Source organism: Pseudoalteromonas sp. JC3, from assembly GCF_030291895.1.
In the GTDB taxonomy this organism is placed as follows: Bacteria; Pseudomonadota; Gammaproteobacteria; order Enterobacterales; family Alteromonadaceae; genus Pseudoalteromonas.
The window spans coordinates 3,640,001-3,755,343 of the sequence record NZ_CP127855.1; the positions used below are offsets into that span (position 1 = coordinate 3,640,001).

Genomic DNA, 115,343 nt, shown 5'->3' on the forward strand with positions numbered 1-115,343 from the left:
CATAAACATCAACTTCAGCGTTTGCTTGAAAAGTGAATGCACTTAGTAATGATAGCGCTAAAGCAGTCTTAGTTAGTTTCATGTGTATTTCCTCAATATCGCAACACGTATTTTCAAAACACGCGCAGTTTGACACTGGTAAATGACAAAAATATTACACATAAAATATTTCTGAAAATAAAATGACACCCAACCTTAAGAAATACGTCACAAAAGATTCATTATAAGAATTACTTCACCGCCCCCAGTAAATTTACGATGGTTTCTATTTGCTCTAATTGGTCGTTGTCTTTGTGGTATGCCACAAATATCTCTCTTGAGTTACTTTCTACTTCATCAACTTGAGTCAACCTTCCAGCCTCAATGGACTCTAACGCTAACGCTTCTGGCACAAATGCAGAGCCACCACACTGAAGAATAAGATCAAGCGCTATTCTGCCGGTGCTGGTTCTAAAATAAGGAGGGGTTGCGCCAGTGAACTGTTTTGCATGCCATAGAGAAAAAGCAGTTCCCCAATCAACATAAACATACTGGTTGTCAAAAAAGTCTTCCTTTGTTGCGTTATCAAAAGTGCTTACAGGAATAATAGCAAGATCGCTGATCGGCTTAACAACCAGTTCATCCACTTTTGGCGGATCGAACAGAACAGCGAGATCCAATGTTCTCTCTAATAATAGTCGCGTGCTTTCTTGCTGTGCTTTCACTTCAGCAACAAGCGATACTCCGGGCATAGCGGATACAATATGGTTAATCCCGAATTGTAAAAATGCGTCCCAAATATTAGCCGTGCCGCTCAATGACAATTGCTTGTGCATATTGTTTGCCAATGCAACATCGACTTTGGCGCGCTGCATCCCAGTTAAGATCATTTTAGCGTGTGGTAACAACCTTTCACCTGGCGCAGTTAACTGAATATTGTTACGCTGGCGAATAAAAAGATTCACCCCTAAACTTTGCTCAAGCTGGCGGATCCTAAAACTTACAGCTGACTGAGTGATGTATAAATTTTCTGCCGCTCGACCGAAGTGACGGGTTTTGACAACTTCGACAAAAGTTTTTAATAGATCTATGTCCATTTTTCTTCCTGACGATAAAAATTACTCGTTTAAAAAATTATAAAACTTGGTCCATACTCCAGCCAGATAATCTTAGAGGACTCAGTTATGGATCATAATTTAGCGACTTTGAAAAATGCATTTGCAAGCCCCAGAGCCTTTTATGATGACGCCAACTTCCCTAGAGGATTCGGACGCAGTGGTCACTTCACGCTACAAGAAGCCGAAATTCTTGAACGCTGTGGTGCCACATTAAGAAGCTTATACAGCAAAGCGGAAGAACCTCAAAACAGTTTCCAATCTCAGTTTGTTCAGGTGATGGAAGGGTTAATCCCCCCAACTAACGCTGTAGAAAAAGCTTGGACCAAATATTTGAAGCATACTACGTGTAAGACAAAGTTTCACACGCTATTTGGACGCTCTAAAGTTCAAAACGACGGTAGCGTGGTGATCCCGGTAGATATTGACGACGAGCTATAAGCAAAATCGTCTAAATCCTATCAAGCTTAGACGCCAACAGAGTGGCTTTATTTCTGTCGTTGGCGTCTAAGCACTTCTATTATCAATCCCATTTCAATCTCGATTACCTCATCAGCCTCTATCTGTCTCGTATTTTGTTCTTAGTCATTACTTGTTTATTAGCACAAGCATTGCAATTAAGCGCAGTTAGGTTAAGAATTAGTAAAACAGGAAATGGTTGGCGAAGGTTGTGTTACGGAAAATCTTAATCATTGAAGACACCCCCACAATTGCGAAGGTGCAAAAGCATATTGCGACCACTGTGGGATACCATGTAGATATTGCAGAGTCTTTGGCCGAAGCCAAAGCATTGTTATCACAGCACGATTATTTTTGTGCCGTGGTAGACTTTGTGTTACCAGATGCGCCGCTTGGAGAAGCTATTCCCTGCACGGTTAAAGCTGATATTCCTACCATAGTTATGACTGGTAACCTTGAAAGTCAGACTCGCTCAATCGTTGAGCAATACCCCATCATCGACTATATCACCAAGGAAAATAAACAAGCCTATCATTATTTACGTCGCCAATTAGAACGCCTGCCAAGAAATGAAAATGTCAGAGTACTGGTTGTGGACGACTCTATTTCGTCGAGACACTATGTCTCAGCACTCCTCACTCGCCATAAATATCAGGTACTAGAAGCCTGTGATGGCATAGAAGCGCTCGCGGTATTAAAAGACAACCCGGATATTTCAGTGATCATTACCGACAATGAAATGCCAAATATGCGAGGCGAAGAGCTATGTATCGAAATTAGGCGACTCTACACTGATGATGATAAAGCGATAATTGGTATATCTGGAGTTGAAACCGAAAATTTATCTACACGATTTTTGAAAAATGGTGCTAATGACTACCTCAGAAAGCCCTTTAACGCTGAAGAGTTTTACTGCCGTCTTAGCCAGAACGTCGATATGCTAGAACATATTCAAACGATACGCCGACAAGCAAATACAGACTATCTAACCAGCTTGCCAAATCGACGCTACTTTTTCGATACCGTAAAGAAAAGCCTAAAAGCAAGACATAAAAAGGAGCTCTACGGGCTGATCGCTATGATAGATATAGATCATTTTAAGCAAGTAAATGACAAATATGGTCATGAAGGCGGCGATGCAGTGCTTGAATCAATTGGCCAAGCGTTTGCTCAATACTTTCCCAATGATTTAGTCGCTCGATTAGGCGGCGAAGAGTTTGCGATATATTTTAAAGATACGGTGGCTGAACATTGCAAAGAAAGACTGGAGTGCTTCAGGGAATATTTAGAGCAAAGTAGTAACGAACTGACTGAACAGCAGATCTCGTTTACTGTTTCAATGGGACTTGCCGCTCAGGTGACTACGGACATAGAAAGCCTGATAAAACAAGCCGATGAGCGTTTATATCAGGCGAAAGCTTCGGGAAGAAACCGCTTAGTTCACTAAGCGCTTTCTTTTATCTCGATAAGAATCAAAGCTAAACATCACCAGCGCTCCCCAAATAAAGGCAAACGTTATTGCTCGTTCTGCATCAAAGGCTTCCCCATAAAAGAGTACCGCCAATATGAACATTAAGCTCGGCCCGATATATTGAAAAAAGCCAAGTGTCGTGTAGGGTATCCGTTTTGCTGCTGCGGTAAAGCATAACAAAGGCAAAGTTGTCACCACACCCGCACTTATCAAAAGCGTGTTGGTGTACCAATCATTATTCCAAAGGTTGCTTGTGGCACTGGGCTCAACCCACCACCAATAAGCCAGTGCAATTGGGGTGAGAATAAGGGCTTCCACCAGCAATCCAGGAAGTGACTCAACCGCTAAGGTCTTACGCAACAATCCATATATTGCAAACGATCCTGCCAGTGAAAACGCAATGACTGGGAATGAGCCAAAACTGATTAACTGTAATACCACACCCACTATCGCTAATAACACAGCAAACTTTTGCGCTGTTCTCAACCTTTCCGATAAGAATAACATTCCCAATAGCACGTTAAGTAATGGATTGATGTAATAACCCAAACTCGCATCTAGCATAAAGCCGTTATTAACAGACCAAATAAATAAACCCCAGTTAAAACCCAACAGCAACGCAGTGAGTGTCAACATCGCCAGCAATTTAGGATTAGCCAATATGGCCTTAATTTTGGGCCATTGCTGCTTTGCCAGCACAATTAGTGCAATAAAAAAGACAGACCACACAACGCGATGAATGAGTATCTCAATCGCGTCAACATGGACGAGTTGCTTAAAATAGATGGGTGCAAGTCCCCACATAAAAAAGGCGAGTACAGCGAGTAAGTGGCCTTTCTTTTGTTCTTCAATCACGGGCGTTTAACCTTTGGAGGGATCAACTAAGAGGTCAATCATTATACTCATTTTTACTAATCACGGCGATGAAAGTTCGATGAATTCACAATCACAAAGTTTAAAGCCTACAAGTGCTCAAAACTTATTCAAGTCTCTTAAGATTAGATAAAAAGCAAAGACAAGGTTCAAAAAAAGCTCTAAAATGACACCGATGGATACCCTCGTAAGCACCCCAATTAACGACCCTCATTCAGTACTGAAAGATGTGTTTGGCTACAGTACGTTTAGAGATGGTCAGCTTGATATTATTCAGTCTAGCTTAGCTGGTCAGGATACGCTTGTACTACTGCCTACCGGCGGCGGTAAATCACTCTGTTACCAAGTCCCAGCAGTATTATTTGCAGGCGTGACAATTGTTATATCGCCACTTATCTCATTAATGCAAGATCAGGTCGCGCAGTTAAAAGCACAAGGCATAGCCGCTGAATATATCAACAACAGCGTCGCTTGGGAGCAGCAAAGAGATACCTATGACGCGCTTTTCCAAGGCCGTTTAAAGCTGCTGTACGTTGCACCAGAAAAGGCCTTACAACGAGACTTTATTGAACGCATATCCAACTGTAACATCAGTTTGTTTGCCATTGATGAAGCCCATTGTGTATCTCATTGGGGACATGACTTTAGACCGCACTATTTTCGTTTAAAAGAATTACGCCAACATTTTCCGTCCGTTCCGATGATGGCATTAACCGCAACGGCCGATTTAGCGACACGAAAAGATATTGTCCAGCAATTAGGTATGCAAGCACCATTTATCTATACCGGTAGCTTTGACAGACCCAATATTCGTTACACCATCGAAGAAAAGTTCAAACCCCTGTCGCAGTTGATCCGCTATTTAAAAGAGCAAAAGGGGCAAAGTGGCATAATCTACTGTGGTAGCCGTAAACGTGTTGATGATATTGCCGAAAAGCTGATTGATGCTGGGTTCAATGCTGCAGGTTATCACGCAGGTCTAGATAATGATCAGCGCCAGTTTGTACAAAACCGCTTCGCCCGAGATGACATTCAAATCGTAGTTGCAACCGTTGCTTTTGGGATGGGGATCAATAAACCCAACGTGCGATTTGTGGTTCACTATGATATTCCTAAAAGTGTAGAAGCGTATTATCAAGAAACCGGCCGTGCAGGGCGAGATAGCTTAGCAGCTGAAGCCGTTATGTACTTTGATCCTGCGGATATTCCCCGCGTTAGGCGCTTTTTTGAAGATATTCCAGACGAGCAACGTCGTAAGGTCGAAGAGCAGCGCTTTCAGGCGATGTCGAGTTTTGCTGAAGCGCAAACCTGTCGTCGTCAAATTTTGCTCAATTACTTCAGCGAATATCAACGTGAAGCATGCGGAAACTGTGATATTTGCCTTAACCCACCGAAACAATTTGATGGTACATTAGTTGCCCAACAAGCGTTATCGTGCGTATACCGCGCAGAACAACGCTTTGGCATTAGTTACATTGTGGATATTTTGCGTGGGGCAAATACCGCAAGGATCAGAGAACAAAATCACCATACCCTCTCAACCTATGGGATCGGGAAAGAGCACAGCAATGAATTTTGGCTGAGTATCTTACGTCAATTGATCCATCATGGTTTATTGAGTCAAGATATTACTCAAGGCGCAACGCTTAGATTAACAGAAGCCGCCCGCGCCGTACTTCGCGGCGAATATGTGCTACAACTCGCAGAACCAAGACTTGTAGCAAAGCATGTCTATCAAGATAAACTGGCTCAGTTTAATTACGATAAGAAACTATTTGCTAAGCTTCGTGCACTCAGAAAGCAGCTCGCAGATGAAGATGATGTACCACCGTATGTTGTATTTAACGACCGAACGTTGGCTGAAATGGCACAAAGAACGCCAACAACTGATAGTGAGTTTTTGCAAATATCTGGTGTCGGTTTTACTAAGCTCAGCAAGTACGGTGCCCCTTTCATGCAGCTCATTCGCAATTATTTGGAAAGAGAATAATGACTACACTCACTTTGGATAATTCACACGAGGTGATTATCGTCAGCTGTGAAATTACACCTCAAGACGATGAATTTGAACTTTGGGGGCAAATATTCTTACATCAAGATGAGATTCAATTAATTGAATTCTCTGCTGGAGCGGATAGACATCAGTGGCGTTTTTCATATAAAAGCTGTAATTTTAATTTAAATTTTGAACATTACAGTGAGAGTGTGTGGATAGCTCCTGATGGCGTTGATGCCTTAGAACTCCTACCTTTCCTACGCCAACAACTTTCTCGTTAAGTCCACATAAAGCTCTTTAAGTCTATAAATATTATTACTTTTGTTGCAGAACTAAAGCAAGCTGCAACAATATAATCCATACTAAAGGAATATTAGACTTAAAGGCTCTGTGATGAATGTAAAGAGGATTTCGTGTAATAGTATTGTGCTAATGTGTAGCCTAAATGCAGCTGCGCAAGCTGAAAAAGTGCCTGCTGTTGATTTTGCTAATAGCTGTGGTAATAACCGAGTTGAAGCACAAAGCGACCAAAACCTTTCACGCCAGCTAGACAGCAAACAAGCCTATCCTGAGCCCGCAGAGGGTAAAAAGGTCGTCGCTATCACTCTAAAACAACTTAATGTTTTCGATACCGATAAACCTGAAGAAGACAATGCCCTATTCCGATTTGCCAACCGTTATCATATTCAAACCAAGCCCGAAGTATTAAAAAGCGTGCTCCTATTTCAGGAAGGGGATGCTTACAACCCAAGAAAACTCAGTGAATCCGAACGACTCCTTCGCAATCAGTCATACCTATATGATGCACGTATCTATGCCGTAGAAAACTGTGATGGTGATATTTTAGTTACGGTTGTAACGCGGGATCTTTGGACACTATTGCCCGATTTAAGTTTTAGTCGTAGTGGTGGGGAAAACACTTCTCGAATTGGGTTTAGAGAAAGTAATTTATTTGGCTGGGGAAAGCGCCTTTCTTTTACCCACATACAAGAGGTCGACCGCTCTGGTTATCAGTTTGTCTATGATGACCCTAATATTTTAAACTCAAGATATCGTGGTCGCGTAGAATATTCAGATAATGACGATGGTGAGCGCCACTATATCGATGTGAGCTATCCATTTTTTGCAACCGATACTCCATATAGTTATGGTTTTACGAGTTATTCCGACAAACGCGAAGAACCCATATATTCTGAAGGTGAAACAATCTCAGAGTTCAGTCAATCCACGGATGTCACGCAAGTCTACTTCGGACACTCAAAAGCGCTATCGGGCAGTTGGACTCGCCGTCTCATCGCAGGCGTTAGACATGAGCAACATACCTTCCGTGAGATAGCAGATACCACTTTACCCATTGCACAAGATAGAACGCTCACCTACCCTTATGTTCAAGCTCAGTGGTTTGAAGATTCCTATGTAAAAGTACGCAACTTCGACTCGATTTATCGTACAGAGGATCTTAATTTAGGTTGGAATATTAATGCTCTATTTGGCTATTCAGCCGAATCTTGGAGTGACGATACTGAACGTCTTGTCTATTCATTTTCTGCCAATACGGCACACTACACCTCAGATCACAGCTTGTGGCGTTTTTATTTTGATGTCAGTGGCAACTGGAACAAAGACACAGATAAAACCGAAAACCTAATAGCGAAAACGACCTTTCAATACTATTTAAATACCAGCTTGTATGAGTCTTGGTTTATCAACGCAAGCTATACCTATGGGAATAACCTGACCTTTGATAATCAAATTACGTTAGGGGGCGAAACCGGGCTTCGCGGATACCCAATAAAATATCAGCAAGGTAGTCGCAGTATGCTACTCAATATCGAAAAACGCTATTACTGGGAATATGACTTACTGCGCTTATTCAAAATTGGTGGTGCAGCTTTTTTTGATGTAGGGCGCGCGTACCACTCTCACCTGCCGATTGAAGCAGATGAATCAGTCCTAAAAAATGTCGGTATTGGCTTGCGTTTAGCACCTAGCCGAGCCAATTCAGATATCATGGTTCATATTGATTTAGCCGCACCAATTAATGGCCCGGATAACGTCGATAGCGTACAGTGGCTATTAACGGTAAAAAATCGCTTTTAACGGTGTCGCACAACAATAAACATGATATAAAGCAGAAAAAATTTCTTAGGATACGATTTTGCATTTGTTAGATTTCGCACTCAGTCAATACAAGCTAATTGTAACTTTGGTGGCGCTATTATCCTTCCCACTATTAATGAAGGCATGTTGCAAACTCTTAGAAAAAGTAACACGCGGAAAAATAGACTCTCATCGTAAACAACGTGCCGACTTACTCGTTCGTGTACTTGTTGCCTTTGTATTCGTCTGCTTTATGCTTGTATTCTGGGGCATAGAACTTCGTGGTTTACTGGTGCTTGGTTCATCGTTATTTGCGATGCTTGGTGTTGCCATGTTTGCCGGTTGGTCATTACTTTCCAATCTGACTTCATTTTTACTTATGTTTATTCAAAACGATTATCGCGTTGGGAATTGGGTAAGAATTGTTGACGGTGCAAACTTTGTGGAAGGCTGTATTGTAGAGATGGGGTTGATGAGTGTAGTGCTACGCCATGTTGACGGCCATAAGGTCGTATATCCTAATAACTTGTTTGTCACTCGCCCCGTTATGGTGCTTAGTCAAGAACCGACTAAACCTAAACAGGTTACAACACCAAGAAGAACATTAGGCCCTAAGAAATAGGGCCTATATCGTCAATAAAGGTTTCTAGCTGTTGCTCAACAATACTATTTGCATGTGCAAAGTAAGCTAAGTGAAAAACTGCATCTCCCTCATTCACCAAAGGTAGCATTTGTTGGCCAATCACTATCCCACTACGAGGTGCGATAACTGCTTCTTCGCTTTGACCTAATGGACTGTCTATATAAGCCAAGATTTGACCTTTTGATACGCGTTCCCCCAAGTTAACTTGAGCTCGAACAATACCGTCAACGTCCGCACGCACCCAACTTGTCGCTGCCGCGATAACCGCGTCATGACGTTGTTTCCTTCGACGCCCACGCAGCATTCTGAGTTTACGCATGACATTTTCAACCCCTTGCAATCCAGCTGCAATGGCCAATGAGTCAAACCGCAACGCTTCTCCCGCTTCATAAGTGATAACAGGAATGTCCAATCCCGCCGCTTCACTTCGCAACGAGCCGTTACGCAGTCGCGCATCTATCGCAACCGGCGTACCAAACGCCATGGCCATTTCTTTGGTCATTTCGCAGGACAAGTCACCACGGATCTGCGGTAAATTAGAGCGATGAATCGCGCCGGTATGTAAATCGATAATATGTGTGCATTTTTTTACCACCAAATCGAAAAACATAGATGCCATTCGAGCCCCTAACGAGCCTTGCTCAGAACCTGGAAAACAGCGATTTAGGTCTCGTCTATCAGGTAAATAGCGAGACTTATGAATAAAGCCAAAGATATTTACGATAGGCACCGCTATCAAGGTGCCACGTAGCGTTGCCGCATCGACTGTACTTAATAGCTGACGCACAACCTCTACGCCATTCAATTCATCACCATGAATTGCGGCACAGACCAAAAGTACCGGTCCGGCCTCTGCGCCATTAACGACTTCAATCGGAATGGTCATTGGTGTGTGAGTGTAGAGCTTAGCCACTTCCAACTGGACAGTCTGCCTTTCAGCAACACCCACTCGTGTATCTAATAACGTAAAGGGTTGGTTGATTTTAACCTTTGCCACGTGTAGCAGTCCTTTTCGCCGCCGCATTCTTCTCGATAAAGGAGATAATCAGGCTAGCTATGTCTTTACCTGTTGCCTTTTCGATACCCTCAAGGCCTGGAGAAGAGTTCACTTCCATCACCAAAGGCCCACGCTCTGAACGTAACAAGTCAACACCAGCAACATTTAGGCCCATGGCCTTTGCTGCAGCAATCGCAGTGCGACGCTCTTCTGGAGTGATTTTTACCAATGTCGCTGAACCACCACGATGTAGATTTGAGCGGAACTCACCTTCTTGCGCTTGACGTTTCATCGCGGCAATAACACGGTCGCCGATAACGAAACAGCGAATGTCCGCACCACCAGCTTCTTTAATATACTCTTGCACCATAATGTTGGCTTTTAAGCCCATAAATGCTTCGATAACGCTTTCTGCCGCTTTACGTGTCTCAGCTAACACCACGCCAATACCTTGTGTGCCTTCTAGTAGCTTGATCACAACTGGTGTGCCACCAACCATTTCCAGTAAGTCTTTAACGTCATCAGGCTTACTGGCAAAGCCTGTGATTGGCATACCTACGCCTTTTCTTGACAGTAGCTGTAATGAACGCAACTTATCTCTTGAGCGAGTAATTGCAACAGACTCATTCAATGGGTACACCCCCATCATTTCAAACTGTCTGAGTACCGCACAACCATAAAACGTCACAGAGGCACCAATTCGCGGGACAATCGCATCAAAGCCGCTCAACTGCTGACCCTTAAAGTGAATTTCAGGCTCACTACTATTGATATTCATATAACAACGTAGCGCGTCAATAACCTCTACTTCGTGCCCACGCTGCTCTGCCGCCTCAATTAAACGACGTGTTGAATATAAAGATTGATTCCTTGAAAGAATGCCAATTTTCATGATTTATCCGTTTTATTACTTAAGTATGACTGTTCTGGATCAACAAGGATGCGGCCTCGCATCGCCGTGCGGCCCAGTAACATTCTAAATTTCATTGTTTCTCTATCGCTTAGTGTGATTTCAATTGGCCAAGCCTGATTGCCGATAGTTAAACTTGTTTCTATTACATAACGTAGTTCTTTATGACCGCCCGAATCGGTTACAACGCGCTCATCCACTACTTTTGCTTCACTACAGACTTCATAGTCAGTATTGTCTTGTTTGGGATGAATCCAAAACCTTACCCAAAGTTCATCTTGTTCTGTTTTGAAAGGCTCAACCTTAAAGGCATGCAGACATGATGTTCTTGCTCCAGTATCTACTTTCGCTTTGATTTTTTCGATACCTAAATCGGGTAAGGAAAGCCACTCTCTCCAACCAACTGTGATCATATTATGCTCTCGTACAAAATGAGTTCGGACTTATACGCTGATTCAAGTCACTTGAAAAACAAAATAAATTTATCCTAAAGATAAAAACGCTCTGTTAAGCTAAGCACCTTAACTTACAGTAACACCAGTTACACATTTTTCAAGGTAAAGCCCTATACTGAGCTAAAGTAAAATAGAGTAATCAAACAATTTATTTCATCGCCAAGTTTTTAGAACCTAAATGAATTTGAAAATTAAATTATCTATGTCAGTCTTGGGACGAACTTTTTAATAGGAATTAGCTATGACTGGATTACTCCATGCGTTTGTGCTCGACGGTCAAGGTGGCGGTAGGCTACTTTGCGATCTGAGTGAAGTAAAACCCGTAATTCACAAGGAGCCACTTTGGCTCCATTTTGACTACAGCTTCGACGAAACGACCGAATGGCTGAAGCAACAAACGTTTTTGGATGACTGGGAAAGAGAAGCGCTAACCGCAGATGAAACTCGTCCGAGAACGGCTAATGGCGACGAAGGTTTGCTAGTTTTCTTGCGCGGCGTAAACCTTAACCCCAAGCAAAGCCCTGAAGACATGGTTTCTATTCGCTGTTTTGCAAATGATAAACTACTTATCACCTGCCGTAAGCGTCATATTATGTCGGCCCAAGATATGTTGGCATTACTCAAAAAAGGTCAGGGCGCAAAAAGTATCGGTGAGTTACTGTCTACATTGGTAATGCGACTTTCAGTGCGAATGCAGGACATCATCTGGCAAATAGAAGAGCAGCTTGACGAGTTTGAAGACGCGATGGAAAGCAGTGAGCAGCTGCCCAACTATCAGCAACTTTCAACATTAAGAAGGCAAACCATTGGTTTAAAACGCTATCTTAAGCCTCAAAAGCTTGCTATTAGCGAACTACTATTGGCGAAGATTGCTTGGCTAGATGAAGATCATCGACATATGATTGAAGAGGCGAGCAATGCCTTAAGTCGGTATATTGAAGAATTAGAAGCAGCTATTGAACGTGCACAAGTTATCCAAAATGCGATCACCAACCATCAAAATGAACAGTTAAACCAAAGAATGTACGTGATGTCCGTCGTTGCAGCGTTATTCTTACCACTTGGGTTTTTAACAGGTTTGTTGGGAGTGAATATTGGCGGTATTCCAGGCACAGAATGGGGTGGCGCATTTGCCTTGTTTGTTATTATGTTGGTGGTACTAACTGGCGGTATTGGCGTGTACTTTAAACGCAAAGGCTGGTTGTAAGTAGGAGTAATCATTGGCGCTCTCGCTAGGGATCGAACCTAGAACTCAGCCTCCGGAGGGCTACGTGATATCCATTTCACCACGAGAGCGTCGCCAACATAATAATGCTAAGTGCAGACAATTGCCAGACAATGTTTGCTATATGACTAATTAGTAACCTATTTTTTAAAAAAAGCTGTACTTTGGGCAAAAAACCAGTTATTCAACTATGCTTTGAAAATAATAAAATAGACTGATATTGCTGCCCGTTCAGAAATATCGCGATACATCATTGAGGATCCCAAATATGACACCGATGACAACAGAGCAAGTTGCAGAGTTTCTTGACGTAAAGGTTGAGCGCGTAAGACGCCTCGCACGAGAAAACTTGCTAGTCGCCAAAGACACAGATGCCAATGGCGAACCTATCTTTGACAAAGCAGATGTTGAAAAATACAAAGAGTTAGCACAGCGACTGGGTGGGATTTAAACTACCCAATAGTAATGGCCAGTAATGTGATCAAGGAATATCACACGCTACTGGCTCAGCTTGTAGCTAGAGTATCCACTGCTTCAGTAACTGTCTAAGCTTTTCAGCTTCTATCATTACGCCGCGCTGCTCGTACCATTGAATGCTAACAATCAAATAAATTTGGCAAAATACCGTCAGTTTAGCTTGAGCGTATGAAGGCATGGCTTGCCGCTTTAGAGAAAAGTAAGACTCAACCACCGTAAGTGCTGCTTCGACACCACAGCTAAAACTACACACCAGCGCTGCTAAATCAAAAAAGATGTCACTATGACAAGCATACTCAAAGTCGATTAACCGACCCCCCTCCGGAGTTTGAATGATATTGCTCATGACTAAGTCATTATGGCAAAACGCCTGATCCACGGGTAAAGAAGCTAAGCTTTCGATAAGCCATGCGATATCAACTAAGTGACGCAGTTTCTCATCAATAGCCTGAACATAACCGACTAAGTCCAGCACCTCATATACTTCAAGCTCTAAGCTATGCACCTGAATAACTTGTGCTAACAACGCAGTATTTAACTTTGGCCCAACACACACTTGTGGCATAAAGGTGAACAATGCCATACGAGTGCGTAGGTCGTACTGCAGTACTTTAGAAGTAATGCCTTGCTGTGCTAACTCATTCTGTGCCTTTAATGCCTCAGTAGGAATACCATGGCTATAGCATTTTAATAGGTAGCTTTCGCCCTTACTCACCATCAGGTAATTATTGTTACTCACACCCTTAGTTAGCTTTTCTAATCGCTCAGCTGAAACCTTGAATACGGTATCCACCTTTACTTTTAATTTTTCAAGCTCAGAGTGCTGCAAGCGTCTTTCCTTGCTTAACTTCATATTCTTCGTACCAACGCTTGTAGCCCCAACACGCCATCAAGGTGTAGAAAATAAATAGTACCAGCGTAGGATAGAAACCTTTAAGGTAATAAAGGTAGATGGAGGCTGCATCAATCACGACCCAATATAACCAGTTTTCAAGAATTTTCTTAGCCACTAAATAGGTCGTCACCACCGCAAAGCACGTGGTAAAGCTATCTAAATAGGCGAGATCTGCTGCCATATAATGCTTGGTGAAATACCCGAGCACAACGGAAACCACTGAAGTAATAACAATGATTGAAAGATGTTTTGATAACGACCAAGAAACAATATCACTGGGCTTGTTTTTGTCACCCTGACGCCACATCCACCAACCAACAACGGCCATGACCATATAGTAAAAGTGCAACAGTGATTCCATCACTAGTGCTCCGTTCCAGTACAGCACGGTATAGATGAAGGTGTTAATAAAGGCCACAGGCCAACACCAAATATTCTCTCGAATTGCCAGCAGTAAATAGGCGACTGCCAGCACCACAGCGATATACTCCCAACTCGACATCGCTGTGAACCCTGCAAAGGTTTCAGTAAACCAGTCCATTAATCGCAGGCACTATCAGCTGGAGATAAATCGCCTGAGATAAACTTACAAACAAAAATACATTTTCCGTAAGCTTCAAATGAGTGTTTCATTTCTTGATTCAATACTGAGGTCACTAAATCAAATTCACCAAAGACCTGAGTTGACATCGTGTTTGTGATCACCTTGATCCCTTCATGCTCATTCAGCCTATCAATAAAACCTTTAATAAAAGGGATATAGTCTTGGTGCAGTGGGTACTTGCTTATTTCAACAGAAACTTGCATGGGCGCTCCTTACAAATGGCAGCCGATTATTAATATTGCTGGTTTAGATTTTCCCCACCGGTAAAATCCGATTTTGGGGTATAGTTAATCCAGTCTTGCTGATAGATAATTTTACCTTTTTCGTCAAACTTTAGCACTATCAGAAATCGCCAAGGACCTAACTCGCGTGACGCATAATTAAAGCGATTAAAAACGCCTCTAGCAACCACGGTTCGAGTCGTGCTATCGACTACTTTATCCTCAACCACTAATACGGGTTGTTCATCCAGCACAGCAAAATTCCCAGCAGACCAATTAAAAAAAGCCGTAATCTGATCTTTACCTCGTGCCCTATGACCAAAAACCATATCTTCAAGCACGGCATCTTCGGCATAGAACTCGATAAACTGGGTAAAGTTCTGCCGCTGAGCATAGCTATTAAAGTAAGCATCGGCATGGCTGATGAATGTATTTTTCTTACTGATATTAACGGAGTTACTACAACCACTCAGTATTAATATAAAGAATAACAAGAACCGATAGCGCATCATAGCCACTCCAAAAACCGTATTAATCGAGTATAAAAAAAGCGCCTGTAGCGCTTAATTCGACGATGATAAAGTGTGTATTTTTATACTGTTACTATACCCAATGGTTTAGCGGTTTTCCACGCTCCACGGGTAAAGTCTGGAATACTCAATGATTCACTGCGATTAGCGACTGATTGAGCCGATAATGGAGAAATTACCGACCAAGCGGCACCGTCGTATACGTCTTGATCTAGCGCCTCACCATTGCGCAGGCAATAGATCATCCGCCAGAACATTAAAAAGTCCATACCACCATGACCGCCGTTGCGCTGTGCTTCTTCACCCATTTTAGTCCAAAGCGGATGGTCGTATTGTTTATACCATGAATCCATTTCGTAATCCCATTCATGGAAGCTCTTAGTACCACCTTGCTCTAACGCGATACGATTAGGGAAACCAGCAAAGACCCCATTAGTTCCTTGAATAAGGTTGTGACGAGAATAAGGCCTAGGCGTGGTCGTATCATGTTGTACCATGATACTGCGTCCTTTGATGGTCTTAATCATCGTGGTATTCATATCACCCGCAATATAATGTAGTTGATTGCGTTCATGATCTGCCGGAAATTCGCGTTTTGCATAGGCTGCACGACCTAGGGCGGGAGAACTCATAGAAGTTAAGTAATCAAAACGGTCACCGCGGTTAATATTCATGTACTGAGATACGGGACCTAAACCATGAGTTGGATATAGGTTACCATCTCGCTTAGTATGCCAGTGTGTACGCCATGAGCCGGTCTTGTGCTCAATTTCCTTCATTTGCCAACGTAGCTCATGAATATATGCAGCTTCACCATGTAATAACTCACCGAATACACCTTGGCGAACCATATTCAGTACCATCAACTCATCGCGACCGTAATTGACATTTTCCATCATCATACAGTTCTTTTGCGTGCGCTCTGCGGTGTCGACTATCTGCCACATTTCTTCAACGGTCAACGCTAAAGGCACTTCAACAAACGCGTGCTTACCGCTATTCATGGTATCAATTGCCATCGGCGCGTGCCATTTCCAGGGTGTTGAAATTATAACGATGTCAATATCATCCCGGTTAAGCATTTCTTGATAAGCTAAGTCACCACCACGATACAGCGCAGGTTTCGGCAAACCTCGCTCGCGCACAAGATAGTCAGCCGATTTTTCAAGCACTTCATCATGGGTATCACAAATCGCGACAATACGTGCACCATCGATGTGACTCATGCGCTTTACATGACCATAGCCACGTTGGCCAACCCCAATAAAACCTACCCGAACCACGTCCATTTTTGGTGCTACGAGCCCAATGACAGAGCGGCCTTGTTGCTTAGGTACAACGCTGTTATTTTGATTAGAACTTGCGCACCCAGCTACTACACTCGCAGCCGCTGCCGCTCCTGCGGCTTTTAAAAAGTCGCGGCGGTTTATATTTTTCATTCTTACTCCTAAACGATACTTCTTAACAGCACTAATACTGCTCGCTATCAAGCTAACCTATCCCAATCTTAGGTTCAAAACATTGCGATAAAGCCGCAAAAAAAGCGCTTGAAGCGCTTTTTCTTAAAATATATTAAATCGTTAAATTGCTCTGATAATATTATTCAGACAATCCTCTTTTTCTAGCACACTGGAATACAACGCAAACTGGTTCTTCGCACGGTCAAGATTATGACTGGCTCTGTGGGTTGCAAAATAATTATCTCCATCTAAGTGATCTGTTAAAAATCGCAGACCTATCATGAATGGCATCACTTTTGCGCCAAGAATAAAACTATCTTTCTCTGCTTCAGTCACACTGTCTTGTAACGGTTCAATGTACCCTTGCGCCAACGCGGCAAAGATATTTTCTCTTACCTGCACATTACTCAAGTTCGTTGAGTCTTCAGCTTCTGGCGAACAGAAGGTACGCACCATATCGCCAAAATCAAATAACCAGTTACCTGGCATACAAGTATCTAAGTCAATAACGGCTCGCGCTGCATCACTCTGTGTTGAAAACAGCATGTTGTTGATTTTGGTATCGTTGTGGCAAGCTCTAAGTGGCACTTGTTTTTGTGCCTGCTGCAGCTCTTCTGCAAGCGCAAATTGCTGCTGAAAAGCAGCGATAACATCACTGCACTTGTCCGCGCGACCATGCTCATCTTTCGCTAGCACTTGGTTAAATGCATCAATACGCATCGCCAAGTTATGAAAATTTGGAATGACATGATGTAACTGCGCCGCATCAAAATCATTTAGCGCATGTGCAAACTGCCCAAAAGCGTTTGCAGCGGTTAATGCTTGCTGTTCGTTTGCCACTACGTCTTCGCTATAACTGCGGCCAATAAATGCAAGCGCACGCCAAACTTCATCATTAATATCGACTAAATATTGGCCTGAACTCGTCGCTAGATGCTTTATGATAGCGAGACTATATTCACCATTTAAGGCTTTTGCTGTTAAGTGCTGTTCAATCGCTCGCGCATTTTCAACAAGATGCAAAGGGTTTGGAAATACCGTGGTATTTAGCTTTTGTACCACCATGGTTTTGTGGTTGTCCTGCAACAGCATAGTCGTGTTGATATGACCACTACCGATCGGCTTCATTTTAGCTTCTTCACTAATGAGACCGTATTCATCAGCAAGTTGTTGCGCAACGGCTTGATACTCCATATTCACCTCAAAAGGAGTTAAGTCGGATGTAGTTGTGTGGAGATGATTATCTTCCCTGACGTGCTTCATAAATCTTTCTCGCGACAATGTCTAGTTCGCTCTTATAAGTTATACCGTACCAATGTGATTTAGCTTGGTAGACCGACACGGTTTGTCGGCCCTTATTGATACTGTGTTGGATACAATCTGGCAAATAATACTCTTTTTTGACACCGTTGTCATAATTCCTTAAAAATGCATTAAACCCGGCTTCTAATGAATCAAAAAGTGACGGTGTCACACCCCAGCAGGTCATCGAAGCCAGCGCAGAGTGTGCTATCTTACACCGCTTACCTGCAATATCACCTGACAACTCGCCGTTTTCAAAGCGAATATCTAATGCCTCTTCAACCGAGTGTAGTTGTTGCGCTTGTACCTGACAAACGCCACGGTTTACTCCACCCTGATCTGATAAGGTATTTATAATTGGGTATGCGACCATCGCCATATTGCTATGATGCTGAAAATGTTCAACAAGCTGCTCAAATGCATCTGGCCCGTAATAATCATCCGCCGTAATAACTATCGCAGGCTTATCAACGTATGGTTTTGCACACAGCAGCGCATGTCCTGTGCCCCATGGTTTTTCTCGCCCTGCCAAACAGTCGATAAATTCATTCGGAATATCGCTAAGCCGCTGCTGCACTAAAGTAATGTTCAGCGCCTTCGGCAATCGTGGCAATATCACATTTTCGATTAGGCTTCGCACTTTGTCATTGATGATCAAAATAACATCTTGCACACCAGCATGATGCGCGTCAATTATGCTCAATTCCATAATGCTTTTAAAGATACTTGGCAGCTCAGCAACCTGCTTATTACCACCAAAGCGGCTTCCTAATCCACCTGCCAAAATGATCAGCTTAGGGGGTTGTTCGATTCCTATCATTGAAAAAATATCAAAACTCAAATAAGCGGGTAAGTGTACTGAGCTTTTGCGCAGAATAAAAGCAATTGCGAGGAAAGACGTCCTCGCTATTAGTGTGAACTAGCTAAACTTTTGACATAAGTACTTTATTTCTTGGTATTCAAGCAATCCTTCCTGTGCTCCTTCTCGACCAAGACCTGAAAACTTCACACCACCAAAAGGCGCTACTGGATTGGATATGATCCCTTCATTAATCCCAACCATGCCATACTCAAGCGCATGACTTACTCGCCTTATTTGATTGCCATCATTCGAATAAAAATAAGCAGCAAGCCCTTCTGGCACAGAGTTTGCCATTCTTACCACTTCATCTTCACTCTCAAAATCAATAATGCTGACAATCGGTGCAAAAATTTCTTCATGGAAGATCCGCATGGTGCTATTTACACCCGTGATAACTACCGGTGCCATAAATTGGCCGCTTTGTTTATCACCTTGATAAGCGATGCTCGCACCTTTAGCTAACGCATCTTCTAACAGCTGCTGTGCTTTTTGTTTGGCTTCAAGTGAAATGAGTGGACCAATATCAATACCCTGCTCTAGACCATTTCCCAAGGTGAGCGTGCTAACCTGCTGAGTGAGTGTATTGAGTAGTTCTGCCGAGATACCTTTCGCGACAAACACACGATTTGCGGCCACACAAGTTTGTCCTGCATTTCTGAACTTCGCTGCCATCAAACCACTTACCGCTTGCTCAACATCAGCGCTGTCGAAAACAATAAATGGTGCATTACCACCAAGCTCCATTGACGTTCTTTTCACTGTGTCGGCACATTGCTTTAACAACGCACTCCCCACTTGTGTTGATCCCGTAAACGTGAGTTTTCGCACTTGTGGTGACTCAGTAAGGTGTGCTACTAACCCTTTAGAGTCGTTAGTCACTAACACCTGAAAAGCGCCAACTTCCATTCCAGCCTGAATAGCCAGCTTTGCAAGGGCGATGGCCGCAAGAGGAGTTTTCTCAGAGGGCTTTAAAATAAAACTACAGCCTGCAGCATAAGCTGGTGCTACTTTTCTGGTGATCATCGCCAGTGGAAAATTCCACGGTGTGATCCCAAGTACAACACCAACCCCTTGCCTGATTGTAGTTAGCTCATGTGATTGAGAATGACTGGGAATAACCTGACCATAGGCGCGCTTGGCTTCTTCGCTATACCATTCAATAAATCCTGCAGCATAATCCGCCTCGGCAAGTGCCTCCTTAAGCGGTTTGCCTTGTTCCTTAGTGACGATTTCAGCCAAGGCCTGGCGATGCTCTATTACCAATTCGTACCATTTTCTAAGTACTTGACTACGGGCATGTGCTGTCGTGCTAGCGAGTTTTTCGAAGGTTTCAGCCGCTGCTTGCAGCGCTTTATCGGCAGCCTGATTATCCGCCTCAGAAACCTGAGCAAGGTGCTCTCCAGTTGCAGGATTAACCACATCGACATGCGTTTTACTATGATGTGCTTGGCCATTGATAAGTGAAAATTCGGGGTTACTGATGAGTGACATAGCGTTCCTCCTAGAAAAGCAAAAAGCCGTAGTATCAGACTACGGCTTTATTAAATTTGTCAGTAACAACCTAGGTTGTTAGCAGCACTTAATGGTCTTCATTAACGATATTGAGATTGTACTTTGGAATTTCAACCACTAAGTCTTCATCACTAATTATCGCTTGGCAACCTAAACGCGACTCAGCTTCAAGACCCCATGCTTTATCTAGCATGTCATCTTCTAACTCATCGCTTTCTTCCAGCGAGTCAAAACCTTCACGAACAACGATATGGCACGTAGTACATGCACATGATTTTTCACAGGCATGTGGAATACTAATTCCGTTTTTCAACGCCACATCGAGTACAGTTTCACCCGTTTTCGCTTCGATTGCAGCACCTTCCGGACATAACTCTTCATGGGGTAAAAAGATAATTTGTGGCATATTACACCTCGTCTACCGACTGCCCTTGCAGTGCCTTTTTAATTGATTCATCCATACGGCGTGAAGCAAAATCACTACTCGCCTGATCGACTTCTTCGATCGCCTTTTTAATCTGCTCTGGATTGTCTGCACTTTCGCGAATTTGTGCAAGTTCAGTCATTGCACCGCGCAGTGTATTGAGTTCATCTTCTGCCAACAGATGACCATCTGTTGCAAGCGATGCCTCTAACGCTTCTAATACACGCAGTGCTTCAACCTGCTGCTCTTTAAGCATACGAGCGCTCATGTCTTCTTTGGCATTGCTCATCGAATCTTTTAGCATTTGTGCTACTTGGTCATCGCTCAAACCAAACGACGGTTTTACCTGGATCTCAGCCTGCACGCCTGTCGACTTTTCTTCAGCCGAAACACTCAATAGACCATCAGCGTCAACTCTAAAAGTGACTCGAATATGCGCAGCGCCTGCCGCCATTGGTGGAATGCCTTTTAGACTAAATTTAGCTAAGCTACGACAATCATCAACGAGCTCACGCTCACCTTGCAATACATGCAATGACATAGCGGTTTGACCATCTTTAAAAGTGGTAAACTCTTGTGCACGTGCAACAGGAATAGTGGTATTACGTGGAATGATCTTTTCAACCAACCCACCCATAGTTTCTAAGCCTAAAGACAATGGCAATACATCAAGCAGTAACATGTCAGAGTCAGGCTTGTTACCCACTAAAATATCAGCTTGGATAGCAGCACCTAATGCCACCACACGGTCTGGATCGATTGATGTTAGTGGCTCTTTGACAAAGAAGTTACCGACTTCTTCACGCACCACCGGCATACGAGTCGACCCACCCACCATTACAACCTGTAAGACTTCTTCTGCTGTGACATCGGCGTCTTTTAACGCGCGGCGACAAGAGCGCAAAGTCTTTTTAACCAATGGCATTGCCATTTCAGCAAATGCTTGACGCGTGATCGAAACTACAAATTTTTGCTCGCGAACTGGTAGCTCTACGTTTACCGTTTCATAGCTTGAAAGCGCTTCTTTACAGGCTCTTGCCTTATTGATAAACAAGCGTAGCTCTTTTGGGTTTAAATCAAATAGCTGCGTTTGCTGTTTAAAGAAATCGACCAACAGTGAATCAAAGTCATCACCACCGAGGCTAGAATCACCACCGGTTGATAATACCTCAAACACTCCTTGGTTTAAGCGTAAGATAGAAATATCAAACGTACCACCACCAAGGTCATAAACCGCGATCACGCCTTCTTGACCGGAGTCTAGGCCGTAAGCTACCGCGGCTGCAGTCGGCTCATTGAGAAGTCTTAATACTTTTAGACCAGCAAGCTCGGCTGCGTCTTTTGTACTTTGCCTTTGTGCATCATCAAAATACGCAGGTACGGTGATCACCGCGCCCATTACATCCTCACCAGCAAAGCTATCAATAGCACGTTGGTGTAATGTTTTTAAAATTTCAGCGGAGGCTTGCACTGGGCTTACAGCGCCAGCTACGGTTTCAATAGCAAGCGAACCGTTATTATCGACAAAGTTATAAGGCAACTGACCATAGCTTTGTTCTATTTCAGATTGCGTTTTACCTAAAAAACGTTTTACAGAAATAAGCGTATTAGTCGGGTCTTCAGCAGAAGCAGCTTGGGCTTGTTCACCAACAATAACCTCTGAGTCGGTGTACCTTACTACCGACGGCAGCATAGGTTTACCCATTAAATCGCTAAGAGTCTTCGTTTCGCCACTTTGTACTGTTGCCACAAGAGAGTTCGTGGTACCTAAGTCAATACCAATCGCTAATTTATGCTCATGAGGTGCCGCGCTCTGCCCCGGCTCAGCAATTTGCAATAATGCCATAATGCTCTTTTCACTTTAACGTTTGTTGATGCTACACATCATCAATCGAATAATTCATCTTCGATACGTGCTAATTCGTCGCGTAACTTGTAGACAAACTTTAGCTTACGAATATTGTCTGCTGCGGCTTCTAATGTGCTCATGTCATCGCTTTGAAGCTGCTCGGCAAGGGAAGCGCTAAACTTTGTATCTAACGCTTTAATCTGTGTTTCGAACTCTGTAATCGCGCTGTCAGGATCCGCCGCATCAGGTAATTCTTCTAATGCTTCGCGCAGCTCCATCTGTTGCATTAAAAACATCGGATCTTGCAACGTTTGTTGCTCTGCACGTATGTCTACACCCTTTTCGCTTAGCATATACTCGGCGCGTTTAACTGGGTGTTTGAGCACCGCTAGCGCGTCATTGATCTCTGCGGTTTTCTGTACCGCGAGCAACTTCTCACGCTCACTTTTACCAGCAAATCTATCTGGGTGAACTGCACGCTGTAGCTCTAAATAACCTTGATTTAGTTTGTTTAAATCAACGTGATAATCAACAGGTAAATCAAATAATTCAAAATAACGCATACGCACCTAATACAGCAAAGCCCCACCAAGGCAGGGCTTTAAGCTATTCACTGTTGCAAACTATACGGTGAAGCTTTCGCCACAGCCACATTCGTCTTTCTGATTTGGGTTATTGAATTTAAACCCTTCATTCAGACCTTCTTTTGTGTAATCAAGCTCTGTGCCGTCGATATAAACTAAGCTTTTTGCATCAACGATGATTTTGACATCTTTGTCTTCAAATACTTCATCGCCTTCATCTAAATCGTCGACAAATTCGAGAACATAAGCAAGACCTGAACAGCCCGTGGTTTTAATACCAACGCGCAGCCCTATGCCTTTTCCACGGTTACTCAAAAAGGCTAATACGCGATTAGCGGCTGCATCTGTTAACGTCACTGCCATAATAGTCTCTTACTTCGCTTGTTTACTCTTATAATCTGCAATCGCAGCTTGAATCGCATCTTCTGCCAAAATTGAGCAGTGGATTTTCACTGGTGGCAACTCAAGCTCAGCACTGATATCAGTGTTTTTGATAGTAGAAGCTTCTTCTAACGATTTACCTTTCACCCACTCAGTCACAAGGGATGATGATGCAATCGCGCTGCCACAACCATATGTCTTGAATTTCGCATCTTCGATGATGCCTTCTTTTGACACTTTAATTTGTAGTTTCATTACGTCGCCACATGCAGGTGCCCCCACCATGCCCGTTGCTACGCTTGGATCGTTCTTGTCTAAAGAACCTACGTTACGTGGATTCTCAACGTGGTCGATAACTTTATCACTGTAAGCCATAACTATTTCCTCACTACCTGCTTGCGGCTGGATAGTATCCAGCCAGCGGCTAAAACTTGCTTAATGGTGTGCCCATTCAACGCTATCTAAGTCGATGCCATCTTGGTGCATTTCCCAAAGTGGTGACATCTCACGTAAGCGACCAATAGAATTCTTAAGAAGATTGACGGTGTAATCGATCTCTTCTTCTGTCGTAAAACGACCAATACTGAAGCGGATAGAGCTGTGTGCTAATTCGTCATTACGACCTAGAGCACGCAGTACATAAGATGGCTCTAAGCTCGCCGATGTACATGCAGAACCTGAAGAAACCGCAATGTCTTTAACTGCCATTAGTAGACTTTCACCTTCAACAAAGTTGAAGCTAATGTTTACAATGCCAGGTACTGATTGGTCGATAGCACCATTAAAATAAACTTCGTCCATATCCATTAGGCCGTCCAATAGACGCTGACGAAGCGCACTGATGTGTGCATGGTCTTTTTCAAAGTCTTGCTTAGCAATTCTAAATGCTGTGCCCATACCCACGATTTGGTGAGTAGCAAGAGTACCTGAACGCATACCGCGCTCATGACCACCACCGTGCATTTGTGCTTCTAAACGCGCACGTGGTTTACGGCGTACGTACAACGCACCGATACCCTTCGGGCCATAAACTTTGTGGCCAGAAAATGACATAAAGTCTACTTTCAATGTTTGTAGGTCGATTAGTACCTTGCCAGCGCTTTGTGCCGCATCAACATGGAACATGATCTTGCGCTCACGACACATCTCACCGATAGTCGCGATATCTTGAATAACACCTAGCTCGTTATTAACGTGCATTACGCTCACTAAAACAGTGTCTTCGCGCATGGTTGCTTCAAGCTTTTTCAAGTCAAGTAAGCCGTTGTCTTCAACATCCATATACGTCACTTCAAAGCCTTGACGCTCAAGCTCACGGCAGGTGTCTAGTACTGCTTTATGTTCAGTACGAACGGTGATGATGTGCTTACCTTTCTTTTTATAGAACTGTGCAGCACCTTTGATTGCAAGGTTGTTTGACTCAGTTGCACCAGATGTGAAAACGATTTCACGCGGATCAGCGTTGATTAAATCAGCGATATCATTACGCGCCTGATCAACCAGTTCTTCTGCTTGCCAACCGAAACGGTGTGAACGAGAAGCTGGATTACCAAAGTTACCATCCATTGTCAGGCACTGCATCATCTCGTCTGCAACACGCTGATCAACCGGAGCGGTTGCTGCATAATCTAGATATATCGGTAATTTCATTTATCTCTCCGCTTGACGTCAACCTAGAGTTGACAGCTCACTTGAATATTGTCTAATTGCTCGATAACACGTTTAACGTGCTTATCTTGCCGCGTTGCTACGGATTGAACATCCGCGTCGGCGACTAACTCGGCTAGGGAAATACTGTTTAAAAATTCTTCAATTCGCACACTTAAATCAGACCACAATGAATGAGTTAGACAGCGCATACCGCTTTGGCAACCGCCGCCTTCGCCGTGACAACGTGTTGCGTCAACGGACTCGTCAACAGCATTAATCACATCACCAACGGAAATTGTGTGTGCATCACGGCCCAATAAGTAGCCGCCGCCTGGACCACGTACAGAGCTAACTAAGCCATGTTTACGTAGACGGGCAAATAATTGTTCAAGGTAAGATAGCGAAATCTCTTGTCGTTCAGAGATATCGGCTAGTGGAACAGGGCCAATACTTGCGTGTAACGCAACATCTAACATTGCTGTCACGGCGTATCTGCCTTTTGATGTCAGTTTCATGCATAACCCCCGCTAATTTACCAAGCTGCAAATTTTAATTACTTGACTAAGATAGTCAAGTATTAACCAAGCATAATAACGGCTTTAAATCTGTAACCCTCGTATGCCTACCCGAAATACCTGAGTAATTTAATCAGGTATTATGGATATTGTAATTACCTGAGTATTTTAGTCAAGTATTAGTGATGAAGATTTATGCAAGATTTCACAAAAGGAATGGTTAATATTTAGACAATAGAAATATAACAGTATTGGCGCGCTGAGTTGGCCAATACTGCATCTTGTCTGGTTTACTTGTTAGTAGATTTATCTATCGAACTTAGGATCCCACGTAGAATATTAAGTTCTTGATCTTCCGGTCTAGCACGGTTGAACAAACGCTTTAGCTTGGTCATTACCATGCCCGGATGCTGTTTGATGATAAAGCCAGTGTCATTCAGGGTATTTTCAAGATGCTCGTAGAATAACTCCATCTGCTTTGATGATGGGTAAATCGTTTCATCCACTTCTTCTGGCTGCTTTTGTTGCGTGTCTAAGTATGTCATACGCGTTTCGTAGGCCAACGTTTGCACTGCCATCGCAAGATTAAGCGAGCTATACTCAGGATTAGCCGGAATACATACGTGATAGTTGCATAACTGCAGCTCTTCGTTCGACAAGCCACTGTTTTCTCGACCAAATACCAATGCAACTGGGCCATTCACCGATTCAGCAACCAATTTTTGTGCACACTCACGCGGGTCTACCATTGGCCACGACAAAGTGCGTGAGCGCGCACTCGTGCCAATAGTTAAAGCGCAATCAGCAATCGCCTCTTGAAGTGTATCGACTTTAGTCGCTGCACCCAACACGTCGGTTGCGCCAGCCGCCAATGCACTTGCATGGCTGTCCACTTCACATGCAGGGTCAACTAAGTAAAGCTTAGATAACCCCATCGTCTTCATCGCTCTCGCAACAGAGCCAATATTGCCAGAGTGTGAGGTGTTCACTAATACAATTCGAATATCTTCTAAAGCCATTTACACGAGTCTCAAACAAAAATAATGGCGCAGTGTAGCATATCTAATTTGCGTTTTTCCAAGCTCCACAACCAGAAATTAAAAATCTTTATGTAGCAACGAAGTACAAAAAACAACCAGAGAAATTCACAATTGGTTATTTACTTTAGAGAAAAAACCGCTAGAATACGCCGGCTCAAAATGATCCTGTTCTTTTACAACCTAAAGGTAATGCTATGCATCCAATGTTGAACATTGCGGTACGCGCTGCGCGTAACGCAGGTAAGATTATCCTACGTGCAAGTGAAGATTTATCGCGCGTTGAAGCTACTCAAAAAGGCACAAATGATTTAGTAACTAACATCGATAAAGATGCGGAATCAATCGTTCGTGACACAATTTTAAAATCTTACCCTGATCACGCTATTGTTGGTGAAGAATTTGGTCATCACGAAGGCAAAGATGCAGACTACCTTTGGGTTATCGATCCTCTAGACGGTACAACTAACTTCGTTAAAGGTATCCCTCATTATGCTGTTTCTATCGCGCTAAGAGTTAAAGGTCGCGTAGAGCAAGCTGTTGTATACGATCCAATTCGCGATGAATTATTTACTGCTTCTCGTGGCCAAGGCGCACAGCTAAACAACAAACGTATTCGTGTATCTAAGTCTATTGAATTACAAGGCACTGTGCTTGCAACAGGTTTCCCTTTCAAGCAAAAGCACCACATGGATGCTTACCTAGAAGCGTTCAAAGCATTATTCATTCATACAGCTGATATCCGCCGTGCGGGCTCTGCAGCTTTAGACATGGCATATGTTGCTGCAGGTCGTATGGATGGCTTCTTTGAAATTGGCCTTAAGCCTTGGGATACAGCAGCCGGTGAGCTGTTAGTAAAAGAAGCAGGCGGTATGGTCACTGATTTTGCAGGCGGTGCTAACTTTAACCGTAGCGGCAACATCATCTGTGGCGCGCCTAAGCTTTGCCAAGCGATTGTAAAAGAAATTCGCCCAGTATTAACTGAGTCATTGTTAAAATAATAACTCTGGCTTAGACAAAAGAGCCAAGTATTACCTTAGGCTAGTAAATTAAGAAAGAGCTACTATTTCATTATGGTGGCTCTTTTTGTTTCCACCTCCTTTCGTAAAACTTACGACGAGCCAGCCTGTCACTACCACAAAAATGGCTCTTTTCTTCTTATATCCAAATCGCTAAATGCTGTTGCCAGCAGTACATAAGCACCATATGCTAGAGTTTCCCCATTTAAGCAAGGAAAAGTGATGGTAAAACTCATTGTTTTTGTATTTACAGTATTCGCCCCAATCGCACTTTCGCAACCAACAATTAATAATGCGCTACCCTTTCCTGATAAAAAACAACGAACAGAGATTACCACACAGCTATTTTCTGGAATAGAAAGCATCGATGCCATAACAATAACACTGCGCAATAAAACGAGACGTATAGACTGGAAAACCTACAAAACCATAGCAAGTAAACGTATCATAAACTCAAATAATTGGGATACCTTATACCGTGCCCTAGACAACCTACATTATGGAATTTTAAATCGTCACTCCTATTTGATAGTTGATGAAAAGGCACGCCAACAAGTCACGAACTTCCCTAAGTGGCCGAAGCTCGAAATAGGCTATACATGGCCTCAAATTAGCTTTTTCTCTACAAGAAACCAAAAGTCAATCAGACTTATAAACGAGCGTAGCATAGAAGATTTGTTTGAAGAGTTTTTCAACTTTTATTGTAATGATGTACATAAATCAGGTTGCCTGCGGCTGTTCTCCAGCTACATGAAATCGGGCTACTTCTTCTCTGGTGGCCTAGACAAACTCGTCGTTAGTTACACAGATAACAGTTCAGATGTTTTTGTAAAACAGAGGCAACAAAAAAGCAAGCAGCAAGCTTCTTCTAAATGTTCAGAAATGTATTTACCGCTTGGCTTAAATTTACTCTACAAAGGCAGTCAGTCATGCCTATATGAAAGCGACGGTGCCTTTGTGCTTAAGATATTCTACTTTGGTAAATGGGGTTCTCACAGCGATGATATCTACTGTGACGAAGCTAAAGAACCAGGTATGTGCTTCGATATTAACGAAATAAAGCAAATTACACATCGCTCACAAGCTAAGCCCCTAATTGTAGATATCCAGAATAATAAAGGTGGTTCAGAAAATACGCCTTGGATCGCCGCTTTGACCCGAAATGGGTTCAGAGACAATTTGATCCAGTATCGAAATACACCACTTTTGGAGAATAAAGAAATCCGGGATAGTGCGTTTTACCAAAGTAAAAGAGCCGAACGTTGGTATCAAAATATTGTCGCTGACATCACCAGTCGCAATGACTTTCTGCCTCCTCGGCCTGACTTTTGCCGTGGCTCTTCCCAGTGCGACATTCGCATGATTGACTCGTCTTCCACGCCTATTAAATACGAGTCCTTAAAACTCGTAGTCAATGCTGGATGCGTTAGCTCTTGTGATGATTTTATTTGGCGAACACGCCAGTATGCAAATGCGAAAACCTTTGGACAATTGCCGGCTACAGATGGCGCCTATGCCAGATTAACTGGTTACTTATTTATCACTAAAACAGGGAAGATAATTACTATTATCACTGGGGAAGGTGAGCACCCTGCAGGTGATAATGGAACTTTGTTACTGACTTATCAACTCCCTATTTCTAAAACAGTGAGCTTTGACGGAGAAATGTTGGAAGGAAATGCTAGCGTACTTGACAACTTATTGCCTGTAAGCAAACTAAACTATGTTAATTTGGAATTAGATAACTTGGTAAATGCCTTGCGTGATTAAAGCATCCGATTAGCTAGAACACGAAATACAGTGAAGCTGCTATATCCAAGATAGCGGCTTCACTGCTTTAAGAGCGTCAGATACCTACTTAATTTCAACACGGGCTGAGCGCATCACGATTTCATCGTTTAGCTCAATACCAAGCCCCGGTTCTTCTGACACTGTAAAGATACCATTCTTAGGCTGTGGGTCTTGCAAGCATAGCTCTCTGTTCCACTTTTTGATTGCGTAAGTATGGTGCTCATGGATCAGGAAGTTTGGGATCGCGGTTTCCAAGTGTAATGAAGCTGCGGTTGCTACCGGGCCGCCACAGACATGCGCCTGAATACGGATATCAAAGATATCGGCGTAATCACATACCTTCTTAGTTTCCGTAAAGCCACCACATAGGCCTATATCTGGCTGCAGTACATCAATACTTTGATCTTCAAAATAAGGGCGAACACCCCAGCGATTATACAAACGCTCACCACCAGCGATTGGTACAGAGGTCTTGTTGGCTACCTTTGCATGTAAAGAGTGGTTAAGATAATTCACTGGCTCTTCATAATACATACAATCAAATTCTTCAGCGATGTCTGCAATTTGAATGGCTGATGTCGCGCCTGGTAAGCTGTGGCACTCAAAAATAATGTCCACTTCATCACCTACCGCTTCACGTATTGCTTTCATTCTTGCACGGTATAATTTCATTTCCGCGCGCGAGATAAGCTTAGTTCTATCGTAATAGGTGTTACCATCTTTATCGTACTGAATTGGGTCAACTTTAACCGCATCGTACCCTTCAGCAATGGCTTTGTGAGCCGCTTCAGCATATTCGTGTGGTTGAACTAGTGCTTTAAACTCGCTATCCCAGTCAAACTGTAATTGTGAGGCATAGGTGCGAAGCTCAGGGTTCACTTTACCACCAAGCAACTGATAAACAGGTAGGTTTAAGGCTTTACCTTTAATATCCCAAAGCGCGGTATCTATTGCTGACATTGCCGCATATACCACAGGTCCGCCACCTAAACCCCAAAAGCTTTCTCTGAGCATACGCGACCAAAGCAGCTCGGTTTGAAACGGGTCATGACCAATTAAAAAAGCTTCAGCCATTTCTTTGATCATACTGGCCGCAGCGCTGTGGCCGAGATCGTATGCAAGCCCAGCTTCACCAACCCCTGAAATGCCTTCATCGGTGTGAATACGAACAAAAACGGGTGTCCAAGCAGGTCTATCTGGACAATGAATATCGAAGACTTCGACGCGATTAACTTTCATGTTGACTCCTATTGAGCAAAGCTTGGGTCTAGGCGGTAAGCTTTACGAAGCATTGCGGGCCATGCTAATTGACCACCGGTGCTACCGCTATGCACGACATTCGCTTGGTTATATATGTTATCAATAATGGGTTGTGGTACAGGTACGGCTTGTTGTCCCGTTGCTTGAATCGCAACTTGAATCTCGCATGCACGCTGTAAGTCATAAAAACGCATAAAGGCATCGCCTACCGTTGGTCCAACAGTTAAACCACCGTGGTTCACCAGCAGCATATGATTGGTTGTACCTAAGTCATCCTGCAAGCGCTTTTTCTCATCCATATTCACCGCTAAGCCTTCATAGCCGTGATACGACAGTGATGGTAAGGAGAACATACTATGCTGACTCAAAGGCAATAAACCACATTCTACACTTGCGACTGCGATCGTCTCTTTGGTATGGAGGTGGATAACGCAATGCGCATCTTCTCGCACCTCATGGATTGCACTGTGAATGGTAAAGCCCGCTGGATTAATCTTAAATGGCGTATCATCAAGAATATTCCCTTCAAGATCGACCTTCACCAAATTAGAAGCGGTGACTTCATCAAAGGTCAGGCCAAAGGCGTTTACTAAATAATGATCCGTACCCGGCAAACGCGCCGACATATGCGTATAAATTAGATCTCCCCAACGAAAGTGCTCAACCAGTCGATAGCAAGCGGCAAGGTCAACACGCAGCTGCCACTCTTCTGCGCTTACTTTGTCTTTTAAATTTAACTGAGGTAATTCGAACATGGGGATCCCTTATTGACTCCACATTTGGATGTATAGAAGTCTAAATTAGCTTAATTATATCTTCAACTAAAAACCACCGCGAACGGTGGTTTTTTATCATCTTTGATATCTAACTTTGATGTTACTCAACTTTAGATAGATACTCTGCAATCGCATCGATTTCAGCGTCAGTGACATTAGCAACCATCGCTTTCATTGCTGCTGTCATACCGTTATTACGTTTACCTGATTTGATATCTTTCATTTGCGCCGCTAAATACTCTTTGCTTTGACCATTTACCTTCGGATACAGAGGCATGATCGGTGCTTTACCTTCTGCACCATGACAGGTTTGGCACATCTTTGCTGTATACAATGCTTTACCATCTGCAGCCATTGAACTTGCTGAACCTAGTGCGCAAATTGCCACCGTAGTCCCTACTAGTAGTTTTTTCATCTTGCTCATATCATTACTCTTTTTATTGACGGTTAACGTTGTAAGTCAGTGTAGACTAAAGTTTGACCTAAAGCCTAATCACTACCACATCAAATCATCTGGGACTTCAAAGTCAGCGTAAGGATCATCCTCATCACCTTGCTGGTTGTCCTCAACATGGAAAACGATATACTTCTCGTCTACCTCTGCAATCTTTCTAGCAGGTTCATCTTGTAGCACATAGAATTGCCCTTCTAAAACACAAATCGCTAAACGCCCCTTTGATAGCGCTTTTTGTGTTTCGGAATTAACTTCTAACTCCTTCACCTTATTTTGATATGTGAAGTTAAAAGTCACATTACCGCGGATCTCATCTTGGTTATGGTGTTCTAAGATCTGCTTCACGCGAGCAATTTGCTCTTTATCTTTTAGCGTTTCTTGCTTCGCTTTATTTAGCTCTTCGGCACGCTTTTGCTGCTCAAGCTTTGTCTGCTCAATATGTTTTTGAAGGTCTGTTTGGTCGCTCGTTGCGCCCTTTTTCTTTTTCTTCTGCTGTTTACGCTTTTGTGTTTTTGCAACTTTCGCCTTGTGCTCAGTTGTTAGGCCTGCTTTTAGCAACTGATCTTGCAGTGAACCCATCATGCAACTCCGTAAAATAGACTTTTCACTATTTTAACTCAGCAATTTCGATTGACCAGAGAGGAATCGGTCAATCTAATGTAAAACTACCAAAATTATTGTTGCACACCGTGATTTAGCGCAAAAAATTGTCATCTAGTTTGCTTTAATTTAAGCTAACTCATCGAAATAAAAAGCCTTATAGCTTAATGCCTGTCATTCATCTACTGCTTTGCTCCGTTACCATTTTTTTTGTGCTCTATGCACCGCAGCCGCTGCTGGCTGAGTTTGCGGAACAATTTAATGTGTCAGCGTCAGATGCGGGCATGCTGATGTCAGCAACTATGCTACCTCTGGCTATCGCGCCAATCTGCTACGGATTATTGCTGGCAAAGTCTAATCCGCTGCGCATTTTAAAATGGACCATGCTGCTCTTGGCACTCAGCAGTTTAGCATTTGCTTCAATGACTTCGTTTTCAGGGCTCTTGTTTACTCGGTTAATTCAAGGGTTATTATTACCTGCTGCACTCACTGCGATGACGGGTTATATCGGCCAACAGTTTAGTGGCTCACAGTTGAAAAGAAACATGAGCTTGTACATCGGAAGTACCATAGCCGGAGGTTATTTTGGCCGTACACTTGCGGCCAATTTTACTGTCTGGTTTGAGTGGCGAAGTTTCTATTACCTAAACGCATTGTTATTGATTGTGCTGGCATTTAGCATTCGAGCCAGCAAGAACAAACCACCAATAATTCACGCGACAAGGATCAGAGACTACCTGGCACCACTCAAGCAATCGCGCCTAGTGAGATTATACAGCTCTGTATTTTGTATGTTTTTCTGCTTCGCGGGACTACTCAACTTTTTACCGTTTATACTCAAGTACGACTTTAATTTAACCGATCCCAGTAAAGTGGGCTGGGTCTATACAGGCTATTTGGTTGGTGCTTTAGGGTCTATTGTTACACCTTGGCTACAAAGTAAATTTCATTCTACCTGGCGATTTTTAGCTGTGATGTTTTTAGTCTACGCTGCAACCATTGCGCTATTACCCGTGGCGTCTGTGTTCTTTTTTGTAGTCTTATTTACGCTGTTCTGCGGCTGTATGTTTGTGATCCATTCTACCGCTGCACCATTAGCCAACAGTATTAGTCAGGCACCTGCAACCGTCACCAATGGCGCTTATGTTTCATTTTATTATTCCGGAGGCGTGCTGGGATCTTACCTTCCGGGTTTGATTTATGAGCAAGCTGGTATCGCTTGGTTTTGTGCGTCACTTTTTATCGTTTGTACAGTCGGCTTAGCTCTGAGTTTGAGAAACACAGTCAACCCAGTGAGGTGAATGTCCTGTGACTTGCCAAAAGCGCTTTAAATCTTCGAGCGTTAACACCCAAGTTTTAGTATTCACTAGGGGATGGCACTGCCATAAGTGCGCAGATTGCAGTTCACTATCAAGCCATAATTCGACTCGTTGCTCGTTGTCGTTATGCAGTGTGAGTACTGACACACAGCCTTGTTCCACCCCTAAATACTTCGCTAATCTGTCCGTCGATGCAAAACCTAAACGCGACACCCCTTGAGATTTAGACAGCGCTTTTAGGTCGACTTGCTTATCTGCAGGAATAATAAAAAGAAAGTGTCGCTTTCCATAGTTATCTCGGAGGAAGAGATTTTTCAGTCGCGTCCCTTTTCTCTCTAACTTCAAGTTGTCAGCATCTAGACAAGTATGTAACGGTGGATGCTCATAATTGAGATAGTTGATATCTAACTGAGCGAGCCGCTCTGCAAGTGCACTTGGATTGTTTCTGATCACAAACACTTACCTCGTAACTGAACGCTACGCTGCCGCCAGTATACATCGGTAATTTTATGACCTGCGTTGCAGTAGTCCGCTTCAATCAAAGCCGGTTTTAATAAGGCGACGGCTTGCTCTTCTAACTTGAGTTTTAGAGAGGGGGAATCTTCAATACGTTCAAACTCGGCAAAACGTTTTAACTCTCTTCTTGATATTGGCTTACTTGCATCCAGCTCCATTCGAGGTGTTGCTTGTACCGTTACAATGAAAGCAAATTCTTTATCACCAGTTGGCGAAAGACGCTTATGAAGAGATTGTTTTTCGATAATAAGTTCAGGCTCATCAGACTGTGATGCACAACTCGCTAGCAGCCCAATAATGAGAATAGAAAAGATATGACGCAGAACCATAATTCGCTTAATTCGTTTTATTTTCAGTTCAGTGTAACAAAGACTATAAAAAAATAGCGAAATTTTTTGTCTGGGGTTGACGGGAATATAAAAAATGATTAAATTTCGCTTCGTCCACTGACGGAATGTGGGGCTATAGCTCAGCTGGGAGAGCGCCTGCCTTGCACGCAGGAGGTCAGCAGTTCGATCCTGCTTAGCTCCACCACTTTCCGCTCTTCTTACTTCTTACAAAACTCCCCCCCCTAAATCGAAAAGAAAAAAGCCCAAGTCTTTCGACCCGAGCTTTGCAGTTACTTATGTCATTCTGTGTATACCACTGAGTATGATTTTTCTATCTACTCAAGCAGCATCTGTTCATTACTCTCTGATTTGGCCTTCACCATTTACTAAAAACTTTTCGGTTGTTAGCGACTCCAAGCCCATAGGTCCGTAAGCGTGCAATTTGGTGGTAGCAATACCAATCTCGGCACCTAAACCTAACGCTGAACCATCACTAAAGCGTGAGGAAGCGTTAACCATCACGACAGAAGCATCAACACCGCGTTGGAACAAATCAGCAGCCGCTTTGTCTTCCGTACAGATAACTTCGGTATGATGACTACCAAAGCGATCAATATGTGCAAGCGCTGCATTAAAATCAGTAACCTGACGAACCGCTATTTCAAGACTCAAGTATTCTTCGCCAAATTCGTCATCGCTTAACTCAACTGCATTATCAAAATAAGCTACGGTTTGCTTACACGCATTAATTTTCACACCCCTTTCTGCTAGTGCTGCAGCAACTTTCGGTAAAAAAGTCGGAGCGATATCTTGATGAACGATTAACCCTTCAAGCGCATTACATACACCAGTACGCTGCGTTTTACCGTTTAACAGAAGCGCCATTGCTTTATCGAGATCGGCCGCTTTATCTATATACAAGTGACACACGCCCTTAAAATGCTGGATCACTGGCACCGTACTATTCTCAGTAACGAAATTGATTAGACCCTCACCGCCACGTGGGATGATAAGGTCGATATATTCTTTTTGCTGCATCAGCTCCATTAGCAACGCGCGGTCTGGATCCGGAATAACAGAAACCAATGCGGCAGGTAGATTATGTTTTTCGAGCGCCTGATGCATCGCTTTTGCGATCTCTAAAGAACTTGATAACGCTTCTTTACCACCACGCAAAATAACACCATTACCTGATTTAAAACATAGTGCACCGGCGTCAGCGGTGACATTGGGGCGCGCCTCATAAATCATGCAGACAACACCAAGTGGCACTCGCATTTTACTGATTTTAATGCCATTTGGTCTTACACCCATGTCTCTACGTGCACCCACTGGATCGTCCAGTTGAATGATAGTCTCGATACCTTCAGCCATACTTTCAATCCGCGCTTGGTTAAGCGTTAATCTATCTATCATGGCGTCGCTAAGCTGGTTATCACGAGCAGCAGCCAAGTCAGCTTCATTGGCTTTAATAATGGCATCGCTATTATCACGGATCCCTTTTGCCATATCTGCTAACACCGCATTTTTTTGCTCTGTAGATAATAATGCTAACTGTTTCGCTGCTTTTGCAGCCTGTGATGAAATATCTGTGATTAAACTCATGTCTTATGACTTCTCCAATAATGCAATATCTTGTTCTGAAATAACGGGTCCGATACTATCTTGAATTCTTTCGCTGATCGGATTCTCTTCATGTTCAGTTAAAAAGTTTAATAGGCAGCTACTGTAATTGGTGGTTGCTTTGGCTAAGCGCTTACCATCTTTGCTCCTCACGAGCACGGTATCTCCAACAGAAAACTCACCTTTTACTTCAGTGATTTCATCGCCACTTAACTGACCCACCACTTGATTTTCGCCTGAGCCATAATCGCTATCAACGACCAGCTCACCTTGCTCTGATGCCGTGTGAGTCATCCAATGCACCGCTTCTTGCATCGGTTTATCATAGGCTGTAAATACCGTGCCTGGATTTTTTCCCGCCAACAATAATTCAAAGGTTGTTTCTTCGAAGCCGTTAACAATATAGGTATCTATACCGTGAGACGTCGCCTTTTCAGCAGCTTCAATTTTGGTCTTCATACCACCGGTACCAACCTTACTCGTTGGACAACCTGCCATATCGTAGATTTCTTCAGTGATCTCTGTCACCTCAGAGATCAGCTCTGCATCAGCATGTAAATTAGGATTTTTGTTATATAAACCACTGACATCGGAGCAAATAATTAGCCCATCTGCATCTGCAGCCCCCGCTACCATTGCAGACAAATTATCGTTATCACCCACCTTCAGATCGTCTGTGGTCACGGTGTCATTTTCATTGATAATAGGCAGTATTCCATGATCGAGTAAAGTGAATATTGTTTCACGAATACTGGTATATCTTTCCCTGTCACGCAGGTCGCCGTGAGTCAGCAATATCTGCGCCGACGGGAAGTCAAAGAAACGGTCCCACGTAGCCATCATCTCAGTTTGGCCAGCTGCCGCCATCGCTTTTTTCACCGCAATGCTCGGCTGCTCTGAATTAGGAAATAAGTGCGACCCTGCTGCGACTGAACCTGAAGAGACGAGGATCACCTCGATACCTCGGGCTCGACAACGCACGATGAATTGCGCGATGCTGAGTAAATAGCGGGATCGACACCCATCTTGCTCTGGCGCGATCAACGCACTCCCGATCTTGATTACTATACGTTTTGACTGTTTCATCGACATAAATTCCTGCATTAAATTAACCACCCACTCACGAGTTGGTACTCCAAATATCTCCTATTAGAAGACAACAGAAAGCGCAATGCATCGACCAAAAAGTCGGCAAATAGATAAAACAAACAGACGTGCGGCGGCGAAGACCTTAGTCCCATCATGTCGCCACACATGCTAAACCCAGACGCAGTAACAATCGTTAACTGGCTGACATTTCACTAATAGAAGATTGATTGTGACATCAAGTACTTAACCTTTGATGTCGAGCCGTTTCCAACAGGGCCACCATGGTTTGGTGCGGCCGGAAAGGCTGTACCGCAATGAATAATTGCGTAATGAGTAGATTGTGAATGACGGCGCGATTTACTCCACGCCTTGAACGTTTATTACCTTAACGTAAGCAAGGGTAAGATTGCAACCCTATCCCATGTTAATTATTTATGACCACCATAAATCAATTTTATAATACCTTATTTTCAGTAATTTATTCACTTTACCCTCATTCGCGCTGTGTTATAACTGGATGCTAGCTATACTGATAAAAATGTTGGGATAATCCAACCGGGGAGAATCTATGTCAGCAATCTACATTGCAGGTATTGCAGTATGTTCTGTAATAGCACAATGGCTTGCTTGGGCCTTTAAGGTTCCAGCAATTTTGTTTTTACTTCTTATAGGTCTTGCTTTGGGGCCATTTAGTGGCACGCTGGACCCAGATGCCTTACTCGGGGATTTACTCTTTCCCGTCGTCTCACTTTCCGTTGCTGTAATCCTCTTTGAAGGTTCACTAACCCTGCATTTTAAAGAACTCAAAGGAATCGGTAAGGTTGTACGGAATCTTTGTTCTATCGGGATGTTGGCAACCTTTGCGGTGATAGCAACGACCGCAATTTTTGTGCTGGAGCTTAACTGGCAAGTTGCCGCCGTTTTGGGCGCAGTACTTGTCGTGACTGGTCCAACAGTTATTGCCCCGATGCTGAACGCCATGCGCCCAGACAAAGACATAGACCGTATTTTACGTTGGGAAGGTATAGTCATAGACCCAATTGGTGCACTCTTTGCGGTACTCGTATTTGAAGCCGTCTCTTTAGTTGGTGGCGAAGGTATCTTCAGTCATACCCTGTGGGCGCTCGTATCAACACTTGGTGTGGGGATAAGTATTGGCGTCGCATCAGGTTACCTTACCACTTACCTAATAAGAAAAGAGTGGCTTCCTTTCGAGCTTCACAAGTTCGCCATTTTAGCGCTAGTGTTGTTTAGCTTTACGCTATCGAATCATCTGAGCCATGAGTCGGGTTTACTAGCCGTGACTATCTTTGGTATTTGGCTCGCTAACCAAGATGACTTGGAAATAGACTCAGTGTTAGAATTTAAAGAAGATCTCTCAATGATCCTGATTTCGAGCTTATTTATCTTACTCGCGGCACGACTCAAGTTAGAAGATTTAATGCTGTTAGACACTGACGTCTTTATCTTTCTAGCTGTAGTATTATTTATTGCTCGACCACTGTCGATATTCTTATCGACGTTCAATACAGACTTACCGATAAAGTCTCGTATTCTGTTAAGTTGGATAGCTCCTCGAGGTATTGTTGCTGCAGCGGTAGGCTCAGTTTTTGCGTTGAGTATGACCAAATCACAGATAGCAGATGCGGATAAAATGGTGCCGCTTATCTTCACCGTCATCATTGTCACCGTGGTACTACAAAGCCTAACGGCAACGCCTTTCGCACGTCTTTTAGGAGTGCGTCAACCAAAGCCCAATACCTTACTTATCATTGGTGCAAACCATGTAGCTAGAGCGGTGGCTAAAGGCTTAAAAGACCAAAATATTGATGTTTACCTCTCCGATCCCGCTTGGGAAAACTGCAAGATGGCGAGAATGGACGGACTGCCTTGTTACTATGGTAACCCACAGTCGGAACATGCAGAGCGTTACCTCCCATTGACCAGCTTAAAGTCAGTGCTAGCGCTTTCACCTAACCGTCATCACAACGCTTTAGGTGTACAGTACTTTTCTCATTTACTTGGCGATCAATGTGTTTATTCGCTCAAATCATCCACTAACCACGCCAAGGCGAACAAAGATAGCGCCACTTTCCTTTCTCGCCAAATTTTGTTTGGTGACGAAGGTAATTACGCCAAGCTAAGTAGCATGATGGCTAAGGGCGGCAAAGTGAGCGTAACGCGGATCTCAGAAGAGTTTAAATGGGAACAGTATAAAGAGGTTAACAGTGAAGCAATCCCGCTGTTTGTACTCACAGAGCAGAACAAAGATGAGGAACCCATCTTGATCCGCCCGTTTACCTCTGACATGAAAAAGCTTCCAGAGGAAGGCGACCGCGTATTGGCGTTACAACCGCCTAAGTTAACGGTTCTTAAAGATCCAAATGTGAATAAAGAAAGCCAAATTGGTGCAAAGCTTAGCAGCCAGCAAATTACTTAACCTGAGATTTGGATAAGAAATAAGCTAACTTTACGAGCTTTATTTAGAAACAAGCAAAGCGGCGTCACTTACGCCGCTTTTACTTTGCACTCAAAACCTGCTGAAGTAATATCTATTGATCCAACGGAGTTAACCTGAGCCTCAGGTTATACAACCTGAACTCGGGATAAGAAGTAAGTTAATCCACTAAAATTACTAAGTTCAAAAGCGTAGTGTCACTCTAGCCAGAAGTTATTTCTTAATACAAGGCAAATTTGTGCGCCAATAGCTGGCCTATTGCAAGCAAATTTAACGCAGTAGTAAGGGATAGCAGCTGCTAGAGAACAAGTTGTTATCCCGAGTTCAGGTTATATAGGCAATCTCGCACGCTTGACCACACTATCAGGCATTTTGTTTGCCAGTTGACCTAGTGCTACCTGAATCCGCTTATGTAGCTTTTTATCTGCAACTGCGGAATGGAACAACCATCGATAGGCGTCTTCATAATCTCTAGGGCTACCGTGGCCTTGATTAAACACATCTACGAGTCTTAATTGAGCATTTAAGTTGCCAAGTGCTGCTGCTTCTCTCAGATAGGTTACCGCCATCGCTTTATCTTCTTGCACCAACTGGCCAACATCATAGTAACGACCTAATTGTTCAAGCGCCGCGGCAAGGCCCTGCTCTGCTGCCCTTTTCATATAATAAAGGCCGAGCTCAACATCTCTGTCTACACACACGGCATAAGCTAACATGTCACCATAAAGAAATTGATACGAAGGCAGCGCCATGATCTCAGCACGCGCTTCAATATCTTTAACCAGCTGGCACTCATCCGCTTTAACCCGAGCAAGATGTTGATTTTTTTCAATCAGCGCTAGTAGCTCTTGCTGCGTATACAAAGGCACAGCTTCGATAGCCTCTTCGGCAGATACTTTGCTCTGTATACTGAGACTTAAGGAAACACTCAATGCTGAAGCTGCAAAATAACGAAGTAAGTAATTCATCGAAGACCCATCAAAGTAAAGCTGATTGTTTAACTATAGCAGGCTGCAAAGGCAAATTACTTGCTCTGCAGCAACATCGACACTCAAATTTGATTAAGCATTATTTACGCCAAAGCGAAGTCTAATTTTATCATATGAGCAAACATTCGCTTACTTATCGGCAGGAAGACAAAAACTTGTAGGGTAATAGACACAAAAAAAGCTGCCGTAGCAGCTTTTTTCTTTATCAATCGACAGCAGGATTATTCAGCAAAAGGGTTGCGAACAATCATTGTCTCAACGCGGTCTGGGCCTGTTGAGATGATATCAATTGGCACGCCAGTGATTTCTTCTAGGCGCTTGATATAGTTGATAGCGGCTTCTGGAAGCTGCTCAACAGAAGTTGCACCAAAGGTGTTTTCGCTCCAACCAGGCATTTCTTCATATACTGGAGTCACTTTCTCATAGCCTTCAGCAGCAAGAGGAGTCACATTAGTCACAGTGCCGTCTTCTAATTGGTAACCAGTACAGATTTTCACTTTTTCTAGACCATCAAGTACGTCTAGTTTAGTTAAGCAGAAACCACTGATACTGTTGATTTGAACTGCGCGGCGCATTGCAACTGCATCAAACCAACCGGTACGACGTAAACGACCAGTTGTTGCGCCAAACTCGTTACCTTTCTCGCCTAAGTGTCTGCCAACTGGGTCTTGCTTGTCTTGACCATCGTAAAGCTCTGTAGGGAAAGGACCTGAACCAACACGAGTTGTGTAAGCTTTAACAATACCTAAAACGTAATCTAAGTGTAGCGGACCAAAACCTGCACCAGTCGCAACACCACCAGCCGTCGTGTTTGATGAGGTTACGTACGGGTAAGTACCGTGGTCAATATCAAGTAATGTACCTTGCGCACCTTCAAATAGAATATGGTCGCCAGCATTACGCGCTTGATCAAGTAGTTCAGTAACGTCAACAATCATTGACTTAAGTACTTTTGCTACTTCCATTGCATCATCGTATGTCTTCTGGAAGTCTACTGGATCTACTTTGTAGTAGTTAACCAAGGCGAAGTTGTGGAACTCTAGTACTTCTTTAAGCTTCGCAGCAAATTGCTCTGGGTTGAAAAGATCGCCAACACGTAAACCACGACGTGCAACCTTATCTTCGTACGCAGGACCAATACCACGGCCAGTTGTACCAATGGCTTTTTCACCACGCGCTAGTTCACGCGCTTGGTCTAGTGCAACGTGGTAAGGCAAGATCAAAGGACATGCTTCGCTGATCAATAGACGCTCACGTACAGGAACGCCACGCGCTTCAAGCATGTGGATTTCTTTCATTAGCGCATCTGGTGCAAGTACTACACCATTACCAATTACACATTTAACGTCTTCGCGTAGTACACCTGATGGGATCAAGTGTAGTACCGTTTTCTCACCGTTAATTACTAGTGTATGGCCAGCATTGTGTCCGCCTTGGTAGCGAACAACTAAAGAAGCCTTATCTGTAAGTAGGTCAACTACTTTACCTTTACCTTCGTCACCCCATTGGGTGCCTAATACAACGACGTTTTTACCCATTGCAAATTCACTTAGAAAAAATTAGGCGCAGATTTTACCAGAAAACCATAGTCGAAATCACCCCAATTTGCCTAATTTTTCTGCTTTCAATAAGATTGATGATGTAAAGCATCAAGGCAAGTTACATAACTTGTTGAAAAGGTGGGTTAATAGCTGAAAATCAAACAACGTATTTTATTTTTATATCAAAATAGCTGTATTGTTCGGATTAATCGATAACTATCTCTTTGTTATCAAAAGTAAACTTTTATAAAATGTAAAAAGCCCAAAGGTTAACCTTTGGGCTTTTTAAAATATAGCTCAAGCTTGCTGGCGAGCCGTTAAGCTTGAGTGGTTAGCCTATAGCTCTAAATCATCTTCAACTTCAGCAAGGCCTTTATCTTCACCCTCTTCAGGCATAATAACCGCTTGCGCTAGGAGCATTTCTCTTAACTTGCCTTCAATTTCATTGGCAATCTCAACATTTTCTTTTAAGAACTTAATTGAGTTTGCTTTACCTTGGCCAATTTTACTGCCGTTATAGCTAAACCAAGCACCCGCTTTATCAACCAGTTTGTGTTTCACACCTAAGTCTATCAACTCACCTTGTTTCGACGTACCTTCACCGTACATGATGATGAACTCAGCTTGTTTAAATGGTGGTGCTACTTTGTTTTTCACAACCTTAACACGAGTTTCGTTACCAACAACCTCATCACCTTCTTTCACTGAACCGATACGACGAATATCAAGACGTACAGATGCATAGAATTTAAGTGCGTTACCACCAGTTGTGGTTTCAGGGTTGCCAAACATCACACCAATCTTCATACGAATTTGGTTGATGAAAATACATAATGTGTTCGAGCGTTTGATATTAGCTGTAAGCTTACGCAATGCTTGTGACATGAGTCGAGCTTGCAAACCAACGTGTGAGTCACCCATATCGCCTTCAATTTCAGCTTTAGGGGTAAGTGCTGCTACCGAGTCAATAACAACCAAATCAACCGCACCAGAACGAACTAGCATGTCACAAATTTCAAGCGCTTGTTCACCGGTGTCAGGCTGTGATACTAATAACTCATCAACATTAACGCCTAACTTTTCGGCATAGATTGGATCGAGTGCGTGTTCAGCATCAACGAACGCACATGTTTTTCCCATTTTTTGCGCTTCTGCAATCGCTTGTAATGTTAGCGTTGTTTTACCTGATGATTCTGGACCATAGATTTCAACAATACGACCAGTTGGTAAGCCGCCGATACCAAGTGCAATATCCAGACCTAATGAACCCGTTGAGATGGCTTCAATATCTAGCGCCTTGTTCTCACCCAGTTTCATGATTGAGCCTTTACCAAACTGACGCTCAATTTGTGATAGTGCTGCGTCTAATGCCTTTTGCTTGTTATCGTTCATTTGCTTCTCCAATTCAGCGTAATGACACCTAGTATACTGTATGAAATTACAGTATCAAGTAGAATTTTATGATTTTACCATCGCTACAGTATTTTTTAATGCAAATTCAATGGCTTGAAGTCTTATTTCGGCCCTATTCCCAGTAAATACTTGGTGAAATGCCTGAACTCTATCACTATTCGCAATAGCAAACCATACAGTACCTACGGGCTTATCAACGCTGCCTCCAGTTGGTCCAGCGATACCAGACACAGCAATGGCAACTTCAGCATGAGCTGCCTGCTGAGCACCTTTGACCATCTCCAAAACCGTTTGCTCACTCACGGCACCAAATTGCGTTAGGGTTTGTTGTGATACTCCCAATAATTCGTGCTTAGCTTGATTACTGTATGTCACAAAACAACGTTCGATATAAGCAGAGCTCCCCGGCGTATCTGTTAACGCATAACTCACCCCACCACCTGTACATGACTCTGCGGTAGTGATTGTTACGCCGTTATTCGTTAGAATAGCGCCCAATTGTGCCGCATATTCGGCTATCTCTTTGTAGTGCTCCATAGGAAAACCTTTTAGGTATCAACAATGTCGTCAGATCTATATTCAGAACACACTATAAACCAACAAACCCCAATGATGCAGCAATACCTGCGAATTAAAGCTCAGCATCAAGAAATCTTGCTGTTCTATCGCATGGGCGACTTTTATGAACTCTTCTTTGACGATGCTATCAGAGCGGCGCAGCTTCTCGATATATCTCAAACCTATCGCGGTAAAGCCGGTGGCAATCCAATTCCAATGGCAGGTGTTCCCTATCATGCAGTTGAAAACTACTTAGCTCGCTTGGTACAACTGGGTGAATCTGTTGCTATTTGTGAGCAAGTTGGCGACCCAGCGACCAGTAAAGGTCCTGTAGAACGTAAAGTTGTGCGTATTGTTACTCCAGGTACCGTCACCGACGAAGCACTATTGCAAGAACGCCAAGATAATTTACTTGCGGCGGTCTACCAACATCCAAAAAACTTAGGTTATGGCGTTGCCTATCTTGATATTAACTCGGGCCGATTTAATATCGTAGAGCTACAGACTGACGAAGCACTTAATTCCACGCTACAGCGCTTGCAGCCCGCAGAATTGTTATATCCAGAATCATTTCAGAACCTTTTAGTGCTAGAAAGCATTAAAGGCAGTCGTCGCCGTCCAGATTGGGAGTTTGATTTAGACACAGCAAAGCATTTACTTTGTCAGCAGTTTGCAACCCGCGACTTAGTCGGTTTTGGTGTCGACAATGCCAATATGGGTTTAATCGCCGCGGGTTGTGTCATGCAATACGTGAAAGACACGCAACGCACTGCATTACCTCATATTCGTGCGATCACGCTCGAAAAGAATGAGCACGCGGTGATCTTAGATGCCGCGACGCGCAAAAACTTAGAGCTAACTCTAAACCTCTCTGGCGGTGTTGAAAACACCTTAGCGCAGATTTTAGATAAGTCTTCAACAGCCATGGGTTCGCGCTTACTAAAACGCCGCATTCATACGCCCGTGCGCGAACGCAAAGAGCTCAATGCTCGACTCAATGCGATTGCGAGCCTTATCGAACAACAACTATGTATGGAAGTTTACGATGCACTAAAACACATTGGCGATATTGAACGAGTCGTAGCCCGGTTAGCGTTATTTACCGCTCGTCCGCGTGATCTAACGCGCTTAAGAAGTGCATTACAAGCGTTACCGCCACTGCATGATATTTTACAAGATGCGACGGATACGAGACTTCAGTCTATTATTAGCCATTCACCTGCATTACCTAAGTTACAAGATTTGTTAGAACGAGCGGTTATCGACAATCCCCCTGTTCTCATTCGTGATGGTGGAGTAATAGCACAGGGCTACAATGCAGAGCTTGACGAGCTACGCGCATTAAGCGCAGGTGCCACGGATGTTTTAGAAAAACTTGAAGAAAGAGAGCGCGAACGCACAGGGATCTCGACATTAAAAATTGGGTATAACCGCGTTCACGGATTTTATATTGAGATCAGCCGGGCCAATTCGCACTTAGTGCCTGCGGAATACATTCGCAGACAAACACTGAAAAATAACGAACGCTACATTATTCCTGAGCTAAAAGAACATGAAGACAAAGTGCTTGGTAGCCAATCGAAAGCACTAGCACTTGAAAAGCGCCTATATGAAGAGCTCTTTGAACTCATCGCTCCTTATATTGAACAATTGCAAGTCATGGCTGCAGCGCTTGCCGATCTGGACGTATTAAACACCTTAGCCGAACGTGCTCAGACACTAGACTATTGCAAGCCCACGCTTACCGAGGGCACTGAAATTGATTTAGTGGATGGTCGCCACCCAGTCGTAGAACAAGTAAGTAAAGAACCATTCATTGCCAACCCAGTAAAACTCAACGATGAACGTAAAATGCTCATTATTACTGGACCAAATATGGGTGGTAAATCGACCTATATGCGTCAAACCGCGTTAATTGTGTTGATGGCGCATATTGGCAGCTATGTACCGGCAAGCGCAGCCACCATCGGAATTGTCGATCGTATTTTTACTCGCATTGGTGCCAGTGATGACCTTGCCTCTGGGCGCTCAACCTTTATGGTTGAAATGACCGAAACTGCAACCATTTTAAACAATGCAACCGCCCAATCATTGGTGCTAATGGACGAAATTGGTCGTGGGACAAGCACCTATGACGGTTTATCACTCGCTTATGCGACAGCGGATTATCTCGCCAGCAAAATTGCAGCAAAAACACTGTTTGCTACTCATTATTTTGAGTTAACCGAATTGGCTGAGCAGCAAGCAGGCCTTGTTAATGTGCATTTGGATGCCGTTGAACATAACGATACTATTGCCTTCAAACACACAGTGATGGAAGGGGCTGCAAGTAAGAGTTTTGGTTTACAGGTAGCAAGTCTTGCCGGCGTGCCAAAAGCAGTGATTAAGTTAGCGAAACAGAAACTCGCTTTGTTAGAGCAACATCAGAGTGTCGTTGGCGATAAGCCTGTTCATGTAGCCGCACCTGTACAGCAGAGCTTAATGCTTGCCAATGAGCCTTCTGAGGTTGAAGCGCTACTTGCAGATATGGATCCCGATGATATGACACCAAAGCAAGCTCATGCTTTGCTATATCAACTTAAATCTATGCTATAGAAAGTAAAAAGCGGCTAAAAGCCGCTTTTTTAATGTTCTCTCATAATTAGAACTTGTGGTTATACTGAAGACCAAAGATCATCGCATGGCCTTTAGAGCGATAGCCCCACTCACTGAATCTGTCAGCTTCAGTGAAAGTTTGTGTTTTACCTCTTAAAACACTGATCCCGAAATCTACAGTTGCTTGGTTAGCAAGTGTATACTCCGCACCAAATGAGTACCAAGTACGGTCTGTATCAGGAATTGAGATAGATAGATGGTTTTCATCCGCTGGTGACTCATCATATGCCATACCTGCACGTAGTTTCACCGCATTACTAAGCTGATAGTCAGCGCCAACTGCAAAACGTAATGAATTAGAGAAATTCTCTTCTTTAGTGAATACTGAACCTGCGTTACCAACTACAGCTTCAAGTTCATCAAAACTATTCCAACCTGTCCAAAGTACGCTGTAGTGTAGTGAGGTTTCTTGGTTTAATTTATGAGAACCTGAGATCTCAGCAATCGCAGGTAACGTTACATCCACTGAACCTGGTAGTGACGCGCCATTCAAGCCGCCCATCGCTGCTGGTAAGTCGTTACTAAAGTGACCATCAAATGTGATATCTGTTTCACTGCGGTAATGGAAGCCGATTAGGTTGTTTTCATCGATTTGATAAGCAACGCCTAGGTTCCAACCAAAGCCATAATCGTCACCTTCTAAGTGTACCGCCTGAGTACTGGCTGGCAAACCTGTCGTTGTCGCACCAAGGTTACGAACGATTTTAGCATCGGCATAAACTTCATTAATACCAAACGCTACGCTCCATTGCTCATCAATTTGGTAAGCAGCAGAAATACCTAAGTTAACGGTCTTAATTTCAGTTTCACCCGCGATTTGACCTGCAACATAATCCTTATCGAATTCTGTAGATAGACCAAACTGTGAATAGATACCAGCACCAATCGACCATTGGTCGTTATATTTGTGCGTTGCATAAATAGCAGGAATAATAGCACTTGGTGCGATGCTGTTGTCATTTAACGCTGATGCAGGGATACCATTGCTAGTACCTGTTCCCGTCAGGCTTACGTCCGGTTGAACATACATAGCTGCTACTGATAATTGCGTGCCTGATAGCTTACCCATCAATGCTGGATTACGTGCAACCACTGACGCATCGTCGGCTGCAGATGCTTCACCCGCATAAGCACGACCAAGGCCAGAGACGTTTTGTTCCGCAAGTTGGAAGGCGGCAGCTAGTGCTTGTGATGACGATAAAATCGCACCTGATGCGATAAGACCTAATAATACTTTGTTCATACTCTAATCCCCTGTGAACTAACCATTTCCTGAGTAATGGTTAAAAAAACCAATTCGAGTAACACTGCGCAGCCTCACTTTGACCTTGCTCACCTAGCCAATATCCAGCTATGCCACACACCCACCAAATTGGCAGAATAATAAATTCATGACACCCTACCTAAAAGTGGAGTAGAAATCTCCTTTTTTGCGACTTTTCGTTGATTAAGTGAACATATAACGAACAAATTACGCACTTTGTAAACTCATCGGATGAGATAAATTATCAAATGATAATAATTACCAATATCATTGACGTACCTTCATCCCTTATATACACTCTTCAATCTGAGTATGAGTCATTCAGTGTGTTAATCGTGCTAAGGAGAACAACATGTCGATAGCATTAATCGTTTGCGCATTGGTATTTTGCGGTCTCAGCGTATATTGCCTGTGTAAAGCAAACTACTGTGCCTGTCGCCACGCGGGAGAGTGCGATAACCCGGTCAGTCAATACTGGTTAGGTGCTATTGTTGCAGCGCTGCTATCACTGCTGCTAAGCTGTGCGGCGTTACATTCGGAAAAGGGAACATTACTGTGGATATTAATGATGGCAAGCTGTATGACTGGCGCGATGCTCTCTGCTAGATGGCAAAATCTCAAAAGACGCTGTAAAAACGCTTTCTTCCCTGTCGCGCAGTCCAAACCTTAAATCAGTAATTGATCTCTTAGCAATCGTGAGAGGTTAATTTGATAATCAAGCGGCCTGACACTTGCGATCACTTTTATCTCTGACTCGCTTAAATCCAAATCTTTTGCCGTAACATGGTGGAGATGTTTGGTATTGTAAAACACTCGTACAAGAGGTGCGGTTGGTGCATGCTTATTGCCTTCTAGTACCAATCCTAATCGCTCGTTGGTCAGTTTAACAATAGTCCCTACGGGGTGAACCCCCATACACTTAATAAAACGCTGCACTAAAATAGGATCAAATTGCTTTTTACTCGACAGTAAAAAACGTAACGCATTAATTGGTTCATCAGCCTCTTTGTGGTGCTGATCTGAGGTTATGGCGTCGTATACATCCACAATCGCCATCATTCTTGCCGCGGTGCTGAGTGCGTCGTCTTTAATCCCTCTCGGATAACCTGTACCATCTAAGCGTTCATGATGGTTGATGATCATGTCCAGCATAATAGGCGTGATCCCAGACTCACCTTTGCTCAACCCTAAAGACTGTGCCACATGTTTTTTGACCGCACGATACTCAAGATCGGTAAAATTGCCCGGCTTATTGATCAGCCCCTGGGGTAACTTAGCGTGACCAATGTCATGCAACATCGCCCCCATGGCTAACTGTTCAATAATGTGATGTTGCAAACCGAGGTGCTTGGCAAATACGGTGATCAGAATGGCGCAGTTGGTCATATGACGCCAATTGTAGGCATCTTTGTCTTTGATCCGAGTTAAAATCGCCATCGCATTTGAATTACGCAGTACCGAATCGACGATGTCTTTACTTACCTCATTGATGAGGCTCATATCGACCTTCAAACCCGATGTTACATCTCCATAGAGGCTTTGGATCTGACGGTTATTCTTTTCAAACTTTTGCATCGCAACCGCAAATTCTTGCTGCAAAGTTTGTTCTTTACTCACCGTTTTGGCTTTGGATTTTGGCTTGCTGCGAGCGGTGGAAAGACTGCCATCCATGCCATTTTTGGCGGCAGGTTCTTCAGGGGTTTGTGGCGCTTCAGTGACCGGTTCTGCTGGCTGCTGGTATTTCTGTGGTACAGGAATATCGCTCTGCGTAAAGTCTATAGTGAGCTCCAGTACTCCTTTGTCAATCAGCTTTTGAATGATGGCTTCATCTCTGACCATTCCCCGAGATTTGATCTTAATACCCGCGTCAGACTTATGCTTGTGAACATTATCCACAAACATGCCAGGTCTAAGATCTTCAATTGGGAGGACAATCTGCATGAATCGCTTACACTACGTAGTTAGCCAATGAATATTAATACCATTGAATGAGGTGAAACACCATCTATTCAGATTAAATTCACACAAAGGTATGGTGAAATTACAACCACTCAGAAACGCTTGTTATACCAGTTTACTTAATTAAGTGATTTAATTTGAGGTATTTATGAAGTGTTGCAGAAGGGGAAACCCAACACCATATACATGCTGGGTTTTATACAGTTGCTATTCTTGGAAATAAGTTCCCCAGCCGTCGTATTCAACGCCAGCGTCTAGTGCAACCTTTTCTAACTTGTCTACGTCTTCCATGATAACGTCGGTATCCAGTTCGGCTTCTACTACAACATCAAAGCCCCAAATTTTACCGCCGTCTTCGAGCTCAAGCTCTGCTGGTTCTTCAACATCATAGCCCAATTTAAATGCCGCTAATGCTGCTGCTTCCAGCTTGTCAAAATCCTCACTTACAAAGTGATGTTCTACTTCATAAAGCGTTTCAGGGTTTGAACCGTCTTCTAGCAATGAAGAAACGATATCTTCACTTATCTCACGCCAGTTTTCCATTATTTTAATCTCGCTTTTGCATCTAGTTCAGCTATTCTTTGAGCCATTTTAGCATGGATCTGAGCAGCGTGATCCCTTGCAGGCACTTCTGGGTCTAAATATTCTGGTTCTAGCATGTCGATATAGACCTTACCATTATTCCAACGATTGAGCTTTATCTGCTCATGCGTTGAGCTCATACATACTGGGACAATAGGCACATTGGCGCTCATTGCAGTATGAAATGCCCCAGTTTTAAATGGCAACAAACCGCGACCATAGCTTCTGGTTCCTTCAGGGAACATCCAAACCGATAGTTTTGACTCGGTGATTTTTTTTGCTGATTTGGTTAGTGTACCTAAAGCTTTAGAGCGATTAGCTCTATCAATCAAAATGTTGCCAGATAGCCAATACATTTGCCCAAAGAACGGGATCCACTTTAAGCTTTTTTTCCCCATGCTGACGGTGTTTTTTGGCACCACGGCCGGCAGCGTAAAGAGATCATAATTATTTTGATGATTTGCAACATACATCGCTGGAACAACATGCTTGGCATTTTCATGCTGCGTGATCACCAACTCAACGCCTATCAACTTTGACATATAGCCATACCATTTGGCTATCGTGTGCACATTGTTGGCATGAAAAGGACGCACAATGCACAATAACAATCCGCAAATACCACTAACAATGATAAACACTGCTAATAAGAGAATTCGTATAATGGCAATCAATTTAACCACTCCAGAATTAAAATCTCGCGCATTATAGTAAAATAAGCGAACACTTGTAAGCTCAAAATGATGATAGTTTTGAGATTGCCAGAGGAGTCTCTAGGTATGAGAGTTAAGATGCTGATCTGTTTATAGAAAATAAAAATGCCGCTGAGTAGCGGCATTTGACACACGATTTATCATTTTTGCTAAATTTAGCTCATTGCGTTTTGCAGCTTTTTCATTGCTGACTTTTCTAGCTGGCGTACACGCTCTGCCGACACGCTATATTTCTCAGCTAAATCTTGTAGCGTTGCCTTTTCGTCAGCAAGCCAACGTGCACTTACGATATCTTGAGAACGCTCATCAAGCGTTTTCAGTGCTGCAAATAGGCGATTATGTGACTGCTCTTGCCACTGCTCTTGCTCAACTTCTTCAGCAAGGTCACTACTTGTGTCTGTTAAATACTGTACTGGAGAGAAGTTACCCGCTTGGCTTTCGTCATCATCAGCAGATAGGTCAAAGCCCATATCTTGGCCTGCCATACGCGATTCCATCTCGCGAACTTCTTTCTCACTTACACCAAGCTCATTTGCAACCGTTGTCACTTCGTCTTGGTTAAACCAACCTAAACGCTTTTTATTTTTGCGCAGATTGAAGAATAATTTACGCTGCGCTTTTGTCGTCGCAACTTTAACAATACGCCAGTTCTTTAATACATATTCATGGATTTCTGCTTTAATCCAATGTACCGCAAAAGAAACAAGGCGCACACCCACGCTTGGGTCAAAACGCTTTACTGCCTTCATCAATCCAATATTACCTTCTTGGATCAAGTCAGCCTGAGGTAGGCCATAGCCTGAATAACTTTTTGCGATGTGAGCAACAAATCTCAAATGAGACATAATGAGCTGCTTAGCCGCGTTAAGATCCCCTTCTTCCTGAAGACGTGTCGCAAGTTTTTTCTCTTCCTCAGCGCCAAGCATAGGTATTGTGCTTACAGATTGAAGGTAACCTTCAACACTTGCGCTCTGCTGCCCAGTTAGTGCTAATGCGTATAAATCTTTAGTCATGTTTCACCTCAGTGATAAACCGTTTCGTGTATATTTAGCACTCTAACATCTAGAGTGCTAAATGCAATCTACTTTATCTGATTTTTAAAATCAACCTTTTTAGAAGAACTTCGAAAATAAAATATAACCTACTGAATAATATTAAAAATATTGAATTAACTAGGCTTCTTTTTACGATATTATTTTTTTATGACAGTGCTAAATTTAAATAGTTCTGATTGTTTGAGTGCTAAAATCTGATAGTAATTGGCAATCGACTGCTACACTTTAGCAGTCGATTGGTGTTTGTAGCGTTAAATCATACCTTTTCAGGTTCAATCTCTTTGATATAACGGTGTACAGAAAGAAAAGAGCCTACAAACCCTAAAGTAATCGCAGTGCCAAGTAGCACTAAAAGTTCATTCCCTGCCATTCCCTGAAGCACAAAGTTGCTTTGATATACCCCAACAACTGTAGATACAGCTGACTCCAGCCACCACAACATAAGAGCAACACAGATAAAGGCAACCAAACCACCGACTATGCCATACCATACACCAGTCCAAAGAAACGGAGCCTGAATAAAGGTATTGGTCGCTCCCACCAGTTTTAGCACTTGAATTTCTTCTTTCTTGTCCATGATGGATAAGCGTATGGTATTTCCAATAATCAAGATAACGGCGCTAAGCAATAGAAACCCCACGGTGATCACACTTTCTTTTAGTAATCCCAGTAGTGCATTTAGGCGCTCTAGCCATTCAATATCCAGCTTACCAAACTCGACCTCTCGTTCTTTTTCGAGTTTAGTGAGAAGCTCTGTTGCGGCTTGTGGTTTTCTAAAACGACTAACAGGCGTTACTAGCACAACATTAGGCAGCGGGTTTTCTTCTAAATAGTTAAGCGCCTGACCAAAGCCAGACATAGACTTAAATTCATCCAAAGCTTGGCTTTTACTTATCAGTACTACTTTTTCTATTTCTGGATAGAGTGCAAGCCGCTTTACCAAGGTTTGTGTCTGTGCCTCAGTCATTTCATCTTTAACGAACAATGATATTTCAGATGCCTCTTTAAACCCGCTACTTACCTGCTGTACATTTTTCACTACCACATAAAGCGTCGCGGGCAATGTCAGGCTGAGCCCCAAAACTAGAATAGTCATTAAAGAGGCCATTGGCGTACGCCACATTTCCCCAAGGCTCTGTACACCTTGACGAATAATCATCAAACAAAAAAAGTAAAAATGATGAAATATCGACTTTTTACTCTGTTCAGCCTGATTTCCTCGTCCTTTAAACAGCAAACTCATAGCGTGTCCTCCGCCAGCGGATCTTGTAGCATGCGTCCTTGATTCAGCGTGAAGCTACGGTATTTCATACGTGCTATTAACCCCAAATCATGAGTAGCGATAAGAACGGATGTACCACGGCGATTAAATTCTTCAAATAGGTTCAGAATTTCCATCGATAGTTCTGGGTCTAAGTTCCCCGTAGGTTCATCTGCAAGCAGCAAAGGCGGCGAGTTAACAATCGCTCTTGCTATGCCAACACGTTGCTGTTCACCTCCAGATAACACACTCGGATGGCACTTTGCTTTATCAAGCAAACCCACCTTGTCCAAAGCGGCATGTACTCTTTTGGTGATCTGTTTATGGTGAGTACCTTCAATAACTAAAGGTAGTGCGACGTTATCAAATACGCTGTAACGTTCGAGTAGGCGGTGGTTTTGAAAAATAATCCCAATATCTCGGCGAACAAAAGGAACTTGCCGGTTAGATACCGTATTGAGATCGACACCATTAATGTAGACACGGCCTGCTGATGGCCTTTCCATCACGCTAACCAACTTTAATAATGTACTTTTACCAGCGCCACTGTGGCCGGTTAAAAATGCGAGTTCTCCATTTGCAAGTTCAAAGCTCACTTTTTCTAGCGCTTTGTGCCCACCAGGATAAGTTTTGCTCACTTGCTCAAATTTAATCATGTTGGCCTCTTATACTTATTTTAACCATGACACTCAGTCCGTGGCATTGTAGCAATTCGGCAATCGAATAAAGCGGGCAAATTTGCCCGCTTTATTGCAACTGATGTCTCTATTTATTCTTGACTGAACAATGCCTCGATAAAGTCATCACTCTTAAAGGTGCGTAAGTCATCAATGCCTTCACCTACACCGATATATCGAATTGGTACCTTAAACTGATCCGCCACAGCAAAGATAACCCCACCTTTGGCTGTACCATCAAGCTTAGTTAACGTGATACCAGTTAAGCCAACCGCTTGATTAAACAGTTTTACCTGACTAATCGCATTCTGACCAGTTCCGGCATCAATCGTCAACATCACTTCATGTGGCGCATCAGGGTCTAACTTTTTCATTACTCGAGCTATCTTCTCAAGCTCTTGCATTAGGTTATCTTTATTTTGTAATCGACCCGCTGTATCCGCTATTAATACATCGATATTTCTCGCTTTAGCGGCTTGGAAGGCATCAAATACCACCGACGCAGAATCGGCTCCGGTGTGCTGGGCAACAACGGGGATGCTGTTTCTTTCACCCCATACCTGCAGCTGCTCTACCGCAGCCGCGCGGAAAGTATCGCCAGCCGCCAACATGACGGATTTACCTTCGCTTTGAAACTGTTTGGCAAGCTTACCGATTGTTGTCGTTTTACCAACGCCATTTACGCCGACCATTAAAATAACAAAAGGTTTCTTATCGGCAGGGATCTCAAGCGGTTGCTCAGCCGTCTTTAAGATCTCTGACATTTCTTTTTTCATTAGATCATATAAAGCTTCACCGTCTTTTAACTGCTTTCTATCAGCGGCATCAGTCAGGTTATCTATTAGCTTCATCGTGGTTTCAACACCAATATCAGCCGTTAGCAATTGCGTTTCTAGATCTTCGAACAGCTCATCATCGATTTTCTTGCCTTTGAATACCGAAGCAAAGCCTGAGCCGATATTGGCCTTGGTTTTCAACAAGCCTTTTTTAAGGCGGGAGAAGAAACCTTCTTTTTTCGGCTTTTCTTGTTCTTGAGCTAATTGTGCTTGACGCTCTTCCTCTTCACGCTCGGCTTGTTCTTTAACTAGCTGTGCCTGATGTTCTGCCTCTTCACGTTCAGCTTGTTCTTTCGCTAATTTCGCCTGGCGCTCTGCCTCTTCACGCTCGGCTTGTTCTTTCGCTAGTTGCGCCTGGCGTTCTGCCTCTTCACGCTCAGCTTGTTCTTTAGCTAACTGTTCTTGGCGTGCTGCTTCCTCACGCTCAGCTTGTTCTTTTGCTAATTGCGCCTGACGTTCGGCCTCTTCACGATCAGCTTGTTCCTTTGCTAACTGTTCTTGGCGTTCTACTTCTTCACGCTCGGCTTGTTCTTTCGCTAACTGTTCTTGGCGTGCTGCTTCCTCACGCTCAGCTTGTTCTTTCGCAAGTTGTGCCTGAAGTTCTGCTTCCTCACGCTCAGCTTGTTCTTTCGCTAATTGCGCCTGACGTTCTGCTTCCTCACGCTCAGCTTGTTCTTTTGCTTGTTGCGCCTGACGCACTGATTCTTCACGCTCAGCTTGTTCTTTCGCCAATTGTGCCTGGCGTTCCGCTTCTTCACGCTCGGCTTGTTCTTTTGCTTGTTGCGCCTGACGTTCTGCTTCTTCACGATCAGCTTGTTCCTTTGCTAACTGTTCTTGGCGTTCTACTTCTTCACGCTCGGCTTGTTCTTTCGCTAACTGTTCTTGGCGTGCTGCTTCCTCACGCTCAGCTTGTTCTTTCGCAAGTTGTGCCTGATGCACTGATTCTTCACGCTCGGCTTGTTCTTTCGCCAATTGTGCCTGGCGCTCTGCTTCTTCACGTTCAGCTTGTTCTTTCGCTAGTTGTGCCTGACGTTCTGATTCTTCACGTTCAGCTTGTTCTTTCGCTAGTTGTGCCTGACGTTCTGATTCTTCACGCTCGGCTTGTTCCTTTGCTAATTGTGCCTGACGTTCCGCTTCTTCACGCTCAGCTTGTTCCTTTGCTAACTGTTCTTGGCGTTCTACTTCTTCACGCTCGGCTTGTTCTTTCGCTAACTGTTCTTGGCGTGCTGCTTCCTCACGCTCAGCTTGTTCTTTCGCAAGTTGTGCCTGAAGTTCTGCTTCCTCACGCTCAGCTTGTTCTTTTGCTAACTGTTCTTGGCGTTCAGCTTCTTGTTGCTCTTTATCGGATTTACCAAAGCCCAACCAAGATAAAAATTTGTTTTTCTTTCCCATATTCACTTATGACCGTGTTAGATAAATTGCATAAACCCAAAGCAAAATGTTGATGATCTTGCTACCATACTCGAAAACGCCAATCCGCATCAGCTTATTGCTTTTACTTGGATTGATATCACACTTAATTTTGGGCTCGAAAGGCAAGCCGAGGATGGCAACCTTAGTGCTTAGACAAAATTGCGTGCAAGTGTACCATGTTCCGTAAGGATGAAAAATCCTGACACCAAGAACCTTTAATAAAGAAGCAAATTACGTCGCTATGAGAAAATCTAAGCCTAAGTCAAATACCAAACAGTCTGGTTTCATCCGCCTGATCAGTGGTAAGCATAAAGGTCGCAAATTACCAGTTCATGATGTTGCGGGATTAAGACCAACAACAGATAGAATGAAAGAAACCGTTTTTAATTGGCTCATGCAGGACGTAAGAGACGCAAAAGTACTCGATTGCTTTGCTGGTGCTGGCAGTCTAGGATTTGAGGCTATTTCACGCTTCGCAGCAAGCGGAACTTTTATCGAACTGGATAAAACCGCGGCGACGCAGCTTAGCAATAATGCAACTTTACTCAAACTGGATAACGTTGAAATCATTAATACCGACGCGTTAACCATGCTGGCAAATAACCTTAAGCAACAGCAATATGACTTGGTTTTTATTGACCCACCCTTTCGCAAAGAGCTTGTGACTCCTTGTTGTGCCTTACTTGAGTCACAATCTTGGCTCAGCGAAGAAGCACTCATCTATGTTGAATTTGAACAAGAGGCACAGCCTGAAACACCAGAAAATTGGCAAGTGATTAAAGAAAAGCATGCAGGACAAGTGATCTGCCGCCTGTATCAGCGCTGAAATTCCCTCATAAAGAATGAAAAAACAGCCGCTAGCGTATGACATGACAGGGCTGGTGTTTTTAGCTATAATTTAGGCTTTACATGCGGTCTTGCTTCAGATTACAATACCGCACCATTTTTGAACCAATTGGCTAGTTTTTAGCCAGATAGAGCTAAGCTCATTAATTAGGTAGGTGAATTTTTAATGCCAGTAATTAAAGTAAGAGAAAACGAGCCGTTTGACGTTGCACTACGTCGTTTCAAACGTTCATGTGAAAAAGCAGGTATCCTTTCTGAAGTTCGTCGTCGCGAGCACTACGAGAAGCCAACTGCTGAGCGTAAGCGCAAAAAAGCTGCAGCGGTTAAGCGTCACATGAAGAAGCTTTCTCGCGAAAACGCACGTCGCGTTAAATTATACTAATCAGTATTGGTCTTGTATCAATGAGCTTATTAGTTACGCTAAAAGACGCGCAAAAAGAAGCGATGAAAGCCAAAGAGAAACTTCGTCTTGGCGCGATTCGTGCGGTACTTGCTGAAATTAAACAGCGAGAAATCGACAACCAAACTACACTAGACGACGCAGGCATTACTGCGGTTTTAGTTAAGTTGGTTAAGCAGCGTCGCGATTCTTATACCCAGTATAAAGATGCAGGGCGTGAAGACTTAGCTGATATCGAAGCTAACGAAATTAGCGTACTTGAGACATTCCTTCCTAAGCCACTTAGCGAAGATGAACTTGTCGAGCTAATTGATGCCGTGATTGCACAAACTGGTGCGTCAGGCATGCAAGACATGGGCAAAGTAATGGGTGCGATTAAAGCAGAAGCTGAAGGTCGTGCTGATATGGGTAAAGTCTCTGGTTTAATTAAGCAAAGACTTACCGCTTAAGCCCGCATACAATTGTATGATTGATAAGTGAACCGAGCCTAGTGCTCGGTTTCTTCGTTTTAGGCGTCATTCGTATCAATGCAGCGCTGATAAAATATCTCACTTGAATTAAGTTGATTTTTTCTCGTTGCTCCTTGATATAATGCGCTCACTCACTAGTACAACTTCGGAACTTAAATGAAAGGCAAAATCCCTAGACAGTTTATTGATGACTTGCTCGCAAGAGCGGACATTGTCGAGCTCATAGACGGTCGTGTGGGATTAAAAAAAGCAGGAAAAGACTATCAAGCCTGCTGTCCATTTCACAATGAAAAAACGCCTTCATTTACCGTGTCACGTGATAAACAGTTTTATCATTGCTTCGGCTGCGGTGCTAATGGCAACGCAATTTCCTTTTTAATGGAATACGACAAGCTTGAGTTTGTCGATGCTATTGAAGAATTAGCCGCCCTATTAAACTTAGAAGTACCACGCGAAAACGGCCCGCAAGGGCCGCAGCGTTCAATGGAAGAAAAAAAGTCTGACTATGACTTAATGCTCCAAGCCGCTAAGTTTTACCAGCATCAGTTAAAACACCATAGCAATGCTACTCAAGTAATTGACTACGTAAAAGGCCGCGGCCTGAGTGGCGAAACTGTACAAAAGTTTATGATTGGTTATGCACCACCTGAGTGGGAGTCATTGTGTAATCAAATAGCCCGCAAGCCTGAGCACAAACAACAGCTGCTTGATTTAAAGTTAGCATCAGAAAAGTCAGCTGGCCGCCAATTTGACTTCTTCCGCGATCGCTTGATGTTCCCTATTCGTGATAAACGTGGTCGTGTCATCGCATTTGGCGGAAGGATAATGGGTGCAGATCAAGGCCCTAAATATCTAAACTCGCCTGAAACACGCATTTTCCATAAAAGTTTCGAACTTTATGGTTTTTATGAAGCTAAGCAAGCGCATAAGCAATTAGATAAAGTGTTGATTGTGGAAGGCTATATGGACGTCGTTGCCCTTGCAGAAAAAGGCATTGATTACGCCGTTGCCGCGTTAGGCACTGCAACCACAGCTGAACATATGCAAACTTTGTTTCGAAATACCGACAGAGTGATATGCTGCTATGACGGTGACAGAGCTGGCCGCGATGCGGCTTGGCGTGCACTTGACCATGCTTTACCTAACTTAAAAGATGGTAAGTCTCTACAGTTTGTCTTTTTACCTGATGGTGAAGATCCAGACTCATTAGTACAGCAAGAAGGCAAAGACGCCTTTGAAGCGCGGCTGGACACGGCAACCGATTATACGCAAGTATTGTTTACCAAATTACGCGAACAATGCGACCTTACAAATGATGCAGGCAAATCTAAGCTGCTTACCGATGCTATACCACTCATTAGTAAAATACCCAGTGACTACTACCAAGAGAGTTTGTTAACTACCTTAGCTAGGTTAATTGGTCGTACTCGTGAGCAACTTAGCGCTAAATTAGCAAGTAACAAGCTGCAGAATAAAATTGAGCGCCAATTTAAAGTCACGCCGATGCGTCGAGCGATTGGCTTACTGCTCCAACATCCACAGCTTGCGCAAACGGTTGAGTATATGCCTGAACTCGGTGAAATGGCGATCCCAGGTATTCAGCTGCTACTGAGCTTACAAATGTTATGTCACGATAACCCGCAAATAAACACAGCGCAGTTACTTGAACATTATCGCGACCAAGCTGAATTCGATGCCTTGAAAAAGCTTGCGGTGTGGCAACATGGCGTTGCTGAAGATAGGCTAGAAGACGAATTTAAAAATACTTTTCAATTTATTGAAGATCAGTGTTTAAATTATCGCCTAGAGACCCTATTAATAAAGGAGAAAACCGAAGGCCTAACAAATGATGAGCGGCTAGAATGCGCACTCCTTACCCAAGCGCTTAAACAGTAGAAGTTCTAGTCAATAGCAATTTTCGGTGCTATAATGTTCTATTCACTGCGTCATCAAAATTTAGCTGTTAAATAGCTGGCGCCTGTTGTATCAACTTTTCAGAGTGGAAGCAAATTTCTCTATGGATCAATCTCCTCAGTCACAACTCAAACTTCTGATTCAGAAAGGTAAAGAGCAAGGTTATTTAACTTTTGCAGAAGTTAACGATCATCTTCCACAAGACATCATAGACTCAGATCAGGTAGAAGATATCATCAGCATGATCAACGATATGGGTATTCAGGTCTCTGAAAATGCGCCTGATGCTGACGAGTTGATGATGCAAGAAACAACAACAGATGAGGATGCTGCGGAAGCAGCAGCTGCGGCTTTAGCAACAGTAGAAAAAGAAATTGGCCGCACAACTGACCCTGTTCGTATGTACATGCGTGAAATGGGTACGGTTGAACTTCTAACTCGTGAAGGCGAAATCCAAATCGCTAAGCGTATCGAGGAAGGGATCAACCAAGTACAGATTTCTGTTGCAGAATACCCTGAAGCCATTACTTATCTTCTAGAACAATGGGACAAGTACGAAGCGGAAGAAATGCGCCTAAGCGACATTGTTTCTGGTTTCTTTGATCCTAATGCTGTCGAGGAAAACGAAGCGCCAATTTCAGCAACACACATCGGTTCTGAGCTAAGTGATGAAGACTTGGATGACGAAGATGATGATGAAGATGATGACGATGACGACTCAGAAGAAGGCGATTCTGGCCCAGATCCTGAAGAAGCTCGCGAGCATTTTGAACATCTTCGTACGCTGTACAATGCCGCGCGAGAAATTTTTGAAAGTAAAGGTCGCTCGCACCCAGATGCGAAAGCTGCAATTCAGGAAATCGGCGATCACTTCCGTACTTTCAAGTTAGTTCCTAAGCAATTTGACCGCATGGTAAATAACATGCGCGACATGATGGATAAAGTGCGTGTTCAAGAACGCATCATCATGAAACAAGCAGTTCAAATTGCCAAGGTACCAAAAAAGGTTTTCGTTAAGCACTTTGCTAATAACGAAACCGATACCGCATGGATCGATGCTGAAATTGCATCAGGTGAAAAACACTCAGCAAAACTTGCTGAAGTAAAACCTGAAATCGAGCGTTGTGTTAACAAGCTTAAAGCGTTTGAAGATAGCACTGGTCTTAGCATTGAGCGTATTAAAGACATCAACCGTCGCATGAGTATTGGTGAAGCAAAAGCTCGCCGTGCGAAGAAAGAAATGGTTGAAGCGAACTTACGTCTTGTAATTTCAATCGCTAAAAAGTATACCAACCGTGGTCTGCAGTTCTTGGATCTAATCCAAGAAGGTAACATCGGTCTGATGAAAGCGGTTGATAAATTTGAATACCGTCGTGGTTACAAGTTTTCAACATACGCAACGTGGTGGATCCGTCAGGCGATTACTCGCTCAATTGCGGACCAGGCAAGAACTATCCGTATTCCAGTGCATATGATTGAAACAATCAACAAACTGAATCGTATCTCTCGTCAAATGCTACAGGAAATGGGCCGAGAGCCAAGTCCTGAAGAATTGGCAGAACGTATGATGATGCCTGAAGACAAGATCCGCAAAGTGTTAAAGATCGCCAAAGAGCCAATCTCAATGGAGACGCCAATTGGTGATGATGAAGATTCACATCTTGGTGACTTTATCGAAGACACAACTATCGAGTCGCCGATTGATTCAGCAACGATGGAAAGTCTTCGTGGCGCGACCAACGAAGTACTCGCAGGTCTTACAGCTCGTGAAGCTAAAGTACTACGTATGCGTTTTGGTATCGATATGAATACAGACCACACGTTAGAAGAAGTGGGTAAACAGTTTGATGTTACACGTGAGCGTATTCGTCAGATTGAAGCTAAAGCACTACGTAAGCTGCGCCACCCTTCTCGCTCAGATCTATTAAAGAGCTTTTTAGACGTTAAGGGCTAAAAAGTAGCAAATAAGATTAAGGCCGCTATTCAGCGGCCTTTTTTATAGTAATTGGATTAAATAGGTATACACACATGGCTTGGATCCAAATCCGAATTTATTCAGATAAAGCCGATGCCGATGCGTTAAGCGATATGCTTATGGATGTCGGTTGTCCGTCTGTCACATTCATGGATAGTAAAAACAATCCCGTTTACGAACCAAAACCTGGCGAAGTCATCTTATGGCCTGAGACAACGGTGATCGGTTTATTTGAAGCGAATCATGATATGCAAGCAGTCGTTGACTTTGTCCAGTCACAATATGACAAGCCGTTAAACTACAAGCTTGAACAGCTAGAAGACAAAGACTGGGAACGCGAGTGGATGGATAATTTCCACCCAATTAAGTTTGGCGAGAGATTATGGATTTGCCCAAGCTGGCGTGATGTGCCAGATCCCAATGCCGTCAATGTGCTACTGGATCCTGGTCTTGCATTTGGCACTGGTACCCATGCCACAACCGCACTTTGCCTGCAATGGCTAGAACAACAAGACCTCAGCGGCAAAACGGTCGTTGATTTTGGCTGTGGCTCTGGGATTTTAGGCATCGCAGCAATCAAATTAGGCGCTGAGCGTGTGATTGGTATTGATATCGATCCACAAGCGCTTATCGCAAGCCGCGATAATGCCGAGCGCAATGGCGTTGCAGATAAACTAGAAGTGTATTTACCTGAAAATCAGCCGCAATTCAGTGCTGATATCGTCGTTGCTAATATTCTTGCACAGCCGCTGAGAGAGCTACACGAAATCATTCTCGGCTTCTTGGGCGACAAAGGTGCCATCGCCATGTCTGGTATTTTAGAAGAGCAAGCGCAATCTGTTGCGGATGTTTATGCGCCATTTTTAAAGCTAGACAACATTGCTCAACAGGGTGAATGGACGCGCGTCAGCGGTGTGAAAAAATAAGGCTGCTAACGTAACGCTGACAAAAGTATCAGCGAGTCAATGAAAGTTAGTAAGTTTTAACTGGTAAAGCCTGTAATTAACAGGCTTTACGCATTTTTCACAGCTTAAATTTTCGGCTCAAATTGTACCTTTAAAATTGTTTTTGCATAAATTTCGTGCAAATTATCTGGGCTCTCAGGTTGTTATCAAATGTCAACCCATAAAGTTCAAAAAAAAAGCAATTATGTTCAATTTATAACCTTTGATTTTTGCGAAAAAAACCGTAAACTTAGCGCCCCTTGAGGTAAGGCGGATTAAACTGTAGTGCGTATTGGTCCATACCAACTTGAAAACAATCTTATCGTAGCACCAATGGCTGGGATCACCGACAGACCGTTTCGACAACTGTGTCGACGTCTAGGTGCTGGGCTTGCGGTATCAGAAATGTTGTCTTCAAATCCAAAAGTGTGGAAAACCGATAAGTCGCAAAATCGCATGGATCACAGCGGTGAATCGGGCATTCGCTCGGTACAAATCGCAGGAGCAGATCCTGAGTTGATGGCGCAAGCAGCACAATTTAATGTCGCAAACGGTGCGCAGATCATAGATATCAATATGGGCTGCCCCGCTAAGAAAGTGAACAAGAAGCTTGCAGGCTCAGCATTGTTGCAATATCCAGAGTTGGTTGACGAAATCGTCACCGCTGTGGTTGCTGCCGTTGACGTACCTGTGTCGTTAAAAATCCGTACAGGATGGGACACAGACAATCGTAACGGTGTTGAGATTGCTCGCATAGCTGAACGTCGAGGCATTGCTTCGCTAGCCGTGCATGGCCGTACAAGAGCATGTATGTATAAGGGCGAAGCTGAATACGCCACGATCAGAGAAATTAAACGTTCAGTATCTATTCCTGTAGTAGCAAATGGTGACATTACGTCTCCTGAAAAAGCGAAGCAGGTGCTGGAATACACGGGCGCAGATGCCATTATGATTGGTCGAGCCGCCCAAGGTCGTCCTTGGATTTTCCGAGAAATAGACCACTATTTGCAAACCGGTGAACATTTGCCAGAACCTGAAATAGCAGAGGTTCGAGCAATATTGATGGAGCACTTAGTAAATCTTCATCAATTCTATGGTGAGCCAATGGGAGCGCGCATCGCACGCAAGCATGTATCTTGGTATTTGCAGGCCCATGACCAAGAAGGTCAATTTAGGCGAGTATTCAATGCCTTGGAGACGCCAGAAGCGCAAATCGAGGCATTAGAAGACTATTTTGAAACATTAGGGTGAATGAATTTATTCATCCTTCAGGCTAACTAAGAAAGAGACATAACGATGTTCGAACAAAATGTGACTTCTCCATTTATTACTAACGCTCATGTTCAGTCACAAGAGAAACCGCAACCTTTGCGCGATGCAGTTAAAAAAGCTGTACATCACTACCTAAAGCAGCTTAATGGTCAAGACGTACAAGACGTTTATGAGTTAGTTCTTTCTGAGCTTGAAGCGCCTCTACTTGAAGAGGTTATGACTTATACTCGTGGTAACCAGACTCGTGCAGCGATCCTTTTAGGTATCAACCGTGGCACACTTCGCAAGAAGCTAAAAAAATACGGCATGAACTAAGCACTGCTGGTAAAATTTAGTTGATAAAAAAGCACCTTCGGGTGCTTTTTTATTGTTTAAAATTCAGCAGCTAGCGGACATTTATCCTTTTCATATCGCACTTTTCTCATGTTTATCTCGCCTTTTAACATCGTCATCTTAACAATAATGCGCTAAAATACCGGCTCTCTAAGCTAGCCCTTAACTAATCATTGAGGAAACCTGAACCATCATGGATATACATCGTCCAATTCGTCGCGCCCTACTAAGCGTGTCAGATAAAACCGGTATCGTTGAATTCGCCACAGCACTTGCAGCTCAAGGCGTAGAAATTTTATCAACTGGCGGTACTTGCAAACTACTTGCAGACAACGGCATTAAAGTAACAGAAGTATCTGATTACACTGGCCACCCAGAAATCATGGATGGTCGCGTTAAAACGCTTCACCCAAAAGTGCACGGCGGTATCTTAGGACGTCGCGGTCAAGACGAAGACGTCATGACTGAAAACAATATTTCAGCAATCGATATGGTAGTAGTCAACTTATACCCCTTCGCACAAACTGTTGCGAAAGCTGACTGTAGCCTAGAAGATGCAATCGAAAATATCGATATTGGTGGTCCAACTATGGTTCGTGCTGCGGCTAAGAACCACAAAGACGTGACCATTGTTGTAAATGCGAGTGACTACAGCCGCGTCATTGAAGAAATGAAGGCGAACTCTGGCTCTACAACATACAAGACACGTTTCGACCTTGCTATTGCGGCCTACGAGCATACCGCACAGTATGACGGCATGATTGCCAACTACTTCGGTAAAATGGTTCCGGATTATACGGAAGAAGCAGCAGAGGAAACCAAATTCCCTCGCACTATCAATATGCAATTCACCAAGAAGCAAGATATGCGTTACGGTGAAAACTCGCATCAAGACGCTGCTTTCTATGTTGAAAACAACATTGAAGAAGCATCCGTCGCGACGGCTAAACAACTTCAAGGTAAAGCGCTGTCTTATAACAATATCGCTGATACCGATGCCGCACTTGAGTGTGTTAAAGAGTTTGATAAGCCGGCTTGTGTTATCGTAAAACACGCAAACCCTTGTGGTGTTGCGGTAGATGAAAACATTCTTGCCGCCTATGACCGCGCGTTTAAGACCGACCCAACTTCTGCCTTCGGTGGTATCATCGCCTTTAACCGAGAGCTAGACGGCGACACGGCGGAAGCCATCGTAGCGCGTCAGTTTGTTGAAGTTATCATCGCACCTAGCGTATCAGAAGAAGCCGCACAAATCGTTGCTGCGAAGCAAAATGTACGTTTACTAGAATGTGGTCAGTGGTCAAACAAAACCACAGGTACTGATATTAAGCGTGTTAATGGCGGTATCTTAGTACAAGATCGTGACCAAGGTATGGTTGGTTTGGACGACCTTAAGGTGGTTTCAAAACGTCAACCTACAGAGCAAGAACTAAAAGATCTACTGTTCTGCTGGAAAGTCGCTAAATTTGTTAAGTCCAACGCGATTGTTTACGCCCGTGATGGCATGACTATTGGTGTGGGCGCAGGCCAAATGAGCCGCGTATACTCTGCAAAAATCGCAGGGATCAAAGCCGCAGACGAAAACCTAGAAGTTCCGGGTTCTGTGATGGCTTCTGATGCGTTCTTCCCATTCCGTGATGGCATTGACGCCGCTGCGGCTGCGGGTATCACTGCGGTAATTCAGCCGGGTGGTTCAATGCGTGATGAAGAGGTGATTGCCGCCGCTGATGAAGCGGGAATGGCAATGGTGTTTACCGGCATGCGCCACTTCCGCCATTAATCAATAAAGCGCGAAACTTATGAGTTTCGCGCTTTTTGTTTCAGCTAATTTCCAGTATTCTGGCTACAGCATAATCATAACAGAATGAAGGAAGCTAACGATGAATCTAGGTATGAAATCTCTTATCGCTGCTGCAGTATTTACCACTTTAGTGGGCTGTAACGCGACAGAATCTAACTCCAGCCAAGCAGTACCAAGCGCGATTGCAAAAGCCGTTGCTAGCGACAATCGAGCTGAGAGCAATAGAGCCCGAGACCAATATCGCCACCCAAGTGAAACGCTTGCTTTTTTTGGCATTGAGCCATCAATGACCGTGGTAGAAATTGCACCTGGTGGTGGTTGGTATAGTGAGATTTTAGCGCCGCTGGTTAAAGGTCAAGGCACCTATTATGCAGCGCACTTCCCTGCTGATTCAGATGTTGGCTACTATCAACGCTCATTAAAAGGCTACAAAGAAAAAGTAGCAACCAACCCAGACTATAGTGAAGTAAAGATCACGGAATTTGCACCAGTGACGCACAGTAATATTGCGCCACAAGGCAGTGCAGACGTGGTACTTACCTTCCGTAACGTACATAACTGGTACATGGGTAAAGGGGATGAAGGTGTACTTAGCGCGTTCAACGCGTTTAATAAGGCACTGAAACCTGGTGGCATTTTAGGTGTGGTTGAACACCGCCTACCTGAGCACCGTCAACTTGATGATCAAAAGTCGTCAGGTTATATGAAGCAAAGTTATGTTGTTGATATCGCCAAGCAAGCTGGGTTTGAATTAGTTGCAAGCAGCGACATTAACGCCAACCCACTAGACAGCGCCAATCACCCAAAAGGCGTCTGGACTCTGCCACCTCGCTTAGCGCTAGGTGATGAAAAAGCAGCGCAATATAAAGCGATTGGGGAAAGCGACCGCATGACCTTAAAATTCAAAAAGCTTTAATAGGAAAATTTCGCCATGAATGTACTAGTCATTGGCAGCGGTGGACGTGAGCATGCGCTTGCGTTCAAAGCCGCACAAAACCCATCTGTAAAAACGGTTTTTGTAGCACCTGGTAACGCAGGTACTGCGCTTGAGCCTAAACTCGAAAACGTAGCTATCGGCGTTGAAGATATCGATGCCTTGGTCGTCTTTGCTAAAGAAAACAATGTGCAATTAACCATTGTTGGCCCTGAAGCGCCACTGGTTATCGGTGTAGTTGACCGTTTCCGTGAAGAAGGCTTAGCTATTTTTGGACCTACTCAAGCGGCAGCGCAGTTGGAAGGTTCGAAGTCGTTTACTAAAGACTTTTTAGCACGTCATGATATTCCAACAGCGGCTTATCAAACGTTTGAAGAGATTGAGCCTGCGCTTGCCTACTTGAAAGCACAAGGGGCACCTATCGTCGTTAAGGCTGATGGGCTTGCTGCTGGTAAAGGGGTCATTGTGGCAATGACCGAAGCGGAAGCGGAAGAAGCAATCCGCGATATGCTTGCGGGTAACGCTTTTGGCGAAGCGGGCAGTCGTGTGGTTATTGAAGAGTTTTTAGAAGGTGAAGAAGCCTCTTTCATCGTCATGGTTGACGGCAAAAATGTACTTCCTTTTGCCACCAGCCAAGATCACAAACGTGCATACGATGGTGATAAAGGCCCAAACACAGGTGGTATGGGTGCATACTCTCCAGCTCCTGTAGTCACGCCAGATATTCATGAACGCATCATGGCTGAAGTGATCAATCCAACGGTTGAAGGTATGGCGAAAGAAGGTCACCCTTATACAGGTTTTCTATACGCTGGTTTGATGATCACAGCAGACGGCACACCAAAAGTTATCGAGTATAACTGCCGCTTTGGCGATCCAGAAACACAACCTATCATGTTGCGCCTTCAGTCTGATTTAGTTGAGCTGATTGAAGCGGCAAACCGAGAAGAGCTTGATCAAACATCGATCGAATTCGATCCGCGAGCTGCCGTTGGTGTTGTGCTTGCAGCTAGTGGCTACCCAGGGAACTACCCTAAGGGTGACGCTATCTCAGGTCTTCAGGTGAACTATCCTGAAGGTGAAAAAGTGTTCCATGCTGGTACTAAACAAGATGGCGAGCATGTAGTCACTTCTGGTGGTCGAGTATTATGTGCAACGGCCCTTGGCCACACGGTAACCGAAGCGCAAAAACGCGCCTACTCTCTAGTGAAAGACATTCACTGGGATGGTGTAGAGTACCGCACAGATATCGCATATCGTGCAATCGCACGCGAAAGCTAATTCACATTAAGCTTTGCAAGGCCAGCCCGACGCTGGCCTTTTTCATTTTTACACACTGCGTTTCTAAGTTTGTAATGGTATCCTACCCTTTTATGAGCATTTTTAGGGGCAAAGATGCAAGTACAAGGTACACTCAGCAAGTTAAAGTCAGTGCTTGTTGAACCTATTCAATATCAATTACCCGTGGGTGATAACTTAGTATCGCTCAACGAATACTTTGGTAAACCAGTTACCCTTACCTTCACCGGCAATATATTTTGCAGTAGCTGTGGTAAAAAAACCAAAAAGAGCTATTCGCAGGGGCACTGCTTCGTGTGTATGAGAAAACTCGCTAGCTGCGACATGTGCATTATGAAGCCAGAGACCTGCCACTATGATCAAGGCACCTGTCGTGAACCCCTATGGGGCGAAGAGAACTGTATGATCCCGCACTATGTGTATTTGGCCAATACCTCAGGTCTTAAAGTTGGGATCACTCGTCATACGCAGATCCCAACACGTTGGATAGATCAAGGCGCAACGCAAGCACTGCCGATTTTTAAGGTGCAGACCCGTCACCAGTCAGGATTAGTGGAAGTGGCACTGGCTCAGTTTATTGCCGATAAGACTAACTGGCGCAATATGCTCAAAGGCATCAATCCTGAAATAGACCTCAAAGCAGAAGCCGCTAAGCTTATTCCCGAGATCCAAGCAAAGCTCGATGAACTTGCTGAACTCTTTGGTGCAACCGCCATTGAAGTGCTGGACGAAGAAGTGGTTGATCTCACTTTCCCTGTAGAGCAGCACCCGAGTAAAATCAGCTCGTTTAACTTTGATAAAGACCCTGTAGTATCAGGCGTGCTTGAAGGGATCAAAGGCCAATATCTTATTTTTGATAATGGCGTGATCAATATTCGTAAGTTTACTTCTTACGAAATTACCTTCTCTGACGAATAAAATGCATGCCAATCGTCTTCTGTAAGTGGCTTACAGAAGACGTAACCTTGGATTGTATGACAACCAAGCTTGCGCAGGTAACGTTTCTGTACAGGCTTTTCTACGCCCTCAGCTACAACTTGTAGGTTGAGCGCCTTAGCCATCGCCACAATTGCCGAAACAATTTCGCTGTTGCCATATTCATCGGGCACCTTAGCAATAAAACTAGCATCTATTTTTAGGATGTCGATGGGCAGTTTAGCCAAGTAACTGAGCGCAGAATACCCAGTACCAAAGTCATCAATCGCCAGTTTCACACCCAGCTCCTTGAGCTTTTTCAAGGTGTACTTAGCCTCAAGCAGATTACCGATAAAGCTATTTTCGGTAAGCTCAAGCTCAAGATACTTACCGTCGACGTTATGCTTTTTTAATGCCTGCGCGACACACTGATAAAGGTCGCCTTGAGTGACATGAGACGCCGAGATGTTAATCGCCATGCGCCTAATCTCAACACCTGCGCGTTGCCATTTAGCCAAGTGCTGACAGGCTTTATCTATTACCCACTGATCTAAGCGAATAATAAGTCCAAGTTCCTCTGCAAGTGGAATAAATTGAGCCGGTGAGATCATCCCAAGATTTGGGTCGCGCCATCGCAGCAAACACTCAACACTGGAAATGCGACTGCTGGTTAAGCACTGCAAGGGTTGAAAATGCAGTTCAAACTCATCATTTTCTAAGGCATTCTGAAAACGGCTTAGCATGGATAAACGTTCAAATGAACGTGCATTCATCGAAGCTTCGAATAACTGAAAGGAGTTGCGCCCTACTTCTTTGGAGCGATACATAGCAACATCGGCGTGTTTAAGCAATGTTTCCGTGTCATGACCATCTTCGGGATAAATAGCAGCCCCCATCGAGGCCGTCGCAGCCACCTGCATATCACCAAGTTGAAATGGACTCGACAATGCCATCAACATTTGGTCGGCAAACTCAATAACCTCCGACATGCCATTCACTTCGCTCAGTAGCACAACAAATTCGTCGCCCCCAAGTCGCGCTAACGTGTCACCTTCGTTTAGAATAGACTTTATCCGCTCGCTAACCTGAACCAATAATTCATCTCCGGCGCTGTGGCCAAGAGAGTCATTCACTTCCTTAAAGCGGTCTAAATCTATAAACATCACACTGAGTTTTTGCTTGTAGCGGTGCGCTGATGCCAATGCCATAGAGAGTCTGTCGTAAAATAAGCGGCGATTAGGCAGCCCAGTCAATTCATCAAAATAGGCTAAGCGAGCAATTTTTTCTTCAGCATTTTTACGCTCCGTAATGTCACTAAAAATGGCTGCGTAGAGCATGTCGTCACTGTACGGCTCTCTGATCTCAATAATCGTAAGCCATTCAACATAAATCTCACCGCTCTTTTTACGATTGCAGATCTCGCCCTGCCACACACCTGTTTCTCTGAGCGTTTGCCACATGCTCTGATAATAGCATTCATCATGTAGCCCTGAGCTCAATATGCTTGGGTTTTTCCCTAGTACTTCGTAATCTTTGTAGCCGGTAAGCGCACTAAACGCTGGGTTGATCTGGATTATTTCACCTGAACTTTTGGTGATCATAATGCCATCGAGAGAAGCATCAATGATGCGGTTAGCTAGATAAAGATTCTTCTCCGATTTTTGCAGTGCAATATCACGTTGTACTAGGACTTTTTCCAGCTCGCTACAATACGCAGTTTCAATTTCAGTCAGGACATTTTTGAGCGCTAATAGCCCTATCACTTGTTGCGAGTCTGGGGAAGCCACCACCAAATGGCGAATGGAGTTTACCGTCATCAGCCGGTAAGCATCGAATAGGCTGTCTTTTGGCGTCATGGAGAGCATCGGATAGCTAGCTAATTGCCAGCAAGGCTGACGCCAATCAGGGTTGAGAATAATATACGCAATATCGCGCTGAGTAATAATGCCATACTCATTTAATTCACGGTTATACACCAGCACAGCGGTCAGCTTAAGCTCACGCATATTATTGATAACATCAGAGACGCAGTCTTCACTGTCTAAAATCACAATGCTCGAGTCAAAGTGCTGCTCAATTGGTCTAAAATGTAAATAATGGTCGAGCCCTTGGCTGCGCACAATATCGGATAAAGAGACCACACCACAAGGCAGATTATCCGAGTCCACCACGAGTAAGTGACGGATCCCTAGTTGGTGGAACTTGACCGTCGCCTCGCTCAAGGTTTTATCAATTTGAATTTTTTGCACCGGTGTAGTCATCACTTCCCGGATCGGCACCTGAGCAAAATCAGGGTCGTTAAAGTTGAGCTTAACGCAATCCGACTCAGTCCAGATACCAATAATGTCATCGGCACGGGTAATAAAGATCGAGCTCACTCTGCTCGTTCGCATTTGCGCAACCGCATCATATAGACTGGTTTGCTCATCGCAACATAACAAGCTATTGGTAAATACTTCTTTGATCTGTAACTGACGTGAATCACCAACCATAAGCACACTCTCGCAATATTGTTCCAATTTGAAGTATACTGGGCGACACTTTTGATAACTTGACCAAGAACAAATTATGGCGATAAAAACCTATCCTTTATTGCTGGTATTAGACCAAAGTATAGAGTTTATCGAAGATGAAAAAGCACTAGGGGATGCAACGCATCTGCTCGATGATGCGTCACTCAAACGGTTAATTCTAGTATACCCAAACGATTGCTGCAGCAACGTACACGGTGCGCCCGTGCAGTGTATTGATTTGAAATATTTAACCGAATTAGTGCAACAATATCTCGTTGACGAAGGCCAATGTTGCGTCAGCAAAATCCAACTGAGCAATACTCAGCAGGCTTTTGATTTATTAAGTCTAAGCTAACCCGACCAGCGCTTTGATATGTGTCACGGCGCTGCGGCCTAAAGAAGAAAGATCATAGCCCCCTTCTAAGTAGGAAATAATCCCCAAACAGTCCGATGAGTTTGCAAACTCAACCACTTGCTCAGTAAACCACTGGTAATCTTGTTCAACAAACTTGAGTCCGCCCATATCATCTTCTAAATGACCGTCAAACCCCGCACTGATAAAAATGAGCTGAGGTTTAAATGATTGCAGCTTAGGCAACCATTGTTGCTCCACCAAGGCTTTTAAGTCTGTGCCATCCGCTCCTGCACTCAACGGGGAATTGATTAGCGTTTGATGATTCTCAATCGCGGTATTTGGATAAAAAGGGTGTTGAAACAAAGAGCAAAGTAACACGCTATGATCGTCTTTGAAAATATCTTGTGTGCCATTACCATGATGTACATCGATGTCCAATATAGCTACCCGCTCTACACCCTTCGTCTTGGCATAAGCGGCAGCAATGGCAACATTATTAAAGACACAAAATCCCGATGAAGTGCTTTGATTGGCGTGGTGCCCAGGAGGTCTAACAGAACAAAATGCAGCATCAAGTTTACCAGTAACTACTTCGTCCACCGCCAGTATTCCTGCGCCAACAGCGCGTTCAATCGCTTTCATAGAATCAGGACAAAGCCAAGTATCGCCGTCTAACTCGGTTAACCCTTCATTAGGGATTTTATCCATTACTTCTTTGATCATGGCTTGATCATGAACCAATGCATAGTGTGACGTATCGGCTTTCAGCGCCGTTTTGTGTTCAATGGCGATATCAAGTCCAGACGCTAGCAACCTGTCAGATATCGCATCTAACCTCGCAGGACACTCAGGATGTTCCTCGGTCATTTTATGCTTGCGGCAATATGGATGAGTAATAATTGCAGTATGCATAACGAATATACATCCTATGTTAGTTTGCGACGAGGTTGATTTAAGTAGCTATCCTTTCACTATATCAAAGCCACATAATTGTGGCTTTGATACTTTGGTATATCTTAATGCTGGATTTCTTTCGCCTTTAAATCCAAGTTATGGAAATCGAAACTAAAGTCGGTTATTTCCGGATTAACAAATTCCATCGCAGCAGACTCAACCCGTTGTGATTTACCCATCACAAAATTGATGTAAGCATCTGCTTCAAGTAATGGCTCATCCCAACGTACCACAAAGGTGTTACCGGTTAGGTGCTCAAGTTTCCCCTTTAGGCGCTTCGTGTGCGTAAAATCAATGCGCAGTTCCTTATCGAGCTTTTCCACTACCACATCGCCATACCAAGCGCTATTTAGTGTTCCCGTGTAGTTGTTTAATGGTAAAGCAGGCTGTGGTTTTGCAACTTCGATTATCCCAGCTTTAGCGTATTTATCTTGCTGCGCCTTAAAGTAATCATCGGCGATGATCTGCACCCAGTCTTTATCTTCTAGGCCAAGCGCATCTTCAAACACTTCATTGATAATCGCGGAAAGTGCGGGGTATTTTTGTTGGTTTGATAAGACCACCACACCCAGTTTTTTCTCTGGGATCATCGCAACTTGCGACACCATACCTAAAATCCCACCGCCGTGACCTACCTTTTTATAACCAAAGTAGTCTTCTACCGCCCAGCCAAGGCCGTACCCTCTAAACTGTTGGTGGTATACTTCTGCGGCTTTTGCTGCGGGAATACGCGTAATGTGTGGATGCCACATTTGCACTTGTTGCTCTTGGCTAAATAGCTGCTCGCCAGAAGGTAAGCGACCACCTTCAAGCTGAGTTTGTAACCACTTGGTCATGTCATCCACGTTAGACGCAATGGCACCAGCACCACGGAAATCTTCTAGGTAATTAACAAAGAACGGCGTAAGTTTGCCATCCATCGGAATATGGCCAGTCGCCCAATTACGATTGTTAGCCTGGATCCGAGAGAATCCAGCCTTTGAGTCATCCATATCCAGCTTAGTAAACATTTCCTGCTCAACAAAATCGCGCCAATCTTTGCCACTGACTCGGCTTACGACTTCTCCTGCAACAACAAACATCAAATTGTTATAAGCGTAATGGCTACGGAAACTTGAATCAGGTTTGAGATGTGAAATACCAGCTAGCAATTCTGGCATGGTTTTATCAGTATCAGGCCAGATCATAAGATCGCCTGCCCCAAGGCCCAATCCACTTCGATGACTTAATAAATCTCGGATAGTCATCTCTTGAGTAACATAACTATCGTAAAGCTTAAATTCTGGAATATGTTTAATGACTTTGTCATCCCAACTCAGTTTGCCTTGATCAATTAACATCGCCAGCGCTGCTGCCGTGAAAGCTTTGGTGTTGGATGCAATACCAAACAAGGTATCCGCATTGACCTTAGTTGGCTTATTTAAATGCGTCACCCCGAAGCCCTTGGTCATCACAACCTTACCATCTTCTACAATACCAATTGCCAAACCTGGAATATTAAACTTTGTCATTGCGCTTTTTACCGCAGTTTCAACATCCTGTTGGTTTACTGCCGCGCTTGCCTGTGCACTAAGAAAACTCGCAGCAACTAGGCCTGAGGTTAATAGCCATTGTTTTATTTTCATTATTTTTCCTTGGTTTTTTGCCACAACCAATCATGATGTTACCAGTCAAGCTTTGCGATTTAACTTCGTAATATCACATTGATAGATGGCTAATTCTTGTTGTTGTCTGTCACTATTATTATCTGTAACGTGTGATTGTGCCGAAATAGCCTGTAAATAGCTGGTCGGAAACTGATGCTCCTTTGCCCCGGCCAACACATGATGTACGTACCAATCGAAAGGTAATTGATGTTCCACAAAGGTGTTAGCAATATAGCACCAGGCCTCCACCATACCGCCACCTTGCCTTTCAACAGGCAAACAATGACAGTTGTATCGCTCCCCTTCAATGTCGTCCAAACGCGCTTTTTCTCGCTCATCCAAGGCATACAAAACGCCATAAACATGGCTATTTGCTTCAGTACTCGGCGTAATACTACACTTGGCTGAACCATCGGTGCTCAACATATCAAAAGTCAGCCGATAGCCATGCAATTTCCCCACTCCAAGTAACTTCGCTTGTGGTAAGCGAGCAAGCAAACGTGCAGTCGACATATTTGAACCAAAGCTAAAGTTAATAATGTTTTTGTCACACATTAGATCACCAATCTTACTGCAAGCAGTAACATGATCACACCGATCCCGCGATCAAACCAATGTCCTGCACGACGAAAAAATTGTCTTACCGTTGTTTTTGATAAAACTAAAGATAAAAACGAAAACCAAGCCCACGTAGCCAATGCCATATAAACACCGTAAAACAACTGCACACTGCTTGGTGTGGTTGGCTCAATCACTAGGGTAAAAAGCGATAAGAAAAACAGCGTTGCTTTAGGATTTAAGGCATTGACCAAAAAACCCCGTTTTAACGCAGTCCAATTAGACTCAGTAACAGCATGTGCAGTGATATTTTCTTGCTCTGAATTGGGTTTTGCATATCGCAACGCTTGCACACCAAGGTAAGCAAGGTAAAGCGCGGCTATATATTTTACTGCTGTGAACAAGGTTTCAGATTGAGATAGCAGTAACGCAACTCCCAATAAGCAATAACTGACATGTACTAAAATACCAAGACCAACCCCAAAACTTGTCCAAAGGGCGTTTGCTCTGCCCTGCTGTACACTTTGTTTAAGCACTATCGCAAAATCGGGACCTGGACTTGCGACAGCAAAAAAATGTGCCAGCGCAATTAAAATAAACTCATCAAGATAAACGAGCATGTGCATGCTCCTGTAAGGCCAGTAAATCACCCCGCTCTGAGTTATCCATTAAGGTATTAATTTGCTTTTTCGCCTTTTTATACTGGCTCACAAGGTGTGACTTAAGATGCTTATGACCATCTCTCACCCCTTTAAAATGACATACGAGGGCATGCACAAAAACACTCTGCTGCTCCGTCAGTGCAGCTTTTCGGTTGGCATATTGGTTGTAGCAAGAACCACATCCTCCCCTAAAGTGATATACGGTATTAGACACCATGACCCCAAAGCCAAAAAAGCTCGCCAGCACATCACAAGCAGCGTCTAATTGCGCTTCCCCACCCGGAGGTAACACGCCACGCTGTAAAATTAAAACTTTTGCCATGACACCTGCATAACTGGCAATCAGATCTTGAGGCTGATTTATTTGGTTAGGATTATAAGAAATCAAAATAGGCGCAGCCGATTCAGCGATAACCGCTTGCTCACCGCGCCAACGCCCTGCAATGTTTAGCTTAGTCATGCTGGTCGACGCGAGCATGCGTTCAGGCGCAACCAAAGTGATTGGCCACTGTTGTAACCCCGCGTAGGACTTTACGCGGGAGAAAACCACCGCCGCCATCTCTTCAATACTGGATACCGGCTCTGGAAAACAACTAGGAGTCGGAGTAATAATCTGCGTTTCATTTAAAAAGTACTCGCCATCAAAATGCTCAAATGCCCAGACAAAGGTATCAATTAACCATTGGGTTTCTTCATCGCTAAGCAAAGGTGAGACTTTAAATAAGGACAGCATGCTAATAATTCACTCTTTTCTGGAATAACCCCTGATAAATAGCATAAACTCTGAGCCTAATGCAAAAACATGGAGTTTCACATGCCACACTTTATTCTTGAACACTCAGCTAATTTGCCAATTGAAACCGAGGCGTTAGTATCACAGGTGCAGCAATTTGCCTGTGCATGTGGCTTGTTTGATCCAACTTCCGTCAAAACCCGTGCTGTTGCTTTTGAGCATTTTCAGTTAGGCGATGGCAAACAAGGGTTTATTCACCTGCAGATCCATATGATGGCTGGTAGAACATTAGAGCAAAAACAAATGCTCACGGAAGGTGCTCTGAAGCTTTTGCTCGCAAAGGTCGGGGAGCATTTTGCGCTCAGTGTCCATTGCTATGATTTATTATCCGATATTTATCGCAAAAACTAATTTATTATTCGAGTTATTTAACTATGAAATTTCCATGTAGATTGGAGAAATTTTTGAGCCACGTTGCAGAGATGCCACGCAGCAAGGTCAAAATTAATATTAAAAAAGGTCTCGTTACCGTCAATGGCAATATCGTCAAAAAAGGCGACATCCAAGTCACCCCAGCAGACCACATTACTTTTGATGGCGAACGCCTAGAGTATTTGGGTTTACGCTACTATATGCTAAACAAACCACAAGGTTATGTATGTGCAAATAGTGATGAATTACACCCAACAGTATTCGATTTAATTGAAGAACCTAACTTAAAAGATTTTCATGTTGCAGGTCGACTGGACATCGATACCACGGGTTTAGTACTGCTCACTAACGATGGTGATTGGTCTCATCAAATCACCTCGCCGAAGAAACAAAAGTTTAAAACCTATGTACTAGAAAGTCGCGACGAACTCACTGAAGAAGCGCTAACACAGCTTGAACAAGGCGTTGAACTACATGGTGAGAAACAAGCAACCCTGCCAGCAAAAGCGGAGCTTATTGATAAATTTGCACTACGCTTATCTATTTGCGAAGGAAAGTATCATCAAGTAAAACGCATGCTTGCCGCAGTTGGCAACCAAGTAGTTGAACTTCATAGAGAAAATATTGCAGGGATCGAACTTGATCCAACCCTTGCTGAGGGCGAATACCGCCCATTAACTGATGAAGAAATAAGCATAATTAATGCAAGTTAGTCATCGTCTTTAGGTAGTATGAGTAAATATCATCTCAAAATCGCCTCCTTAGGGCATTAACCTACTTACAACTTCCCCCTAAACATGCTAAATCATGTAGTGAGAGTATTTTTAGGGGGCGATCCTGTGTTTTCTAGTTTCACATTAAAAGCAAAAATAATTACCTTTGCCGCCGCAATATTTGTTTCATTACTTGCCGTTGCCTTTGTAGGTCTTCAAGCTCTGCGCCATGCCAGTGAAAGCGATAATATTGCGCGTATCAACCAATTAATGAAAAGCACCGTTAATATTGTTAAACAGTTTGAGCGCTTTGCAGAGCAAGGGAAACTGACTGAGCAACAAGCAAAAGAGATGGCAATTCAGGTTTTAAGAGAAAATAAATACCATGACTCTGAGTATGTGTATGTTGTTAATGACAAAATGGACTTCGTAGCAACACCGCATGACCCCCAGCTGCATAACACCAGCTTTAATGACTTTGAAGATGCTGACGGCAAAAGCATAGGCAGCATGGTGAAGCGCTTAGTCGGTAACCAATTTGATCGGATCATTACCTACAATTGGACTTCACTGCGAGATGGAGAAGTTGTCGACCTGACTTCAGTGGTACAAAAAACACCAGGGTTTGGCTGGTATGTCGGCACAGGTATTAGCTACAAAGAAGTAAACGATCGTTATTGGGACACCGCAATCTGGTTAGTCGCACTTTCTTTAGCGGTTGCCGTTGCATTGACCACCGCACTTGCGCGGTTTGGACTGTCTTTGAATAACAAACTTGGTGCTGAAATCAATGATGTGCTCGAAATCGTAAAACATGTTTCAAGAGGAAACCTAACTACACCTATCAATACTGCTGACTGCCAAGATTATAGTATTCTCGCAGCCATGGACTATATGCAAGGCGGATTAAAAGGAGTAGTTGAAGGGCTTAAAGAAGCAACTAAGGCGCTACAAAACCAAACATCAGACAGTGAGGTACGCTCAGTAGAACTTGAGAATCTAACTCGTAGTTTAAATGCAGAAACTCAAATGGTGGCTTCAGCAATTACCGAACTCACAGCATCAGCACAAACCGTTGTCGAACATGCGGAGCAAGCTGCGGATTCAGTTCAAGAGGCTGAAAAGCAAGGTAATGCTGCCGACAAACTGACAGCTCAAGCAGCAACTGAAATTGCATTATTAGAGCAACAAATTGACAGCGCTGGTAATAATATTCAAGTACTAGATGAAGAAGTATCTAATATCGCTAATGTACTTACCGTTATCCAATCTATCGCCGAGCAAACCAATTTATTAGCCCTCAATGCTGCAATAGAAGCTGCTCGAGCTGGAGAGCAAGGACGAGGCTTTGCTGTCGTAGCGGACGAGGTCAGACAGCTTGCTCAGCGCACTCAAACCAGTACAGAAGAGATCCGTACCATGATCACTAAACTGCAAAGTGCAACTCAAGATGCGAAGGCTTCTGTAAGCTTGAGCATTGCAACAAGCGAAAAAACGGTGAGTATGTCATCTAAGGCATCTCAAGCGCTTGTACAAGTCGCCGATTCTTTAAAATCTATATCGCAGATGAGTCATCAAATAGCTCAAGCAGCCAAAGAACAGTTGGATGCAGGAGAAGATACAGCCAAACGTGTCGTTGTTATCTCTGACACGGCCTCACAGACGGCAAGTGTGTCTGAAAAAGCACATAAAGCGACTGATACAATTAAATCTTTATCTGGAAATCTAGAGATTGAGATGGCCAAATTCAAAGTGTAATAAGTCAACTTTATTCTTATTTTTCATACAATTAGCCAAGTGTAAATTTATATAAACTGTTAATTGAAAAATTTCTTTAATTTTTCATTCACCTTGTGTTTATTTGGTGTTAAGTTTGTACCCACAGAGAGTTTCAGTTTTAGTAGTCTCAAGAGACTTCTTTGTTTGTTATAATTGCAATAATATATGCAACCTAAAGTTTGAATGCTTGATTGCGTAGAGATCAAGCAAACTTAATAAGGACTATGATAATGCAAAAACTAAATTTGAAAGAATGTAAAAAAGTTTCTGGTGGTGGTATTTGGATGCCAGATGAACCAGCAGCTAACAGTGCTGAAGCTAATGCAAATACCAAATCTAGCAAAGCCAATTAAAGATTATTGTTAGTTATGGAAAGAAAATTCGCACTCGGAGACTTACTACTACCATATGTCTTAGTTGTAGTAGGAGTCTTCATTATACACGATGTTAATTTTCACTTTTTTCTGACGTACACGGCACTTATATCTCTCTGTTTTGGTGTGGGATTACGACTGAAGGATGTGAACATATGTATTCTGTCCATCTTATGCCTGACTCCCTTTGTTCTTGAAACACTCGTGTTTTCAACCGGATTAATTAGCCTATCATCTTCCCCTGAGAATAGATTATTTCAGAATAGTTTGATTTTCGGCATTCACCTAATTATCGAGTTAATAGTGCTCGCCCCACTCACTTACCGGACAGAATTAACCAAAAAACTTTTCCCAAGATATAAAATTAAATACACCTTTGCGGATAATATATTTCCATGGTTGGCTATCTTAGGAGCTTTGTTCACATTCGCTACTATTGTCGAAAATTACCTAAGAAATGGTAAAGGCTATGATGTGACTTTCTTTTTCTACTCTTCCGATATTGCAGGATATATTCTGTACTCAGCAAAATGTGGAATTATGATAGCTTTAACAGCCCTAACATACAAAGAAGAGTACGATTACGCACTCCCAAGCTTGCGCAAGAAACGCTAGTAGTTTTTTGCAAAGTAAGGGTTATTCAATTTGATGCCTTCACCTTCAGGCGGTAACACTAAACGATATTTTTGTTTTAATCGTTTTAATTCACCAGACTCTTTAAGCTTAGCAAGCCCCTCCTCGAGTGCATAAGCAAGTTTTGGCTTGTCTTTATTCACAAAGAAGTAAAAAGCGGTTGAATACTCAAGGTGAAAATCAGGTACGATCATGAGGTTTTCGTTATTTTGTGCGATCAATTCTGAATTTGCCTCAATCACCGAGCGTGGAAAATAATCCGCTTTTTTATCCGCGATTAAATTAAACATGGTTTGATAATCGGAAATAGGCCTGACCTTCAGACCGTTATAACTAAGAATTTTAGTATCGGGCCAATCGTGTCCTTGTACAGCGGTAAAGCGCTTTAATTCATCAAGCGAACGAACCGTTTTTATGGCTGGATAAACATCTTTATGAACAATCAGCACGCGTTTACCAATAAGTCCATCATACAGTGGGACTTTAATGGGAATAGCGATTTGCTCGCGTGCGGGGCTGGTCATAGACCAGTGTAAATCAACCTTACCTCGGCTTAGTGCCATTAACGTACGCTGTTGATGAGGATGGATCTTGATGTGTTCGATTTGAGCTGAGTACTTAGCAGCAGCCAGTGCCTTTTCTAGTAATTCATAAAGATAAAGATCGCGATCGTACAAGGTTCGCGCTTCTTTCGCGACATAGATTAACTCGGGGGATTGCGCTGCAATACAAGCACTTTGAAACACCAGAGCAGAGATAATTACACTCAACTTTAACTTCATCGCACAACCCTCTTTTAGGGGAAACAATACTACAATCAAGAGTATTCTTACGGATTGCTATTACTATTGCGTAATTAAAAATATAGTCAACCTGCATTTTCCAATCGTACAGTCGATACTGTCGGCTTGCGACGGTTACATACAAATAAATAGCTATTACGATAGCGCTTTGCTTCTTTCTTAGCATCCGTTGCTAAAGCTGCAACTTGGTGCGAATTGATACAGTGTTGTAAATCTGGTCTCACTAAACCAATCGATAAAGTGAGTAAAGGTACAAATTGCTTTTGCCCTTCACGATTTGTTGCCCAGTAACCGCCAGCACTAACATGCTCGGGAGTAAAAAAGGCTTTTGATTTAAGCTCAAACTGAGTGATGATCTCATGACACAACACTTCTGCATCATTATTATCGAACACCACCATAAAGTCGTCACCCCCGATATGCCCAACAAAACTTGAGCTCTGTACACATACATCAACTGTCACCTCGGCAAGTAGCTTAATCACGCTATCGCCACTGGCATATCCATATAAATCATTAAACTGTTTAAAATGATTAAGGTCGATATATGCAAGAGAAAAGTCATGATGTGAACGTAACCTTTGCTCTATTGCCTCATTTATCGCGACATTGCCCGGCAACATGGTTAATGGATTGGCATGTTGAGCATGACGAATTTTTTCTTCTGTGATGTGCTTGAGTATGTCTCTCAAGGGCGCTAAGCCAAGATAACGACCATCTCTAGTAATAATGATATGACGTCGAATATCAAATTCATGGTCGGTTATTTGCTTACTCACCGTATCAAGCTCTTGCTGCTCATCCACCACTAACGGCTGTTTATCCATCAACTTAATCACTGATTTCTTATCGAAGAGTGCATGGCCATATGGTGCCGCAAAGACCTCAGTCAGTTGATCTCGGTGTAGCAGCCCAACAGGCTCTCTAGCATCATTAACCACTGCAAGGCTGGTTAGCTTGCGATCTTGTTCAAACAGCCTATGAGCATCGATACATTGCGTACATTCATGGATAGCATTGGCCTCTTTGGCAAGCCAACCGATTGCCATCGACTGCTCAAATTGATTGACACTGGAACGAACTTCCGAATGAAGGGATTTTAACAACGCCAGCTCTGTCGGTGGCTTTCGAGTTGGCTTCGCGAGCAGAAAGCCTTGAGCGTTTACAATACCGAGCTGCTCTATCAGCTTTAGCTCCTCCATCCGCTCAATTCCCTCGGCAATTACTTGAGTGCTAGTGGCTTTAGCAAGCTCGATAATAGACTTTAAAAACTCGCGTTTCACCACACTTTGGTCACAATGGTCGATAAAATATCTGTCGACTTTGACGTAGTCAGGGCATAACTCCGACCACTTTCTGAGACCAGAATAACCAGCTCCCAAATCATCAATCGCAATTTGAAACCCAAGTTCACGATAATGGGTAATTGTAGTTAGTAGCAGATTCGCGTCATCTACTTTGTCTTGCTCAGTCACTTCAATGACGACACGCTTGGGATCGAGCCCATACACTTCTGTAAGATGTCTGGTTTCGCCCTTTGGGTGGCTCGGATCAAGTAACGCTTTTGGACTAACGTTTAAAAATAACTTACCAGGAAGGTTGAGTGAAACGAACTGCTTAATAGCAGCTTCACGACAGATAATCTCCAGCTCTGACAAACGCTCCTGCTTACTCGCGACCGCAAAAAGCTTGTCTGGAGATTCCAACAATGAGCCGGACATGCCACGACTTAATGCTTCAAACCCTAAGATTTGCCGTTTCGCAAGATCGTAGATTGGCTGAAACAGAGTAAATACAGCTTTTTCTTTTATTATTGTATTAAGTACTAACGTGCGCGAAGGATCCACAGCATTAAACTCACTGTAAAAGTATAATCGCGCACGGTAGCAACAGAGTATGACAGATATATGTCAATCGGGTGAAATGTACCCAATTTGCAATTGAATGATTTTCAACCGCTTACTTTAGCGCCCGCTCTACCTGATCAAAGTGTGCAATCACTTCCACAATTTCCATCTCTGCGCTCTTATAGTCTTCAGCGCCACTAAACCCTTTCATCGCAATCGCTTGAACCGTTGCTGGATGCACTAATAAATCTTTTGCATGGTAGCAAACAGGGTCATCAAACTTGGGTAATTTACCATCTGCGTGATAGCCCGTTTCGATCTCTTCAAGTGGTAAAGTAGGAATGATATCCGCAGCCTTATCCAAGGCATCTAGATAAGTCTGGCACTGAGGGTACTTAGCCACAAACTCATTTAGCAAAGTTCTAGAGAGAGCCACAAGATCGGCGGATTGTGTTTCAAGTGCTGCAGCATCTTTCTCGATACGAATATCTGCAAGTAAGGCCTCTGCTTGAACTTTGTATTGTGCTAAAGATGAGGTTGCTTCTGTAGTTACAGATCCGGTTTGTTGCTCAAGCTCAGGTTGCTTAGAACATGCGGTCATTAATGTCAGTGCACCAACCGCCATCGCAAATTTGTACATAAGTATCTCCTTTATTGATAACGATTATCATTATATAGTAATGTAATATTTTAGAAACAATAAAATGACGTTTTACAGGCAACAAAAAAGCGGCCAAAAAGCCGCTTTCGATTATTACATCAAATTCCATGATTAAGGCATAGCGTCTAGGTCTGCACCTTCTTTTTCAACTTCTACCGGGATCAAATCTTCTTTGCTAACGCCCATTGCTACTGCAACTGAGCTCGCTACATAAACAGAAGAATATGTACCGATAAACACACCAAACAGCAAGGCCGTAGCAAAACCATGAATGGTTTGACCACCCCATACGAATAGCGCAATCAAAACGAGAATAGTCGTGATTGAGGTCACTAATGTACGATTAAGCGTTTGTGTCAGTGAAATGTTGATGATCTCTAAGGTGTCATCAATACGTACTTTACGAAAGTTTTCACGAATACGGTCAGACACAACAATAGTATCGTTGAGTGAGTAACCTATTACCGCCAATATTGCCGCCAAAATCGTTAAATCAAATTCCAGACCTAAGATTGAGAACAGACCCATTGTCAGTACAACATCGTGGAAAAGTGCAAATACAGCACCTACTGCAAAGCGCCATTCAAAACGAAAAGCAACGTAAATCAAGATACAGATAAGCGCGGTTAGCATCGCCAAGCCACCCTGCTCTTTGAGATCTTCACCAACACTTGGACCTACGAATTCAATGCGGCGCATCACCACACTTTCATCCGCTTGTTTCAGCGCGGAGATGAGTTGGTTACCTAATACTTCAGCTTTCACGTCGTCCCCACGAGGGGCGAGTCGTACTAATACCTCTTGGCTTGAACCAAAAAGTTGCACAGAGGCATCGGCAAAACCGCTCTCGGCTAATACACTACGTACCTTTGCTAAGTCTGCTGGCTGTGAAAATCCAACTTCAACTGCCGTACCACCGGTAAAATCCAAACCAAAGTTTAGTCCTTTCACCATAAATGAGCCGATTGAAGCCAAGATCAACAATGCAGAGAAAGCCATTGAAAGCTTTCTTGCCGACATAAAACGGATAGTGCCTTTTAAGTTTAATAATTGCATGTCCGTCTCCTAGATTGATAGCTTTGTGATACGTCTGCCACCGATGATGGCATTAATAACTGCACGCGTACCAACAATCGCTGTAAACATCGAGGTAATGATACCGATAGCTAGGGTTACCGCGAAGCCTGCAATTGGGCCTGTACCGACAGAGAATAGGATCACAGCTGCAATTAAAGTGGTGATGTTGGCATCAAAAATCGTACTAAATGCACTATCGTAACCATGGTGAACGGCTTGCTGTGGACTGCGACCTTCCGCAATTTCTTCACGAATACGCTCAAAGATAAGTACGTTAGCGTCAACGGCCATACCGACGGTTAATACGATACCGGCAATACCTGGCAGCGTCAGCGTCGCACCTGGGATCATCGACATCACACCCACAATCATGATGAGGTTAGCCGCAAGCGCCAAGTTTGCTACCAGACCAAAGCCTTTGTAGTACAGCAACATAAAGGCAAGAACAAAAGCAAAACCAAGCACAACCGCAGTCATACCCGCTTCGATATTTTCCTGACCAAGGCTTGGACCTACAGTACGTTCTTCAACGATTTGAATTGGCGCAACCAGTGCACCTGCACGTAGTAGCAAGCTTAAGTTATGCGCTTCTGCTGGGCTATCAATACCGGTAATACGGAAAGAGCTGTTTAAACGCGCTTGAATCGTGGCAACGTTAATCACTTCTTCCACTTTGATTGGTGGTAACGCTTTGCCATTTTCATCTTTCTTGCCAGATGGTTTGTATTCGATGAAAACCGTCGCCATACGTTTGCCGATGGCGCGTTTAGTAAAGGCATTCATTTTTGCCCCACCTTTGCTATCAAGTTTGATATTCACCTGAGGGCGCTGATATTCATCCATACCAGATTGCGCACCTGTGATATGCGTACCTTCAAGAATAACGCGCTTTTTAAGCACGACAGGATAACCATCTTTATGCGGGATCACTTCCGTGCCAGGAGGAATACGACCTTGTGCTGCTGCACGCACGTCGGCATTTTCGTCTACTTCACGGAACTCAAGCGTCGCCGTGGCACCGAGAATTTCTTTCGCGCGAGCCGTGTCCTGAACACCTGGAAGTTGAACAATTATGCGCTCACCACCTTGACGTTGAACATTTGGTTCAGCAACACCTAGTTGGTTAATACGATTACGAATAATGGTTTCGTTTTGCTTGATAGCGTATTCACGCAGCTCTTTATATTTAAGGTCGCTAAGGCTTGAGAAGAAAGCAAGGCTGTCGCTGCTATCATTGATAAAGTCGTTACCCGGGTAACGCTTTCTCAAGAAGCTCATTGCCGCGTCTTTGTCCTCTTCCGAACGCATCGTTACTTGTACACGTTCACTATTAGAAACCCGACGCACCGAGCGATAACGCAATTTTTCTTCACGTAAATCACTCTTGAAATCTTGCTCCATTTGCTCAAGTGCATTGTCCATCGCCGTGACCATATCCACTTCCATAGTGAAGTGAACACCACCGCTTAAATCTAGACCAAGCTTCATTGGATTTGCACCTAAGTCTTTTAACCACTCAGGTTGTGCCGGAGACATATTGATTGCTGAAATGTAATCATCGCTTAAGCTATTACGCAAAATATCTTGTGCTTTAAGCTGATCTTCAACATTTTTGAAGCGAACAAGGATTTGACCGTCTTCTAACACAGAAGATTTTACGGCAAGGTTGTTCTTTTGTAGGGTTTCGTTAACTTGATCTAATACACTGAGCGTCGCATCAGCACCTTTTGTGCCAGAAACTTGTATGGCCGGATCACGACCATACAAGTTAGGTGTGGCATAAAGAATACCGATAGCCAACACAGCGAGAACAAGTAAGTACTTCCACATTGGAAACTTGTTTAACACTGGGCTATCCCTTTATTGTTATTCTTATAGAGATTTCATTGTACCTTTAGGTAACACAGCTGAAACCGCTGACTTTTGCACTGTTACTTCAGTTTGGTCGTTTAGTGCGATTACAACAAAGTCTTTATCATCAGCAACTTTAGTGATTTTACCCACAAGTCCACCTTGAGTTAGTACTTCGTCACCTTTGCCTAATGCACCCATTAGGTCTTTGTGTTCTTTAACACGCTTAGCTTGTGGACGGTAAATTAAAAAATAAAATACCAGACCAAAAATACCTAACATGATTAGCATTTCCATGCCACCACCAGCAGGTGCAGCTGCTGCGGTGCTAGCATGCGCGTTTGAGATAAAAAAGCTCATTTCACTTCCTCGTTTATAAATTAATTATTTTCTGTCAAACCAACGTCAGCCAACTCTGGCACCGCAATGCCACGGCGCGCATAAAAGTCTTCGACAAATTCATCAAATGTACCTTCAGATAAGGCGTTTCTCATTCCTTCCATCAGACGTTGATAATAACGTAAGTTATGGATGGTATTGAGTCGAGCGCCTAGAATTTCATTACACTTATCTAGGTGATGTAAGTACGCTCGAGAGTAATTCTTACAAGTGTGGCAATCACACTCCGCATCTAGTGGGCTAGTATCTGTTTTGTGTGCTGCATTGCGGATTTTTACCACGCCACCTGTCACAAATAAGTGACCATTACGAGCGTTACGCGTTGGCATTACACAGTCAAACATGTCGATACCGCGACGTACCGCTTCAACCAAATCTTCTGGTTTACCAACGCCCATTAAGTAACGTGGCTTGTTTTCTGGCATTTTATAGGCACATTGGTCAAGAATATTGATCATGTCTTCTTTTGGCTCACCAACTGATAAACCACCAAGTGCATAACCATCAAAACCGATTTCTTCTAAGCCCTTTTGCGACTCGGCACGAAGCTCTGGGTACATACCGCCCTGAATAATGCCGAATAGCGCTGAAGGATTATCAGCATGTGCATCTTTGGAGCGCTTAGCCCAACGTAAGCTTAGCTCCATCGAGTCTTTTGCTTCTTTTTCTGTCGCTGGATACGGCGTACATTCGTCAAAAATCATGACGATATCTGACCCTAAGTCGCGCTGTACTTCCATCGCTTTTTCTGGAGACAACATGATTTTCTCACCATTAACTGGTGACTTGAACAACACACCTTCTTCCGAAATTTTACGCATTGCACCAAGACTAAATACTTGGAAGCCGCCTGAATCGGTCAGAATCGGTTTATCCCAGTTCATAAAATCATGCAGATCGCCGTGCTGCTTGATGATCTCAGTGCCAGGTCTTAGCATCAAATGGAAGGTATTTCCTAAACAGATATGTGCGCCCGTTTCTTTGAGCTCATCAGGGGTCATGCCTTTTACTGTGCCGTAAGTACCAACAGGCATAAATGCAGGCGTTTCTACCACACCACGGTCAAAAATCAAGCGACCTCGGCGAGCCTTACCCTGTTTGCTATCTAATTCAAATTTCATTGTTACCTCGTTGTCGGAAAAACAGTCCAACCTTGACTAAAAAACGTGCTAAGCCAATGCTTAGGGCAGTGATCTTTCGATTCTACCAAGATTACTAGCGCAATTCTAATACCAATTATCTTAATTAAGTGTTCTATTTTGAGGCGAGAAAATCTTGTCGATAACAAGGCAAAAATTTTGATATTTAGTTGCTCTAAATAAGAAATTTTTAACGCAGTTAGCGTCAGATTTACTCCTTCAAATTGAGCAAGCGTTAAGACTAATTGGTATAATATTGGGATAAAAAACACAAAGTCCATATCGAGCTTGCAACTTTACAGCCATAAAACGCAAAATGCCCAGCAACACTGGGCATTTTAATAGTTGTATGGCGTGAGTTACTTATCTTGCTTTTGCAAGAACATCGCATCACCGTAACTAAAGAAGCGGTATTTCTGTTCAATGGCGGTTTGGTAAGCCTTCATTATATGCTGTTGCCCTGCAAACGCACTCACTAACATGATTAGCGTTGATTCTGGTAAGTGAAAGTTAGTCACCATTGCATCTACCACGTTAAAACGGTAGCCCGGATAAATAAAAATATCGGTATCGCCGTAAAGTGGAGCAATTTCACCGCCGTTTGCTTTAGCCGCAGACTCAAGTGAGCGCACCGACGTAGTACCTACCGCGATGACGCGTCCTCCTCTGGCTTTTGCCGCTTTGATTGCCTCCACGACTTCTGCTGAGACCTCGATATATTCTGAGTGCATAACATGCTCTTCCACCGAATCGACTCGCACCGGCTGGAACGTACCTGCGCCCACGTGTAAAGTAACAAAGGCCATCTCAACACCTTTGTCTTTTAGCTTAGCCATCAATTCATCATCAAAGTGCAGTCCGGCGGTAGGTGCAGCGACTGCGCCTGGTTTCTCACCATACACAGTCTGATAACGCTCTTTATCTTCTTCATCATCCGGTCTGTCGATATAAGGAGGTAAAGGCATATGGCCAATTTTATCTAAAATAGCCAATACATTTTCTTCGCCCTCGAATCTCAACTCAAATAATTCACCGTGGCGCTGAACCATTTCTGCGGTTGCTTGGCCTTCAAGCTCAATTTTAGTACCAGGTTTTGGCGACTTGCTCGCTCTTACATGAGCAAGCACAGTCCGCTCATCTACAACGCGCTCAACCAGTACTTCTAGTTTTCCACCACTGGCTTTTTGACCAAACATACGAGCAGGAATAACTTTAGTGTTATTAAAGATAATTAAGTCTTCTGGATTAATGAGTGCCAAAATATCTCTAAATACTTTGTGTTCTATTTCACCACTATTGCCATTTAAGGTAAGAAGACGACTGCTAGAGCGTTCCTTCATTGGGTGTCTGGCAATCAACTCATCAGGAAGATCAAAACTAAAGTCTGCTACGCGCATGGAAAGGCCTCATTTCTAAAAGTGCGCCAAGTCTAGTGCGGTGTTTTGGCGAAATCAAGTGCTTGTAACCTTGCGTAAATACCTTTAACCTAGCGAGTCTAAAACGGTAATCACCATGTAAAATTTTGTACGGTGTGCACCTTTGTTTAGTACGTTCTTTATTCTTTACGTTTAAACAATAACTTATCGCTATCGGCTATGATTACCGAGCAAAGTTCGTGTCACTGTTTGATTATTATCAAGCAGCGGTTAAGTACGATTTGCTAACTTTAAGACAAGCCCAATGATTGTGTCGCAGTATCTGGTGAGGTTTTTTTATTGTGTCTAGACAACTAACGTTGCTCATTGTTAACGCCAGTGCTCACGAGCGTCAAACCTTGACTAAAACTCTTAGTGCATTAGATGTCTTTACTATCATTGCCAAATCCGACTCTCAAGATGCCCTAAGCTTACTAAAGACGCAAGCTGTAGATCTAGTGATCACCGGCTTGGATGTTGGCAAAATTGACGGATGGCGATTCTCGCGCATGATCCGCTCAGGTCTGCTGGCAACGCCCAAAAATACACCCATCGTACTTATTCCACCGACTTATTGTGAACGAATAGCCGAAACCACCGCTCGTAGCTACAGTATTGATGCCGTGCTGCCATTTGAACGTCAAGACATGTTGCCGCAAATTTTGGCCAATGTGTTGTCAACGCATTTAGATAAAAGCAGCCGCCTCAACTTGCTGTTGTTAGAGCCCAACCAACAACGTGCGCAAAAAATATGTGAGCACCTATCGCACAATTTCGTTTGCACACATGTAAGCTCGGCGGCCAGCGCTTTATCACTATTTCTACAAGATCATTACGCCATTGTTTTAATGGACACTACGTCTGATTTATCAGGTTCCGCAGAAAGCTTAGTCGAAAGTATTCTCAAACATCGTCCAAGCCAAGCCATTGTAACCATTATTGACAAACGCGATGCCGACCATGCCGAACAACTATTATTGTTAGGTGTTACCGACTTTGTTCGAGCACCATACGATATGCCCTTTTTAAGCAAAGTATGCGACCATGCAGCGCGGCGAGAAGATTTTATGGTGAGCTATGCCGAGTTTGCTAATAAAGTCGAGCAACTCAGTCGCAGTGAAAGTCGCTATAAAGATTTGTTTTCTGCACACCAACGGATTTTACTCCACCTGAGAACAGTTGTCGTTGAATTGGAATTGGAAGGCGCGATCCGCTTTATAAACCCAGCATGGGAATACCTCTCAGGCTTTGGTATTAAGTCAAGCCTCAATACCCAGCTCCGCGATTATATTGCCAAAGATGAATTGCCGACCTTCAACAAAGTCATTCAAGAAATTCAAAATGGAGTCAGGCAACATGCGCAATTAGAGCTGCAACTCTGCCACAAAGCAGGACATCTAGTGTGGGTCGAGTGTCGCCTACAACTTATCAAGAATACCTCAAGTTCGGTCGCAATAACTGCAACACTCGATAATATTCACGAACGCAAGCAAGCTGAGCTGCAACTCAGACACTTAGCATTGCATGATACGCTTACCGGCTTACACAACCGCTACTACTTCGACCAACAACTGAATCAGCTGTGCAATGAAGTAAAGTCTGCACAAGAGATAGAACATGCACTAATTTACATCGACTTAGATCACTTTAAGATCATCAATGACAGTAAAGGCCATCAGCAAGGAGATATTGTACTCAAAGAAGTATCTGAGTTGTTTGGTGACAAAATAGGTGAAGAGCATCTCACTTTCCGTATTGGTGGAGACGAATTTGCTGTACTGCTTAAGCACACCAATTTACTTGATGCTCATATGTGCGCTGAAAGCATTTGCATGGCTATCGAAGAACATAAATTTCACTTTGAAAATAATGCATACTCTCTCAGTTGTTCTATCGGGTTAACGCAAATTACCAATGAAAATGCGGATCCCAGCGAGTGTTTGAAACAAGCTGACATAGCCCTTTATATCGCCAAGAATCTCGGCCGCAACTTGGTTCATTGTTATAATAAAGAAGATGAACAAAACCAAACACTGCAAACCGGTTTAGAATGGGGCCATAGTGTTAGGCAAGCGCTTCAGAACGACAGCATAGAACTCCACTATCAACCGATCTGGGATTTCAAAAAACAACAAATAGCCTATTACGAAGCACTGCTTAGATTAAAGATTAACGGTGAGACAGTTTACCCAAATCAGTTTATTCCTGCATTAGAGCTACTTAATGATACATTTTTGATGGATCAATGTGTGATCAGAACTGCCATTAAAGCACTGGCTGAACATGAGATTTTGAGCCAAGTGGCGATTAATTTATCTGCTCATTCATTTTTAGATGAACGACTGCAACCCCACATTCAGGCCTGTTTAAAAGAGCATCAAGTTTCAGCTAATCGCGTTATTTTTGAAATCACAGAATCTGCCAGTATCAATAACCTTAACGCAACCCAGACAATGATTAAAAATCTGAACGATCTTGGTTGTCATTTCGCTATTGATGATTTCGGGACAGGCTTCAGCACTTTTAGCTACCTAAAACAGCTACCCGCACAGCATGTTAAAATAGATGGCTCCTTTGTTCGAGACATGCTCAACGACCCAATTGACCTGGCGCTGGTCAAAGCTGTAAACGATATTAGTCACTCGTTAGATAAGTGTTCAGTTGCCGAATATGTCGAAAACAAAGAAATATTTCAACAACTTAAGGAAATAGGTGTGGACTATGGACAGGGTTACTTTATCTCTAGACCGCTCCCTATTGAACAACTAGCGAGCAGTGCAAAAACTATTTTATCTCTAAAAACAGCGTAGTAACATTTTTATACTAAAGGTTACTTTTACTTCTTGCAAAGTCCACTATAATTAAAGATACCAGTTTAAAATGTCACCAAATTTTAAGGTAACACCTTAATTTTATAGACATTCAAAGGATTGAGTTACATCTTGCTATGGACTTCAAGGGGTAAATTATGCTGTCATTATCACTGTTTTTACTACTTGCAAACTTGCTCATTGCTTATCAATGTTACCGCTATGCCAACACAAAAGGATATCCGGTAAAATTGTTCACAGGGCTCGGTTTGCTACCCTACTTTAATCTAGTGGTTTGGGTTTACTTACTCTTTTTACCAAATTTAACTACTGCAAAAAACATCGAGCAGGCTTAATAGCTCCTTTTTAAAACAAAACAGCATGCAGCCATGCTGTTTTTTGTGTTGTCATTTTCTTGCCCCCAAGTTCGAAGAAGGCGCTTTTTATCCCAAAATTAGGCTAACTAAAAGCGATAGCTAGTTACTATCTCGGCAAGCTGCTTAGCCGTTTTCTCACCTTTTACACATTGCTGCACCAAGGATTTTGGATAAACAAACACCTGTTTATTGTTTGGGTTGCTGAGTTCATTGTAAATAAAGCTTATATGCTCATCTCTAGGTAAACTTCTTAAACCTGCACCATAGTCACATAAACTTCGGGCTAAGCTGGTTACTAGCATTTTTTCAAGCGCCTGCTGCTTTTCTGCTTTCTCTTTCGCTCGTTTGACCCGAGAAGCTTCAAGACTTGCTTTCAGCTTATCCTTAAGCTCTTTTAATTCCGAATCCTTAAGTGAAAGCTTTTCTATGCGTTTCTCAACTTCTCTCAATGACTCCGTAAATTCTTTTACTTGATCCTCACTTTCGTGCCTTTTCGCAAACTCCAGCTCCGCTTTTTGGCGTTCAAGTTCCCTCAATTGAATTCTATTCTCTCTTTCTTGCTCTACGGCTTCGCGGACCTTCTCGGCTCCTGCTCTCACTTTCTCAGCTGCATCCGAATAAGCTTGAGAAAAAGCTTCAGCTATCGGCTGTGAAATCTCAATCTCCGCGATGTCCATATCAAATTCCGGCAGTTCAAACTCCCCTATTGCAGCCACATCATCGAGATTATCGATATGAGAGATCCACTCTAAACGGTGCCGGCGTTTTAATGCCAGTTCAAACACAACTCCCTGATCTTTTAAATAATAGCCAGAAACACTACGAACTTGATCTTGTGTATCATGCTGTAGTGCACTCATTAATACCCGCTCAAAAATAGCAACCTCACGCTTTAGCGCTTCATCAACAACTTGGGCCTGAGCAAAGCTTGTAGCAATGGCTGCGACAGCGCCAAAACAAAGTGGAATTAACTTCATGGTTTACCTCGATACTGTGCTAAATTTTGTGTCGGTGTTTGCTCTACTTGCTCTGCCAATTCATTCAATTGCAGCCTAAGTAGGGCTTGATCTTGCGCTCTTTGTGCTTGGATCAGATCAACGAGATTATTCATTGCCAAACTGCGCTCTTTACGATTTTGTTCAACCACTTGCGTTGCTAACTTGGCAAGCGTAGCTTGATCTATTGGCTTAGTCTCATCAAGTTTTGCAAGCATGGCCTGCATAGCGCTTTGCTGCTGTGCCAGTTGTGTTTGTTGAGCACTCAACTGTTGATGTAAGCCTAAGTTCTGTAGCCAAAGTCCTGACACACCAAGCCCAACGACCAGCCAAGCTGCGACGGCAGCCACTGGCCAAGCGCGAGTTTGATGCTGCAAAGTGAGCTGTGGGGGTGGCGCTTGCTCTTCGAAGCTAGCAGCTCGCTGTTGCCAAGTAATAGCAGCACTCATCATTTCTCGATATTCACTATCTGCCTGAAGTTCGGCCAACTCTGCCTCAGACAGCACTTTGCCATCTAACCACTGCTCAAATAAGTGTGCTAATTTAGCCATGATTTTGCACCTCTAGTTGCCCTTTCATCTTACCTAACGCACTGTATAGCCTAGCCTTCACCGTATTACTTGATAACTCAAGCTGCAGCGCAATTTCATCAAAGGTGTAATGCTGGAAAAACTTTAGCTCCACGACAATGCGCTGCTCAAATGGTAGTTGTTTCAGCGCGATATATATCTCTTCATTACTTTGTTGTTGCGCTATTTTGCTGTCAGGTCCGTGTTGCGGCGCCTCAGGTTCTTTACCTTCAATCGATTCAAACTTATGTTTTCGCATGTGATCCACTATCCTTGCATGGGTGATTTTAAATACCCAAGTCGAGAACTTAGCATCACCATTAAAGGTATGCAGATTTCGATACATACTTAAAAATACATCTTGAGCTATATCTAGCGCGTCTTGCGGGTTACCAACCAGCCTCAAGCATTGGTTATACACACGGCTATGATGCTGGGCGCAAAGCTTTGACCATGCTCTTTGATTACCTTGCAGTGCTCTTTTTATTAATTGTTTTTCGCTATTAAAAAACACGCAGTTCACTCATCCAATCTTCTCACTAACTATTAATCGTAGCGGCTGCAAAAAAAGTTGTTCAGACAGGAAAGTTTTTTGAAAAAAAAAGCACCGAGGGGGTGCTTCTTATCATTACTATTACTATGGCTGACATTGGCCGCTGATGTAGCCACCAACAAAGTCGCTAAACAGTCTAAAATCTCTGATCCGCCCCGTAGTACGACGCCAAATTAAGCCAATCTCACGATATGCATGATCTTGTGGTGGCATAGCCACTAAAGGTTTCCCTTCCAAAATCCCTGCATTGATCGCCATTTGAGGTAAAAACGTTACGCCATTTTTATATTCCACCATACTTAATAAAGTATGTAGGTTTGCCGCCTCAAATGGATTAATGCACGCGCTACGGTTTAAGTGGCAAGCGCTAAGAGCATGTCCCGTCATACAGTGCTCTTTTTCGAGTAAAAATACACTTTGCTCAGGTAACAGGTTAAAGTCCTCAATCGGCTCTGGTACGCTGTACTCGGTATGGCGAACCAAGCTAAAGTGATCTTTTGCAAGCACTTGAGTATGAAACTTATCGGTTCTATATGGCAGCGCTAACATGGCCATATCAATATGGCCATGCTCTAATTTGTCCAGTAAGTTATCACTGGTATCTTCAACCAGTACCAAATTAAGTGCTGCAAACTCCTTTTTACACGCCTGATAAAGTGGCGCAGCAATAAAACTCGCAATGGTGGGAATGATCCCTAACGTCAACTTGCCAGATAATGGATTTTTATAGCTTTTAGTCAGCTCTTTAACGCTCATGGTGTCGTCGATAATTTTCCGTGCTCGTTCAACCACTTCCTCACCAATATCGGTAAACATTAGGCTGCGATTTTCGCGTTCAATTAGCTGACATCCCAATGTCTCTTCAAGGTTTTGTATCGCGCTACTTAACGTCGATTGGCCGATAAAGCATGCTTCCGCTGCACGACCAAAATGTTGGTGCTGATGCACCGCAAGCAGGTATTGTAGTTGTTTGATACTAGGTAAATTCGTCACAAGCTTTACTCTTAATTTTCAACAGCACAAATAAAAAGACCCCAACACCAAAGGTGTTGAGATCTTTTCAAGCTAAAAGTCTGTCTTTTTGAAAAGTGCGGTTTATTTTTATACGCCGAACACTAATCTCAAAATATAGAATATAACAATAGCAAGGGCAGCACCAACTGGCAATGTAATTACCCAAGAAACTACGATGTTACGAATAACACCCATGTTTAATGCCGCAATACCACGTGCCATACCCACACCCAATACCGCACCAACTAAGGTTTGAGTTGTAGAGATTGGTAGGCCTGTGCCTGATGCGATTACGACTGTTGAAGCAGCTGCAAGCTCTGCTGCGAAGCCACGGCTAGGAGTAAGATGCGTGATGCCTTCACCGATGGTCTTGATAACTTTCTTACCAAGAATCGCAAGACCCGCAACAATACCTAAACCACCTAGTGGTAAGATCCACCAAGCTAGCGCCGCTTTCTTAGCAATTTCACCGTCGTTTTCAACAATGTTTACCACAGCAGCTAATGGACCAATTGCGTTAGCAACGTCATTCGAACCATGCGCGAATGCCATACAACATGCTGTTAGTACCATAAGGATAGCGAATACTTTTTCAACATTGTTGAACTGCATTTGCTTGTCTGCATTAGGATCCATTTTCAGCTTAGAAATCGCAATCTTACCGATAATAGCAATGATAATAGCGATACCGATAGCAAGCGCAAAACCTTCGAATGTGCCAAGCTTGATACCAATATGCTTAAGACCTTTTTTGATTGTAACCAAAGACATAACAAAGCCCGCTAGACCCATGTAAATAGGCACAAAGCGTTTGGCGTTTTCTAGTGGCTTATTGGTATCAAAAATGAGCTTTTGGGCACTCATAAAGATGAGGTAAGCAATAAAGCCAGAGATGGCAGGGGTGACAATCCAGCTCCCAACAATGCCAGCAACTTTGCCCCATTGGATTGCTTCGCTGCCCACAGCTACTAGCGCAAAACCAATGATTGCACCTATGATTGAGTGCGTCGTAGATACCGGCCAACCTAGCATTGAAGCCATTAATAACCATGCGCCTGCAGCAAAAAGCGCGGAGATCATTCCTAATATCATCAGTTCAGGAATATCAATGAAAGGGGTTGAATCTATAATCCCTTTTCGGATCGTTGATGTTACCTCACCACCTGCAAGATAAGCACCAGCGAATTCAAAGATCATAGCAATGATAATTGCTTGTTTGATGGTAAGTGCTTTTGAACCTACCGAAGTACCCATAGCATTCGCAACATCGTTTGCGCCAATACCATAAGCCATAAAGAAACCAACTGCTGCGGCAATTAAAACCAATACTGTGCCGTAGGATGCAATGATATCCATAAGAAACCTTACTTTATTTTAAAAGATCGATTTTTATTAACGAGCTAACATCAGCTCAAGACGTGAACCAACGCGCTCTGCGATATCTGCAAGCCCACCGACCCATTCGATGATCTTGTATAAAAACATCGCATCAATTGGGTTAAGCTCGCTTTCAACAGCGCGTAACTCTCGACGAATTTTAATTTGCATATCGTCGGTATCTTGCTCGATGGCATCGAGCTCAACTAGCATTTTTTCAACTAAAGTGACTTCACGGCCTCTAAAGCCTGTCTCAAGCAGTTCATCAAACTCATTAATCGCTTCTGATGCTTGTTTAGTTGCGTCCACACAACGAGTGACGTAAGCAAGAAAGTCTTTTTGAATGGATTCAGGGATGACCATTTCACGACCGATAACGCGACCTGCGATATCTTTCGCTTTATTGGCTATCTTATCTTGGTGGGTGATAAGTTCCAGTAAGTCAGTCCGTTCTACTGGCATGAATAAACCACGAGGCAAATGTAAACGTACTTCACGTTTTAGTTCATCTGCTTCACGCTCTAGGTTGCGGATTTCAATGCGAATTGCATCCGCTTCTGTCCACTCCCCTTTGAAGACATGGTTAAAAAATGGGATCAAAGCCGCACTGGCTTGATGGACTATTTTTATATGCTCTTCAATTGGCTTAATAGGAGATTTAGCAAATACTCCTAAAAACGCGTTACTAGGCATAACTGACCCTTAAATCATATTTGTATGCATGTGCAAAGTGTAATTTTACAGCATTGAGCGCTGTTGTGAACGGTTTTATTGCAAGTTTAGATGAACTTACTATGAAATTGCGCGCCGAAAGCGCGCAACTAATTGATAAGCATCACAAGGTTTTTGCGATATCTTCTTGAGATGTATGACGAATATCTTTGCCATTTACGAAATAAATCACATATTCCGCAATATTTTGACAACGATCGCCGATACGCTCTAATGAGCGCACAGACCAAATTAAATCCATAATTTTTGGAATCGAGCGTGGGTCTTCCATCATGTAGGTCATAATTTGGCGTGTTACTGCTTCGTATTCACGGTCCACTTTGGCATCAGCTTTATGCACTTCAAATGCCTTTTGCGCGTCCATCCGGGCAAACGCATCGAGCACATCATGCAGCATTTGTGACACTTGGCGACCCATATTGTCAATATTCACCAATAGATCTTGCTGATCTTTGGTAAACGAATCCAATGCAACTTTAGCAATACGCTCCGCTTCGTCTCCGATACGTTCAAGATCTGCAATCGTTTTTGCGATGGCAACAACCAAACGCAAGTCACTGGCTGCAGGCTGCCTTTTCGCGATGATACGTGTACATTCTTCGTCAATATTCACTTCCATCGCATTGACTTTGTAATCGTTCTGACTGACCTTTTTCGCTTTTTCAGCATCATTGTGGTTAACCGCATCAAGCGCAGTGTTTAGTTGCTGCTCTACCAATCCACCCATACTGAGTACGTGATTTCTCACGTTTTCTAGCTCTTCATTAAAGCGGCCAGAAATATGCTTATTAATATTGTGTTCCATTATATTCTCCTCGCAAGCTCGCCTTAACCGTAACGACCTGTAATATAGTCTTCTGTTTTCTTCTTAGACGGCGTGGTGAATAAGGTATTGGTATCTGCATACTCAATTAACTCACCCATGTACATAAACGCAGTTTGATCAGATACACGCGCAGCTTGTTGCATGTTATGTGTAACGATAACTACAGTATACTTGTTTTTCAGGTCGTTAATGAGTTCTTCGATAACCAATGTTGAAATCGGATCGAGTGCTGATGTTGGTTCATCAAGTAACAATACTTCTGGTTCAATCGCGATAGAGCGAGCAATCACCAAACGCTGCTGCTGACCACCAGATAAACCAAATGCGCTGTCGTGAAGTCGGTCTTTTACTTCATCCCAAAGTGCGGCGCCACGGAGTGACTTTTCAACCACTTCGTCTAACTTGCGCTTATCTTTGATACCTTGCAGACGCAGACCATAAACCACATTCTCATAAATAGACTTAGGAAAAGGGTTTGGTCTTTGGAATACCATACCTACGTTACGGCGCAGTGCCGCAACATCTACGCTCTTGTCATAAATGTTCTGTCCTTGAAGGTTGATTTCTCCTTCAATACGACAGCTATCAACAAGGTCGTTCATACGGTTAATACAACGCAGTAACGTTGACTTACCACAACCTGATGGACCGATAAACGCGGTTACCTGCCCTTTTGGGATCAACATATTAACGTTGCTAAGGGCTTGTTTATCACCATAGTAAAGATCTAGGTTTTTGATCTCTAGTGCGGTGAGTTCTGGACTTAAGTTTGCTAAATCAAGCTTGTTATTGCCGTTTGCTTGATTGACTTCTGGCGCTACTGTAATCATGTTTTTACCTATTAAAAATCTTTACTATTAATGCTCTAACGATCTGAATTTTTCGCGTAAGTGGTTACGAATACCAATCGCTGTGATATTCAGTGCAATAATCACCGTAACCAGTAGGAACGCGGTTGCATAAACCAAAGGTCTAGCAGCTTCAACATTCGGGCTTTGGAAGCCAACATCATAAATATGGAACCCTAAGTGCATAAACTTACGATCCAAGTGAATATAGGGGAAGTTTCCGTCTAGTGGTAGTGTAGGTGCCATCTTTACTACACCAACCAACATCAGAGGAGCTACCTCACCCGCTGCTCGCGCAACAGCAAGAATAAGACCAGTCATAATTGCCGGACTTGCCATTGGTACAATGATCCGCCATAGGGTTTCAGCTTGAGTCGCACCAAGCGCAAGTGAACCATGACGCACTGAGCTTGGGATCCGAGACAGACCTTCTTCCGTGGATACAATAACCACAGGCAAAGTAAGGATAGCAAGTGTAAGTGCAGACCAAATCACACCTGGTGTACCAAATACAGGACTTGGCGCAGCCTCAGGGTAGAAAAGTTCGTCAATTGACCCACCTAGCATATAAACGAAGAATCCTAAGCCAAACACCCCATATACAATGGATGGAACACCTGCAAGGTTGATCACCGCGATGCGGATCATCTTAGTCACAGCGTTCTTTGCTGCATATTCATGAAGATAAATTGCGGCAATAACACCGAATGGGGTCACGATCACCGCCATCAGCATAACCATAAATACCGTACCAAAGATTGCAGGGAATACCCCACCTTCGGTATTTGCTTCACGCGGGTCATCGCTCACAAACTTGCTGATTTGCACTAAGTAGTGACCCACTTTGGCAAAAAAGCCCATGTCATTTGGAAACCAAACGTCCAACACTTGGTACAGCGGCAAAGTCACTTCTTCACCACGCATATCACGCACTACAACTTGGTCACGCTTTGCTTGCTTCCTTAGCTCAAATAAACGTTTTTCGAAGACTTTGTAATCTTCACGTAGCTCAGCACGGCGTGCATTTAACTCTGCTAACTTTTCCTCTGTCAGGTCATTACCGAGTTGATACGACTTTTCTTTTAAACGTAGACGTTCAAGCTCATAGTTAATGTGCCCGATTTCGCTATTTTGTAGATCAAGCGCCTCGTCATTAAGGTCAACGGCACGCTCAACAAGCTCATGTAACCTTTCTATCGGCTGGTCAGTTACTACTTTACCGTCTTCTAAAACGCGAGCAACATAACCATAGAAATTACCATTTTTACTACGCTCAAATACCGCTAATTCCGCTGGCGTAGACTGGCTTTTGATGTCTGTTGATAACACCCAACGGAAATCAAGTTCTACGTATTCACGGTTACCCGTTTTAATGAGTAAACGCTCGATTTGCTCGCTGTTGTAGCCTGAAAGGTCGAATCCAGCCGCTTCAAGGCGAGACTTCGGCACCATCTCGCGATCATATATTTCACCAATAACAGTCTGCTTAGCAACTGAACCGTCGAGATGCATTTCTACAACTTCTGATGGCCAAAAGAAGCTCAGTCCTTTCCATGCGATCATCGCAAGTAGTCCAATTACTGAAATCAAACTAATACTGACCGCGCCACCTGTCATCCAGATCCACGGAGAACCTGACTTAAACCACTGTTTTACCATGTCATGTCACTCCAATTACATTGAGCTGTACTTTTCACGCAGCTGCTGGCGAACAAACTCAGCAACGGTGTTAAATACGAAAGTAAAAATAAACAATACAAAGGCAGCTAGGAACAGGATGCGATAGTGAGAGCTGCCAACTTCAGACTCCGGCATTTCCACCGCAATGTTTGCAGCAAGCGTACGCATACCTTGGAAGATACTCCAATCCATAATTGGCGTGTTACCTGTTGCCATTAATACAATCATGGTTTCCCCTACGGCGCGGCCAAGACCCATCATTACCGCAGAGAAGATACCTGGACTTGCTGTCAGTAATACAACACGAACCAAAGTCTGCCACTGCGTGGCACCGAGTGCTAATGAGCCATTAGAAAGGTGCTTAGGTACGCTAAATACCGCGTCTTCTGCAATAGAAAAGATTGTAGGAATAACCGCAAAACCCATCGCGATACCCACGACTAGCGAGTTACGCTGGTCAAATGTTAGACCTAACTCATTGGTTAGATACTGACGCACATTACCGCCAAACAACCAAGACTCAATACCAGCGCTCATGGCAAATGAAATCCAGCCTACGATAAGCACAACAGGGATCAGTAAGATTGAATGCCAACCTTCAGGCACAACGTGTCTCACTTTTGCAGGTAACTTAGTCCAGCCAAATGCCGTTGCTATCATCGCGATTGGCAATAGCACCAATAAAGCAACCACGGCAGGTAGATGCGTTTCAATTAAAGGAGCAAGCCAAAGGCCCGCCAAGAAGCCCAAGATAACCGTTGGTAGTGCTTCCATTATCTCGACCGTTGGTTTCACCACGCGGCGTAATTCACTCGACATGAAATAGGCAGTGTAGATTGCTGACGCTAATGCAATAGGAACAGCAAACAACATGGCATAAAGCGCCGCTTTAATGGTACCAAATGAAATAGGCACTAATGAGAATTTCGACTCAAAGTCATCACTCGCAGAGGTTGATTGCCAAGTGTAAGCAGGCTCAGGATACCCTTCGTACCACACTTCTTGCCACAAAGCAGACCAAGTTACTTCTGGGTGTTCATTGTGTAGTTCTACCACCGTTAACGTATCATCGGCGAGTAACAAAGCCGCATTAGCACGTGGTGCTACCGCAAACTTTTGTACAGCTTTATCTGTGATTTTACCTTGCCATAAGTGCGCTTCACTGGTGGTGTAATATAGACCTAATTGACCATTTTCATTAGTCGTGAAGAAAGTACGACGATAATATTCACTAAATAGTTTGACCTGTTTGCTCTTTGGCGTCTCAAAAGAGCGGATTTTAGCAAACTGGCGTCCATCATCGGTATTGACTTCAAACCACTGTGAAACCTCACCGTTGTCGTTAGCAAGCATTAATGAGTTGGCGCCCGCTAGTAGGTTCATATCGACCAAGTTGGCATTTTCTTCATTTGCAGCAAGCAACTGGAATAACTCAACTTCAGAAGCATAGCGAGAATCAAAGACGTAAACTTGATTTGCTGAGCGAACAAATGTGCGCGACGTGTCTGGAGAAATAAGTAACTCATCAACGCGACCATCAATATCTAGCTCGGTACGCTCAACCACCCATTCAACCTCTCCAGTAAACATATTTTCTTCTGCAACAAAGGAGGCAAAAATCACACGTTTATCCGCAGTCTGTGCAACAACAGCGGTTTTGTCTTCGAAGTGACTAAAGGCGAATTTACGAATTGCTTGCCCTTGTTCATCAACAATCAGTTGCTTCGCATTAAGTGGATAACTTAAGCGAGGAGTTAAGACACGTTGATTTCCCGGAAAGCTTACCGTGAACATCGGCTTCACCAGTTGTACCTGACCGTTATCCAGACCAAATGCATATTGCCCTAAGAAAGGCGCACTTTCTGCAAATGCTGTAATATTACCGTCAAGTTCAACATCCAATGTATCTAGTAATTTACCGGCGCTTTCACCTTTTATCTGGTAATAATCTACCGAACCTCTGCTGCCGAGTAAGTACGCAATTTCCGTCTGTTCTTCTACCCCTACACCTAAATATGTTTTGTCTTGTGTAAGCTGAATATCCATACGCTTCTCAACCTTTGCCGATTCAAAGATTGGTTGAACAACATATAGTAAGTAGAAGAAGATAAGTAAAAGTGCGACTAATACCATTACTCCACCAGAAGTAATGCCAAATTGTGCAAACCTGTCTTTAAAGAGACGGCTTCTATCCGTTTTAAAGGATGGCTTTTGCGGATTTGAAGTCATCAATATACCCTTTGGTTTAAAAATTGAGGGCATTATATTTCATCAAGATGACAGTTGTGTTACACCCGAGACACAATTGCACTTTCTTCAATCGGTCTTGGCCTTCAAATTCATTATAAAAATAATGGAACTAATCGGCTCAAAAAGTACTCTGATTGTTAGCCTAGAGTAAATACAAAAATTCCGTTGCATTTCTTTACATTAAGTGTTTTTAGACACTGGACAAAGTAAGTTTTTAGACTAGTCTAAATCATGCGCCGAATTCGTTTTTTCGCCCACGGGCGCCACAAAAAAAGAGACATGATATGAAGCAGTTAATATTAACACTTATAGGTAAGGACCGACCGGGTCTCGTTGAGGAAATCTCTTCCACTATTCTTTCTAACCATGGCAACTGGTTAACCAGTAACTTAAGCCATCTTGCCGGACAATTCGCGGGCATCGTACAGGTTGAAGTTGCAGAAGAACATTTGCAAGAAATACAAGATGCATTGCATAAGTTGCCTGGTTTAGACGTTAGCGTTGAATCAGGCGAAAGCTTGCAAGTGCAGGATGAGCCAGACACATTAAATTTAATCATTACAGGCAACGATAGACCGGGAATTGTGCAAGAGCTTGCTACGGTTATTCGTCACAAAGGCGCAAACATCACGCATCTAACCTCAAAACAACGTAGTGCTCCAAACTGGGGACTGCCTATTTTCAGCGCTTTCGCAACCGTGACTTTACCTGCAGGTACGGTCAAGGAAAACGTAATTGAAGCACTCGAGTCAATCACCAGTGATTTGATCGTGGACATAGAAGAAAGCTAAAACCTTCACTATACTCATGATAGTTACATGACAAACACGACAGGCGCGTTGTGTTTGTCATAATTATGTCACACACCCTGCTTAAGCTGTAAAAATAAGCTGTACCTATGGAAAGAACCATGCAGGCCGTATCTCCAGAGCATAAAACTATCACGTACTTTGCCAAAGAATTAAGCTGGCTCTCTTTTAACGAACGTGTTTTACAAGAAGCCAAGGACCCAACCAACCCGATCATTGAACGGATCCGGTTTCTTGGTATATTTTCCAACAACTTAGACGAGTTTTTCCAAGTACGAGTTGCAGATGTAAAACGCCGTATCTTATTAAATAACCTTCCTGAAACGAATTTCGACGAAGACGAAGCACTGCTCGCCGACATTCAGAAGAAAGTGTTGGAACTAGGTAAAAAGTTTAATGCTATTTATGACCAGATCCTCATCGACTTAAATGAGCATCACATTCATATTAAGCAACCGGATGCGCTATCGGATTTCCATAAGAATTGGCTAGCCAACTATTTTAAAGACCAAGTACTACCTCACCTATTGCCAATGATGATTAACGAAAGTAAGGACTATTCAGACAATATCAATGACACCATGACCCACCTTTTTGTGGAGCTAAATGGTGAAAAGCAGCATCACGCTTTTTTGGAAGTCCCTACTGATCGCCTGAATCGTTTTGTCCAACTGCCGCCAGAAAAAACTCGTCGGCATAAAACGATTGTGTTGCTCGATGACGTTATTCGATTTTTTATAGCCGATGTGTTTAAGAGCTTCTTCAAATTTGAACGCATTGACGCCTATTCGATGAAACTCACTCGTGACGCCGAATACAACTTAGATGATGAGCTTGAAGAAGGCGTGTTAGATACCATGTCTAAAGGTCTCAAACAGCGCTTATATGCCGAACCAGTGCGCTTGGTATATGAAGAATCTATGCCGGAAGAAATGATCAAGCTGATGAAAAAGCGCTTAGGAGTGACAGGTCAAGATGCCATGATCCCAGGCGGTAGATATCGCAATTTTCGGGATTTTATTTCTTTTCCAAATGTTGGTCGCGGCTATCTAGAAAACAAGCCCCTGCCGCCGCTTAAAAGCGCAGCCTTTTCAAAATATAGCAGTGTCTTTCGCGCAATTTCAGTTCAAGATATCTTACTGTACTACCCCTACCATACCTTCAATCACATGCTGGAATATATCCGCCAAGCGGCGTTTGACCCCAGAGTGACGCAAATCAAGGTCAACATTTATCGTGTGGCAAAGCAATCTCGATTGATCGCTTCATTGATCAATGCAGCAAAAAATGGCAAAAAAGTCACCGTGATGGTTGAATTGAAAGCCCGCTTCGATGAGCAAAATAATATTGAGTGGGCAAAACTCATGAGTGAATACGGTATTAAGGTCATGATTGGCATACCAGCGCTTAAGGTCCATAGTAAGCTTTGTGTGGTTCACCGCAGAGAAAAAGGCAAAATCGTCAAATATGCACACATAGGAACGGGTAACTTCCACGAAAAAACGGCTCGGATTTATACTGATTTCAGTCTGTTTACCAAACACCCCGATATTACGGAAGAATGCGATAGCGTGTTTCGCTTTATTGAGAGTAGTTATCTACCGTTTAAATTCGAACACCTGATGATTTCCCCCATCAATGCACGCAGTAGAATTGTAGAGTTGATCGATGAAGAGATAACTCATGCAGAGCAAGGGAGAACAGGAAAAGTAACAATTAAAATCAATAATTTAGTTGACAAGCAGCTCGTTGATAAACTTTACGAAGCATCACGTAAAGGCGTCAAGATCCGCCTCATTGTGCGAGGTATGTGTGCCCTTGTACCAGGCCTTACACAGTTTAGCGATAATATAAAGATCATTAGTATCGTCGATCGTTTCTTAGAACACCCGCGAGTGATGATTTTCGATAATAACGGCGACCCCAAGGTGTATATTTCGTCAGCAGACTGGATGACCCGTAACCTCGACCACCGAGTTGAAGTAGGCACGCCTATTTATGCCGAGCATTTGAAGAAACTAATTATCGATATTATTGAACTGCAGTTTAAAGATCGCACCAAAGCCAGAATTATTGACGCCGAACAGAAGAATCTGTACGTTCGCCGAGGTAACCGTAAAAAAATTCGCTCTCAGATCGCGATTTATGACCATTTAAAAAAATGGGAGTTACACCAATTAAATGAAGCGAAAGAATAACCGTTGAGGAAGAATATATGCGCGACTACCCTTCTATTGCCGCAGTGGACTTAGGTTCGAATAGTTTTCACCTTGTTGTAGCAAGAGAAGTAGATGGTCGCCTTCAACTCCTCCATAAAGAAAAGCAGCGTGTGTACTTGGCCGCGGGCCTTGATGATGATTTTAATTTAAGTGACGACGCGATCGCCCGAGCATTAGATACCCTCTCGCAATTTGCGACGACACTACATGATTTTCCGAGAGAGTCCGTGCAAGTAGTAGCAACCTATACGCTGCGAAACTGCAAAAACCTTAATTATTTTCTCGCGAAGGCAAAACAAGTTTTTCCATATCCAATCAATGTGATTTCAGGCCAAGAAGAAGCTCGTCTTATTTACCAAGGGGTCGCCAACCATGAACATGATAGTCATAACCGTTTGGTTATCGACATCGGTGGAGGCAGCACAGAGTTGGTCATTGGTCAGCACCTTACACACAAACTGTTAAGTAGTCGCAATGTGGGCTGCGTAACCATGCAAAAAGCCTACTTTGCTGACGGTAAATTATCTGCAAAACGATTCAAAAAGGCAGAAATAAAAGCAGAACAACAAATTGAAAGTATTACCGCGAGCTACTTAAGACTCGGCTGGAATACCGTTATCGGTACTTCTGGTACCATTAAAGCGATTGCGGCCATGGTTCACGAACTCATTCAAGCCGATGAAATTACCCTGCCTATTTTGGAGCAAATTAAGCAGTTATTTATTGATGCAGGACACATAGACAACGTCTCCTTAAAAGCACTACCAGAGGAGCGAAAAACCAGTATTGCTGGCGGCCTTGCTGTATTGATAGCACTGTTTAGACAGTTAGGACTCGAGCGCATGCGCCTTAGTGAATATGCATTGCGAGAAGGTTTATTGTTTGAAATGCATCAAACCGACGAGTTTGATATTCGAACTCGCACAATTAACACGTTCAGCGATCACTATAATATTGATAAACAACACGCCGAAAATATTTGTGAAACCATCAAACTTTTTACCACTCAACTAAAAGCGCAATGGCAACTATCCTCTTATGATGTCGAAATGTTATGTTGGGCAGCAAAACTCCACGAAGTTGGGCTTGCCATTAACTCTTCTGGCATGCATAAACACGGTGCTTATATTGTCAGGCACAGTCAACTTCCAGGCTTTACTCAAGCCCAGCAATTAAGGCTAAGTGCACTTGTACGCTTTTATCGAAAAAAGATAAAAATGCCAGAGTTAACAGAGTTAATCGAAGAAGAGCTAATCCACTTCAACCGTATTTTGGCTGTGTTTCGTCTCAGCGTTTTAGTGAACCAAAAACGCCAACAAGACCAACTTCCAGAGCTCAGCATCACGGCTGTTGATAACGCCTTGATACTTCACATAGCAACTGAATGGCTCGAATCACATTCACTGTTTCAAGCAGATTTAGAGCAAGAACAAAACTACTTAAAAACAATAGGTATTCAATTTAACCTGAGCTTTGGATAAGTAATACCGATAGTTGGCTATTGGAAGAGAATTCGACGTCGTTAGAACTGAAACAGGTTGCTAGAAAGGCGCTAATTATCCACAGCTCAAGTTACTTACCTTCTCACATTGACAGGTGAGAGCTACTGTTCATCACCTGCCACAATAGAGAGGATTTCATCTGCATAAGCTCGACTAGAAAGCGCCATATCATAGAGATAATTGGTCGGTGTAGCAGGTCGAATGGCTTGTAAAATAAGCTCAGCTTCTCGCCAGTCATTGCGCTCAATTTCGAATGCTAAACGTAGCGCTCCACCAAGCAACCCTTGATAACTCAGTAACGCGCTGGAAAGCGAATCATCGAGAGAAAATTCTGCTGCTATCACAGCAAGATCAACATCAAGTATCACGTCAAGGATGGACATAAGACCAAGCAAATAGCCGGTTTCAGCCATTTCTTCGCCCCCTGGCATCAAAAATGTTTCCACAAACTTGGCACGAGTTAACCCCATTCTTGTCAGCTCACTGGGTTTATCTGAACCCAATTCGCTCAACGCGAGTACTTTAACAAACTGCCTAATTGCGTCTTCACCTAAATACACTACGGCCTGAGAGATAGACTTAATTTCTAACCTGTCTTCACCGGCTTTCGCGTTCGCCAGTTTTAGCAGTCGTGCGGTTAAACTCAGATCTTTACTTACTCTAGTTTGTATTTCTTTGAAGCATAAAGACTTTCTTGCTGTTGCTTGTAGCAGCTGAAACACCACCATTTTCGACGGTTCCACGTTGCCATGGTTGAGCATTTCAGGCTTGGCGAAAAAGAAACCTTGGAAAAAGTCTGCTCCAGATGATTTGATGATCTCGAACTCTTCTTTTGATTCGATACGCTCAACAATCACCTTAATATCTGGATACTGACGCTTGAGCTTTTTTACCGTCATATTGGTTTTTATAATTGGCTGCTCAACCTCTATTTTGACGAATTCCATGAGTGGTAACAACGGATCCCACTTTGACGTGCCATCGTAGTCATCTAGCGCAAAGCGGTAGCCTTTCTCTGTTAACTTAGTCACCGTATTCACCAGTGAAGGAATATTTTTAGAGCGCTCAACGATTTCCACCACAATTTTCTGTGGCGCTAATAAGCTAGGTAATTCCTGCAGCAAGGATTCGTCGGATAGGTTTATAAAGGCAAGCTGTCCCGCGGCCAAACGGTCTACGCCGATAAACATTAAGGAGTTAAAAAACATTCGCCCAGTCGCTTGCCCATCGCTCACCCCTACAGGGAAAGCATTGTTATCTGAGTCTCTGTAAAGCAACTCATAGGCAAAGACTTCTTGATCTGGCCGCAAAATGGCCTGTCGTGCAATATACTGCACTGCTGATTTACGTACTTCAGTCACCGGACCACTCATTAACATTCGTATCCTTTATTAAGTAAAAGGAAACCACGTATCATGGAGCGTATAATATGGTAACGCCCCGAGCAATAAAAAAGTTTCGCTATTTTACAACACTTATAACCAAAAGTTACCAACTTATTAAACTAAGTCCTTATAAAGAGTAGGCTTTTAATTCACAGAACGCCAGCGGCTTGCCTGTCTAAGAAAAGTTAAGCTAAGATGAGTGCATGAAGCAAGTTTTGATCGTCTGGTTATTCGCCTTTGCCGGTTTGACTAAGGCAGAACAAGTCCCCTACTTAAAATACAGTTTAAGTGGCTCGGGAAGCTTTTACCCTTATTTTACTCACAGCGAAGATGCGCCCGGGATCCTACCCGAAATGGTGGAAGCCATTTTGATAAAGGCAAATATCAAAGGCGAAAACTTACTTCTCCCAGCTAAACGTACTAACTTTTATTTAGAAAAGCAGCAAATTGATTTTGATATTATCAGCCCAGATTGGTTGAACGAACAGCAAAAGCAAGATGATAGATTTATCTATTCAGACCCCATTCTACCTATTAAAGAGTACGTTGTTACCCGTCAGTCCCAACCTCCAATACTAACCCTAGCGGGTATCGAAGTTGGCACAGTGAGAGGCTACTACTACCATGATGACCAACTATTCGAGCGAGTTGATTTCGCATCCGAAAAGGAACTACTTCAGGCCTTAAACTTACGGCGGATTGAGTATATTATCATTGGTGATTTACCCGCATTATATTGGTCAGAACAACTTGGTATTACTTTTAGCTTCAACCAGCTACATTCAGAAGGGATGTTGCAGCTACGCCTGTTAGCTAAGCATCAAGGATTACTTAAGCGGATAAATCAAGCTATCGCACAACTCAAACTCTCAGGTGAAATCGAAAAAATAGAACAGCAGTATATTTCCCAACTACCTATACACGCAAAAGGTGGCAGATAACCTCTGCTCTGGACATAGATCAAGTTATACGCATAAATTCTTCCCATAAATTGAGCATCAATTGACGCATTTGGTATAATGGCGCTTTTACAGCTTGGGAAATCATTATGACTATCGCTGCCGCGCTTGCTGAGCGCAGTAACAATCAATGTGAGCTATGTACCTCAACGGATGGTCTCGAAGTATACGAAGTACCACCAGTCGCCGAGGCGCATTCTGACAAATGTGTTTATCTTTGTAGCCAGTGCAAACCACAGGTTGAAGGTCAACAGGATTTAGAAGCCAACCATTGGCACTGTTTAAACGATAGTATGTGGAGCCAAGTTCCTGCCGTTCAGGTTGTTGCCTACCGTATGCTTAAACGCCTCGCGCCAGATAATGGTTGGGCTCAAGATGCATTAGACATGCTGTATCTAGAAGATGAGACTCGAGCATGGGCAGATCAAGCACTTGCAGAGGATGACGACCTTGTTCACCTAGACAGTAACGGGGTGAAACTGAACGCTGGTGACACAGTGACTTTGATTAAAGACTTGGATGTTAAAGGTAGTAGCCTAGTTGCAAAACGCGGCACTGCGGTACGTAACATTCGCCTCTCGCCTTCAAACCCAGAGCATATTGAAGGTCGTGTAGAAGGTCAAAACATCGTTATTTTAACGAAGTTTGTTAAGAAATAACTAGGCCCTAAGATAAACTGCTAAGTCTCTTCAATACTTTATCGACTAGGGCCTGTTGATCTTTGCTGTTTGATTTTTGTTCTCCTGAGTGTGTTTTGGTCGCGACGCTCGACTTGCCGCCTAGTAATCTAGGCAAAAGTTGAGCAACAATGAACAAAGCGCACTCAGGTGAACCCAAAGGGCAGCGCTTGATTAGCATTTCTACTGTGTTATCGCCTGACTCACATAGAATAACTATGCTACGCAGGCTCTGCCTTGTACAAATACCAATCAAACTGCTGCAAAAACAAACTTGAAAGGTAAACAGGCCCTAGATAACCTGAGCTGCGGATAATTAATGCCTTTCTAGCAGCCAGTTTTAGCGCTAACTGCGTTGAATTCACTTCCAATAGCCAGCTATTGGTGCGTAAATTCGCCTTGCCTACAGGATGTAGGTACCTTAGCGAGAGCAGGACGCGGAAGCGGTGTTTTCCCTAAAACTCTCTGGCTAGAAAAGGAAATAACTAAGCTGTTCTTTAGAAACAATGAGTTGGAACATTCCTTATCCAAACCTCAGGTTAGATAGCTTAGCAGTTTATTTTTACTATTCTTCTACTAATTGAATGCTGCGGTAAAACGCACCATCATCCTCAGCCAATAACGAAACCAGCTCAGGCAACACTTTATCCATGATTTTCTTTAAGGTCCAAGGCGGATTGATCACCATCATACCAGAAGCCGTCATGCCTCGTTCTTGTGTATCTGCGCGGGTGGCAAGTTCAAACACTTGAATATTACGCACTCCAGATTCAATCAGGCTCGACTCCATTGCATCAATGCGTTCACGGTCAACAACGGGATACCAGATCATATAGACGCCGGAATCAAACTTTTTGTGCGCTTTTATGATGCTTTTGACCGCAACATCATAATCGGATTTGATCTCATAAGGAGGATCCATTAGCACGCAGGCTCTGCGTGAAGCTGGAGGCACCAATCCTAATAGCCCTTTAAAACCGTCACTCCCAGTGACGCGCAGTGACTTTTTATGTGCCGTATTTTGCTTTAACAGCTCAAGATCTTTTGGATGTAGCTCAAAAAACCAACCGTTATCCTGACGACGTAAGAAGTGCTCCGCTACCTTAGGAGAACCGGGATAATGGCTTAATTTATCGCCTTCGTTAAATGATTTGATTAATGCAACATAATCGCTAATTGCCGACACGGATCCAGAATAATCCCACAGCTTAGCGATGCCTTGCAGATACTCCTGAGTTTTTTGTGCATCACTACTCGCTAGCTCAAAAAAACCAGCGCCAGAGTGCGTATCCACGTAATCGTACGGCTTATCTTTTTTAGCCATGTATGACAAAGCTTCTGCCAATACTAAATGTTTGATCACATCGGCAGGGTTTCCTGCATGAAAAGAATGTCGGTAACTGAGCATAACCCCGCCTTGATAAAAATAATAACAACACAGGTGAAATAAACCTGAGCTAAATTTGAGCAATGATTCATCAATTTTTAACTTTAGACTGAATCACTTCTGAACAAAATATTCCAATATCGGCATTATCTCTTAAAAGTTGAGAAAAATCAGCAGAAAGTCGCGTAAACACTAGCATCCTTAGCCGCTTTGTTTTACATTTGCATGACAAATCACAGTCATATGAGCGCATTTATGAATAACCAAGATCTCCAAAAACTCGACCAGTTGATTGACCAACTTTTGAGCCAAAATAACCAGTTAAAATCGGAAGTTTCGGCACTGAAAGAACAAAATCAAAAACTCATCGATGAAAATGAAACCCTACAGCTTGAAATGCTAGAAAGCGAAGAAAAGCAAAAAGAATTTAGTTCATCTTTATCTGGCCTACTTGATAAGTTGCAAACTCAACAGGCTAGCTAATGTCTGAGCAGAATAACCAAGTAACAGTGACGTTACTTGGCAAGTCACATCAATTTGCATGTGCGCCAGATCAAGAAGAAGCGCTGCATAACGCCGTAGCGCTTTTAGACCGACGTGTAGAAGAAATGCGTAAACGCTCAACCGTTCGCAATGATCACAATGCGTTACTACTCGCAGCCTTACACCTTTGTCATGATTTACAAGCATTGGAAGCAAAGCAACAGCAAGACGCAGAGTTCGTTTCCACGCTCATCGACAAGTTAGTGCTGCCTGCAGGCGAATAATGCCGACATACTGGAGCAACCCTATCTTATGTAGCATCTCTCTAGTTTGGGGTCTCATTCTATTGGCGGCGAGTTTTCAAAGTACTGCCGCCAATGCTAATCAGTTCCATAAAGTCAATGACGCGGTTTATTTTATCAAAGGAAAAGATAGCGCTTTACAGCCCAATCAAGCTTTAGTTATCGGCAAACAGTGTGCACTGTTGGCATCCATACATGGCGATCTTGTCACCACAGAGGCCTTGATCCACGAATTAGAAAAGCGCCTCACCGTTCCGCTTTGTTACGTAATCTCTTTGCATGCCGATATCAAACAAGACACCAGCATAGTGCTACTCAAGCATGCTTATCCAAATTTACAATGGCTAAGCCCAACGGCAACATCAGCCAACGCATTGACGACTGCCTTTCACGCACAGCTTGAGCTTTTTAACCAAAGCGTCATGCTTAGTGAAAATCGTATCGCGTCTCTAGAACCAAGTGAACGAACGAAGTGGCAAACCAAACTTGCACTGGCAAAAAGTAGGATTGCAACGTGGTCCAAGCTCGCCACACAAGCGCCATCAAGTAAAGCCATTGATAACGCGCCTACAACCGTGGAGCTAGGAGGTGTAGTGGTTGAGCTTACTCAAGTCACGGGCTTTAGCGGTCATGACATCAGTGTTTATCTGCCAAAATATCAAGGCTTGATAGCAGGTTATAGCGTGGATCAGATCCCACTTGCACATTTACCGCATACTACACAGTGGCAGCAAACTATTGCTCGCTTTAATAGCTATGCACTTGATTGGATATTACCTGCAACAGGAAAACCCTATCGTCCTGAAATGCTGAGCACTCCAGCACAATTTTTGGCTTTATTAGCGTTACAAGATAGTCAACAAGTGGTTGAAAAGATAAGCATTCTATATCCAAATAAACACATGCAGCAACGCGCGTTATTACAGTGGCAACACTTTCAGCAGCAAAGAAATTTTGAATAAAACTTAACCTCTCGGTATAGTTAAAGGATGAACAGAGTATTAATACAGCTAAGCGGGTTAATATTACTAACCATGCTCTCTGGGTGTAAAAGCAGTAGCAGTCCACAAGTGAGTAGGCAAGCCATTTTGTCGGCTCTCACACAAGTGCCCGTAGAAAAGCCAGTCATGCCTCCAGCTATAGTTGAGGTAAAACCACCCAAAGCCACTACCGTTAAAGCCCCCCTCAGAGACGATGATTTATGGCAACACATACGCCAAAAGCTCAGTTTTAATACTGCATCTCACCCAAGGCTTGATAAGCGCA

112 protein-coding genes and 2 tRNA genes (2 of these 114 running past the window's edge) are annotated in these 115,343 nt (G+C 43.3%); 44 read left to right on the top strand and 70 right to left on the bottom strand.

The features are described 5' to 3' along the window. Nucleotides 1-82 carry the 5' end (the start) of a porin gene (locus QSH61_RS15805; protein WP_010607243.1) on the bottom strand. Its footprint begins 848 nt before the window's first position, so 82 of the gene's 930 nt are visible here — the first part of the coding sequence; its start codon is at nucleotides 80-82; its stop codon lies off the left edge, out of view. Between the two features lie 148 nt (nucleotides 83-230). Beyond that, nucleotides 231-1,076 carry a LysR family transcriptional regulator gene (locus QSH61_RS15810; protein ID WP_010607242.1) on the bottom strand — a complete coding sequence of 282 codons (846 nt, stop codon included), beginning with the start codon at nucleotides 1,074-1,076 and terminating at the stop codon, nucleotides 231-233. Between the two features lie 87 nt (nucleotides 1,077-1,163). Between QSH61_RS15810 and maoP the strand changes: the two genes are divergently transcribed. Next, nucleotides 1,164-1,535 carry a DUF413 domain-containing protein gene (gene maoP / locus QSH61_RS15815; RefSeq protein WP_010607241.1) on the top strand — a complete coding sequence of 124 codons (372 nt, stop codon included), beginning with the start codon at nucleotides 1,164-1,166 and terminating at the stop codon, nucleotides 1,533-1,535. 229 nt (nucleotides 1,536-1,764) lie between these two features. Further along, on the top strand, nucleotides 1,765-3,000 hold the full coding sequence (locus QSH61_RS15820; RefSeq protein WP_029215908.1) for a GGDEF domain-containing response regulator: 1,236 nt from the start codon (nucleotides 1,765-1,767) through the stop codon (nucleotides 2,998-3,000). On the opposite strand, the gene rarD is transcribed toward QSH61_RS15820, so the two are convergent. Continuing rightward, nucleotides 2,989-3,828 carry an EamA family transporter RarD gene (rarD, locus tag QSH61_RS15825; protein WP_211200999.1) on the bottom strand — a complete coding sequence of 280 codons (840 nt, stop codon included), beginning with the start codon at nucleotides 3,826-3,828 and terminating at the stop codon, nucleotides 2,989-2,991. The genes QSH61_RS15820 and rarD overlap by 12 nt on opposite strands. A gap of 235 nt (nucleotides 3,829-4,063) precedes the next feature. Here rarD and recQ point away from each other — a divergent pair, with 235 nt between their 5' ends. From recQ to QSH61_RS15845, 4 genes are all read left to right on the top strand, one after another. Further along, nucleotides 4,064-5,887, top strand: a complete 1,824-nt coding sequence (recQ, locus tag QSH61_RS15830) for a DNA helicase RecQ (RefSeq protein WP_413782963.1) — start codon at nucleotides 4,064-4,066, stop codon at nucleotides 5,885-5,887. Next, nucleotides 5,887-6,174: a DUF3630 family protein gene (locus QSH61_RS15835; protein WP_039493070.1), complete on the top strand. Its 288-nt coding sequence runs from the start codon at nucleotides 5,887-5,889 to the stop codon at nucleotides 6,172-6,174. Before recQ ends, QSH61_RS15835 begins: the two co-directional genes overlap by 1 nt. Before the next feature lie 151 nt (nucleotides 6,175-6,325). After that, the gene (locus tag QSH61_RS15840; RefSeq protein ID WP_130127004.1) at nucleotides 6,326-7,993 is read left to right on the top strand and encodes a POTRA domain-containing protein; all 1,668 of its coding nucleotides are present in this window, start codon (nucleotides 6,326-6,328) and stop codon (nucleotides 7,991-7,993) included. Nucleotides 7,994-8,051: 58 nt separating this feature from the next. Beyond that, nucleotides 8,052-8,615: a mechanosensitive ion channel domain-containing protein gene (locus tag QSH61_RS15845; RefSeq protein ID WP_010607234.1), complete on the top strand. Its 564-nt coding sequence runs from the start codon at nucleotides 8,052-8,054 to the stop codon at nucleotides 8,613-8,615. On the opposite strand, the gene QSH61_RS15850 is transcribed toward QSH61_RS15845, so the two are convergent. The 3 genes from QSH61_RS15850 to QSH61_RS15860 are packed head-to-tail and all read right to left on the bottom strand — an operon-like array spanning nucleotide 8,605 to nucleotide 10,956. Then, nucleotides 8,605-9,633 carry a succinylglutamate desuccinylase/aspartoacylase family protein gene (locus tag QSH61_RS15850; protein WP_102057526.1) on the bottom strand — a complete coding sequence of 343 codons (1,029 nt, stop codon included), beginning with the start codon at nucleotides 9,631-9,633 and terminating at the stop codon, nucleotides 8,605-8,607. The two genes, QSH61_RS15845 and QSH61_RS15850, sit on opposite strands and share 11 nt — an antisense overlap. Then, on the bottom strand, nucleotides 9,620-10,525 hold the full coding sequence (gene rimK / locus QSH61_RS15855) for a 30S ribosomal protein S6--L-glutamate ligase (RefSeq protein ID WP_010378991.1): 906 nt from the start codon (nucleotides 10,523-10,525) through the stop codon (nucleotides 9,620-9,622). The genes QSH61_RS15850 and rimK overlap by 14 nt, the downstream gene beginning before the upstream one ends. Beyond that, nucleotides 10,522-10,956: an ATP-dependent zinc protease family protein gene (locus QSH61_RS15860; protein WP_206473697.1), complete on the bottom strand. Its 435-nt coding sequence runs from the start codon at nucleotides 10,954-10,956 to the stop codon at nucleotides 10,522-10,524. Before QSH61_RS15860 ends, rimK begins: the two co-directional genes overlap by 4 nt. Before the next feature lie 283 nt (nucleotides 10,957-11,239). Here QSH61_RS15860 and QSH61_RS15865 point away from each other — a divergent pair, with 283 nt between their 5' ends. Continuing rightward, nucleotides 11,240-12,205, top strand: a complete 966-nt coding sequence (locus QSH61_RS15865; RefSeq protein ID WP_206473696.1) for a zinc transporter ZntB — start codon at nucleotides 11,240-11,242, stop codon at nucleotides 12,203-12,205. Nucleotides 12,206-12,219: 14 nt separating this feature from the next. Here QSH61_RS15865 and QSH61_RS15870 read toward each other — a convergent pair. Further along, a tRNA-Arg gene (locus QSH61_RS15870) sits at nucleotides 12,220-12,294 on the bottom strand. Between the two features lie 197 nt (nucleotides 12,295-12,491). Between QSH61_RS15870 and QSH61_RS15875 the strand changes: the two genes are divergently transcribed. Continuing rightward, nucleotides 12,492-12,674, top strand: coding sequence for a helix-turn-helix domain-containing protein (locus QSH61_RS15875; RefSeq protein WP_010607231.1), 183 nt, complete (start codon nucleotides 12,492-12,494; stop codon nucleotides 12,672-12,674). 66 nt (nucleotides 12,675-12,740) lie between these two features. On the opposite strand, the gene QSH61_RS15880 is transcribed toward QSH61_RS15875, so the two are convergent. The 16 genes from QSH61_RS15880 to trmJ all read right to left on the bottom strand — a co-directional run bounded on the left by QSH61_RS15880 (nucleotide 12,741) and on the right by trmJ (nucleotide 26,508). Next, nucleotides 12,741-13,553 (bottom strand): phosphotransferase, encoded by an 813-nt coding sequence (locus tag QSH61_RS15880; protein WP_248298762.1) that lies wholly within the window; start codon nucleotides 13,551-13,553, stop codon nucleotides 12,741-12,743. Next, a complete protein-coding gene (gene pnuC / locus QSH61_RS15885) occupies nucleotides 13,516-14,136 on the bottom strand; it encodes a nicotinamide riboside transporter PnuC (RefSeq protein WP_102057528.1) in 621 nt (206 codons plus the stop codon). The genes QSH61_RS15880 and pnuC overlap by 38 nt, the downstream gene beginning before the upstream one ends. Further along, on the bottom strand, nucleotides 14,136-14,402 hold the full coding sequence (locus tag QSH61_RS15890) for a YkoF family thiamine/hydroxymethylpyrimidine-binding protein (RefSeq protein ID WP_017218496.1): 267 nt from the start codon (nucleotides 14,400-14,402) through the stop codon (nucleotides 14,136-14,138). The genes pnuC and QSH61_RS15890 overlap by 1 nt, the downstream gene beginning before the upstream one ends. Before the next feature lie 29 nt (nucleotides 14,403-14,431). Further along, complete coding sequence (locus QSH61_RS15895) at nucleotides 14,432-14,932, bottom strand: nuclear transport factor 2 family protein (RefSeq protein ID WP_102057529.1); 501 nt, start codon at nucleotides 14,930-14,932, stop codon at nucleotides 14,432-14,434. Between the two features lie 80 nt (nucleotides 14,933-15,012). Further along, nucleotides 15,013-16,389 carry a Gfo/Idh/MocA family protein gene (locus QSH61_RS15900; protein WP_102057530.1) on the bottom strand — a complete coding sequence of 459 codons (1,377 nt, stop codon included), beginning with the start codon at nucleotides 16,387-16,389 and terminating at the stop codon, nucleotides 15,013-15,015. A gap of 141 nt (nucleotides 16,390-16,530) precedes the next feature. Then, on the bottom strand, nucleotides 16,531-17,604 hold the full coding sequence (locus QSH61_RS15905; RefSeq protein WP_102057531.1) for a phosphotransferase enzyme family protein: 1,074 nt from the start codon (nucleotides 17,602-17,604) through the stop codon (nucleotides 16,531-16,533). A 46-nt stretch (nucleotides 17,605-17,650) separates the two neighbouring features. After that, nucleotides 17,651-18,532, bottom strand: coding sequence for a nucleotidyltransferase family protein (locus QSH61_RS15910; protein WP_206473695.1), 882 nt, complete (start codon nucleotides 18,530-18,532; stop codon nucleotides 17,651-17,653). Nucleotides 18,533-18,631: 99 nt separating this feature from the next. Continuing rightward, nucleotides 18,632-20,065 (bottom strand): NAD-dependent succinate-semialdehyde dehydrogenase, encoded by a 1,434-nt coding sequence (locus QSH61_RS15915; protein ID WP_102057533.1) that lies wholly within the window; start codon nucleotides 20,063-20,065, stop codon nucleotides 18,632-18,634. Nucleotides 20,066-20,153: 88 nt separating this feature from the next. Then, the gene (gene fdx, locus QSH61_RS15920; protein ID WP_010607222.1) at nucleotides 20,154-20,492 is read right to left on the bottom strand and encodes an ISC system 2Fe-2S type ferredoxin; all 339 of its coding nucleotides are present in this window, start codon (nucleotides 20,490-20,492) and stop codon (nucleotides 20,154-20,156) included. 1 nt (nucleotide 20,493) lies between these two features. After that, complete coding sequence (hscA, locus tag QSH61_RS15925; RefSeq protein ID WP_206473693.1) at nucleotides 20,494-22,356, bottom strand: Fe-S protein assembly chaperone HscA; 1,863 nt, start codon at nucleotides 22,354-22,356, stop codon at nucleotides 20,494-20,496. Between the two features lie 41 nt (nucleotides 22,357-22,397). After that, nucleotides 22,398-22,922 (bottom strand): co-chaperone HscB, encoded by a 525-nt coding sequence (gene hscB / locus QSH61_RS15930; RefSeq protein ID WP_010607220.1) that lies wholly within the window; start codon nucleotides 22,920-22,922, stop codon nucleotides 22,398-22,400. A gap of 60 nt (nucleotides 22,923-22,982) precedes the next feature. Then, a complete protein-coding gene (iscA, locus tag QSH61_RS15935; protein WP_010378967.1) occupies nucleotides 22,983-23,306 on the bottom strand; it encodes an iron-sulfur cluster assembly protein IscA in 324 nt (107 codons plus the stop codon). 9 nt (nucleotides 23,307-23,315) lie between these two features. Next, complete coding sequence (gene iscU / locus QSH61_RS15940) at nucleotides 23,316-23,699, bottom strand: Fe-S cluster assembly scaffold IscU (RefSeq protein WP_010607219.1); 384 nt, start codon at nucleotides 23,697-23,699, stop codon at nucleotides 23,316-23,318. Between the two features lie 60 nt (nucleotides 23,700-23,759). Further along, nucleotides 23,760-24,974 carry an IscS subfamily cysteine desulfurase gene (locus tag QSH61_RS15945; RefSeq protein WP_010378962.1) on the bottom strand — a complete coding sequence of 405 codons (1,215 nt, stop codon included), beginning with the start codon at nucleotides 24,972-24,974 and terminating at the stop codon, nucleotides 23,760-23,762. A 23-nt stretch (nucleotides 24,975-24,997) separates the two neighbouring features. After that, nucleotides 24,998-25,489 carry a Fe-S cluster assembly transcriptional regulator IscR gene (iscR, locus tag QSH61_RS15950; RefSeq protein WP_010378960.1) on the bottom strand — a complete coding sequence of 164 codons (492 nt, stop codon included), beginning with the start codon at nucleotides 25,487-25,489 and terminating at the stop codon, nucleotides 24,998-25,000. A 290-nt stretch (nucleotides 25,490-25,779) separates the two neighbouring features. Then, entirely contained in the window at nucleotides 25,780-26,508 is a 729-nt protein-coding gene (gene trmJ, locus QSH61_RS15955) for a tRNA (cytosine(32)/uridine(32)-2'-O)-methyltransferase TrmJ (protein WP_010607218.1), read from the bottom strand. Nucleotides 26,509-26,723: 215 nt separating this feature from the next. Between trmJ and suhB the strand changes: the two genes are divergently transcribed. Both suhB and QSH61_RS15965 read left to right on the top strand, forming a co-directional pair. Then, a complete protein-coding gene (gene suhB, locus QSH61_RS15960) occupies nucleotides 26,724-27,527 on the top strand; it encodes an inositol-1-monophosphatase (protein ID WP_010607217.1) in 804 nt (267 codons plus the stop codon). A gap of 240 nt (nucleotides 27,528-27,767) precedes the next feature. Then, the gene (locus QSH61_RS15965) at nucleotides 27,768-29,315 is read left to right on the top strand and encodes a patatin-like phospholipase domain-containing protein (RefSeq protein WP_206473691.1); all 1,548 of its coding nucleotides are present in this window, start codon (nucleotides 27,768-27,770) and stop codon (nucleotides 29,313-29,315) included. Between the two features lie 84 nt (nucleotides 29,316-29,399). Here the strand turns inward: QSH61_RS15965 and QSH61_RS15970 are convergent, their stop codons facing one another. The 4 genes from QSH61_RS15970 to QSH61_RS15985 all read right to left on the bottom strand — a co-directional run bounded on the left by QSH61_RS15970 (nucleotide 29,400) and on the right by QSH61_RS15985 (nucleotide 32,405). After that, nucleotides 29,400-30,575: a mandelate racemase/muconate lactonizing enzyme family protein gene (locus QSH61_RS15970; protein WP_088531804.1), complete on the bottom strand. Its 1,176-nt coding sequence runs from the start codon at nucleotides 30,573-30,575 to the stop codon at nucleotides 29,400-29,402. Between the two features lie 8 nt (nucleotides 30,576-30,583). After that, the gene (locus tag QSH61_RS15975) at nucleotides 30,584-31,351 is read right to left on the bottom strand and encodes a class II aldolase/adducin family protein (RefSeq protein WP_010607214.1); all 768 of its coding nucleotides are present in this window, start codon (nucleotides 31,349-31,351) and stop codon (nucleotides 30,584-30,586) included. Between the two features lie 121 nt (nucleotides 31,352-31,472). After that, entirely contained in the window at nucleotides 31,473-31,796 is a 324-nt protein-coding gene (locus tag QSH61_RS15980; RefSeq protein ID WP_010607213.1) for a c-type cytochrome, read from the bottom strand. Between the two features lie 72 nt (nucleotides 31,797-31,868). After that, complete coding sequence (locus QSH61_RS15985; RefSeq protein ID WP_088531806.1) at nucleotides 31,869-32,405, bottom strand: DUF2058 domain-containing protein; 537 nt, start codon at nucleotides 32,403-32,405, stop codon at nucleotides 31,869-31,871. 188 nt (nucleotides 32,406-32,593) lie between these two features. Here QSH61_RS15985 and QSH61_RS15990 point away from each other — a divergent pair, with 188 nt between their 5' ends. Further along, entirely contained in the window at nucleotides 32,594-33,727 is a 1,134-nt protein-coding gene (locus QSH61_RS15990) for an MFS transporter (protein WP_174170621.1), read from the top strand. On the opposite strand, the gene QSH61_RS15995 is transcribed toward QSH61_RS15990, so the two are convergent. Both QSH61_RS15995 and QSH61_RS16000 read right to left on the bottom strand, forming a co-directional pair. Next, on the bottom strand, nucleotides 33,686-34,198 hold the full coding sequence (locus QSH61_RS15995; protein ID WP_174170620.1) for a prolyl-tRNA synthetase associated domain-containing protein: 513 nt from the start codon (nucleotides 34,196-34,198) through the stop codon (nucleotides 33,686-33,688). The two genes, QSH61_RS15990 and QSH61_RS15995, sit on opposite strands and share 42 nt — an antisense overlap. Continuing rightward, entirely contained in the window at nucleotides 34,195-34,590 is a 396-nt protein-coding gene (locus tag QSH61_RS16000) for a hypothetical protein (RefSeq protein WP_206473689.1), read from the bottom strand. The genes QSH61_RS15995 and QSH61_RS16000 overlap by 4 nt, the downstream gene beginning before the upstream one ends. A gap of 129 nt (nucleotides 34,591-34,719) precedes the next feature. On the opposite strand from QSH61_RS16000, the gene QSH61_RS16005 reads away from it, so the two are divergent. Beyond that, nucleotides 34,720-34,795, top strand: a tRNA-Ala gene (locus QSH61_RS16005). Between the two features lie 152 nt (nucleotides 34,796-34,947). On the opposite strand, the gene QSH61_RS16010 is transcribed toward QSH61_RS16005, so the two are convergent. Further along, the gene (locus tag QSH61_RS16010) at nucleotides 34,948-36,195 is read right to left on the bottom strand and encodes a glutamate-5-semialdehyde dehydrogenase (RefSeq protein WP_206473687.1); all 1,248 of its coding nucleotides are present in this window, start codon (nucleotides 36,193-36,195) and stop codon (nucleotides 34,948-34,950) included. Nucleotides 36,196-36,198: 3 nt separating this feature from the next. Next, entirely contained in the window at nucleotides 36,199-37,305 is a 1,107-nt protein-coding gene (gene proB, locus QSH61_RS16015; RefSeq protein WP_026001031.1) for a glutamate 5-kinase, read from the bottom strand. Between the two features lie 565 nt (nucleotides 37,306-37,870). Between proB and QSH61_RS16020 the strand changes: the two genes are divergently transcribed. After that, complete coding sequence (locus QSH61_RS16020) at nucleotides 37,871-39,742, top strand: cation:proton antiporter (protein ID WP_174170617.1); 1,872 nt, start codon at nucleotides 37,871-37,873, stop codon at nucleotides 39,740-39,742. Nucleotides 39,743-40,089: 347 nt separating this feature from the next. Here QSH61_RS16020 and QSH61_RS16025 read toward each other — a convergent pair whose 3' ends face one another. From QSH61_RS16025 to QSH61_RS16040, 4 genes are all read right to left on the bottom strand, one after another. Then, a complete protein-coding gene (locus tag QSH61_RS16025; RefSeq protein ID WP_010378945.1) occupies nucleotides 40,090-40,728 on the bottom strand; it encodes a tetratricopeptide repeat protein in 639 nt (212 codons plus the stop codon). A gap of 242 nt (nucleotides 40,729-40,970) precedes the next feature. Beyond that, on the bottom strand, nucleotides 40,971-42,287 hold the full coding sequence (locus tag QSH61_RS16030; RefSeq protein WP_010378944.1) for an adenylosuccinate synthase: 1,317 nt from the start codon (nucleotides 42,285-42,287) through the stop codon (nucleotides 40,971-40,973). Between the two features lie 339 nt (nucleotides 42,288-42,626). Beyond that, nucleotides 42,627-43,682 carry a recombinase RecA gene (gene recA / locus QSH61_RS16035; RefSeq protein WP_095729681.1) on the bottom strand — a complete coding sequence of 352 codons (1,056 nt, stop codon included), beginning with the start codon at nucleotides 43,680-43,682 and terminating at the stop codon, nucleotides 42,627-42,629. A 66-nt stretch (nucleotides 43,683-43,748) separates the two neighbouring features. Next, a complete protein-coding gene (locus QSH61_RS16040) occupies nucleotides 43,749-44,240 on the bottom strand; it encodes a CinA family protein (protein ID WP_174170616.1) in 492 nt (163 codons plus the stop codon). A gap of 24 nt (nucleotides 44,241-44,264) precedes the next feature. On the opposite strand from QSH61_RS16040, the gene mutS reads away from it, so the two are divergent. Continuing rightward, nucleotides 44,265-46,856 (top strand): DNA mismatch repair protein MutS, encoded by a 2,592-nt coding sequence (gene mutS / locus QSH61_RS16045; protein ID WP_206473685.1) that lies wholly within the window; start codon nucleotides 44,265-44,267, stop codon nucleotides 46,854-46,856. A 46-nt stretch (nucleotides 46,857-46,902) separates the two neighbouring features. Here the strand turns inward: mutS and QSH61_RS16050 are convergent, their stop codons facing one another. Then, nucleotides 46,903-48,159, bottom strand: coding sequence for an outer membrane protein transport protein (locus tag QSH61_RS16050; protein ID WP_102057547.1), 1,257 nt, complete (start codon nucleotides 48,157-48,159; stop codon nucleotides 46,903-46,905). A gap of 373 nt (nucleotides 48,160-48,532) precedes the next feature. On the opposite strand from QSH61_RS16050, the gene QSH61_RS16055 reads away from it, so the two are divergent. Then, the gene (locus QSH61_RS16055; protein WP_010374094.1) at nucleotides 48,533-48,850 is read left to right on the top strand and encodes a hypothetical protein; all 318 of its coding nucleotides are present in this window, start codon (nucleotides 48,533-48,535) and stop codon (nucleotides 48,848-48,850) included. Here QSH61_RS16055 and QSH61_RS16060 read toward each other — a convergent pair. The 7 genes from QSH61_RS16060 to ftsY all read right to left on the bottom strand — a co-directional run bounded on the left by QSH61_RS16060 (nucleotide 48,847) and on the right by ftsY (nucleotide 56,655). Next, complete coding sequence (locus QSH61_RS16060) at nucleotides 48,847-50,121, bottom strand: cyclic di-GMP phosphodiesterase (protein WP_174170614.1); 1,275 nt, start codon at nucleotides 50,119-50,121, stop codon at nucleotides 48,847-48,849. The two genes, QSH61_RS16055 and QSH61_RS16060, sit on opposite strands and share 4 nt — an antisense overlap. A gap of 225 nt (nucleotides 50,122-50,346) precedes the next feature. Next, nucleotides 50,347-50,682, bottom strand: a complete 336-nt coding sequence (gene rraB, locus QSH61_RS16065) for a ribonuclease E inhibitor RraB (RefSeq protein WP_010374098.1) — start codon at nucleotides 50,680-50,682, stop codon at nucleotides 50,347-50,349. Beyond that, a complete protein-coding gene (locus QSH61_RS16070; RefSeq protein ID WP_205992106.1) occupies nucleotides 50,682-51,395 on the bottom strand; it encodes a 1-acylglycerol-3-phosphate O-acyltransferase in 714 nt (237 codons plus the stop codon). The genes rraB and QSH61_RS16070 overlap by 1 nt, the downstream gene beginning before the upstream one ends. Nucleotides 51,396-51,589: 194 nt before the next feature. Continuing rightward, nucleotides 51,590-52,447, bottom strand: coding sequence for an RNA polymerase sigma factor RpoH (gene rpoH, locus QSH61_RS16075; RefSeq protein ID WP_010374102.1), 858 nt, complete (start codon nucleotides 52,445-52,447; stop codon nucleotides 51,590-51,592). A 298-nt stretch (nucleotides 52,448-52,745) separates the two neighbouring features. Beyond that, nucleotides 52,746-53,732 carry a permease-like cell division protein FtsX gene (gene ftsX / locus QSH61_RS16080; RefSeq protein WP_017218472.1) on the bottom strand — a complete coding sequence of 329 codons (987 nt, stop codon included), beginning with the start codon at nucleotides 53,730-53,732 and terminating at the stop codon, nucleotides 52,746-52,748. Then, nucleotides 53,729-54,406: a cell division ATP-binding protein FtsE gene (gene ftsE, locus QSH61_RS16085; protein ID WP_017218471.1), complete on the bottom strand. Its 678-nt coding sequence runs from the start codon at nucleotides 54,404-54,406 to the stop codon at nucleotides 53,729-53,731. The genes ftsX and ftsE overlap by 4 nt, the downstream gene beginning before the upstream one ends. 113 nt (nucleotides 54,407-54,519) lie before the next feature. Further along, nucleotides 54,520-56,655 carry a signal recognition particle-docking protein FtsY gene (gene ftsY, locus QSH61_RS16090; protein WP_286122520.1) on the bottom strand — a complete coding sequence of 712 codons (2,136 nt, stop codon included), beginning with the start codon at nucleotides 56,653-56,655 and terminating at the stop codon, nucleotides 54,520-54,522. A gap of 262 nt (nucleotides 56,656-56,917) precedes the next feature. Here ftsY and rsmD point away from each other — a divergent pair, with 262 nt between their 5' ends. The 12 genes from rsmD to QSH61_RS16150 all read left to right on the top strand — a co-directional run bounded on the left by rsmD (nucleotide 56,918) and on the right by QSH61_RS16150 (nucleotide 69,782). Beyond that, the gene (gene rsmD / locus QSH61_RS16095) at nucleotides 56,918-57,502 is read left to right on the top strand and encodes a 16S rRNA (guanine(966)-N(2))-methyltransferase RsmD (protein WP_174170612.1); all 585 of its coding nucleotides are present in this window, start codon (nucleotides 56,918-56,920) and stop codon (nucleotides 57,500-57,502) included. Between the two features lie 186 nt (nucleotides 57,503-57,688). Further along, the gene (gene rpsU, locus QSH61_RS16100) at nucleotides 57,689-57,904 is read left to right on the top strand and encodes a 30S ribosomal protein S21 (RefSeq protein WP_010362466.1); all 216 of its coding nucleotides are present in this window, start codon (nucleotides 57,689-57,691) and stop codon (nucleotides 57,902-57,904) included. Between the two features lie 20 nt (nucleotides 57,905-57,924). Next, complete coding sequence (locus tag QSH61_RS16105) at nucleotides 57,925-58,371, top strand: GatB/YqeY domain-containing protein (protein WP_010607192.1); 447 nt, start codon at nucleotides 57,925-57,927, stop codon at nucleotides 58,369-58,371. A gap of 177 nt (nucleotides 58,372-58,548) precedes the next feature. Continuing rightward, nucleotides 58,549-60,288: a DNA primase gene (gene dnaG, locus QSH61_RS16110; protein WP_206473681.1), complete on the top strand. Its 1,740-nt coding sequence runs from the start codon at nucleotides 58,549-58,551 to the stop codon at nucleotides 60,286-60,288. A 121-nt stretch (nucleotides 60,289-60,409) separates the two neighbouring features. Beyond that, nucleotides 60,410-62,260 (top strand): RNA polymerase sigma factor RpoD, encoded by a 1,851-nt coding sequence (gene rpoD / locus QSH61_RS16115; protein WP_010607190.1) that lies wholly within the window; start codon nucleotides 60,410-60,412, stop codon nucleotides 62,258-62,260. A gap of 74 nt (nucleotides 62,261-62,334) precedes the next feature. Next, a complete protein-coding gene (prmA, locus tag QSH61_RS16120) occupies nucleotides 62,335-63,207 on the top strand; it encodes a 50S ribosomal protein L11 methyltransferase (protein WP_010607189.1) in 873 nt (290 codons plus the stop codon). A 303-nt stretch (nucleotides 63,208-63,510) separates the two neighbouring features. Further along, nucleotides 63,511-64,476: a tRNA dihydrouridine synthase DusB gene (gene dusB, locus QSH61_RS16125; RefSeq protein WP_010374120.1), complete on the top strand. Its 966-nt coding sequence runs from the start codon at nucleotides 63,511-63,513 to the stop codon at nucleotides 64,474-64,476. Nucleotides 64,477-64,521: 45 nt separating this feature from the next. Then, nucleotides 64,522-64,812 (top strand): DNA-binding transcriptional regulator Fis, encoded by a 291-nt coding sequence (fis, locus tag QSH61_RS16130; RefSeq protein WP_010374122.1) that lies wholly within the window; start codon nucleotides 64,522-64,524, stop codon nucleotides 64,810-64,812. 211 nt (nucleotides 64,813-65,023) lie between these two features. Beyond that, entirely contained in the window at nucleotides 65,024-66,610 is a 1,587-nt protein-coding gene (gene purH, locus QSH61_RS16135) for a bifunctional phosphoribosylaminoimidazolecarboxamide formyltransferase/IMP cyclohydrolase (protein WP_174170610.1), read from the top strand. Between the two features lie 100 nt (nucleotides 66,611-66,710). Then, nucleotides 66,711-67,547 (top strand): class I SAM-dependent methyltransferase, encoded by an 837-nt coding sequence (locus QSH61_RS16140; protein WP_102057551.1) that lies wholly within the window; start codon nucleotides 66,711-66,713, stop codon nucleotides 67,545-67,547. A gap of 15 nt (nucleotides 67,548-67,562) precedes the next feature. Beyond that, a complete protein-coding gene (purD, locus tag QSH61_RS16145) occupies nucleotides 67,563-68,846 on the top strand; it encodes a phosphoribosylamine--glycine ligase (RefSeq protein ID WP_206473679.1) in 1,284 nt (427 codons plus the stop codon). A 114-nt stretch (nucleotides 68,847-68,960) separates the two neighbouring features. Further along, entirely contained in the window at nucleotides 68,961-69,782 is an 822-nt protein-coding gene (locus QSH61_RS16150; RefSeq protein ID WP_206473677.1) for a DUF2797 domain-containing protein, read from the top strand. Here QSH61_RS16150 and QSH61_RS16155 read toward each other — a convergent pair. After that, on the bottom strand, nucleotides 69,755-72,271 hold the full coding sequence (locus QSH61_RS16155; RefSeq protein WP_206473675.1) for an EAL domain-containing protein: 2,517 nt from the start codon (nucleotides 72,269-72,271) through the stop codon (nucleotides 69,755-69,757). The two genes, QSH61_RS16150 and QSH61_RS16155, sit on opposite strands and share 28 nt — an antisense overlap. 76 nt (nucleotides 72,272-72,347) lie before the next feature. Between QSH61_RS16155 and QSH61_RS16160 the strand changes: the two genes are divergently transcribed. Further along, complete coding sequence (locus QSH61_RS16160) at nucleotides 72,348-72,647, top strand: DUF4144 family protein (RefSeq protein ID WP_102057555.1); 300 nt, start codon at nucleotides 72,348-72,350, stop codon at nucleotides 72,645-72,647. Here QSH61_RS16160 and QSH61_RS16165 read toward each other — a convergent pair. The 5 genes from QSH61_RS16165 to QSH61_RS16185 all read right to left on the bottom strand — a co-directional run bounded on the left by QSH61_RS16165 (nucleotide 72,639) and on the right by QSH61_RS16185 (nucleotide 77,200). Continuing rightward, nucleotides 72,639-73,559, bottom strand: a complete 921-nt coding sequence (locus QSH61_RS16165) for a histone deacetylase family protein (RefSeq protein WP_206473674.1) — start codon at nucleotides 73,557-73,559, stop codon at nucleotides 72,639-72,641. The two genes, QSH61_RS16160 and QSH61_RS16165, sit on opposite strands and share 9 nt — an antisense overlap. Nucleotides 73,560-73,663: 104 nt before the next feature. Next, nucleotides 73,664-75,226, bottom strand: a complete 1,563-nt coding sequence (locus tag QSH61_RS16170; protein WP_174170606.1) for a serine hydrolase — start codon at nucleotides 75,224-75,226, stop codon at nucleotides 73,664-73,666. A 45-nt stretch (nucleotides 75,227-75,271) separates the two neighbouring features. Further along, on the bottom strand, nucleotides 75,272-75,802 hold the full coding sequence (locus QSH61_RS16175; protein ID WP_102057558.1) for a gamma-glutamylcyclotransferase family protein: 531 nt from the start codon (nucleotides 75,800-75,802) through the stop codon (nucleotides 75,272-75,274). Then, complete coding sequence (locus tag QSH61_RS16180; RefSeq protein ID WP_010607178.1) at nucleotides 75,802-76,425, bottom strand: LysE family transporter; 624 nt, start codon at nucleotides 76,423-76,425, stop codon at nucleotides 75,802-75,804. The genes QSH61_RS16175 and QSH61_RS16180 overlap by 1 nt, the downstream gene beginning before the upstream one ends. Then, nucleotides 76,409-77,200: a hypothetical protein gene (locus QSH61_RS16185; RefSeq protein WP_102057559.1), complete on the bottom strand. Its 792-nt coding sequence runs from the start codon at nucleotides 77,198-77,200 to the stop codon at nucleotides 76,409-76,411. Before QSH61_RS16185 ends, QSH61_RS16180 begins: the two co-directional genes overlap by 17 nt. A gap of 81 nt (nucleotides 77,201-77,281) precedes the next feature. Here QSH61_RS16185 and QSH61_RS16190 point away from each other — a divergent pair, with 81 nt between their 5' ends. The 5 genes from QSH61_RS16190 to QSH61_RS16210 all read left to right on the top strand — a co-directional run bounded on the left by QSH61_RS16190 (nucleotide 77,282) and on the right by QSH61_RS16210 (nucleotide 81,113). Further along, the gene (locus tag QSH61_RS16190; RefSeq protein WP_102057560.1) at nucleotides 77,282-77,611 is read left to right on the top strand and encodes a 5-carboxymethyl-2-hydroxymuconate Delta-isomerase; all 330 of its coding nucleotides are present in this window, start codon (nucleotides 77,282-77,284) and stop codon (nucleotides 77,609-77,611) included. A gap of 23 nt (nucleotides 77,612-77,634) precedes the next feature. Then, nucleotides 77,635-78,345 carry a 16S rRNA pseudouridine(516) synthase RsuA gene (rsuA, locus tag QSH61_RS16195; protein WP_174170605.1) on the top strand — a complete coding sequence of 237 codons (711 nt, stop codon included), beginning with the start codon at nucleotides 77,635-77,637 and terminating at the stop codon, nucleotides 78,343-78,345. A gap of 126 nt (nucleotides 78,346-78,471) precedes the next feature. Then, a complete protein-coding gene (locus QSH61_RS16200; RefSeq protein WP_174170604.1) occupies nucleotides 78,472-80,103 on the top strand; it encodes a methyl-accepting chemotaxis protein in 1,632 nt (543 codons plus the stop codon). A 251-nt stretch (nucleotides 80,104-80,354) separates the two neighbouring features. Beyond that, nucleotides 80,355-80,477, top strand: coding sequence for a hypothetical protein (locus QSH61_RS16205; protein WP_264484056.1), 123 nt, complete (start codon nucleotides 80,355-80,357; stop codon nucleotides 80,475-80,477). Nucleotides 80,478-80,801: 324 nt separating this feature from the next. Continuing rightward, nucleotides 80,802-81,113 (top strand): hypothetical protein, encoded by a 312-nt coding sequence (locus tag QSH61_RS16210; RefSeq protein ID WP_227386835.1) that lies wholly within the window; start codon nucleotides 80,802-80,804, stop codon nucleotides 81,111-81,113. On the opposite strand, the gene QSH61_RS16215 is transcribed toward QSH61_RS16210, so the two are convergent. From QSH61_RS16215 to queA, 8 genes are all read right to left on the bottom strand, one after another. Next, nucleotides 81,110-81,913: a substrate-binding periplasmic protein gene (locus tag QSH61_RS16215; RefSeq protein ID WP_010607172.1), complete on the bottom strand. Its 804-nt coding sequence runs from the start codon at nucleotides 81,911-81,913 to the stop codon at nucleotides 81,110-81,112. The two genes, QSH61_RS16210 and QSH61_RS16215, sit on opposite strands and share 4 nt — an antisense overlap. Nucleotides 81,914-81,999: 86 nt before the next feature. After that, complete coding sequence (locus QSH61_RS16220) at nucleotides 82,000-83,781, bottom strand: bifunctional diguanylate cyclase/phosphodiesterase (RefSeq protein WP_206473672.1); 1,782 nt, start codon at nucleotides 83,779-83,781, stop codon at nucleotides 82,000-82,002. Nucleotides 83,782-83,893: 112 nt separating this feature from the next. Then, nucleotides 83,894-84,421 carry a hypothetical protein gene (locus tag QSH61_RS16225; RefSeq protein WP_174170603.1) on the bottom strand — a complete coding sequence of 176 codons (528 nt, stop codon included), beginning with the start codon at nucleotides 84,419-84,421 and terminating at the stop codon, nucleotides 83,894-83,896. A 132-nt stretch (nucleotides 84,422-84,553) separates the two neighbouring features. Next, a complete protein-coding gene (gene secF / locus QSH61_RS16230) occupies nucleotides 84,554-85,498 on the bottom strand; it encodes a protein translocase subunit SecF (RefSeq protein WP_010607169.1) in 945 nt (314 codons plus the stop codon). Between the two features lie 9 nt (nucleotides 85,499-85,507). Continuing rightward, nucleotides 85,508-87,367: a protein translocase subunit SecD gene (secD, locus tag QSH61_RS16235; RefSeq protein WP_010607168.1), complete on the bottom strand. Its 1,860-nt coding sequence runs from the start codon at nucleotides 87,365-87,367 to the stop codon at nucleotides 85,508-85,510. A gap of 24 nt (nucleotides 87,368-87,391) precedes the next feature. Further along, on the bottom strand, nucleotides 87,392-87,730 hold the full coding sequence (yajC, locus tag QSH61_RS16240; RefSeq protein ID WP_010374166.1) for a preprotein translocase subunit YajC: 339 nt from the start codon (nucleotides 87,728-87,730) through the stop codon (nucleotides 87,392-87,394). Between the two features lie 20 nt (nucleotides 87,731-87,750). After that, nucleotides 87,751-88,890 (bottom strand): tRNA guanosine(34) transglycosylase Tgt, encoded by a 1,140-nt coding sequence (gene tgt / locus QSH61_RS16245; protein ID WP_010374167.1) that lies wholly within the window; start codon nucleotides 88,888-88,890, stop codon nucleotides 87,751-87,753. 377 nt (nucleotides 88,891-89,267) lie between these two features. Continuing rightward, nucleotides 89,268-90,305, bottom strand: a complete 1,038-nt coding sequence (gene queA / locus QSH61_RS16250; RefSeq protein ID WP_010607167.1) for a tRNA preQ1(34) S-adenosylmethionine ribosyltransferase-isomerase QueA — start codon at nucleotides 90,303-90,305, stop codon at nucleotides 89,268-89,270. A 320-nt stretch (nucleotides 90,306-90,625) separates the two neighbouring features. Between queA and QSH61_RS16255 the strand changes: the two genes are divergently transcribed. Both QSH61_RS16255 and QSH61_RS16260 read left to right on the top strand, forming a co-directional pair. Next, nucleotides 90,626-93,133, top strand: a complete 2,508-nt coding sequence (locus QSH61_RS16255; protein WP_174170601.1) for a two-component system response regulator — start codon at nucleotides 90,626-90,628, stop codon at nucleotides 93,131-93,133. A 158-nt stretch (nucleotides 93,134-93,291) separates the two neighbouring features. Next, entirely contained in the window at nucleotides 93,292-93,489 is a 198-nt protein-coding gene (locus QSH61_RS16260) for a hypothetical protein (RefSeq protein ID WP_010607165.1), read from the top strand. A 107-nt stretch (nucleotides 93,490-93,596) separates the two neighbouring features. Here QSH61_RS16260 and QSH61_RS16265 read toward each other — a convergent pair whose 3' ends face one another. From QSH61_RS16265 to QSH61_RS16310, 10 genes are all read right to left on the bottom strand, one after another. After that, entirely contained in the window at nucleotides 93,597-94,487 is an 891-nt protein-coding gene (locus QSH61_RS16265; RefSeq protein WP_206473670.1) for a hypothetical protein, read from the bottom strand. Further along, a complete protein-coding gene (locus tag QSH61_RS16270) occupies nucleotides 94,484-95,056 on the bottom strand; it encodes a hypothetical protein (protein ID WP_045962626.1) in 573 nt (190 codons plus the stop codon). The genes QSH61_RS16265 and QSH61_RS16270 overlap by 4 nt, the downstream gene beginning before the upstream one ends. Continuing rightward, on the bottom strand, nucleotides 95,049-95,588 hold the full coding sequence (locus tag QSH61_RS16275) for an RNA polymerase sigma factor (protein ID WP_206473669.1): 540 nt from the start codon (nucleotides 95,586-95,588) through the stop codon (nucleotides 95,049-95,051). Before QSH61_RS16275 ends, QSH61_RS16270 begins: the two co-directional genes overlap by 8 nt. A 123-nt stretch (nucleotides 95,589-95,711) precedes the next feature. Further along, on the bottom strand, nucleotides 95,712-96,620 hold the full coding sequence (locus QSH61_RS16280; protein WP_010607161.1) for a hydrogen peroxide-inducible genes activator: 909 nt from the start codon (nucleotides 96,618-96,620) through the stop codon (nucleotides 95,712-95,714). 108 nt (nucleotides 96,621-96,728) lie between these two features. Then, the gene (locus QSH61_RS16285; RefSeq protein ID WP_010607160.1) at nucleotides 96,729-97,997 is read right to left on the bottom strand and encodes an inorganic phosphate transporter; all 1,269 of its coding nucleotides are present in this window, start codon (nucleotides 97,995-97,997) and stop codon (nucleotides 96,729-96,731) included. Nucleotides 97,998-98,033: 36 nt separating this feature from the next. After that, entirely contained in the window at nucleotides 98,034-98,711 is a 678-nt protein-coding gene (locus QSH61_RS16290) for a TIGR00153 family protein (protein WP_010607159.1), read from the bottom strand. Nucleotides 98,712-98,853: 142 nt separating this feature from the next. After that, a complete protein-coding gene (phoU, locus tag QSH61_RS16295) occupies nucleotides 98,854-99,555 on the bottom strand; it encodes a phosphate signaling complex protein PhoU (protein WP_010607158.1) in 702 nt (233 codons plus the stop codon). Between the two features lie 23 nt (nucleotides 99,556-99,578). After that, on the bottom strand, nucleotides 99,579-100,406 hold the full coding sequence (pstB, locus tag QSH61_RS16300) for a phosphate ABC transporter ATP-binding protein PstB (RefSeq protein WP_010607157.1): 828 nt from the start codon (nucleotides 100,404-100,406) through the stop codon (nucleotides 99,579-99,581). Nucleotides 100,407-100,433: 27 nt separating this feature from the next. Beyond that, complete coding sequence (pstA, locus tag QSH61_RS16305) at nucleotides 100,434-102,083, bottom strand: phosphate ABC transporter permease PstA (RefSeq protein WP_174170600.1); 1,650 nt, start codon at nucleotides 102,081-102,083, stop codon at nucleotides 100,434-100,436. A 15-nt stretch (nucleotides 102,084-102,098) separates the two neighbouring features. After that, nucleotides 102,099-104,333, bottom strand: a complete 2,235-nt coding sequence (locus tag QSH61_RS16310; RefSeq protein WP_174170599.1) for an ABC transporter permease subunit — start codon at nucleotides 104,331-104,333, stop codon at nucleotides 102,099-102,101. A gap of 305 nt (nucleotides 104,334-104,638) precedes the next feature. On the opposite strand from QSH61_RS16310, the gene QSH61_RS16315 reads away from it, so the two are divergent. The 3 genes from QSH61_RS16315 to QSH61_RS16325 all read left to right on the top strand — a co-directional run bounded on the left by QSH61_RS16315 (nucleotide 104,639) and on the right by QSH61_RS16325 (nucleotide 108,863). After that, the gene (locus QSH61_RS16315) at nucleotides 104,639-105,145 is read left to right on the top strand and encodes a glycine cleavage system transcriptional repressor (protein WP_010607154.1); all 507 of its coding nucleotides are present in this window, start codon (nucleotides 104,639-104,641) and stop codon (nucleotides 105,143-105,145) included. 119 nt (nucleotides 105,146-105,264) lie between these two features. After that, nucleotides 105,265-107,361, top strand: coding sequence for a polyphosphate kinase 1 (gene ppk1 / locus QSH61_RS16320; RefSeq protein ID WP_174170598.1), 2,097 nt, complete (start codon nucleotides 105,265-105,267; stop codon nucleotides 107,359-107,361). Between the two features lie 17 nt (nucleotides 107,362-107,378). Further along, nucleotides 107,379-108,863 carry a Ppx/GppA phosphatase family protein gene (locus QSH61_RS16325; RefSeq protein ID WP_206473667.1) on the top strand — a complete coding sequence of 495 codons (1,485 nt, stop codon included), beginning with the start codon at nucleotides 107,379-107,381 and terminating at the stop codon, nucleotides 108,861-108,863. 122 nt (nucleotides 108,864-108,985) lie between these two features. Here QSH61_RS16325 and QSH61_RS16330 read toward each other — a convergent pair whose 3' ends face one another. Next, on the bottom strand, nucleotides 108,986-110,263 hold the full coding sequence (locus QSH61_RS16330; RefSeq protein ID WP_029215901.1) for an EAL and HDOD domain-containing protein: 1,278 nt from the start codon (nucleotides 110,261-110,263) through the stop codon (nucleotides 108,986-108,988). Nucleotides 110,264-110,472: 209 nt separating this feature from the next. On the opposite strand from QSH61_RS16330, the gene QSH61_RS16335 reads away from it, so the two are divergent. Both QSH61_RS16335 and QSH61_RS16340 read left to right on the top strand, forming a co-directional pair. After that, nucleotides 110,473-111,210 carry a substrate-binding periplasmic protein gene (locus QSH61_RS16335; protein WP_174170596.1) on the top strand — a complete coding sequence of 246 codons (738 nt, stop codon included), beginning with the start codon at nucleotides 110,473-110,475 and terminating at the stop codon, nucleotides 111,208-111,210. A 107-nt stretch (nucleotides 111,211-111,317) separates the two neighbouring features. After that, nucleotides 111,318-111,887, top strand: a complete 570-nt coding sequence (locus tag QSH61_RS16340) for a PhnA domain-containing protein (protein WP_174170595.1) — start codon at nucleotides 111,318-111,320, stop codon at nucleotides 111,885-111,887. Between the two features lie 7 nt (nucleotides 111,888-111,894). Here the strand turns inward: QSH61_RS16340 and QSH61_RS24345 are convergent, their stop codons facing one another. After that, a complete protein-coding gene (locus QSH61_RS24345; RefSeq protein WP_095728048.1) occupies nucleotides 111,895-112,086 on the bottom strand; it encodes a hypothetical protein in 192 nt (63 codons plus the stop codon). A gap of 384 nt (nucleotides 112,087-112,470) precedes the next feature. Then, on the bottom strand, nucleotides 112,471-113,313 hold the full coding sequence (locus QSH61_RS16345; RefSeq protein WP_102057574.1) for a 23S rRNA (adenine(2030)-N(6))-methyltransferase RlmJ: 843 nt from the start codon (nucleotides 113,311-113,313) through the stop codon (nucleotides 112,471-112,473). 234 nt (nucleotides 113,314-113,547) lie between these two features. Between QSH61_RS16345 and QSH61_RS16350 the strand changes: the two genes are divergently transcribed. The 4 genes in view from QSH61_RS16350 to QSH61_RS16365 are tightly spaced (at most 27 nt apart) and all read left to right on the top strand, a layout consistent with a single transcriptional unit that may run on beyond the window. Beyond that, entirely contained in the window at nucleotides 113,548-113,775 is a 228-nt protein-coding gene (locus QSH61_RS16350; protein ID WP_010374211.1) for a hypothetical protein, read from the top strand. Further along, nucleotides 113,775-114,059: a cell division protein ZapA gene (locus QSH61_RS16355; protein ID WP_010607148.1), complete on the top strand. Its 285-nt coding sequence runs from the start codon at nucleotides 113,775-113,777 to the stop codon at nucleotides 114,057-114,059. Before QSH61_RS16350 ends, QSH61_RS16355 begins: the two co-directional genes overlap by 1 nt. Beyond that, nucleotides 114,059-115,039: a hypothetical protein gene (locus QSH61_RS16360; protein ID WP_206473048.1), complete on the top strand. Its 981-nt coding sequence runs from the start codon at nucleotides 114,059-114,061 to the stop codon at nucleotides 115,037-115,039. Before QSH61_RS16355 ends, QSH61_RS16360 begins: the two co-directional genes overlap by 1 nt. 27 nt (nucleotides 115,040-115,066) lie before the next feature. Beyond that, on the top strand, nucleotides 115,067-115,343 hold the 5' end (the start) of the coding sequence (locus QSH61_RS16365) for a LysM peptidoglycan-binding domain-containing protein (protein WP_502935074.1). The gene runs 1,220 nt beyond the window's last position; only the first 277 of its 1,497 coding nucleotides appear in the window; its start codon is at nucleotides 115,067-115,069; its stop codon lies off the right edge, out of view.

Coding starts and splice junctions, on each gene's coding strand:
- QSH61_RS15810 (WP_010607242.1), bottom strand. CDS start 1,076: ATGGACATAGATCTATTAAAAACTTTTGTCGAAGTTGTCAAAACCCGT.
- maoP (WP_010607241.1), top strand. CDS start 1,164: ATGGATCATAATTTAGCGACTTTGAAAAATGCATTTGCAAGCCCCAGA.
- rarD (WP_211200999.1), bottom strand. CDS start 3,828: ATGTGGGGACTTGCACCCATCTATTTTAAGCAACTCGTCCATGTTGAC.
- recQ (WP_413782963.1), top strand. CDS start 4,064: ATGACACCGATGGATACCCTCGTAAGCACCCCAATTAACGACCCTCAT.
- QSH61_RS15835 (WP_039493070.1), top strand. CDS start 5,887: ATGACTACACTCACTTTGGATAATTCACACGAGGTGATTATCGTCAGC.
- QSH61_RS15840 (WP_130127004.1), top strand. CDS start 6,326: ATGTGTAGCCTAAATGCAGCTGCGCAAGCTGAAAAAGTGCCTGCTGTT.
- rimK (WP_010378991.1), bottom strand. CDS start 10,525: ATGAAAATTGGCATTCTTTCAAGGAATCAATCTTTATATTCAACACGT.
- QSH61_RS15860 (WP_206473697.1), bottom strand. CDS start 10,956: ATGATCACAGTTGGTTGGAGAGAGTGGCTTTCCTTACCCGATTTAGGT.
- QSH61_RS15865 (WP_206473696.1), top strand. CDS start 11,240: ATGACTGGATTACTCCATGCGTTTGTGCTCGACGGTCAAGGTGGCGGT.
- QSH61_RS15875 (WP_010607231.1), top strand. CDS start 12,492: ATGACACCGATGACAACAGAGCAAGTTGCAGAGTTTCTTGACGTAAAG.
- QSH61_RS15880 (WP_248298762.1), bottom strand. CDS start 13,553: ATGAAGTTAAGCAAGGAAAGACGCTTGCAGCACTCTGAGCTTGAAAAA.
- pnuC (WP_102057528.1), bottom strand. CDS start 14,136: ATGGACTGGTTTACTGAAACCTTTGCAGGGTTCACAGCGATGTCGAGT.
- QSH61_RS15890 (WP_017218496.1), bottom strand. CDS start 14,402: ATGCAAGTTTCTGTTGAAATAAGCAAGTACCCACTGCACCAAGACTAT.
- QSH61_RS15895 (WP_102057529.1), bottom strand. CDS start 14,932: ATGATGCGCTATCGGTTCTTGTTATTCTTTATATTAATACTGAGTGGT.
- QSH61_RS15900 (WP_102057530.1), bottom strand. CDS start 16,389: ATGAAAAATATAAACCGCCGCGACTTTTTAAAAGCCGCAGGAGCGGCA.
- QSH61_RS15905 (WP_102057531.1), bottom strand. CDS start 17,604: ATGGAGTATCAAGCCGTTGCGCAACAACTTGCTGATGAATACGGTCTC.
- QSH61_RS15910 (WP_206473695.1), bottom strand. CDS start 18,532: ATGATAGGAATCGAACAACCCCCTAAGCTGATCATTTTGGCAGGTGGA.
- QSH61_RS15915 (WP_102057533.1), bottom strand. CDS start 20,065: ATGTCACTCATCAGTAACCCCGAATTTTCACTTATCAATGGCCAAGCA.
- fdx (WP_010607222.1), bottom strand. CDS start 20,492: ATGCCACAAATTATCTTTTTACCCCATGAAGAGTTATGTCCGGAAGGT.
- hscA (WP_206473693.1), bottom strand. CDS start 22,356: ATGGCATTATTGCAAATTGCTGAGCCGGGGCAGAGCGCGGCACCTCAT.
- hscB (WP_010607220.1), bottom strand. CDS start 22,922: ATGCGTTATTTTGAATTATTTGATTTACCTGTTGATTATCACGTTGAT.
- iscA (WP_010378967.1), bottom strand. CDS start 23,306: ATGGCAGTGACGTTAACAGATGCAGCCGCTAATCGCGTATTAGCCTTT.
- iscU (WP_010607219.1), bottom strand. CDS start 23,699: ATGGCTTACAGTGATAAAGTTATCGACCACGTTGAGAATCCACGTAAC.
- QSH61_RS15945 (WP_010378962.1), bottom strand. CDS start 24,974: ATGAAATTACCGATATATCTAGATTATGCAGCAACCGCTCCGGTTGAT.
- iscR (WP_010378960.1), bottom strand. CDS start 25,489: ATGAAACTGACATCAAAAGGCAGATACGCCGTGACAGCAATGTTAGAT.
- trmJ (WP_010607218.1), bottom strand. CDS start 26,508: ATGGCTTTAGAAGATATTCGAATTGTATTAGTGAACACCTCACACTCT.
- suhB (WP_010607217.1), top strand. CDS start 26,724: ATGCATCCAATGTTGAACATTGCGGTACGCGCTGCGCGTAACGCAGGT.
- QSH61_RS15965 (WP_206473691.1), top strand. CDS start 27,768: ATGGTAAAACTCATTGTTTTTGTATTTACAGTATTCGCCCCAATCGCA.
- QSH61_RS15970 (WP_088531804.1), bottom strand. CDS start 30,575: ATGAAAGTTAATCGCGTCGAAGTCTTCGATATTCATTGTCCAGATAGA.
- QSH61_RS15975 (WP_010607214.1), bottom strand. CDS start 31,351: ATGTTCGAATTACCTCAGTTAAATTTAAAAGACAAAGTAAGCGCAGAA.
- QSH61_RS15980 (WP_010607213.1), bottom strand. CDS start 31,796: ATGAGCAAGATGAAAAAACTACTAGTAGGGACTACGGTGGCAATTTGC.
- QSH61_RS15985 (WP_088531806.1), bottom strand. CDS start 32,405: ATGGGTTCACTGCAAGATCAGTTGCTAAAAGCAGGCCTAACAACTGAG.
- QSH61_RS15990 (WP_174170621.1), top strand. CDS start 32,594: ATGCCTGTCATTCATCTACTGCTTTGCTCCGTTACCATTTTTTTTGTG.
- QSH61_RS16000 (WP_206473689.1), bottom strand. CDS start 34,590: ATGGTTCTGCGTCATATCTTTTCTATTCTCATTATTGGGCTGCTAGCG.
- QSH61_RS16010 (WP_206473687.1), bottom strand. CDS start 36,195: ATGAGTTTAATCACAGATATTTCATCACAGGCTGCAAAAGCAGCGAAA.
- proB (WP_026001031.1), bottom strand. CDS start 37,305: ATGTCGATGAAACAGTCAAAACGTATAGTAATCAAGATCGGGAGTGCG.
- QSH61_RS16020 (WP_174170617.1), top strand. CDS start 37,871: ATGTCAGCAATCTACATTGCAGGTATTGCAGTATGTTCTGTAATAGCA.
- QSH61_RS16025 (WP_010378945.1), bottom strand. CDS start 40,728: ATGAATTACTTACTTCGTTATTTTGCAGCTTCAGCATTGAGTGTTTCC.
- QSH61_RS16030 (WP_010378944.1), bottom strand. CDS start 42,287: ATGGGTAAAAACGTCGTTGTATTAGGCACCCAATGGGGTGACGAAGGT.
- recA (WP_095729681.1), bottom strand. CDS start 43,682: ATGAACGATAACAAGCAAAAGGCATTAGACGCAGCACTATCACAAATT.
- QSH61_RS16040 (WP_174170616.1), bottom strand. CDS start 44,240: ATGGAGCACTACAAAGAGATAGCCGAATATGCGGCACAATTGGGCGCT.
- mutS (WP_206473685.1), top strand. CDS start 44,265: ATGTCGTCAGATCTATATTCAGAACACACTATAAACCAACAAACCCCA.
- QSH61_RS16050 (WP_102057547.1), bottom strand. CDS start 48,159: ATGAACAAAGTATTATTAGGTCTTATCGCATCAGGTGCGATTTTATCG.
- QSH61_RS16055 (WP_010374094.1), top strand. CDS start 48,533: ATGTCGATAGCATTAATCGTTTGCGCATTGGTATTTTGCGGTCTCAGC.
- QSH61_RS16060 (WP_174170614.1), bottom strand. CDS start 50,121: ATGCAGATTGTCCTCCCAATTGAAGATCTTAGACCTGGCATGTTTGTG.
- rraB (WP_010374098.1), bottom strand. CDS start 50,682: ATGGAAAACTGGCGTGAGATAAGTGAAGATATCGTTTCTTCATTGCTA.
- rpoH (WP_010374102.1), bottom strand. CDS start 52,447: ATGACTAAAGATTTATACGCATTAGCACTAACTGGGCAGCAGAGCGCA.
- ftsX (WP_017218472.1), bottom strand. CDS start 53,732: ATGAGTTTGCTGTTTAAAGGACGAGGAAATCAGGCTGAACAGAGTAAA.
- ftsE (WP_017218471.1), bottom strand. CDS start 54,406: ATGATTAAATTTGAGCAAGTGAGCAAAACTTATCCTGGTGGGCACAAA.
- ftsY (WP_286122520.1), bottom strand. CDS start 56,655: ATGGGAAAGAAAAACAAATTTTTATCTTGGTTGGGCTTTGGTAAATCC.
- rsmD (WP_174170612.1), top strand. CDS start 56,918: ATGAGAAAATCTAAGCCTAAGTCAAATACCAAACAGTCTGGTTTCATC.
- rpsU (WP_010362466.1), top strand. CDS start 57,689: ATGCCAGTAATTAAAGTAAGAGAAAACGAGCCGTTTGACGTTGCACTA.
- QSH61_RS16105 (WP_010607192.1), top strand. CDS start 57,925: ATGAGCTTATTAGTTACGCTAAAAGACGCGCAAAAAGAAGCGATGAAA.
- dnaG (WP_206473681.1), top strand. CDS start 58,549: ATGAAAGGCAAAATCCCTAGACAGTTTATTGATGACTTGCTCGCAAGA.
- rpoD (WP_010607190.1), top strand. CDS start 60,410: ATGGATCAATCTCCTCAGTCACAACTCAAACTTCTGATTCAGAAAGGT.
- prmA (WP_010607189.1), top strand. CDS start 62,335: ATGGCTTGGATCCAAATCCGAATTTATTCAGATAAAGCCGATGCCGAT.
- fis (WP_010374122.1), top strand. CDS start 64,522: ATGTTCGAACAAAATGTGACTTCTCCATTTATTACTAACGCTCATGTT.
- purH (WP_174170610.1), top strand. CDS start 65,024: ATGGATATACATCGTCCAATTCGTCGCGCCCTACTAAGCGTGTCAGAT.
- QSH61_RS16140 (WP_102057551.1), top strand. CDS start 66,711: ATGAATCTAGGTATGAAATCTCTTATCGCTGCTGCAGTATTTACCACT.
- purD (WP_206473679.1), top strand. CDS start 67,563: ATGAATGTACTAGTCATTGGCAGCGGTGGACGTGAGCATGCGCTTGCG.
- QSH61_RS16150 (WP_206473677.1), top strand. CDS start 68,961: ATGCAAGTACAAGGTACACTCAGCAAGTTAAAGTCAGTGCTTGTTGAA.
- QSH61_RS16155 (WP_206473675.1), bottom strand. CDS start 72,271: ATGGTTGGTGATTCACGTCAGTTACAGATCAAAGAAGTATTTACCAAT.
- QSH61_RS16160 (WP_102057555.1), top strand. CDS start 72,348: ATGGCGATAAAAACCTATCCTTTATTGCTGGTATTAGACCAAAGTATA.
- QSH61_RS16165 (WP_206473674.1), bottom strand. CDS start 73,559: ATGCATACTGCAATTATTACTCATCCATATTGCCGCAAGCATAAAATG.
- QSH61_RS16170 (WP_174170606.1), bottom strand. CDS start 75,226: ATGAAAATAAAACAATGGCTATTAACCTCAGGCCTAGTTGCTGCGAGT.
- QSH61_RS16175 (WP_102057558.1), bottom strand. CDS start 75,802: ATGTGTGACAAAAACATTATTAACTTTAGCTTTGGTTCAAATATGTCG.
- QSH61_RS16180 (WP_010607178.1), bottom strand. CDS start 76,425: ATGCTCGTTTATCTTGATGAGTTTATTTTAATTGCGCTGGCACATTTT.
- QSH61_RS16185 (WP_102057559.1), bottom strand. CDS start 77,200: ATGCTGTCCTTATTTAAAGTCTCACCTTTGCTTAGCGATGAAGAAACC.
- QSH61_RS16190 (WP_102057560.1), top strand. CDS start 77,282: ATGCCACACTTTATTCTTGAACACTCAGCTAATTTGCCAATTGAAACC.
- rsuA (WP_174170605.1), top strand. CDS start 77,635: ATGAAATTTCCATGTAGATTGGAGAAATTTTTGAGCCACGTTGCAGAG.
- QSH61_RS16205 (WP_264484056.1), top strand. CDS start 80,355: ATGCAAAAACTAAATTTGAAAGAATGTAAAAAAGTTTCTGGTGGTGGT.
- QSH61_RS16215 (WP_010607172.1), bottom strand. CDS start 81,913: ATGAAGTTAAAGTTGAGTGTAATTATCTCTGCTCTGGTGTTTCAAAGT.
- QSH61_RS16225 (WP_174170603.1), bottom strand. CDS start 84,421: ATGTACAAATTTGCGATGGCGGTTGGTGCACTGACATTAATGACCGCA.
- secF (WP_010607169.1), bottom strand. CDS start 85,498: ATGCAATTATTAAACTTAAAAGGCACTATCCGTTTTATGTCGGCAAGA.
- yajC (WP_010374166.1), bottom strand. CDS start 87,730: ATGAGCTTTTTTATCTCAAACGCGCATGCTAGCACCGCAGCAGCTGCA.
- tgt (WP_010374167.1), bottom strand. CDS start 88,890: ATGAAATTTGAATTAGATAGCAAACAGGGTAAGGCTCGCCGAGGTCGC.
- queA (WP_010607167.1), bottom strand. CDS start 90,305: ATGCGCGTAGCAGACTTTAGTTTTGATCTTCCTGATGAGTTGATTGCC.
- QSH61_RS16260 (WP_010607165.1), top strand. CDS start 93,292: ATGCTGTCATTATCACTGTTTTTACTACTTGCAAACTTGCTCATTGCT.
- QSH61_RS16265 (WP_206473670.1), bottom strand. CDS start 94,487: ATGAAGTTAATTCCACTTTGTTTTGGCGCTGTCGCAGCCATTGCTACA.
- QSH61_RS16270 (WP_045962626.1), bottom strand. CDS start 95,056: ATGGCTAAATTAGCACACTTATTTGAGCAGTGGTTAGATGGCAAAGTG.
- QSH61_RS16285 (WP_010607160.1), bottom strand. CDS start 97,997: ATGGATATCATTGCATCCTACGGCACAGTATTGGTTTTAATTGCCGCA.
- QSH61_RS16290 (WP_010607159.1), bottom strand. CDS start 98,711: ATGCCTAGTAACGCGTTTTTAGGAGTATTTGCTAAATCTCCTATTAAG.
- phoU (WP_010607158.1), bottom strand. CDS start 99,555: ATGGAACACAATATTAATAAGCATATTTCTGGCCGCTTTAATGAAGAG.
- pstB (WP_010607157.1), bottom strand. CDS start 100,406: ATGATTACAGTAGCGCCAGAAGTCAATCAAGCAAACGGCAATAACAAG.
- pstA (WP_174170600.1), bottom strand. CDS start 102,083: ATGGTAAAACAGTGGTTTAAGTCAGGTTCTCCGTGGATCTGGATGACA.
- QSH61_RS16310 (WP_174170599.1), bottom strand. CDS start 104,333: ATGACTTCAAATCCGCAAAAGCCATCCTTTAAAACGGATAGAAGCCGT.
- QSH61_RS16315 (WP_010607154.1), top strand. CDS start 104,639: ATGAAGCAGTTAATATTAACACTTATAGGTAAGGACCGACCGGGTCTC.
- ppk1 (WP_174170598.1), top strand. CDS start 105,265: ATGCAGGCCGTATCTCCAGAGCATAAAACTATCACGTACTTTGCCAAA.
- QSH61_RS16325 (WP_206473667.1), top strand. CDS start 107,379: ATGCGCGACTACCCTTCTATTGCCGCAGTGGACTTAGGTTCGAATAGT.
- QSH61_RS16330 (WP_029215901.1), bottom strand. CDS start 110,263: ATGTTAATGAGTGGTCCGGTGACTGAAGTACGTAAATCAGCAGTGCAG.
- QSH61_RS16335 (WP_174170596.1), top strand. CDS start 110,473: ATGAAGCAAGTTTTGATCGTCTGGTTATTCGCCTTTGCCGGTTTGACT.
- QSH61_RS16340 (WP_174170595.1), top strand. CDS start 111,318: ATGACTATCGCTGCCGCGCTTGCTGAGCGCAGTAACAATCAATGTGAG.
- QSH61_RS24345 (WP_095728048.1), bottom strand. CDS start 112,086: ATGCTAATCAAGCGCTGCCCTTTGGGTTCACCTGAGTGCGCTTTGTTC.
- QSH61_RS16345 (WP_102057574.1), bottom strand. CDS start 113,313: ATGCTCAGTTACCGACATTCTTTTCATGCAGGAAACCCTGCCGATGTG.
- QSH61_RS16350 (WP_010374211.1), top strand. CDS start 113,548: ATGAATAACCAAGATCTCCAAAAACTCGACCAGTTGATTGACCAACTT.
- QSH61_RS16355 (WP_010607148.1), top strand. CDS start 113,775: ATGTCTGAGCAGAATAACCAAGTAACAGTGACGTTACTTGGCAAGTCA.
- QSH61_RS16360 (WP_206473048.1), top strand. CDS start 114,059: ATGCCGACATACTGGAGCAACCCTATCTTATGTAGCATCTCTCTAGTT.